Origin of the sequence: Caballeronia sp. ATUFL_M2_KS44 (assembly GCF_023630965.1) — a bacterium.
GTDB lineage: Bacteria > Pseudomonadota > Gammaproteobacteria > Burkholderiales > Burkholderiaceae > Caballeronia > Caballeronia concitans.
On the sequence record NZ_JALQEA010000028.1, the window covers coordinates 56,526 to 171,868 of the forward strand.

At 61.3% G+C, this 115,343-nt stretch carries 102 protein-coding genes and 1 riboswitch (2 of these 103 cut by a window edge); of the genes, 34 read left to right on the forward strand and 68 right to left on the reverse strand.

Annotation, left to right across the window (positions count from 1 at the left end; all coding sequences use genetic code 11):
• From NCR39_RS12910 to NCR39_RS12920, 3 genes are all read left to right on the forward strand, one after another.
• Positions 1 to 741: the 3' portion of a hypothetical protein gene (locus NCR39_RS12910; protein WP_250452516.1), read on the forward strand. 252 nt of this gene lie to the left of the window's left edge; the window shows 741 of its 993 coding nt (coding positions 253–993); the start codon falls outside the window, past its left edge; the stop codon is at positions 739 to 741.
• A 192-nt stretch (positions 742 to 933) separates the two neighbouring features.
• Entirely contained in the window at positions 934 to 1,173 is a 240-nt protein-coding gene (locus NCR39_RS12915) for a hypothetical protein (protein ID WP_250452517.1), read from the forward strand.
• A gap of 26 nt (positions 1,174 to 1,199) precedes the next feature.
• Entirely contained in the window at positions 1,200 to 2,558 is a 1,359-nt protein-coding gene (locus tag NCR39_RS12920; RefSeq protein WP_250452518.1) for a type II toxin-antitoxin system HipA family toxin, read from the forward strand.
• A gap of 83 nt (positions 2,559 to 2,641) precedes the next feature.
• On the opposite strand, the gene NCR39_RS12925 is transcribed toward NCR39_RS12920, so the two are convergent.
• On the reverse strand, positions 2,642 to 4,390 hold the full coding sequence (locus NCR39_RS12925) for an SIR2 family protein (protein ID WP_250452519.1): 1,749 nt from the start codon (positions 4,388 to 4,390) through the stop codon (positions 2,642 to 2,644).
• Between the two features lie 229 nt (positions 4,391 to 4,619).
• On the opposite strand from NCR39_RS12925, the gene NCR39_RS12930 reads away from it, so the two are divergent.
• A complete protein-coding gene (locus NCR39_RS12930; protein WP_250452520.1) occupies positions 4,620 to 6,329 on the forward strand; it encodes an ATP-dependent nuclease in 1,710 nt (569 codons plus the stop codon).
• 16 nt (positions 6,330 to 6,345) lie between these two features.
• Positions 6,346 to 7,728, forward strand: a complete 1,383-nt coding sequence (locus NCR39_RS12935) for a UvrD-helicase domain-containing protein (RefSeq protein WP_250452521.1) — start codon at positions 6,346 to 6,348, stop codon at positions 7,726 to 7,728.
• Positions 7,729 to 8,167: 439 nt separating this feature from the next.
• Here the strand turns inward: NCR39_RS12935 and NCR39_RS12940 are convergent, their stop codons facing one another.
• From NCR39_RS12940 to NCR39_RS12955, 4 genes are all read right to left on the reverse strand, one after another.
• Positions 8,168 to 9,553 carry an MmgE/PrpD family protein gene (locus NCR39_RS12940; protein ID WP_250452522.1) on the reverse strand — a complete coding sequence of 462 codons (1,386 nt, stop codon included), beginning with the start codon at positions 9,551 to 9,553 and terminating at the stop codon, positions 8,168 to 8,170.
• Entirely contained in the window at positions 9,546 to 10,736 is a 1,191-nt protein-coding gene (locus tag NCR39_RS12945) for a CapA family protein (RefSeq protein WP_250452523.1), read from the reverse strand. Before NCR39_RS12945 ends, NCR39_RS12940 begins: the two co-directional genes overlap by 8 nt.
• The gene (locus NCR39_RS12950) at positions 10,733 to 12,022 is read right to left on the reverse strand and encodes an MFS transporter (protein ID WP_250452524.1); all 1,290 of its coding nucleotides are present in this window, start codon (positions 12,020 to 12,022) and stop codon (positions 10,733 to 10,735) included. The genes NCR39_RS12945 and NCR39_RS12950 overlap by 4 nt, the downstream gene beginning before the upstream one ends.
• Positions 12,023 to 12,083: 61 nt before the next feature.
• The gene (locus NCR39_RS12955; RefSeq protein ID WP_250452525.1) at positions 12,084 to 13,166 is read right to left on the reverse strand and encodes a porin; all 1,083 of its coding nucleotides are present in this window, start codon (positions 13,164 to 13,166) and stop codon (positions 12,084 to 12,086) included.
• Between the two features lie 345 nt (positions 13,167 to 13,511).
• On the opposite strand from NCR39_RS12955, the gene NCR39_RS12960 reads away from it, so the two are divergent.
• Complete coding sequence (locus tag NCR39_RS12960; protein ID WP_250452526.1) at positions 13,512 to 14,705, forward strand: cytochrome P450; 1,194 nt, start codon at positions 13,512 to 13,514, stop codon at positions 14,703 to 14,705.
• A gap of 33 nt (positions 14,706 to 14,738) precedes the next feature.
• Here NCR39_RS12960 and NCR39_RS12965 read toward each other — a convergent pair whose 3' ends face one another.
• From NCR39_RS12965 to NCR39_RS13020, 12 genes are all read right to left on the reverse strand, one after another.
• Positions 14,739 to 15,284: a MarR family winged helix-turn-helix transcriptional regulator gene (locus NCR39_RS12965; protein WP_250452527.1), complete on the reverse strand. Its 546-nt coding sequence runs from the start codon at positions 15,282 to 15,284 to the stop codon at positions 14,739 to 14,741.
• Between the two features lie 101 nt (positions 15,285 to 15,385).
• A complete protein-coding gene (locus NCR39_RS12970; RefSeq protein ID WP_250452528.1) occupies positions 15,386 to 16,330 on the reverse strand; it encodes a ketopantoate reductase family protein in 945 nt (314 codons plus the stop codon).
• 18 nt (positions 16,331 to 16,348) lie between these two features.
• Positions 16,349 to 17,335 carry an ABC transporter substrate binding protein gene (locus tag NCR39_RS12975; RefSeq protein ID WP_250452529.1) on the reverse strand — a complete coding sequence of 329 codons (987 nt, stop codon included), beginning with the start codon at positions 17,333 to 17,335 and terminating at the stop codon, positions 16,349 to 16,351.
• A 285-nt stretch (positions 17,336 to 17,620) separates the two neighbouring features.
• Positions 17,621 to 18,490 carry an alpha/beta fold hydrolase gene (locus tag NCR39_RS12980; protein WP_250452530.1) on the reverse strand — a complete coding sequence of 290 codons (870 nt, stop codon included), beginning with the start codon at positions 18,488 to 18,490 and terminating at the stop codon, positions 17,621 to 17,623.
• 83 nt (positions 18,491 to 18,573) lie between these two features.
• On the reverse strand, positions 18,574 to 20,325 hold the full coding sequence (locus tag NCR39_RS12985) for an FAD-dependent monooxygenase (RefSeq protein WP_250452531.1): 1,752 nt from the start codon (positions 20,323 to 20,325) through the stop codon (positions 18,574 to 18,576).
• A 148-nt stretch (positions 20,326 to 20,473) separates the two neighbouring features.
• A complete protein-coding gene (locus tag NCR39_RS12990; protein WP_250452532.1) occupies positions 20,474 to 21,817 on the reverse strand; it encodes an MFS transporter in 1,344 nt (447 codons plus the stop codon).
• Positions 21,818 to 21,903: 86 nt separating this feature from the next.
• Positions 21,904 to 22,941: a 4-hydroxy-2-oxovalerate aldolase gene (gene dmpG / locus NCR39_RS12995; protein ID WP_350029671.1), complete on the reverse strand. Its 1,038-nt coding sequence runs from the start codon at positions 22,939 to 22,941 to the stop codon at positions 21,904 to 21,906.
• Entirely contained in the window at positions 22,938 to 23,891 is a 954-nt protein-coding gene (locus NCR39_RS13000; RefSeq protein WP_250452533.1) for an acetaldehyde dehydrogenase (acetylating), read from the reverse strand. Before NCR39_RS13000 ends, dmpG begins: the two co-directional genes overlap by 4 nt.
• Positions 23,892 to 23,903: 12 nt before the next feature.
• A complete protein-coding gene (gene mhpD / locus NCR39_RS13005) occupies positions 23,904 to 24,743 on the reverse strand; it encodes a 2-keto-4-pentenoate hydratase (protein ID WP_250452534.1) in 840 nt (279 codons plus the stop codon).
• A gap of 29 nt (positions 24,744 to 24,772) precedes the next feature.
• On the reverse strand, positions 24,773 to 25,294 hold the full coding sequence (locus NCR39_RS13010; protein WP_250452535.1) for a flavin reductase family protein: 522 nt from the start codon (positions 25,292 to 25,294) through the stop codon (positions 24,773 to 24,775).
• 41 nt (positions 25,295 to 25,335) lie between these two features.
• A complete protein-coding gene (locus NCR39_RS13015) occupies positions 25,336 to 26,850 on the reverse strand; it encodes a 4-hydroxyphenylacetate 3-hydroxylase family protein (protein ID WP_250452536.1) in 1,515 nt (504 codons plus the stop codon).
• A gap of 30 nt (positions 26,851 to 26,880) precedes the next feature.
• Entirely contained in the window at positions 26,881 to 27,831 is a 951-nt protein-coding gene (locus NCR39_RS13020; RefSeq protein ID WP_250452537.1) for a 3-carboxyethylcatechol 2,3-dioxygenase, read from the reverse strand.
• A gap of 364 nt (positions 27,832 to 28,195) precedes the next feature.
• Between NCR39_RS13020 and NCR39_RS13025 the strand changes: the two genes are divergently transcribed.
• Positions 28,196 to 29,158, forward strand: coding sequence for a LysR family transcriptional regulator (locus NCR39_RS13025; RefSeq protein WP_250452538.1), 963 nt, complete (start codon positions 28,196 to 28,198; stop codon positions 29,156 to 29,158).
• 58 nt (positions 29,159 to 29,216) lie between these two features.
• On the opposite strand, the gene NCR39_RS13030 is transcribed toward NCR39_RS13025, so the two are convergent.
• The 3 genes from NCR39_RS13030 to NCR39_RS13040 all read right to left on the reverse strand — a co-directional run bounded on the left by NCR39_RS13030 (position 29,217) and on the right by NCR39_RS13040 (position 32,101).
• Entirely contained in the window at positions 29,217 to 30,284 is a 1,068-nt protein-coding gene (locus NCR39_RS13030; RefSeq protein ID WP_250452539.1) for a porin, read from the reverse strand.
• Between the two features lie 151 nt (positions 30,285 to 30,435).
• Positions 30,436 to 30,972 (reverse strand): cupin domain-containing protein, encoded by a 537-nt coding sequence (locus NCR39_RS13035; RefSeq protein WP_250452540.1) that lies wholly within the window; start codon positions 30,970 to 30,972, stop codon positions 30,436 to 30,438.
• A gap of 13 nt (positions 30,973 to 30,985) precedes the next feature.
• Positions 30,986 to 32,101 carry an alcohol dehydrogenase catalytic domain-containing protein gene (locus tag NCR39_RS13040; RefSeq protein WP_250452541.1) on the reverse strand — a complete coding sequence of 372 codons (1,116 nt, stop codon included), beginning with the start codon at positions 32,099 to 32,101 and terminating at the stop codon, positions 30,986 to 30,988.
• Between the two features lie 675 nt (positions 32,102 to 32,776).
• Here NCR39_RS13040 and NCR39_RS13045 point away from each other — a divergent pair.
• Positions 32,777 to 33,580 (forward strand): TatD family hydrolase, encoded by an 804-nt coding sequence (locus tag NCR39_RS13045; protein WP_250452542.1) that lies wholly within the window; start codon positions 32,777 to 32,779, stop codon positions 33,578 to 33,580.
• Positions 33,581 to 33,587: 7 nt separating this feature from the next.
• Here the strand turns inward: NCR39_RS13045 and NCR39_RS13050 are convergent, their stop codons facing one another.
• From NCR39_RS13050 to NCR39_RS13120, 15 genes are all read right to left on the reverse strand, one after another.
• On the reverse strand, positions 33,588 to 34,343 hold the full coding sequence (locus NCR39_RS13050) for an HNH endonuclease (RefSeq protein WP_250452543.1): 756 nt from the start codon (positions 34,341 to 34,343) through the stop codon (positions 33,588 to 33,590).
• Between the two features lie 26 nt (positions 34,344 to 34,369).
• Entirely contained in the window at positions 34,370 to 36,151 is a 1,782-nt protein-coding gene (locus tag NCR39_RS13055) for a tetratricopeptide repeat protein (protein WP_250452544.1), read from the reverse strand.
• Positions 36,151 to 36,819 carry a hypothetical protein gene (locus NCR39_RS13060; RefSeq protein ID WP_250452545.1) on the reverse strand — a complete coding sequence of 223 codons (669 nt, stop codon included), beginning with the start codon at positions 36,817 to 36,819 and terminating at the stop codon, positions 36,151 to 36,153. The genes NCR39_RS13055 and NCR39_RS13060 overlap by 1 nt, the downstream gene beginning before the upstream one ends.
• A gap of 417 nt (positions 36,820 to 37,236) precedes the next feature.
• Positions 37,237 to 38,289 carry a hypothetical protein gene (locus NCR39_RS13065; protein ID WP_250452546.1) on the reverse strand — a complete coding sequence of 351 codons (1,053 nt, stop codon included), beginning with the start codon at positions 38,287 to 38,289 and terminating at the stop codon, positions 37,237 to 37,239.
• Between the two features lie 79 nt (positions 38,290 to 38,368).
• Positions 38,369 to 40,567: a KAP family P-loop NTPase fold protein gene (locus tag NCR39_RS13070; RefSeq protein ID WP_250452547.1), complete on the reverse strand. Its 2,199-nt coding sequence runs from the start codon at positions 40,565 to 40,567 to the stop codon at positions 38,369 to 38,371.
• Between the two features lie 12 nt (positions 40,568 to 40,579).
• On the reverse strand, positions 40,580 to 41,971 hold the full coding sequence (locus NCR39_RS13075; protein WP_250452548.1) for a hypothetical protein: 1,392 nt from the start codon (positions 41,969 to 41,971) through the stop codon (positions 40,580 to 40,582).
• Positions 41,964 to 43,262, reverse strand: coding sequence for a nucleoid-associated protein (locus NCR39_RS13080; RefSeq protein WP_250452549.1), 1,299 nt, complete (start codon positions 43,260 to 43,262; stop codon positions 41,964 to 41,966). The genes NCR39_RS13075 and NCR39_RS13080 overlap by 8 nt, the downstream gene beginning before the upstream one ends.
• Before the next feature lie 128 nt (positions 43,263 to 43,390).
• Positions 43,391 to 43,618 (reverse strand): hypothetical protein, encoded by a 228-nt coding sequence (locus tag NCR39_RS13085; protein ID WP_250452550.1) that lies wholly within the window; start codon positions 43,616 to 43,618, stop codon positions 43,391 to 43,393.
• Positions 43,619 to 43,626: 8 nt separating this feature from the next.
• Positions 43,627 to 44,334 carry a hypothetical protein gene (locus NCR39_RS13090; RefSeq protein ID WP_250452551.1) on the reverse strand — a complete coding sequence of 236 codons (708 nt, stop codon included), beginning with the start codon at positions 44,332 to 44,334 and terminating at the stop codon, positions 43,627 to 43,629.
• Between the two features lie 11 nt (positions 44,335 to 44,345).
• Positions 44,346 to 44,648: a cyclic-phosphate processing receiver domain-containing protein gene (locus NCR39_RS13095; RefSeq protein WP_250452552.1), complete on the reverse strand. Its 303-nt coding sequence runs from the start codon at positions 44,646 to 44,648 to the stop codon at positions 44,346 to 44,348.
• 1,298 nt (positions 44,649 to 45,946) lie between these two features.
• Positions 45,947 to 47,764: a glutamine--fructose-6-phosphate transaminase (isomerizing) gene (glmS, locus tag NCR39_RS13100; RefSeq protein ID WP_250452553.1), complete on the reverse strand. Its 1,818-nt coding sequence runs from the start codon at positions 47,762 to 47,764 to the stop codon at positions 45,947 to 45,949.
• 72 nt (positions 47,765 to 47,836) lie between these two features.
• Positions 47,837 to 49,198, reverse strand: a complete 1,362-nt coding sequence (gene glmU / locus NCR39_RS13105; protein WP_250452554.1) for a bifunctional UDP-N-acetylglucosamine diphosphorylase/glucosamine-1-phosphate N-acetyltransferase GlmU — start codon at positions 49,196 to 49,198, stop codon at positions 47,837 to 47,839.
• A gap of 108 nt (positions 49,199 to 49,306) precedes the next feature.
• Positions 49,307 to 50,266: a tRNA 2-thiocytidine(32) synthetase TtcA gene (gene ttcA, locus NCR39_RS13110; RefSeq protein ID WP_250452555.1), complete on the reverse strand. Its 960-nt coding sequence runs from the start codon at positions 50,264 to 50,266 to the stop codon at positions 49,307 to 49,309.
• Positions 50,263 to 50,664: a dihydroneopterin aldolase gene (locus NCR39_RS13115; protein WP_035962310.1), complete on the reverse strand. Its 402-nt coding sequence runs from the start codon at positions 50,662 to 50,664 to the stop codon at positions 50,263 to 50,265. The genes ttcA and NCR39_RS13115 overlap by 4 nt, the downstream gene beginning before the upstream one ends.
• Before the next feature lie 16 nt (positions 50,665 to 50,680).
• Positions 50,681 to 51,526 (reverse strand): SDR family oxidoreductase, encoded by an 846-nt coding sequence (locus NCR39_RS13120; RefSeq protein WP_250452556.1) that lies wholly within the window; start codon positions 51,524 to 51,526, stop codon positions 50,681 to 50,683.
• A 13-nt stretch (positions 51,527 to 51,539) separates the two neighbouring features.
• Here NCR39_RS13120 and NCR39_RS13125 point away from each other — a divergent pair, with 13 nt between their 5' ends.
• Both NCR39_RS13125 and NCR39_RS13130 read left to right on the forward strand, forming a co-directional pair.
• Positions 51,540 to 52,745: a class I SAM-dependent methyltransferase gene (locus tag NCR39_RS13125; RefSeq protein WP_250452557.1), complete on the forward strand. Its 1,206-nt coding sequence runs from the start codon at positions 51,540 to 51,542 to the stop codon at positions 52,743 to 52,745.
• Between the two features lie 10 nt (positions 52,746 to 52,755).
• A complete protein-coding gene (locus tag NCR39_RS13130; protein WP_250452558.1) occupies positions 52,756 to 52,950 on the forward strand; it encodes a DUF2905 domain-containing protein in 195 nt (64 codons plus the stop codon).
• Positions 52,951 to 53,592: 642 nt separating this feature from the next.
• On the opposite strand, the gene NCR39_RS13135 is transcribed toward NCR39_RS13130, so the two are convergent.
• From NCR39_RS13135 to NCR39_RS13150, 4 genes are all read right to left on the reverse strand, one after another.
• Positions 53,593 to 54,834, reverse strand: a complete 1,242-nt coding sequence (locus NCR39_RS13135; RefSeq protein WP_250452559.1) for a multifunctional CCA addition/repair protein — start codon at positions 54,832 to 54,834, stop codon at positions 53,593 to 53,595.
• The gene (locus NCR39_RS13140; protein WP_250452560.1) at positions 54,831 to 55,454 is read right to left on the reverse strand and encodes a glutathione S-transferase family protein; all 624 of its coding nucleotides are present in this window, start codon (positions 55,452 to 55,454) and stop codon (positions 54,831 to 54,833) included. The genes NCR39_RS13135 and NCR39_RS13140 overlap by 4 nt, the downstream gene beginning before the upstream one ends.
• Before the next feature lie 11 nt (positions 55,455 to 55,465).
• Positions 55,466 to 56,422: a complex I NDUFA9 subunit family protein gene (locus NCR39_RS13145; RefSeq protein ID WP_250452561.1), complete on the reverse strand. Its 957-nt coding sequence runs from the start codon at positions 56,420 to 56,422 to the stop codon at positions 55,466 to 55,468.
• 125 nt (positions 56,423 to 56,547) lie between these two features.
• A complete protein-coding gene (locus NCR39_RS13150) occupies positions 56,548 to 58,515 on the reverse strand; it encodes a lytic transglycosylase domain-containing protein (protein WP_250452562.1) in 1,968 nt (655 codons plus the stop codon).
• Positions 58,516 to 58,523: 8 nt separating this feature from the next.
• Between NCR39_RS13150 and NCR39_RS13155 the strand changes: the two genes are divergently transcribed.
• Entirely contained in the window at positions 58,524 to 59,150 is a 627-nt protein-coding gene (locus NCR39_RS13155) for a 5-formyltetrahydrofolate cyclo-ligase (RefSeq protein WP_502800213.1), read from the forward strand.
• 10 nt (positions 59,151 to 59,160) lie between these two features.
• Here the strand turns inward: NCR39_RS13155 and NCR39_RS13160 are convergent, their stop codons facing one another.
• Positions 59,161 to 59,673, reverse strand: coding sequence for a winged helix DNA-binding protein (locus NCR39_RS13160; protein WP_040048534.1), 513 nt, complete (start codon positions 59,671 to 59,673; stop codon positions 59,161 to 59,163).
• 192 nt (positions 59,674 to 59,865) lie between these two features.
• Here NCR39_RS13160 and pxpB point away from each other — a divergent pair, with 192 nt between their 5' ends.
• The 13 genes from pxpB to NCR39_RS13225 all read left to right on the forward strand — a co-directional run bounded on the left by pxpB (position 59,866) and on the right by NCR39_RS13225 (position 74,713).
• Positions 59,866 to 60,519, forward strand: a complete 654-nt coding sequence (gene pxpB / locus NCR39_RS13165; RefSeq protein ID WP_250452563.1) for a 5-oxoprolinase subunit PxpB — start codon at positions 59,866 to 59,868, stop codon at positions 60,517 to 60,519.
• Positions 60,516 to 61,547 carry a 5-oxoprolinase subunit C family protein gene (locus NCR39_RS13170; RefSeq protein ID WP_250452564.1) on the forward strand — a complete coding sequence of 344 codons (1,032 nt, stop codon included), beginning with the start codon at positions 60,516 to 60,518 and terminating at the stop codon, positions 61,545 to 61,547. Before pxpB ends, NCR39_RS13170 begins: the two co-directional genes overlap by 4 nt.
• A gap of 56 nt (positions 61,548 to 61,603) precedes the next feature.
• Positions 61,604 to 62,347 carry a 5-oxoprolinase subunit PxpA gene (gene pxpA, locus NCR39_RS13175; RefSeq protein WP_250452565.1) on the forward strand — a complete coding sequence of 248 codons (744 nt, stop codon included), beginning with the start codon at positions 61,604 to 61,606 and terminating at the stop codon, positions 62,345 to 62,347.
• Positions 62,348 to 62,476: 129 nt separating this feature from the next.
• Positions 62,477 to 63,196, forward strand: a complete 720-nt coding sequence (locus tag NCR39_RS13180) for a DUF969 domain-containing protein (RefSeq protein ID WP_250452566.1) — start codon at positions 62,477 to 62,479, stop codon at positions 63,194 to 63,196.
• Positions 63,193 to 64,149 carry a DUF979 domain-containing protein gene (locus NCR39_RS13185; RefSeq protein ID WP_250452567.1) on the forward strand — a complete coding sequence of 319 codons (957 nt, stop codon included), beginning with the start codon at positions 63,193 to 63,195 and terminating at the stop codon, positions 64,147 to 64,149. Before NCR39_RS13180 ends, NCR39_RS13185 begins: the two co-directional genes overlap by 4 nt.
• Before the next feature lie 398 nt (positions 64,150 to 64,547).
• Positions 64,548 to 65,933: an undecaprenyl-phosphate glucose phosphotransferase gene (locus tag NCR39_RS13190; protein ID WP_284507209.1), complete on the forward strand. Its 1,386-nt coding sequence runs from the start codon at positions 64,548 to 64,550 to the stop codon at positions 65,931 to 65,933.
• 15 nt (positions 65,934 to 65,948) lie between these two features.
• Positions 65,949 to 67,127 (forward strand): polysaccharide biosynthesis/export family protein, encoded by a 1,179-nt coding sequence (locus tag NCR39_RS13195; RefSeq protein ID WP_502800210.1) that lies wholly within the window; start codon positions 65,949 to 65,951, stop codon positions 67,125 to 67,127.
• Positions 67,124 to 67,561 (forward strand): low molecular weight protein-tyrosine-phosphatase, encoded by a 438-nt coding sequence (locus NCR39_RS13200; RefSeq protein WP_250452569.1) that lies wholly within the window; start codon positions 67,124 to 67,126, stop codon positions 67,559 to 67,561. The genes NCR39_RS13195 and NCR39_RS13200 overlap by 4 nt, the downstream gene beginning before the upstream one ends.
• A gap of 114 nt (positions 67,562 to 67,675) precedes the next feature.
• Complete coding sequence (locus tag NCR39_RS13205) at positions 67,676 to 69,946, forward strand: polysaccharide biosynthesis tyrosine autokinase (protein WP_250452570.1); 2,271 nt, start codon at positions 67,676 to 67,678, stop codon at positions 69,944 to 69,946.
• A gap of 2 nt (positions 69,947 to 69,948) precedes the next feature.
• Positions 69,949 to 71,163, forward strand: a complete 1,215-nt coding sequence (locus NCR39_RS13210) for a glycosyltransferase family 4 protein (protein ID WP_250452571.1) — start codon at positions 69,949 to 69,951, stop codon at positions 71,161 to 71,163.
• Positions 71,160 to 72,380 carry a polysaccharide pyruvyl transferase family protein gene (locus tag NCR39_RS13215; RefSeq protein WP_250452572.1) on the forward strand — a complete coding sequence of 407 codons (1,221 nt, stop codon included), beginning with the start codon at positions 71,160 to 71,162 and terminating at the stop codon, positions 72,378 to 72,380. The genes NCR39_RS13210 and NCR39_RS13215 overlap by 4 nt, the downstream gene beginning before the upstream one ends.
• A 9-nt stretch (positions 72,381 to 72,389) precedes the next feature.
• Positions 72,390 to 73,634, forward strand: coding sequence for a lipopolysaccharide biosynthesis protein (locus NCR39_RS13220; RefSeq protein ID WP_250452573.1), 1,245 nt, complete (start codon positions 72,390 to 72,392; stop codon positions 73,632 to 73,634).
• Positions 73,635 to 73,636: 2 nt separating this feature from the next.
• The gene (locus NCR39_RS13225) at positions 73,637 to 74,713 is read left to right on the forward strand and encodes a hypothetical protein (protein ID WP_250452574.1); all 1,077 of its coding nucleotides are present in this window, start codon (positions 73,637 to 73,639) and stop codon (positions 74,711 to 74,713) included.
• Here NCR39_RS13225 and NCR39_RS13230 read toward each other — a convergent pair.
• The 12 genes from NCR39_RS13230 to NCR39_RS13285 form a co-directional block, all read right to left on the reverse strand.
• Positions 74,680 to 75,657, reverse strand: a complete 978-nt coding sequence (locus tag NCR39_RS13230; protein WP_250452575.1) for a cellulase family glycosylhydrolase — start codon at positions 75,655 to 75,657, stop codon at positions 74,680 to 74,682. The genes NCR39_RS13225 and NCR39_RS13230 overlap by 34 nt on opposite strands.
• Positions 75,658 to 75,721: 64 nt before the next feature.
• Entirely contained in the window at positions 75,722 to 76,843 is a 1,122-nt protein-coding gene (locus NCR39_RS13235; protein WP_250452782.1) for a TraB/GumN family protein, read from the reverse strand.
• Positions 76,836 to 77,840 (reverse strand): peptide ABC transporter ATP-binding protein, encoded by a 1,005-nt coding sequence (locus NCR39_RS13240; RefSeq protein ID WP_250452576.1) that lies wholly within the window; start codon positions 77,838 to 77,840, stop codon positions 76,836 to 76,838. The genes NCR39_RS13235 and NCR39_RS13240 overlap by 8 nt, the downstream gene beginning before the upstream one ends.
• Positions 77,837 to 78,868, reverse strand: a complete 1,032-nt coding sequence (locus NCR39_RS13245) for an ABC transporter ATP-binding protein (RefSeq protein ID WP_250452577.1) — start codon at positions 78,866 to 78,868, stop codon at positions 77,837 to 77,839. The genes NCR39_RS13240 and NCR39_RS13245 overlap by 4 nt, the downstream gene beginning before the upstream one ends.
• 1 nt (position 78,869) lies before the next feature.
• Entirely contained in the window at positions 78,870 to 79,787 is a 918-nt protein-coding gene (locus NCR39_RS13250; RefSeq protein WP_250452578.1) for an ABC transporter permease subunit, read from the reverse strand.
• A gap of 93 nt (positions 79,788 to 79,880) precedes the next feature.
• A complete protein-coding gene (locus NCR39_RS13255; RefSeq protein WP_250452579.1) occupies positions 79,881 to 80,891 on the reverse strand; it encodes an ABC transporter permease subunit in 1,011 nt (336 codons plus the stop codon).
• 122 nt (positions 80,892 to 81,013) lie between these two features.
• Positions 81,014 to 82,645, reverse strand: coding sequence for an ABC transporter substrate-binding protein (locus NCR39_RS13260; protein WP_250452580.1), 1,632 nt, complete (start codon positions 82,643 to 82,645; stop codon positions 81,014 to 81,016).
• Between the two features lie 272 nt (positions 82,646 to 82,917).
• Positions 82,918 to 83,757: a methylenetetrahydrofolate reductase [NAD(P)H] gene (gene metF, locus NCR39_RS13265; protein ID WP_250452581.1), complete on the reverse strand. Its 840-nt coding sequence runs from the start codon at positions 83,755 to 83,757 to the stop codon at positions 82,918 to 82,920.
• A 28-nt stretch (positions 83,758 to 83,785) separates the two neighbouring features.
• Positions 83,786 to 84,139, reverse strand: a complete 354-nt coding sequence (locus NCR39_RS13270) for a phage holin family protein (protein WP_250452582.1) — start codon at positions 84,137 to 84,139, stop codon at positions 83,786 to 83,788.
• A gap of 101 nt (positions 84,140 to 84,240) precedes the next feature.
• Complete coding sequence (gene ahcY, locus NCR39_RS13275) at positions 84,241 to 85,662, reverse strand: adenosylhomocysteinase (RefSeq protein ID WP_250452583.1); 1,422 nt, start codon at positions 85,660 to 85,662, stop codon at positions 84,241 to 84,243.
• A gap of 32 nt (positions 85,663 to 85,694) precedes the next feature.
• A riboswitch (S-adenosyl-L-homocysteine riboswitch) is annotated at positions 85,695 to 85,842 on the reverse strand.
• A gap of 103 nt (positions 85,843 to 85,945) precedes the next feature.
• Positions 85,946 to 86,668, reverse strand: a complete 723-nt coding sequence (locus NCR39_RS13280) for an LrgB family protein (protein ID WP_250452584.1) — start codon at positions 86,666 to 86,668, stop codon at positions 85,946 to 85,948.
• Between the two features lie 31 nt (positions 86,669 to 86,699).
• Positions 86,700 to 87,158, reverse strand: a complete 459-nt coding sequence (locus tag NCR39_RS13285) for a CidA/LrgA family protein (RefSeq protein ID WP_250452585.1) — start codon at positions 87,156 to 87,158, stop codon at positions 86,700 to 86,702.
• A gap of 123 nt (positions 87,159 to 87,281) precedes the next feature.
• Here NCR39_RS13285 and NCR39_RS13290 point away from each other — a divergent pair, with 123 nt between their 5' ends.
• Entirely contained in the window at positions 87,282 to 88,211 is a 930-nt protein-coding gene (locus NCR39_RS13290) for a LysR family transcriptional regulator (protein WP_250452586.1), read from the forward strand.
• A 75-nt stretch (positions 88,212 to 88,286) separates the two neighbouring features.
• Here the strand turns inward: NCR39_RS13290 and NCR39_RS13295 are convergent, their stop codons facing one another.
• On the reverse strand, positions 88,287 to 90,008 hold the full coding sequence (locus NCR39_RS13295; RefSeq protein ID WP_250452587.1) for an OmpA family protein: 1,722 nt from the start codon (positions 90,006 to 90,008) through the stop codon (positions 88,287 to 88,289).
• Positions 90,009 to 90,346: 338 nt separating this feature from the next.
• Between NCR39_RS13295 and NCR39_RS13300 the strand changes: the two genes are divergently transcribed.
• Positions 90,347 to 92,074, forward strand: coding sequence for an isovaleryl-CoA dehydrogenase (locus NCR39_RS13300; RefSeq protein ID WP_250452588.1), 1,728 nt, complete (start codon positions 90,347 to 90,349; stop codon positions 92,072 to 92,074).
• A 24-nt stretch (positions 92,075 to 92,098) separates the two neighbouring features.
• On the opposite strand, the gene NCR39_RS13305 is transcribed toward NCR39_RS13300, so the two are convergent.
• The 5 genes from NCR39_RS13305 to fliE all read right to left on the reverse strand — a co-directional run bounded on the left by NCR39_RS13305 (position 92,099) and on the right by fliE (position 95,159).
• On the reverse strand, positions 92,099 to 92,401 hold the full coding sequence (locus NCR39_RS13305; protein WP_250452589.1) for an EscU/YscU/HrcU family type III secretion system export apparatus switch protein: 303 nt from the start codon (positions 92,399 to 92,401) through the stop codon (positions 92,099 to 92,101).
• Positions 92,398 to 93,720, reverse strand: a complete 1,323-nt coding sequence (gene fliK / locus NCR39_RS13310) for a flagellar hook-length control protein FliK (RefSeq protein ID WP_250452590.1) — start codon at positions 93,718 to 93,720, stop codon at positions 92,398 to 92,400. Before fliK ends, NCR39_RS13305 begins: the two co-directional genes overlap by 4 nt.
• A 53-nt stretch (positions 93,721 to 93,773) precedes the next feature.
• On the reverse strand, positions 93,774 to 94,103 hold the full coding sequence (locus NCR39_RS13315) for a flagellar protein FliT (protein ID WP_250452591.1): 330 nt from the start codon (positions 94,101 to 94,103) through the stop codon (positions 93,774 to 93,776).
• Positions 94,104 to 94,134: 31 nt separating this feature from the next.
• Positions 94,135 to 94,554 (reverse strand): flagellar export chaperone FliS, encoded by a 420-nt coding sequence (gene fliS / locus NCR39_RS13320; protein ID WP_250452592.1) that lies wholly within the window; start codon positions 94,552 to 94,554, stop codon positions 94,135 to 94,137.
• 239 nt (positions 94,555 to 94,793) lie between these two features.
• Positions 94,794 to 95,159: a flagellar hook-basal body complex protein FliE gene (gene fliE / locus NCR39_RS13325; protein ID WP_250452593.1), complete on the reverse strand. Its 366-nt coding sequence runs from the start codon at positions 95,157 to 95,159 to the stop codon at positions 94,794 to 94,796.
• 258 nt (positions 95,160 to 95,417) lie between these two features.
• Here fliE and fliF point away from each other — a divergent pair, with 258 nt between their 5' ends.
• The 8 genes from fliF to flgL all read left to right on the forward strand — a co-directional run bounded on the left by fliF (position 95,418) and on the right by flgL (position 106,323).
• Positions 95,418 to 97,199 (forward strand): flagellar basal-body MS-ring/collar protein FliF, encoded by a 1,782-nt coding sequence (fliF, locus tag NCR39_RS13330; RefSeq protein WP_250452594.1) that lies wholly within the window; start codon positions 95,418 to 95,420, stop codon positions 97,197 to 97,199.
• Positions 97,189 to 98,184: a flagellar motor switch protein FliG gene (fliG, locus tag NCR39_RS13335; protein ID WP_250452595.1), complete on the forward strand. Its 996-nt coding sequence runs from the start codon at positions 97,189 to 97,191 to the stop codon at positions 98,182 to 98,184. The genes fliF and fliG overlap by 11 nt, the downstream gene beginning before the upstream one ends.
• Positions 98,177 to 98,845, forward strand: coding sequence for a flagellar assembly protein FliH (gene fliH, locus NCR39_RS13340; RefSeq protein ID WP_250452596.1), 669 nt, complete (start codon positions 98,177 to 98,179; stop codon positions 98,843 to 98,845). Before fliG ends, fliH begins: the two co-directional genes overlap by 8 nt.
• Complete coding sequence (fliI, locus tag NCR39_RS13345; protein WP_250452597.1) at positions 98,839 to 100,374, forward strand: flagellar protein export ATPase FliI; 1,536 nt, start codon at positions 98,839 to 98,841, stop codon at positions 100,372 to 100,374. Before fliH ends, fliI begins: the two co-directional genes overlap by 7 nt.
• Before the next feature lie 58 nt (positions 100,375 to 100,432).
• Positions 100,433 to 100,882, forward strand: coding sequence for a flagellar export protein FliJ (gene fliJ, locus NCR39_RS13350; RefSeq protein WP_250452598.1), 450 nt, complete (start codon positions 100,433 to 100,435; stop codon positions 100,880 to 100,882).
• Positions 100,883 to 100,939: 57 nt separating this feature from the next.
• A complete protein-coding gene (locus NCR39_RS13355) occupies positions 100,940 to 102,361 on the forward strand; it encodes a flagellar hook-length control protein FliK (RefSeq protein ID WP_250452599.1) in 1,422 nt (473 codons plus the stop codon).
• A gap of 768 nt (positions 102,362 to 103,129) precedes the next feature.
• A complete protein-coding gene (gene flgK, locus NCR39_RS13360) occupies positions 103,130 to 105,073 on the forward strand; it encodes a flagellar hook-associated protein FlgK (RefSeq protein ID WP_250452600.1) in 1,944 nt (647 codons plus the stop codon).
• Between the two features lie 11 nt (positions 105,074 to 105,084).
• On the forward strand, positions 105,085 to 106,323 hold the full coding sequence (gene flgL / locus NCR39_RS13365) for a flagellar hook-associated protein FlgL (protein WP_250452601.1): 1,239 nt from the start codon (positions 105,085 to 105,087) through the stop codon (positions 106,321 to 106,323).
• 647 nt (positions 106,324 to 106,970) lie between these two features.
• Here flgL and fliR read toward each other — a convergent pair.
• The 10 genes from fliR to NCR39_RS13415 all read right to left on the reverse strand — a co-directional run.
• Complete coding sequence (fliR, locus tag NCR39_RS13370; protein ID WP_250452602.1) at positions 106,971 to 107,765, reverse strand: flagellar biosynthetic protein FliR; 795 nt, start codon at positions 107,763 to 107,765, stop codon at positions 106,971 to 106,973.
• A 10-nt stretch (positions 107,766 to 107,775) separates the two neighbouring features.
• Positions 107,776 to 108,045 (reverse strand): flagellar biosynthesis protein FliQ, encoded by a 270-nt coding sequence (fliQ, locus tag NCR39_RS13375; RefSeq protein ID WP_008352562.1) that lies wholly within the window; start codon positions 108,043 to 108,045, stop codon positions 107,776 to 107,778.
• Between the two features lie 10 nt (positions 108,046 to 108,055).
• Entirely contained in the window at positions 108,056 to 108,838 is a 783-nt protein-coding gene (fliP, locus tag NCR39_RS13380) for a flagellar type III secretion system pore protein FliP (RefSeq protein ID WP_040052873.1), read from the reverse strand.
• A gap of 207 nt (positions 108,839 to 109,045) precedes the next feature.
• Positions 109,046 to 109,576 carry a flagellar biosynthetic protein FliO gene (fliO, locus tag NCR39_RS13385; protein WP_250452603.1) on the reverse strand — a complete coding sequence of 177 codons (531 nt, stop codon included), beginning with the start codon at positions 109,574 to 109,576 and terminating at the stop codon, positions 109,046 to 109,048.
• Positions 109,573 to 110,007 (reverse strand): flagellar motor switch protein FliN, encoded by a 435-nt coding sequence (gene fliN / locus NCR39_RS13390; protein WP_250452604.1) that lies wholly within the window; start codon positions 110,005 to 110,007, stop codon positions 109,573 to 109,575. Before fliN ends, fliO begins: the two co-directional genes overlap by 4 nt.
• Positions 110,000 to 110,998 (reverse strand): flagellar motor switch protein FliM, encoded by a 999-nt coding sequence (fliM, locus tag NCR39_RS13395; RefSeq protein WP_040052870.1) that lies wholly within the window; start codon positions 110,996 to 110,998, stop codon positions 110,000 to 110,002. Before fliM ends, fliN begins: the two co-directional genes overlap by 8 nt.
• 37 nt (positions 110,999 to 111,035) lie before the next feature.
• Positions 111,036 to 111,524, reverse strand: coding sequence for a flagellar basal body-associated protein FliL (fliL, locus tag NCR39_RS13400; protein WP_250452605.1), 489 nt, complete (start codon positions 111,522 to 111,524; stop codon positions 111,036 to 111,038).
• A gap of 772 nt (positions 111,525 to 112,296) precedes the next feature.
• Positions 112,297 to 113,049 carry a flagellar brake protein gene (locus NCR39_RS13405; RefSeq protein ID WP_250452606.1) on the reverse strand — a complete coding sequence of 251 codons (753 nt, stop codon included), beginning with the start codon at positions 113,047 to 113,049 and terminating at the stop codon, positions 112,297 to 112,299.
• Between the two features lie 219 nt (positions 113,050 to 113,268).
• Positions 113,269 to 114,327: a flagellar assembly peptidoglycan hydrolase FlgJ gene (gene flgJ / locus NCR39_RS13410; protein WP_250452607.1), complete on the reverse strand. Its 1,059-nt coding sequence runs from the start codon at positions 114,325 to 114,327 to the stop codon at positions 113,269 to 113,271.
• A 12-nt stretch (positions 114,328 to 114,339) separates the two neighbouring features.
• A protein-coding gene (locus NCR39_RS13415; RefSeq protein WP_250452608.1) for a flagellar basal body P-ring protein FlgI crosses the window boundary here: on the reverse strand, positions 114,340 to 115,343 show its 3' portion. The gene runs 124 nt beyond the window's last position; the window shows 1,004 of its 1,128 coding nt (coding positions 125–1,128); its start codon lies beyond the right edge, outside the window; the stop codon is at positions 114,340 to 114,342.

Sequence of the window (115,343 nt, forward strand, 5' to 3'; positions counted from 1 at the left end):
ACGCGCCGAACGATGCTCGAAACCAGCGAGTTGCTTGGCGAAGATGCGTTTCGCAAAGCATTGGCTGTCAGCAAGAAACGCTTTGCCACCATGGTCGACAACGGGAGCATCTTCGGGCTAGAACTAGACGGCGAGACGGTCTATCCGTCGATACTGTGTGGCAAAAGCTTGCCCCTGAAGCGATTGTGGAGGGTGGCGAGAATTTCGGTTCCGGCCCCGCCCGCACTGCGTCTGGATTTCTTGACATCAAGTTCAGGGGCGCTCGGGAGCCGAGCACCTATCGACATGCTCGACGATGACCGGGATTACCGTGAGCTTCGAAAATACGCAAAAGCGTGGGCAACCGAGTTCAGTCGGACCGTCGTCAAGGTCGTCGATGTCAAGGCACCGAAGGGCTCAGGGAGTCGAGACCCTCTGTATGTATGCGCAACCGAGGTGGACCCGCGGCGCCCACTATGGAAGCGCGCGCTGCAAGCCGTGCGCCTGCCAGGCTATCAACTTCCGCACGTTGCGCCGCGTTGTCCGCCAGTGGTCTGGCTTATTGTCGAGCGGCACGCGGCAGGGCAGGATTCCGTCGAAATTGAAGCCAGAGTCGTCTGCGAGTTCCACGCGACCGAGCTGAGTGCGTCCGTCGCGATACAGGGCGAACTTCCACTTGCTATCAAGCTTTCCCCGCCTGGTAAGCGGCCTACTGTCGCCGAAGTGGCCGTGGCTGTGTTCGCCTCGCTCGCGAAGTCATGACGGTCCGGCCGACAGCGAGCACGCGCGTGTTCTCCTTATCGGATACTGCCAACCCTGATGTGGATGCGCGTTGTCCGTCGTGCGCGACGCCGGATAGTCCGCACGAAGCACCTGCTGCTGGCAAGCGCGTTTGAGACGCGAGCAAGCGTGTCACCCGGTAAGCTGCGTAGGCGTGTGCGAGACGGAACTGTAGTGAAGATTCGTGTCGGCCGGCAGGTTTTTTACCCCGTTCTTTTCCTCCGCCAAGACCGGCTGGCAGCAAGGTGTGCGCGAATTACCCGCGCGATGAACCCTCGAGAAGACCCGTGGACAACAATCTTCGAGCTTGTCTACGCGTTCTGGAGTCTCGGCAACAAAACGCTGCCGCAAGTCATGCGGCGCAACGCCGGATATCGAGCCGTGCATCAGTACGCACGCGCAGTCGGCGCGTGACCGCTGTTCCGAAGTGGAGGCATCTAATGAATACCCAAACAAGCGAGTTCGAGGTCATCGCGCACATTGGTGGCGAATGGGAGCCTTGCGGTCAGCTATCGATGACTGAGCAGGCCACGGTACTCACTGGGTCCGCCTTCAAATATGCGCGCCGCTATCTTGAACGCGAAGATGCGTTCGATGTCGACCCCGTCGCCCTATCACTCAGATACGCCACCAGCATCGCCGGAAAGGTGCTCCACCCACCCAATTTCCTGCCGCAGTTCGGCAGCATCCGAGATGCCATGCCGGACGCTTGGGGGCGCCGAGTCATCGAGAACAAACTTAACGCGCCCCTCAACGGGCTCTCAGAGTCTGAATATCTTCTGCATTCGGGCCACGACCGCGCCGGCGCTTTGGATTTCAGACCTGCTATCGCCTCGCTCGGGCTGACCGAGCCTGCTGACCTGGGCAGTCTGCCGGGGTTGGCCGAAGCAGCCGCACTAATAGAACGCGGGCAGTGCGTCCCGAGCGACCTTTGGAGCATTTTCGATTGCGGTGCGAGCCTTGGCGGGGCTAGGCCGAAAGCGGCCATCCGCGACAGGGATGGGGTGGAATGGGTTGCGAAATTCCCGAGCATCAGTGACCGGCTTAACGTGCCCGCTATCGAATGGGCAACGCAGCGGCTCGCTACGCGGGCCGGACTCAGCGCCGCTCTGGTCATGCTTCTCGAAATCGGCGACCGACACGGGCCGCTACAGCATGTACTTGACCGGCGCCACGTGATGCTCAGCCGCCGCTTCGACCGACGATGGATGTATTCCCCGGAGTTCTCCGAAGCCAAGACCCAGGCAGGATGGGAGGTTTATCGCCTCCCCTATGCGAGCGCGCTGACGCTCGTGGGGTGCGACGAGATGAGCTCGCGGCATTGTAGCTACGGTGACATCGTTAGAGCGATGTATGCGTTCTGCAGCGCAAAGGTGACGACGTCAGACGCAGCGGAGTTATTTAAACGAGCAGTCTTCGACGTACTTGTGAGCAACGACGACGCACATCTGCGCAACACGGGATTTTTCTGGGATGCCTCGGTAGCTGGCTGGCGGCTGAGCCCGGCCTTCGACCTGATGCCAAGACCCAGTCTCGCCACCGACCGCTACCTTCACCTCGCACTAGGTACCAGCGGGCGTCACGCCACTCTCGACAATGCGGTCAGCGCGTGCAGTGACTTCGGGCTCTCGCAGGCTCGAGCTTGCGAATTGGTCTCCGAGCTCTGGGAAGTGCTCCGAGGATGGCGGCAGTGCTTCGAGAGGTTCCGGCTGTCGCCTAAGGACATCGCCGCGGTCGCCCCGGCTTTTCGGCACATTGACGACGTAGCAAGTCGCGAGCTACGTCGTAAGTTGCCTTGACCTGTTGACTACGGAAAGTCCCGTGCGACGTCCGTTAATCGATTGATGTGCCGGGCTCAGTTTCGTTGAGGTTGAATAGTCTGCTAGCGAAAAAGACTTTTCGCAAATGGCGAGCTCAAAGCGGAAACCGCCGCCTTGCTGTCCTTTACATTGCTCCCAAACAGTTTGAGAGCCACATATGGAGATTTATCACCATCAGACTCGAGGCTCTCATCGATTTTGCGAAACGCTAGCCCGCGACTCTTCGCATTGGTGACGTACCGTCCGGGCGGAAACCACCGTCCGAAGTCACCTTCCTCTCTCTGCGCTCTGATGTGTTGGCATGCCAACGAAGCCACGATTTCAACCGAATCAAAATTGATATCAAACTCTGATTGAGAGCTGAATTCTCGGCCAAGTTCCGTCCAAAGAGTCCGATGCATCCAAAAACTGACGGGCACTTTATGTCGTTCAAAGCCTTCAAGGAGCCTTTCCCCTTCGTCTGCGACGAAGAGCGAGGGCGGCAAGGCCTCCGGCACCGGCGTGTCATAGCCTCTGAGCCTTACCTCGCCATCAAATAGCGGACCCATTGCAAGCAAATTGTTGCTCAAGAATGCACCGAGCAATGCCGCATATGTGAGTAGCGTGGTTGGATAATGTTGATAGCACGTCCAGGTGACGTAGCCATCCTGCTTCCGAACTGCCTCAATACGCTCGCGTGCGCGACGCAGTGCGTGAGCAGAATCACGAGTTCCCCAGCGGCCTATGACCATTGCCACCCCCGTCAGGGTCGAGCAGAGCGAGTCGTAAGTACGGACACGAGCCGTCACCGATTTGACGTCAGGCATCGAATTGGTATCCGAGAATGGACCGTCACGAAGTTTGGCCGCTAGGTCCCTCGACAATCCGTCGATAAGGTCAGAGAACCGAATACGATGTTGCGCGTCGCTCAGGAAGCGCTTCGCCGACGCGACGGCAATGTCCTTAGACAGCGGATGCGGTTTGTTGAATTCCTCGATGGACTCGATTTTGGAATGTAGGTCATCGAAGAAGCTGTCCGCATCGTTGATGGAAAGGACTCGACCAGAACGACGAGCAATCAGGTCGTGCGCGGTTTGGCCCGGCGTGCCTCGCGAAGCCCAATACATCGAGTATCGGCGTGACGGTGCTCGCTCGATACTGGCCCTCAAACCTGTGTCCCAATCGGCCGACCAACCGCACGTCACCAGGCCAAACTCGTCGAACACGCGGTCCAGAAATCGGTTCATCTCATGCGTGTATGCTTCGAGCTCGGTTGGCGTATTCCTGATGCGTACATCGAGATAATCACCGTGCACCTTAACCACACAGCACCCAAGGTGCGCGAATGGCGGGAGCCCAGCCAGTTGGTCCGGTCCGCTCACTACGATGGGCGAGATTCCTTCGTCTTCCAGCGCACGCTCTGTCAGGCGGTCAAAGTTCGTTGTGACAATAACTCTCACGTATCCTGCCCGCACGAGTTTCGCGATGGCCCGATGAGCCTTCGTCGGCATCTTCGCACCGTCTTCTCGCTCCTGCGCGGTCGGCTCGAAGTAGTTTCGCAGGAGCGCTTGGCGCTCATCGGGCGTTCTTGCAACCGCGTCGAGTAGCTCGCCGTAGTCGGGCTGACGACCGAATCTGTCGACGTACCACGCAGCCGGGTCTGGCTCGCAATCCGCGTTTTCCAGAAGCGCGACCTTCCTAACCAGTTCAAGAACGATTTCCCAACCGGTTGGAATCCGCGACGAGCGGGATACTCCAGAACCGAGTAGAAGCGCGTATACGCCTTTGTTGGACTGCATTGAGAACGCGAGCGAGATAATTGGGTCGAGCAAAGCTGGTCTCCTAGGCGAGGAACGAAGCTAAAAGTCTACAGGGCGGACAGCGTCAGCGACGCGGGTCGAAGCGCTGTTCGACGCTCGCCGAATCCGTATTCTGCGAACACGCGATGCGACGGCCCCATCCAAGTGGTCACAACACCTTGAGTTCGTTTTTGCCCGGTAAACCTATATAGTCGATGCCGACATAAACCTGCATCCAGCAGGTATCGGCGGAGAGACCGACGTGCATATCGCATCCATCTACATCAAGAACTTTCGAGGCATCATCGAGCTGACCTGGACGCCGCAACCTGGCGTCAACTGCCTCATCGGCCCGGGCGATAGTGGGAAGACGACGATTCTTGACGCAGTCGAGTTGTTGTTCACAGAACGGCATAACGTCGCTTTCGACGACCTCGATTTTTTCGACGCGTCACCGGCCAACCATATCTGCATCGCAGCCGTCGTCGTGAACCTCCCCGACGAGCTTCTACGTGACAACAAGTACGGGCTCATGCTCGGTGGATGGAAAGCCGAGACTGAGGAGTGGCGGCCCGAGCCGGCCGAGGCCGAAGGATTTTGTCCTGCGCTGACGCTCACGCTGGAAGTTGATGAGACACTCGAGCCCGTTTGGTCTATCCCCAATCATCATGACAAGACCGACAAGTCCAGACGAGTCCAGTTCGCCGACCGGAAGCAGATGGCTCCGGCGCGTCTCGGCGTGTACGCCGACCGACACCTGTCGTGGGGGCGCGGTTCAGCGCTGTCGCGGGTCGGAGAACACCCCGAGCGCCTGCCGGCGGTTCTGAACGAGTTGCTGCGCGACGCGCGCGACGCGTTTGCTCAACGCAGCGCTCAGACCTTCAAGAACACCATCGAGTCAGTTGCACCGAATATCTCCCGCCTCGGTGTCGATGTGCGGACTCAGCTTGCCGCAAACCTCGACCACACGAGCTTCTCGACGAACGCGAGTGGTGTTGCTCTTCACGATGGAAACGTGCCCCTTCGATGCATGGGCACAGGTTCGTCGCGCCTTGCAGTCGCGGCGCTCCAGAGCGCGGACTCGGCAGGCCGACACCTGTTCCTCGTCGACGAGCTCGAATTCGGGCTCGAACCTCATCGCATCTCGTTGCTTATCAGCCATCTTCGGAAGCGTGTGGCGGCAAGCGGTCAGGTTTTCTTGACCACCCATTCGACTACGACTCTGCGAGAGGTTCGATTCAGCGAGGTGTACCTGTGCCGCCGCGACGCCGGTAATGGAAGCGTCACGGTGAGGGCAGTCGGCAGCAGCACGACGCCAGTCCTTGCTTCGAAGCAGTACGTCCGTGATAAAGGCGAGGCACTACTTGCTCGTTCCGTTCTCGTGTGTGAGGGGCAGACCGAAATCGCACTGCTGAAGGGATACGCGGAAGGCACCGATAGGCAGTTTCAGGCAAAGAATGTCGCGCTTGTCGACGGTGGCGGCTCATCCGCTGCAGATGTCGCTGTGCATCTTCGTCGCCTCGGATACCGCACGGGATTGCTCACAGACAGTGACGCCCCGCCGAGTGCCGCGCAGCAGGCTGCCCTCAGTGCGGCCGGCGTTAGCCACTTCGAATGGGGTGATAACCGCTGCACTGAACAGGAGATGTTCCTCGGGACTCCCATCGAGACTCGCCGGTTGTTGCTCCGGCTCGCCGCCCGCGAAATTGGCGAAGAGCGCATCATCGGCGAGATTTCCACGATGGCGAAAACGAAGTTCGAGTCGCTAGAGGAAATTGATGAGCATCTCGATGACGGAGACAAGCTTCGCCAACTCGGCACGCTCGCGCACTCGAAGAAATGGGTGAAGCGCGACTATGACCTGTGTTTCGAGATTGGCAAAACGTTGCTCGCGCCTTGGTCCCTTGTCGGTGGCGGCACGACCGATGACCACCTTGTCCGTATTTTCACCTGGTTAGAAGCGGATGCTTGAAGCTGCAGTGGGGCAGATGATGGCATCGCAAAGTGGTGCCATCGAGGCACCGGCCGGTACCGGAAAGACCGAGCAGATTGCGTTGGTCGCACGGCATGTGCCGGGGCGATGGCTCATATTGACTCACACCGTGGCCGGCGTCGATGCCATTCGAAAGCGACTGCGCCGCCTCGGGGTGCCCGCCGACAAATGGCATGTAGACACCTTATCAGCATGGGCTCACCGATACGCAATGGCGTATCCGGTAGGCTCGGGACTGCCGCGGGAGTGGACCGCCGCTGACCGTGACTGGAGCGCGGTCATCCAGGCCGCTGCCCATCTTGTCGAGAATGGCGCCATCGCGAGCATTTTGCGTGCGTCATACGCCGGCGTCCTCGTCGACGAGTACCAAGACTGCACGCGCGACCACCATCGCCTCGTCTGCGCCTTAGCCTTGACGCTGCGGTGCTATGTGTTCGGCGACCCGTTGCAAGCAATCTTTGGTTTTCGTCCAGGCGAACTGGCGGACTGGGATGAGGACACGCTCGCCCGGTTTCCGCTGGCGGGGCGTCTTGCCACCCCTTATCGCTGGATTGCCGCGGGCAATCCAGATTTGGGCGCTTGGCTCATCAGAAGTCGAGACGAATTCCGGGCCGGAAGGTTCGATTTAACTGGCGCGCCTGAATGTCTGACGTGGAGGCAAACACGGCGGTCACCTGCGCACGAGCTTGCCCCTCATTGCGCGGTACGCATGGAGGACGGTCACACGCTGAGCGCAATTCATTCAAGCGTGAGCGATACGCAGCGGGCAGACCTCGCCAAATCCATGGGCGCCACGACGGTCGAGCCAGTCGGTGGTCGAACCGAGCGAGAGTTTTATGCTGCGCTACGAAATCTCGAAGGTGGCAATCGCATGCAGGCTGTTCTGACACTCGCCGGCACGGTGTATTCGGGAGCTGACGTCGCAGCCAAGAGTCGACGAGCAGAAAGTCTGCTAAACAATCCCGAGCGAGTGAGAGTCCCCGCGACTCCAGCCGAAGTAGCGCTTTGCTCCATCGCGCGAGCGAATTCGCTCAGCAGCGTGCTCGACTTCCTGACTTGCATCGAACGCGAGGCCGGCGTCACCGTGGTCCGTCCCGAGCTTTCCTACTGCGTTGGCGCGGCCCTCAGGCACTGCATTGAGCGCCCTGAAGTTCATCTGGACGACGCGGCTTTTCAAATTGCGAACGCCCGACGAGAGCGGGGTCGAATTATTCGAAATCGTTCGGTCGGTAGCACTTTGCTCGTGAAAGGCCTCGAGTTTGACCACGTCGTCGTCACGCCCGAGGCTTGCACTTCGCGTCAGCACTGGTATGTCGCCCTGACTCGGGCTACGCGTTCAATCAAAGTCCTGTCACCGAATTCGCGCTTCACTATCTAGCTTTCGTAAGAAGCTCCTTTCTTCTAGGTTTTAGACAGAGCCTCTTTATCCGGGACTAAGCTCTTTTTATCTTAATAGCCAACAAGATTAAATGTTCTTGCGGACGAGCGCGCGAGAGATGCCTTCCAACCTCTCTCGCGGCTCACCGAATGCCGACGTTAGTTTGAACCTGCTGCAGAAGCCGCCTTGGGTTTTTTCCCGAACTTCGGACGGTGAATATTTGCTTTTCGAGATGGCGGAAGCGGTGCTCCCGGTGTCCAGCCTTGAGTGTCGCTTTGAGCAGCGCTCGCGCCCGCCTGCCTCGGTGGCTTCGGATTCTGGGGCGGCTGTGCGGCGGCGATGGTGGCACCAGTCATGAGCGCCAGCGCGACTGCCAGTCTATGTCCAATCATCTTCGTCTCCTTGTATATGGTCCTTCAAGTGCCTCCGTGGCACCATGTCACTGCGCTCGGGTAAGGCATTCCCACAACGGTTCCAACTTATCAAGCCATCGAACATTCAGCACCGTGTTTGCGATTCTCTGAGCCTCGGGGCGCGTCATTGGCACGGCATGGTAGCTGCAGCAGTCGTAGAACTTCTCCCGCAGTTCCGTCTCGGTCATTGGGCTCTCGACGCTCCCGCGCGGACGCTCGACAGTCACGGACGACGTGCCTCCATCCATGGCAACGACTCGGACTGTGCCGGTTAGCGCGGCTTTAAAGTCTCTACTCGTATCAATCCGATAGCTCATCTTCTTCGTCAGAGACAGAAGACGGCTGTCGTTGAGTCGCTCGGTCGCGAAGGTGTCGAGGCCGACTTGCCCAGTTATCAGGGCTGCTGCTGTCGTAAAGGGAATGCTGAACTTCGCGTCGATTGCGGTAGCTGGCCGTTGTTTTTGCTCGAACGGCTCGCACAGCATTTCCGTCAACGGCGAAGCCGTTAGCTCAATTTGCGCCACGCGTTCAGGTGACACGCCTTCCTCGCGAAGCCTCAGCGCGGCTTCAATGAAAGGATACGTGCCGCGGCAGGACGGCCAGAGCTTATAACCTACGTATGCCCCCTCGAAACGCTCGCCGAGCGCATGTCGTATGCAATCACCGTCGAATTGGCCATCCGCGTACATCGCAAACCATCCAGCGCTCCCCTCGAATGGCTGAGCGAATCCGTTAACTCCGTCCCGTGCCAAAAGCGCAGCGACCACTCCGGCCTGCGCAGCAAATCCGTCTCGGACCGCGCGGATGGATGATGCTGCATCGGACTCGAACTGCGAGGTGAGGACTGATTGACTCATCGCGAGTGAGAAGGCAGCGACGACTTGCTCCTGCGTCAGTCGAAGCATGCTCGCTGCCGCGGCAGCGGCACCGAACGCCCCAAGCATAGGCGGGTGATACCAACCCTTGTCATGCGGATTCACTTTCAACGCAAGGCCCAGCCGGCAGACTACGTCTGCACCGACCGCGATTGCAGTCAGGAGGTCCTTGCCAGACGCGCCTGCGAGCATTCCGCTGACTGCCATCGCAGCTGGAATGACCGACGCGTTGGGGTGGAGCACGGCACCGTCATGTGTATCCTCGAAGTCCACCGCATGCGCGAGCGCACCGTTCGCCAGTGCGGCCGCCGTTGCCGGTACTCGCACCCCTGAATCGAGCAACACACTGTGACGGTGACCACCGGAGGCGCGCGCCAAGTTGGAAAAAGGAAGGCAAGCTTCAGCCAGTCCCGTTGCAGCAAACATGACCCCGAGCGCGTCAAGCAAGCTCAATTCCGCAGCACGTACAGCCTCCGCGGGGAGTGCCTCAAAACGGGTCGCGGCAACGTGACGGGCAAGGATGACAGACTCATCCATTGGCGGTCTCCAACTCACTTTTAGAGCCAGCACGGTCCTGCTCTTGTACCAGTCGGAGACGCCCCTCCTGCACCTCGAACGTCACATCGAATCCGGCGAATGCGTTCGCGCGCTTCAGATAGTCCATGACTTGATGAAAGCGTGGGTCTGCCGCCACCAGAAAGCTAGGCCGAGAGTGCGTGCTGATAAAAACAGGAAGCACCGATACGTCGAGCACGTGCCGCTCTCGAATGACAGCTCGAACCGCTACGGTCAATTGCGAATCGGGCGGAAAGGTGTACGAGCAGTTCGGGTCTGGGTTCCAATCCGGGTTAAGGGACTGGATTTCTCTGAAAGCCTTGCTTGCCATTATCTTTGGCGACAGCGGAACATCGAGCGCGAAGTTGCACAGGCTGTAGAAAATCGGCTTGCCGCGGTACACCTCTACGGCCTTCAAGATGTGTGCGTGATGCCCAAGGATGATATCTGCGCCCTCATCGATTGCCGCATGCGCGACCTCGCGCTGGTAGTCCGCAATCGTGAACGGAATGAAGTGAATTCCCCAATGCATTGATACTACGACGACGTCGGCTGACTCGCGGGCAGCCCGAATGTCTGCTCGCATCGTCGCGAGGTCGTCACGGTTCGCATACGTATGGATTCTCGGCGGCGTACCAGGCTGGTCTTTCTCAATCTGCTCGTAAACGGTCCAGGCTCGCATAGGCGCGCACCCGGCGCGATTCTCGTCTGCCCAAAAAGCCTCGGGCAATATGCTGCAGTAGGCCAGGAAGGCAACTCGCGTTCCCTTGCAATCGACGATGACAGGCTTTCGAGCTTCCGCGATGTTCGCACCGGCGCCAACTGGGTAAATGCCGGCGTTGCGCAAGGCCGCGAGCGTATCGTCAAACGCATCGCGCCCCCAATCCATGCAGTGATTGCCGGCCACAGAGACGACATTGAAGCCACATTCGCGCATTGCGTCGGCCGTATCGGGACTCGCTTTCGTCGTATGCCGAACCTGAGGAAGTCGTTGACCGCGGTCGGACAAGTTGACCTCGAGTTGGCAAAAACCGATGTCCACACCACACATGTCTTCACGTACATCGTCAAAGATGCTTGTCGGGTCGTCTCGACAAGGCCCCACATCGCCTACCGCCAGAAGCACGAGGTCGCTATTGACGTCGCTGTTTATCACGATACTCATCGTCCGGCCTCCGGAACTACGACGGCTCCAAGGGGCTTTCTTAGTGGAAGCAACAACACGAAGCCCACAGCCATCGCAGCCGCGAGGAACAGAGTCGGTTGCACGAATGAACCACTGGCCTGGCGCAGCCATCCGATGATGTTGGGACCGATGAGACCCGCACTGTTTCCAACAACATTGATTAGGGCCAATCCTGCGGCTACAGCCGAGCCGCTCAGAAAGCCTAACGGGATGGTCCAGAAGATACCCTGCGCGGCTCCGATGCCACAGCCCGCAATCAAGAGTCCGAGCATGTTGTAAGGCGCCGGCGCACCGGCACCTATCGTCAAACCTACCGCTGCTGCAAACATGCCCCCGCCTACGTGCCAAAGCCGCTCTTGAGCTCGGTCCGAGTGGCGAGCATTGAAGTACATTCCAAGTCCCATCGCAACCCACGGGATGGCACTGAGCAAGCTCACGCCAAAATCGCTCTGTTTCGAGACCTGTTTGAGCACCAAGGGCAGCCAGTAAAGCATGCCAGTGAATCCAAGAATCAGCGAAAACAGTGCTCCCGCAGCGGCCCAGACGCGTGCGCTTAAAAAGACTGAGCGAAGTGACTCGATTCCGCCTGCCGCGCGAACTGTGTTGTGCTCACGTTCAATTTCTTCGGCCAACCATTTCCGCTCGTCATCTGTGAGCCATGACGCTTCGGACGGCCTGTCGGATATGTACCAGAGTGAAATTATGCCTAGCAGCACAGTCGGAATTCCTTCAAGCAGGAACATCCACTGCCAGCCTGCCAGTCCTGCGCCGGAGAATGAGAGGAACCAGCCGGACAGCGGAGCTCCGATAACGACGGAGACCGGCGCTGCAATGAATGTGCTCGAAATCGCCGTTCCGCGGTAGCGCTTCGGGAACCAATTGTTCAGGTAGTAGATGATGGCCGTCCCAAACCCGGCTTCGGCGACGCCGAGGATGAACCGCAGCACAAAGAACATCTCCTTGCTGTTCGTAAATGCCAGTGTTGCAGACGGAAGTCCCCAGAGCACAAGCGAACCTCCGAGCCAGACTTTGATTCCAAGCCTTTTGATGAGCATGGCGCTGGGCAACTGAAACGCGAGATAGCTCACATAAAAGATGCTAACGCCCATCCCGTAGGTCTTGGCGTCAAACCCGAGATGGTTATTCATTTGTAGTGCGGCAAAGCTGATATTTACGCGGTCGAGCGCAAACAGCATGTAAAGCAAAAACACAAAATAGACGATACGAATTCTCAACTTCCGTAACGTAGTCGCTTCTAAGGTCATTCTTGTCTCCTATCTGCAAACACATGGGCAACGGCTGTATGAACGCGCACGTCACGAAAGGTCAGAATCGTGTTCTCAGGCCTATGCGGACTGCTGTCTGGTTGCCCGATGAGGAAGGACCCAACATCCCGATGATGTATGCGTTTGCGGGACCGTCTCCGCTCGCGTGCTGATACAGAACGCTGGCGTAGATACCAGTCCGAGTCGTGATTGAGTAGTCGAGGGTGGCACCGACTTGATGCGCCTTGTTCTCATCAAGCACCTTGTTACCCTGCATGAACTGGTATTCGACGTGCAGGTTCAGCGCGGCGCCCATCGGAAACAGTGCGCCAATTTCGTAAACATCGATGCGTGCACCGTTATCTGTGTTGGCCGTGTTCGTGTAGAGCGCGTCGACGAAGTTTTTCCCAATCGCGTAGCGACCGCCAAAGCCAAAATTTCGAATCCCTTTGCTGCCGTTGGCGATGGTCGGATACTTTTGGTAGGTGTACGCGGCGTCAAGCGCTAGCGGGCCGTTCGCGTAGTCGATACCGAAGCTCTGAGAACTATTCAGGCCGAACGAGCCAGGCTGACCTCCAAAGCCGTACATGGCGCCGGCCGTCAGCCCGTTGATGACCGGACTCTGATACATCACGGAGTTGTTCATCCGGACCGTCCCTGCGGTGCGGTCGAAGTCGAACATTCCGAACGGCCCTGGCGCATTAAGCTTCGCGAACGGCCCTGCCTGCGTCATGAAAGGCGACACGTAGAGAATCATTGGTCCCCAACGTCTGGATGCCAACGAGGTCAGCATGAAGTCGTATTGGTCTCCGGCCGTAACGGTACCCCAGCGGTCATTCTGAATTCCGACCCATGCTTGGTGCGCAAAGATGCCCCCGCCGCTCATTGCACCCGTCCCGAGGTTGTAATAGCCCTCGAGCTTGAATATGGCCTTCGTGCCTCCACCCAAGTCTTCGACGCCCTTGAACCCCCAAGGGTCAGGATTGTTCACACCCGACTGGAAGAATGTGTTGCTGTGCCCGGCCTGATTTGAAGTGTAGGTCAGACCTGCATCAATTGCGCCGTATAAGGTGACGCTGCTCTGCGCGTAAGACGCGCTTCCGTAGAAGGCACACGCCAATAACGCAACTGCTTTCTTTCTCATTGAGTGTCTCCGCCATTTCGCCTATTTCTAATCTTCCCGAACGAGGAATCTGCGAGTTCCCCTGTCCAGTACGTGTCGTCAAGCCTGCCAGCCGTTGCTTCAAATAAATTCGTTAACATTCTTAACGATTGCTATACTAGGACCAACGGTAGGGGTTAGCTAATGTCGAAACTGGATGACACGAATCCAGTTTCGACATATCGGGAAAGCCCCTAGCACGCGGGCCGCGATGTGGTGCAGCAGAACTGATACATCGAGCGGAAACATGAGACATGCCGACCTATATACAACTGCACGACGAACAGTCGTGCCTTGAGCGGTCGGTCGCAGCTTCGGAGACACGTCATGCAAGAAAGTAAAACGGAATCAGAATTCAACCCTCTCTACGAGGAGACTTTTGACAACTCGCATGTGTACTATTCGGAGATGCGAGCCAAGTGCCCCGTTGCACACAGCAACGAGTTCGGTGGATTCTGGGCGCTCTTCAAATATGATGATGTCATCAGGCTACAAGAAGATACCGATTCGTTCAGCACAGCCGAGCAGAACATTGTTCCACGCGTGACTCGAAAGGACGGGCCGCGGCCGCCGCTGCATTTTGACCCGCCGGAGCACGCGACCTTCCGGAATCCAATCAATCGAATTTTTCGTAAATCCCGCATCGACAAACTCGAGACGTCCCTTCAGAACTATGCGAGCGAGCTTTTGGTGCCGCTTGTAAGCAAAGGTCATGCAGACTTTACGAAGGACTTTGCAGAGTACTTTACGGCACACGCCTTCGGCGAAATCCTCTCTCTGCCGCTCGATATGATGCTGCGCGCACGCTCGGTCGGAGTGCGCTACTACCGAGCAACGACTTCAATGAATCAAGAGGAGATGGTTCAAGCGAGCACGGACCTCTACGCGATTGCTCGCGAAATCGTCGATGGGCGCAAGCAAGCCTTGCTCAATCCAGATGAGGACTTGGTATCCGCACTGTTGCTTGCTGGAGAAAGAGGACCGGCCATCTCGGAGAAACTTGTCGTCGCGAGCATCCGCCAAGTTTTGTCCGCAGCCCAAGCGGCACCCGGAGCCGTACTCGGGAGCATCGCGGTGCACCTCGCGCGCGACCAGGAGCTGCAGGCGACGCTTCGGAAGTCACCGGAGTTGCTGCCGCGTGCTGTTGAAGAGTTTCTTCGAATGTACGCACCGTATCGCGTCTTCGCGCGCACGGCCAAACACGATGTCGAAATTGGTGGCCGTCAGATTAAAGCCGGGGAGGCGATTACGATGATGTTCCCGTCTGCCAACCGCGACGAGGCCGTGTTTCCGAATCCGCACGTGTTCGATATGAACCGGCAGCCGAATCGACACATTGCATTTGGGCGCGGAGCGCATCAATGTCCCGCATCTTCACTGGCCCGGCTCGAGTTGCGAATCGGCATCGGCGCGCTTCTGGCGTTGACGAGCTCGTTCAAGCTCGGGGGGGAGGTGAAGATGACTGATTGGGTAGAGTTCGGGCCTTCATCAACGCCTTTGCGACTCTTTCCGAAGAACTAGCGTGATTGGGGCGGTAGGGCAAACAAAGAGGCTTTACTGTCCATAGTCGTTGTACAAGGCAACGACCTCGCCAGGCATGCTCCGCGTCTCGAAGCCGTCGATTATCTTGTCAAAGAGTTCATAGAGCGTTTTCTGCTCCGCATTCGACAGCGGCGACAGAATAAGCTCGTTATGCTGGTCGACGCGCCGGCGAAGCTCGTCCCAGAGCTTTTCGCCCCTCTTCGTGAGCTTGAGCGTATTGATACGTCGGTCCGCAGCCGATTCCTTGCGTATGACCAGGCCTTGCTCCGTCATCCCGCGCAGAGTGACGGTAAGCTGGGACTTCTTGAGCAGCAACGCATCGCACAGCTTTGTCTGGGTGATGCCAGGGTTCAACGCGAGTATTGCGACCACACTGGCATCGCCCGGCAGGATGCCGACCTCATCGAAGATACGTTGGCTTTCACGGCGCACAAAGCCGCGCAGCAATCGGATGGAGAACGGGAAATTAGACCTTAGAAAGCCGTACTGCACGCTTTCTTCTGCTTCCAGTGAATCACTGATAGCCACAGCCGTTCGCGCTTCGTTCTTTCCCTTCATACCGCTCCTCTTTGGTCGGCCGAATCAACATCGACCATCGCCGGACTCCGAAATTGAATATAGCAGAGCAACGGCGTGGGAACATGGGAGAATCCTCGCGGTCAGAACAAGCCAGTACTGCCGCCATCCATGTGTGGCTTCAGACAACCGTATGCGAAATCGTGAAAGGGCGTAGGAATGTTGTGGACGCGTCCTCTCCGACAGATGTGACCGCTTAGGCCATCGAGTTCAAGACGACGGCCTGAGAGCAAATCGTGATGCATCGAAGCAACCATATCGGCCGGTAAGCCTTGAAGCATTTCGACCGCGAATTCTTTGTCAGCGTATGACAAAGGCACGCCCTCGGCGCGACCCACATCGAAAATTTCTCTGATTGACCTTCGAGCGAGCTCTATCAATGTCGGGTCGTGGTAAATCGCTCCCGCGCCCAGTCGCACGAGACAGGTCAATGCAGCGTTGGTCGCCAAGGCTAGGAACTTTTGCCATTGAGCAAGTCTTATATCCTCCGTCTGCTCGATTCGCACGTTCAACGGATTAGGCGCATTGGCGAAGCTTTCGACGAAGGCCTTCAATGTCGCATTCTTTTCAATGGTCGTCGTCCCCACGGTCAACGACGACATGTCCGACAGGTATTTCACTTTGCCTGAAGAGTTCGAGCTTCCGGACACAAACGCGATGCCGCCAATGGCGGTCGAATCGGGCGCAGACATAAGCATCCGCTCGACGCCATCTACTCCGTTTTGCAGGCAGATTGCGACACCAGATGACTCTAATGACACGCGCCACTGGCGAGCGCTCGATGCTGCGTCGTAAAGTTTCACGGTGGACAGCACGATGTCCATATCTATCGCCGTCCGGGGGTCCGAAGTGTGTGACACGCCTCGAACAGGAAACTCGCCGCGAGGACCCGTTAACAGTAGGCCCTCGCGGTCGATACTGCTCTTGCTGGCATCGCGAACACCAAAAGTCACCTGGTGGCCGGCCATCGCAAGCGCTGCTCCGAAGTAGGTACCCACAGCGCCCGCGCCAATGATGAGAATTTTCATGGTGCTCGCCGCCTATGCTCACTGAACAGAGTCGACACCGCTTGGGACAGCGATGCTGAAGCCCTGCGCCGCCGTCCGGTTCACGCTCACCGATACTCGGTCAGGACCAAGCCATGAGAGCTGTGAGGGGGACGTCCCCTGAAGCATTGGCACCATCAGCTCACGCGCACCCTTTCGATAAAGCGGCACGATATCCACGCCGATTACCGCGACGCCTCCGAGTTGCGTGTAGCCGCCAGGGGTATCCATTGCAATCGGAAAGTTCTGTGCTCGTGCGGCTTCGGCGATTTCTTTCCTCAGTGCGTAGGTGTCCGCGCCGAGCAGGCCAATCGCAATCTGACAGTGCTGGTCAACTGCCGACTTGATGGCAGGCTCGATGTCGGCCGCTTTTACTACGGGCATCTTGACCAGCTTCAAGTCACGTCGATTGGCGAGCTCTGACCACTCCGAAAGCAAGCGGATGTGTGTTGCATTTTCCGGATTGAACAACACGCCAAATGTCTTGACCCCGGGTCGAAGCCGACCGAGCCAATCCATCTGCTGTGGGATACCGTCAGGCAGGTAGCTGTATACACCAACAACATTCCCATCTGCTTTCGCGACTTCTCGGGTCAGCCCAGCTTTTACGGGGTCATCCTGAACTGAGATACACAGGACAGGCACGGTTGTGGTCGCGGCCTTCGCCGCAGCACAACCGGGAGATGAGGACACGACCAGGATACTGACGTTTTGGTCGAGGACCTCGCGGACCAAGGCTGGCATTCGCGCCATGTCACCATCAGCCGTTCGGAATACGACGTCGAGCTTACCGCCATCGGAATAGCCCGCCTCGGCAAGCGTGTCAAAAAAAGCCTGGTTTGTAACGGCCATCTTCTGGAATCCACCGGCGCCGGCCACGAAACCGATGCGAGTAGGCGATGAGGTTGCCGTCGGTTTGGTACTGGAGCACGACGATAGACCGATGATGGTTGCGATAAAGCACGCGCGTGTAATAAGCGATTTCACGATAGGACCGCCATGCGAAAGTCACGTTGATGGTTTGCTGCCGGGCTGGAGCCGCCGACAGTCGAGACAGCGAAATAAGCGTCGCGCTCGACTGCCGTCTGTGGCTAATTGCGACCTATTGCGACTAGCTCCTTGACGGAAAATTCCGATGACCTGATAGAAGTGAGCCCACGACCGCATCGAGCGGTCGTGGTCCTCAACGAGCTCAGTGGCTCCGAAAGTTTCGAAATGCGGGAGAGACGACCCGGTCTTCCATAAGCGAACACCGAGTTTGGAACGCCGAATTTAGTGCGCAAAAAAGTCGCACACCATGCGATTAAACTTGTCGGCGTGTTCCCACTGCGCCCAGTGGCCGCACTTGCTGAACACATGGAGCTCAGCGTTCGGCAGACCCCAAACAAGGCGAAGACCGACGTCCAACGGAACGAACCGGTCGTCGCGCCCCCAAATCACCAGCGTCGGTGCTTTGATTTCGGCAAGGCGATGGCCCACGTCCGGGAATTGCTTGGGATTCGCATCGAGGCTCTTCGCGAAGTTTTCGAGATGCTCCTTGCGCGAGAGCATGTTGTCCAGACGCGTCTTGAAGAGGTCTTCCGTGAGATTACTCGTGTCGAACACGAACACATTCATCATGCGCTTCAGGTTTTCGATGGTCGGCTCACGATAGAGCCCGTTCAGCAGCTTGATGCCTTCTGTCGGCATCGGCACAAACTGACTCGGACCGCCAGTCCCGCCACCCATCAAGACGAGCTTGCCAACGCGAGTCGGGTTTGCCAAGGCGAAGGCTACGGCGCTATGACCGCCCATCGAGTTGCCGATGATATGAACCGGGCTCCGGATGTCGAGCACATCGAGCAGACCCTTCAGTGCCTTAGCATTCAGCTCGGAGCGGGAGCCTTTGTTCACAATCGGGTCGCTCTTGCTCCAGCCCGGACAGTCCATCAGCACGACACGGTAGCCCTCTTCAACCAGCGGCTCGAGATTGCGGTTGAAGTTCGCCCACCCGCTCGCGCCGGGGCCTGAGCCATGCAGCATCACCACGGTCTGAGGGCCTTTGCCCATGTCGTTGTAGTGAATCTGCAGGTCGAGGTCACCCTCCTTGATGCGGGCCAACTTGCTCGTACCTGCTTCGGTCAATTCTGTTTGCGTGCTCATTCTCAATGCCTCTGCATTACAGGATTAGTGGAATTCAAGAATGTGAAGCGCACGATGCCGCGGCACATTCCCGAGGTGAAGACTTATGCTTTGCCCAAAACGGCCTCGAGAGCAGCGCGCAGCAACTTCGAAGCTTCGGCGGTATCGAAGACGTTCGCGCTTTGACGCCAAGCAACATATCCGTCCGGACGCACAAGCAGCGCTCCAGCTTCTGCGATATCTCTCTGACGCTGCCAATCGCAGTACGGGTCTTGATAGCGTTCAGAGCCGACGACGACGGTTTTGAGAAAGGGAAGGTCCAACTTCGCAACAGCGTCAGCCCAAGCCGTGCCGCCAACGCCAGTCACAAGAGTGAACTTTCCTTTGCCCACGACATCGAGGGTCGAGATTCGGTCGCCAGCCTTATTCACCAGCCAGGCATGCGGCAACTTCGCACCCGGGCGCGTCGTCGGCTGCAGATAAAGCTCGGGGTCTCGCGCCCACGCCTCCGGCGCTGACCCATCGTCGACGACGGCGCTTGACGAATAGCGCTGGTTCATTTCGACTCCTTGAGCATTAAATTCCTTGTTTTTCAATTCGAGCGCCTCCTGTGCGGCAGCGCGCGCTTTCATGCCCTCGGGACCAGGGTCTTTGAATCGTGCGATACCGGCAGCGACGGGGTTCTCTGCTCCGTCGACGCTGAATACCGCTTTGATGGGCGCGTAGTCTTTCCGGGACTGATTCGCGCGGAGCACAATCTGCTTTCCGACCGGTGCTCGCTCGTCCGAATAGGTCTCAAGTAACTGCGGAGTTGCGTAGCCGTTCAAGACATAGGCCAACTTCCAAGCTAAGTTAAAGGCGTCTTGCACGCAGGTGTTCAAACCGAGACCGCTAGATGGCGGATGCCGGTGGGTCGCATCGCCGCCGCAGAATGCGCGGCCGCGCGAATAGGAAGTGGCGTATGCCTGATTGACGTACCAAACCGACTTTCGAACGATTTCGACCTCGACATTAGGGTCACCGACGAGGACTCGAATCTTTTCGAGCACCGTTTCCTCGCTCAAATCCGGGTCGCCCTTCGAAATATCGAACCCCCAGCCGGCAATCCATTGGGTCCACGGCTTGACCGCGCGCAAAAGACCCAGACCGATTTCGCCGAAGCTGGCGTGCGGGCTTACAATCCAGTGCAGGATGCTGGGACGATGCTGCACGTACTGCGAGAGGTCAGCATTAAAGATGACGTACGCCGTGCCGGCACGCGCCATTTCGCCTTCAATCTTCAGGTCGAGTTCTTCGAGCACCTTCGAGCGCGCACCGTCGGCGCCGACCAAGTACTTGGCGCGCATCGTGTATTCGCGTCCGGACAGACGGTCCTGCAGCTGCGCAATCACGCCATCCGCGTCCTGGGTGTGACCCAGATACTCGGTGTTCGGAGAAAATCCGGCGCCGCGCTTTGCTGCGTTGTTTAGCAGAATCGGTTCCATATTCGGCTGGGTGATGTCGACTATCGGACAGGGACTTCCCTTCACGTAATCGCCGTGGCGCTCCTCGCCGGTTCCCCAAGCACGGTGCCGAATGAGCTCCTCCCCTGCCAACGAAGTCGTGAAGAGGCTGTCGCCCATCTGGTCCCAAGCCGTCGAATTGCGGATGACATCCTCTTCGATGTCGAGGTCTCGGTACACCTCCATGGTTCGTTGATTGGTGATGTGGGCTCGCGGGGTGTCGGCCAACCAGTTCCAGCGCGAAATAATGTGCGAGCGAATACCGTAGGTTGCTAAGGCCAGTGCAGTTGTGGCGCCCATAGGGCCCGACCCAATAATAATTACGTCGGTATCGAATTCAGTGGAGGTGTCCATAGTCTCTTCCTGTACGTCTTAAAAGTTCTTGAAAACTGCATCCATGGCCACTTGCCACTGGTTGCACGCACGCTTACACAGCGGATGTGCCGTCTTTACCCTGGCTTGGGCACCGTTGCGGAGATACGCCGCAAGGATGCTCATGTCGTTACACCTGTCCGAGACCGTCGAGGTGCTTGTCTCTCACTCGGACGGCTCGCTCCGGGAAAGCGAAGGCGATACAGAGCGCGCCGATAGCAGACAGGATTGCGATGGCAATAACGCCGCCGTAAAGGCTTCCCGTCACCGTCTTGATGTAGCCGAGGAGCGGCGGACTTGCGAAGGCGCCGATATTGCCGAGGGTGCTGATGAAGGCAAGGGCTACGGGAGCCGCTTTTTGGCTGAGATAGCCAGGGGGAATAGACCAAATCAAGGGACCACTCGCGCCGGTCGCGAAGCTGGTAACGGCGAATGCAGTCAGCATCAGTGCGAGGTTCTTGGTCGACATGGCCGCGAGGAGCCCGAGAGCTATCAGGCAGAAGCAGAGCGCGAGATGCCAACGCCGCTCCTTGAGCTTGTCGGAACTCCAGCTCAGGACGACAGCGCCGACGAAGCCCATCCCTAGCGGAATCGCTGTCAGCAGGCCGACATTGACCAAAGATGCGACGCCGCTTTCTTTAACAATGGTCGGCAACCAGAAGAACAGCAGGTAGTTGCTGCAGATAGCCGTGAAGAAGAGGAATGCGACCAAGTAGTTCAGCGGGTTGGCGAGAATCTGGCGAACAAGGCCCGCAGAATGGTCAGCTTGAACGACCACCTCCGACGCGAGGTCAGCCTTGACAGCAGCTTTCTCTTCGTCGGTCAGCCACTCCGCGTCATCGAGCCGGTCACGGAGCACGAAGAACGTGACAATCCCAAGCACGCATGCAGGCAGGCCTTCGACAATGAAGACCCACTTCCATCCAGCCAGACCCCATACGCCGTTAAGTGCAGAGAGAATCCAACCCGTAATCGGCGCAGCAATCGCGCCGGCGGCGGCGTTCGCAACGAAAATGACAGCCGTAACACGAGCACGCATCGCTGAGGGAAACCAGTACGTCAGATAAAGCACGATGCCAGGAAGGAAGCCGGCCTCGAAGGCGCCGACTAAGAGGCGCAAAGTGATGAGGTGACCGACGCTTGAGATAAAGGCTGTCGCCGCAGTGGCCAATCCCCACAAAAACATGATTCGGACAAACGTCTTCCGGGCACCCCACTTAGAAAGGAATAAGTTGCTCGGAATTTCGCACAGCGCGTAGGTGATGAAGAATGCACCCGCTGCGATGCCGTACCACGTGGCATCGATATGCAGTGATTCGCTCATTTGTAGCTTGGTAAAGCCGATGTTGATACGGTCGATGAATGCAACGCCGTAACACACAAAAAGCAACGGAATGATGTGCCACCAGATTTTTCGGTACGCCGTGCGCTTAACGCCATCGGGGACGTACTTCGGACTCAGCATGCTGCTCATGTCTTCCTCCAAACGGATTCTCTTTATTTCTTTTTATGTTCTGTACGCCTGGCCTTGAAGCCAGGCGCTCTCTTCACAACGGGCAGTTAGGCCGCTGCCTCCTGCTTTTGACGGGCAAGGTCGAGTGCGACGTCGACAATCATGTCTTCCTGACCACCGACCATCTTTCGGCGACCCAATTCAATGAGAATCGTTCGAGTGTCGAGGCCGTACTCTTTAGCCGCTGCCTCTGCGTGGCGAAGAAAGCTCGAGTACACACCGGCATATCCGAGGCTCAGCGTTTCACGGTCAACGCGAACCGGACGGTCCTGGAGTGGGCGTACGATTTCCTCAGCGGCGTCCATCAGCGCATAGAGGTCCGTGCCGTGACTCCAGCCATGCGCGTCAGCTGCGGCGATGAATACTTCGAGGGGAGCGTTGCCGGCACCAGCGCCCATTCCAGTCAAACTAGCGTCCACACGAATCGCGCCGTTCTGGACCGCGACAATCGAATTGGCGACGCCGAGAGAAAGGTTGTGGTGTGCGTGAATGCCGCGTTGAGTTTCGGGTTTAAGGACCTTGTCGTAAGCCCGGAAGCGTGCAGCCGTGTCGTCCATCGTCATTGCTCCACCGGAATCCGTCACGTAGACGCAGTGAGCGCCGTAGGACTCCATCAGCTTCGCTTGCTCGGCCAGCTTTTCCGGTGGGGCCATATGCGACATCATCAGGAACCCCGAGACGTCCATGCCCAACGAGCGCGCGTACTCGATGTGCTGCTTCGACACATCGGCTTCGGTGCAATGCGTTGCGACACGTACCGAGCGAACTCCGATTTCGTAGGCGCGCTTCAGGTCATGTGCTGTTCCGATTCCCGGAATAAGGAGCGTCGTGAGCTTCGAGTGCTGAATGACCTCGGCGACTGCTTCAATCCACGCCCAGTCGGTATTCGAACCGAAGCCGTAGTTAAAGCTGGAGCCGGCCAGACCGTCGCCATGCGCGACTTCGATGGCGTCGACCTTTGCGAGGTCAAGCGCTTTCGCAATCGTGCGAACCTGGTCCAGGCTGTACTGGTGACGGATGGCATGCATGCCATCGCGCAAAGTCACGTCCTGGATATACAACTTGGAATTGGTTTCGTTGCTCACAGCGCCTCCGCTTTGCTGTTCTCATGCGACTGGCGGCGCACGATGCGCTCTGCGGTCGAAAGCGCCGCAGATGTCATGATGTCGAGATTGCCCGCGTAAGCTGGCAGATAGTGGGCAGCGCCTTCGACCTCGAGGAATACCGTCACCTTCATGCCGACAAAGGTCTGGTCCATTTCTGGAATGAAGAGCGGGTTGTCCTTCGTATAACGGTGGAACTGGACACGCTGTTTCAGGCGATAGCCCGGCACATATGCGCGAACCTTGTCGACCGTGGATTGAATAGACGCTTCAATCGTGTTTTCGTCGGCGCCTTCGCAAAGGCAGTAGACCGTGTCGCGCATGATGAGCGGAGGCTCAGCGGGGTTCAAAACGATGACGGCCTTGCCACGCTTCGCACCTCCGACTCGCTCAATGGCTTGCGAGGTCGTCTCGGTGAATTCGTCGATGTTTGCGCGCGTACCGGGGCCAGCCGAGCGTGAAGAGATGGACGCCACGATTTCTGCGTAGTGAACGGTCGCGACAGCGCTGACTGCAGCAACAATAGGAATCGTCGCTTGGCCGCCGCATGTCACCATGTTGACGTTCGGCGCATCGAGATTCGCTTCCCCGTTGACACATGGCACCGTGTACGGGCCGATTGCTGCAGGTGTCAAGTCAATAACGCGCTTGCCGTGCGACTGCAGAACTGCATCATGCTTCTTGTGCGCCCCGGCAGAAGTCGCGTCGAAGACGACCTGGATTTCATTGAAGTTCGGCATCTTGACGAGACCGTCAATGCCTTCTGCTGTGGTCGGAACACCCATGCGTGCAGCACGCTTGAGACCGTCCGACTCGGGGTCGATGCCGACGAAAGCGCCCATCTCGAGGACATCGGAAAGACGGAGGACTTTAATCATCAAATCGGTGCCGATGTTGCCGGACCCAATGATGGCTACTTTGGTTTTGGACATGAGCTAACCTCGTTAAACGAATTTCGCCGTGACTTCGCCGAGCCCCGACATCTGAGCGACAAAGGTGTCGCCGACGGAAACCGGAACCATCGGTCCCAGGGCGCCGGTAAGCACGACATCACCGGCTTTCAGAGGTCGCCCACGGCGAGCGACTTCACCCGCGAGCCACACTGCTGCATTGAGGGGATGACCCAGGCATGCCGCGCCGCTGCCGGCGGATACGACATTCGGACCAGTGCTGGCTTCGTCGTTCGCCCGTTCGCGGGTCATCTTCATTTGTAGTCCCCGCAGGTCGAGGTCTTCGATTCTTCGAGCTGGTCCGCCAAGGACGTACATTCCGGACGAAGCGTTATCTGCGACGGTATCGAAAATGCGGATGTCCCATTTCGATACGCGGCTGCCAACAATCTCGAGAGCAGGAACGACGTATTGCGTAGCGCGGATGATGTCCGCGACAGTGGGGGATTCGAGATTGATGTCCTCGCTGAGGATGAGCGCAACCTCTGCTTCGACTTTCGGCTGATGAAGGCGGCTGACTTCGATGGGTTCGTCTTCGCCGACAGCCATGTCGGCGAACAGCATCCCGAAGTCCGGTTGGTCGACGCCGAGTTGCGCCTGAACGACCTTGGATGTAAGTCCAATCTTGCGACCGACCAATCGGCGGCCTTTCGATTCGTAGAACCGCGTATTCGCGTCCTGAATGGCGTAGGCGGTGTCGATGTCGTTTTGCGCGACGCGGTCACGCAGCGGGGAAACCGTTTCCCCGGTTTCGAAGCAACGGCGTAGTTCTGCCGCAAGTGCTTCGACATCTACGGTGCCAGAGGCGGGCGTTTCAAGAGTTGCATCAGACATGGATTTTCCTTCGTGATATTCGCGTTGACTCAGGACACGGCGTCTACTTCGAGCGGGTGGTATGTCCCTCGCCAATGAAGCAGCGGCGACTTGTTCGACACATGGGCGCTGATGACTCGACCGATGAAAATTGTGTGGTCACCGGCTTCGACTTGTCGTTCAAGGCTGCATTGAATCCAGCCGAGGCAACCCGATACGAGTGGCAGTCCTTCTATGCCCTCGTACGATTCGACGAGTGCGAATCGGTCCAAGGGCTTGCAAAATGTGCGCGATACTTCCTCTTGGTCAGCGGCCAGGATGTTGACGGCGAAGTGGCTTGCCTGGCTGAAGATGGGATACGAGAACGACCGAGTGGTAAGGCTCCATTGAATGAGCGGGGGCTCGAGCGACAGCGACGAAAACGAACTCACCGTTGCGCCATAAGGTTTGCCCTCCGCGTCTCGAGTCGACATCACCGTGATGCCCGTGGCGAAATGACCAAGCGCATGCCGGAAGGCCACGCCATCCGCTTCGAGGCTCCGCGTCTCGCCGTGATTACTGGATTCCGACATGTTTCTCTCCGTCATCGAACGAGTTGCTGCTAGCCTTTTCTTCAGTTCAGTTCCGCTTCCAGTTCGGCTCTTCTCTGCGTCGCGGCGACGGTTGGCTCAACGGGGTCTCCGGCCAATTCAAGAGCCTTGTCGACCAAACGCTGCATGTCGGGATTGCGGCTGCCTGCGAAGTAGTTCATTGCGAGGTTGCGTACCGGGTCGCCTGCGTAGTAACGCTCGTACTGGACCAGTCGCTGGCCGAACGCCTCGCCGGCCAAATCCCACGCGAGCTTGAAGAGCTTCACGCGCTCGACCGAAGGCATGCCGCCTGCGCCTTGGTAGTACAACGCGAGGTCATCGGACAGTTCAGGGGCACGGAAATCGGCGCCGCTCGGCATGAGCATGAAGCCGCCAGCACCGATGGTCTGCAGCACTTCGACCACGCGGGGATAGGCGTACGGCAGCATGGTGCGGATTGCCTGCAGCGGTGCGAGCGAAGGCCGAACCGTGCCTACGTCGGATGGCTCGGATTCGTACTCCGAGCGGACCAAGGCGCTTTTCACCTGTTCGACGTACCCGATGAGCTCGCCCAGCATCTGCTGGACGTGCAGGAACTGGTCGGCCTTGATGGATTTCGCGACAGCGATGGCAAGCCCGACCGAGAACTGCATCTTGACTAACGCACGCGTGTTGGTCTGGTGCGCAGTATGGTTACGCAGTGCTGTGTGCGAGTACAGTTGATTCGACAGCTCTACCTGGCGGTAGCAGAAAACACGGTCCCACGGCACGAAGACATTGTCGAAGATGAGCAGCGAGTCGTTCTCTTCGAAGCGCGTTGACAGCGGGTGGTCATAGGTGTCGTGGTGCTCGACGTAATACGGGTCGCGTGAGATTTGACGCAAGCCCTGAATGTCCGTGGGCACCGCGAAGATGAGCGCGTGGTCCTCGTCGCCTGCCTTGAATTGCGGCAGGTTGTACATAATCATCTCGTCCGAGACCGGCCCGAGGGTCGCAATCATACGGGCGCCACTAACGTAAATGCCTTCGTTCGTTTCCTTCACGACACGCAGGTGCATGTTGGCCTGCTCGGAGGACTGCTTCGAGCGGTCGTTCTGAGGCGTGATGAGCGCGTGGCTGAGGAACAGGTCGTTGTCGCGAATGTACTCGTAGTACTTCACGATGTTCTTACCAAAGCGTTCACCGCCCTTTGCGAAATCCTTCTGGGCTTCCCAGAAGGCGAGCAACGTGACATTCATGAAGTCTGGCGAACGGCCCATCAGACCAAAGTTCGTTTCGGCCCAGATGCGGTACGCTTCACGACGCTTGCGCAAGTCCTCTGCGGACGTTGCTGGCATGAACGCCAAACCTGCTCGCTCACCCGTTTCCGGCACAACGTAGGTCACCTGGTCTTGTAATTCCGGGTCGTGCTGCGTGTCGTACAACGCTGCGAGCTGTTCGACCGCGCCCTTGAACGCCGGATGCGTCGTGACGTCGGTGACGCGTTCTCCACGGACCCAAACGTCACGCGGACGGTTCTTCAATCCATCGATGAACTGTTGACCTGTACGGATACCCATGCCGTTATCTCCTGTTTATGTGCTCGTGCGTTATGCGCTGTTTGCTTTCGGTTCCGCGAACATCATCGCCATGCCGGCAATCCAGCCTTGAATGGCTTCGTAGTAAAGAAGGTCGGCTTGATAACGCCCTTGAACCGACAGAGCCGCGAAAGCCGCAACCCATGCGAGTACCTCCGGGCCGCCGCGGCCCGCCTTGGCACGAATCTCTGTCATAGGGATGTTGTCGAAAGCCTCGAGGTTGCCGCTTTGCAATTGCTCGATGAAAGACGCGTCCCACGCCGGGTCGACCGGAAGAATTTCCGTCGTACCTGTCGCCGCTCGCGCTCCGGCCGCAAGCACCCGCTCGACGCGCGCGTTCTGGACTTCCTTCGACGGGTGACGACCACTGATAAGGCGTTCCTTCACCTCGTCGGGGGCGGTAACGATGCTCGGTGTGGGCGGGTCATGGGACAGACCGCCAGAGGCAGAAATTAGAACTCGCTTGCCGGAGGCCAACGCCCACCTGCCAACTGCTTCGCCGAGCAGCCGCGCACGCTTAAAGGTAGGCAGCGGAGGTGCCGCGCAATTGATAAAAATGGGAATCGTCGGAAACCGATTGAAGTTTCCGAACATGCGCTCCCAGATTTGCACGAAGCCGTGGTCCACTTCCATGCGATACGAGACTGCGACATCCAAGCCGTCATGGAGAAGCGTCTCGCCGAGCTGCAGCGCTTCATCCGACATGACGTGAAGCGGACCTTCCGATGTGTCCCAATCACCAAGGGAGTTCGCGTTAATGCCGACGCAGAAGCTCGGCATGACTTCGTAGAAGAAGCCGTTGAAGTGGTCCGGCGCAAACTGAATGAGCATGTCGGGCGCAAACGCCTCTGCTCGTTCCGCCAAAGCCTTGAAGCCTCGCTTCACCTCGGCTCGGACTCCGTCTGTCGCCACTCCGTCTTGCATCAGCGGCGTATGGGATGCACACAGGACTGCCAGTGTCACGGCTCGTCTCCTAATTTCATGTTTGTTATTCACACCAACGCTCACGAAGGTGTGCCGCAGAGTCCAACTCACGAGGAAGCGGTTCTGCTTGAAACCATGGAGAAATAGTAGCGAGGCGCTTGTTATCCGAATAATGCGATTTTTATATAAAGGACATCCGAAAAATGGTTATCCGCGTTTTCCCTTATATTTGTCATTAAATCTCATATCAATCAGAAGCTTATATGTCGATGAAGTCGCCCTTAAGCTGTGAGACAGCGTCTCGGGAAAAACCCTACGCGACCCAAGCGATACCTCGGACATATAATCGTTTTGTGGATAACATGGCCCGAGGTTGCACAGAAGGGGCCTAACGGAGACTGAAGTGGACTCGCGACTGATTGAGTATTTCTTGCGAGTTGCCGAGCTTGGAAGCATCAACAAAGCGGCGACCGACCTTAGGCTTTCGCAGCCAGCGCTCTCGAGGCACATCGCACTCCTTGAGCATCAGGTTCGCGCCAAGCTATTCACCCGTACGCAAGGCGGAGTCATGCTCACGGACGCAGGGACCCTGTTGCTGGAACGGGCGCGTCCGATACTCCGACAACTAACAAAGTTGGTCGAGCAGGTCGGTGACCGCGCAGCGGGGCAACTCTCCATCGGCATGGCACCCTCCTGGCGTTACCTCTTCACGTCGCAATACATCCCGCGATTGGTTGCCGAATACCCAGGCGTGTCCTTGCGTGTTCACGAAGGCGCAAGTCACGAGTTGCGCGAAGTGATGCACTCCGGGATGTTGGACCTCGCCATCGTTCCATTCGAGGGCTCGCCTCCTCAGGGGTACATCCACACACCGCTCATCCGGGAACCGCTCATCCTGGTCGGGAAGAAAGACTGCGGATTGCATCCCGATAAGCCCGTCGCACTATCAAAGCTGGATAACTTGAACCTGGCACTTCCTGGGAAGCCAAACGTTATACGCTCGACGATTGAGAATTCCATGTCGCGACGGGGATTCGAATTCAAGACTCTTTTCGAAGTCGACGCCATGCACCTGTCAATGGAGCTCGCGCGCCAAGGGCTTGTTGATACTGTGACCCCGTGTTGCGCGGTGAGCGGTAATGCGCAGTGGGAGGAATCCGTCTCCTGGACCCCCATTCGCGGCGCATATATGACATGGGCTCTCTGCGAGAACACGGCACGCTCGCATTCGCAAGCCGTGCGTGAAGGGCAAAGGCTCGTGTTTCAATTGGTCGACGAGATTGTGGAGAGCGGAATCTGGCTGGGAGCAGAGCGACTGAGAAAATCAGCAGAGCCCACCGCTGTTGAACTTTACGAAGAAGCTTGAATTTGGACTTCAAGCGACTACTCGACACTTATAAAGTGTTGAGTAGTCGCACCAATCATCAAAAGAGCGTTCGCATACCAAGACGGAGAACAGTTTGGTTCTGACTGCTCGATGTCGCAAACGTACCGTTGACTGAGGCCACGGCTCCGCCACCGCTCGCGCGTTGAAAGATGGCGTTGACATAAACGTCGGTTCGCTTCGAGAGCAAGTAGTCGAGCGTCAGGCCAGCCTGATTCGAGTGGCTGTTGTCCACCTGTTCGTTGCCTTTCGCATAAATGTAGTTTGCGTAAAGAAACAGGTCCGGCGCGAACGTAATCAAGCCGCCCGCCTCGTAGCTGTCGACGTGGCCGTTAGTCAGCGTGTTTTTTGTGTTTGTGTACAGCACATCGAGCGCCACCATTCCAAAGTCGTAGCGCCCACCGAAGCCGAAGTTGCGAATACCTGAATGGCCGTCGTCGATGCCATCCTCCTTCGAGTAAGTATATGCGGCATTCAGGCGTAAGGGTCCGTTGTTGTAGTTGGCCCCGAAGCTCATCAGGTTATTACTACCAGTTTGGCCGGCCAGATTGCTGAAGCCGTACATGGCGCCGAAATCAATGCCGGCATAGGTCTTGGACGTGAACTTGATGGCGTTGGGCGTGGCCTCGCCGCCGGCGATTCGGGTGTAGTCGAACGTGCCGAGAGGGGCGCCTAACTTAGCGAATGGACCGCCTGGCAATTGATAAAGGCTGACGAACGGAATTTGGTGGCCCCAGCGCGCAATCGATAGGTTATCGAACATGTAATCGAATTGCCGGCCCAAGGTCAGTGTGCCAAACGGAGATGCCAATCCAACATATGACTCTCGCCCCGTGAAGGCGCCTCCATTCTGCTTACCTGTGTTGATGTCCGGCTGAGAATCCAAGACGAAGAACGCCTGATAGCCACCGCCGAGGTCTTCCGTTCCTCTCAAACCAAGCAAGTTAGGCGCTTGAATTCCTGAGGCCATCTGTACAAGTGAATGGCCACCTGCGTTGCTGACGTATGTCACACCTTCATCGAGAAGACCGAAGAGTGTGACGGAACTTTGAGCATATGACTGCAATGGCAGTACCGCGAGAGCGGATATAAGCAGTCTCTTATCCATGGTGCTTCCTTTTTTATGGGCACAAACGTGCCTTAGCCCGACTCATGAAGAGTGGGCATGTTCTGAGGTGTGTGTTTATGCGCAGCTACGCGCTGCGCTGAAATTGGGGGCCCAGACGCTTTCGCGCCTGGGCCGACAATTCAAGCTGCCGCTACGACGCAACGCCCAAGAGCACGAAGAGCATCGTGGCCGGCGAGGAGCTTGGGTTCCTCCACGCATGTCGTGTCGCTCGCTGCACTACGATGTCGCTCGTCTGGAGTTCTTTCGTTTGACCGTTATCCAGTTCGAGATGGATAGGGCCGGATAGAACGACCGCATAGTCAAGCGTCTGCGTTGTGTGCATGCCGGGATTTTCCACTTCAAACTTTTCGGCCAGACCAGGCAGCTTCGCCATTTGTTCTCGGTGCGCAGCCATGCCGTCGAAGCTGTCCGACATGAATACGCTGTCCGGCGGAAACGTCACGACCAGAGCTCGACTTCCGCCAGCAGTTGGCACCCAAGACTCCGGCCAGTTCCCTGTATCGGCAAAATCCGCAGCGGCTCGAAGGTCCGGGCCGTCCGTTGACCAGAGCATCGACACTTGGAAGCCAGGTATCGAGACGAACGAGGCGGACCACGGCGATGGTCCATCGCTCACGAAAGTCGAAGCACCACCTTCACCGCAACCGGTGACTACACGTCGAGTCATGGCAACCTCCGCGTTAAACGAGCGTCGGGTTGATGACGATGTTCGTGAAGCCGCCGTGTCGGTGATTCACCGCTTCCAGCGCTTCATTGATTTGTTCGAGGCGGAAGACCTCATGCTCGAATACGGAGAGGTCGAGCGTTCCGGAGTCCGCCATTGCTGCCATGTTCTCACCCTCAGCAGGCGTGAACCAGAGCGAACCGATGAGCGACTTTTGCTGGCACATCAACGGGAACGGTTCGAGCGGAATCGGGTCGGAGACGCCGCCGACCGACACCATCTTTCCGCCATGCTTCATCGCCTTGAACGAGTCGAGCACATTCGAGACCGGGGCCTGCGGGCCAAGACACTGGAGCACGACATCGGCACCAAAGCCATCGGTCGCTTCCATCACGACGTCATGGACGCTATGTTCCCCCAATGCAATCGGGTGAATGCGGTCGGGCGCGAGAGCCTTGAGTTGCGTGAGGAGCTCCTTGTTGCGCCCCGTCGCGAAGATGGTCCGCGCACCCATCGCGAGGGCGCAGAGCGTTCCGCCGAGACCGAGAGTACCGGTGGCGCCGTCGATAACGAGCGTCTGGCCTGCTTCCAGTGACGCTTTGCGAAGGCCAGCGTAGGCAGTTCCGATATACCCGAACCGTGCACCTTGTTCGAACGAAATCGACTCCGGCAATTGCACCAGGTTGGTGGCAGGGGCAATCAAATACTCGCCGAACCCACCGTACGGATAGTCCTCGAAGATACGTTGTGAGCCGGGACCAAAGCCAAAGTAGCCCTGAAAGGTGTATGCCGGACAGTTGGTATTGTCCCGACGACGGCACGCAGGGCAACTTCCGCAGGACAGCCCCGGGTTCACGTACACACGGTCGCCGGCTTTGACGCCCACGACGTGACTGCCGACCTTTTCGACGATGCCAGCAGCGTCGAGGCCATAGATGGCCGGCAGCTTAGGCAAAGGCAGGAAGGGAAACCACTCGGGGTAGTGCGCCACGACATTGTGAAGATTAGGAACTACGCCGCAGGCTTGAACTTTAACGAGAACGTCGGTCGGTCGTGGTTCAGGAACCGAAATTTCGTCGACCTGGAATTGCTCACCGACCTTGTGCAAACGCGCGGCACGCATCGTCTTCATGATTGTCTCCTTAGCAGTCAGCTAGACGTTATAAAAAAGCGGTCTTTATTTTGTTTGCTCCGCGCGGAGAGGCGTTGCCCATGGACCGAGGAGTCGCTAAGCAACGGTTTTAATGCCGGCGCAATCAATGCACGCGCCGTCTTCGGGAAGGCCCTTTCCGCGAGGCTGCTGAGGGAGTAAGTTACTGCACGGGATGGTTCGGCTGTTATGCAATCAGCCTATATACGTTATTCATAACGACGGTCTGATAGTGAAATCCATTAGTCGTCTACAGCGGGCTTATTGAAAGGAACAGCGGCGGCTGATTGAGTACGGTGCTAATCTACCTGTCAGACGATAAGTGTGCAGTGCAGCAGCGATGGTCCAAAGCGTTGCCATCGCATTTCCCCCGCCGAGTTTGCCGGAAACTGCAGTTGACGCCGGGCTCGAAGACCTATTGGGTGTCCGACTCCTCGAGCAGTTCCAACGACGGAATTTCGCAGTTCTATGCTTAATGCGGCTGACGCGTGTCGGTGCCTGCTGCTTAATCAAGTTGAACTACTCTCAATAAGTAGTGCGGCAGACGAACCAAGACCGAGTTGCGTGCGGCCGTGACGCGCACCAATTCGATGTGGATGCTTCAGCAAACCGCATCAGGAACGGCGCCGACGTTATTCCAGGCGCATCGGACCTTTGATGACCTCAACTGCAACTCTTATCGACATTGGCGTCAACTTGCATTCGAAGCAATTGGCAGGGCTTGCGGCTGAGCTCATCGAGCGAGCGAAGAGCGCGAACGTCGGAGCCATCTTGTCGACAGGCACGTCGCTTAAGTCCAGCCGGTCTGAGCTAGCTCTCGCACACCAGCACTCGGGATACATCTTTTCAACTGCAGGCGTGCATCCCCACTCGGCCGACGGTTGGAATGACGCTATTCGGGAAGAGTTGCTCGCAATACTGGCCGCCCCAGCATGTGTCGCAGTTGGCGAGACCGGGCTCGACTACAACCGCAACTTTTCAGCGCCAGCGAATCAGCGCCGCGCGTTCGCTGCTCAACTCGAGATGGCTGCGGATGTACGAAAGCCGCTCTTCCTGCATTGCCGAGACGCTTTCGACGACTCCTATGAGATGGTGAAAGAAGCGGTCGCCGCAGGGGCGCGTGGAGTCGTGCATTGCTTCACAGGCAGTCAAGACGAAGCCATGGCTTTCGCTGAACTAGGGCTCGACATTGGTGTTACTGGCTGGGTGACTGACCTGTCGCGTGGGCAGGCACTACGGGAAGCCGTGAAGTGCATTCCAATAGAACGGCTGCACCTTGAGACCGATGCGCCGTACCTGGGGCCGAAGAACGCGAAGAAGCGCCGACCATACAATGAGCCAGCGAACTTAGTGTGGGTCGCCCGCGCCGTCGCCGAGTTGCGCGGCATAGATGAATCGGAGGTGGCGCAGGCCTGCACGCGCAACAGTGCGCGCCTTTTTGGGCTTCTGAAAGTGACGTGACGGCTGGCTAGACAGCGCTTGTATCATCTTTCTCGACGTAATCAACTCCGAAGTGGCGCTCTCGGTGGCAATTTGGGCAGACCGCAATCGCATTCGACACTTCATCAACACCACCGTCGGCAAGCCTCGTGACGTGATGTACTTCAAGATATGGGCTCCCGTCCTTGCGGACGAACGGCGCCGGCGCGCCGCAGCTTTCACAGATTCCGTTCGCACGGAGTAGCACTTCCGCAATGACGTACGGACTGCGCTTGAAAACACGAGCCATGACGAGCAACTGCTCCGGGCGAGAAGGCGCATTGCGCAAACGCTCCCGTCGCACTTCAGCGGGTTCCGTCATTGCCGCCACAATCTGATTCGACAATTCAACAGCGTGGACATCAAACTGAACAACGTCCCGCAATTTCGCGAAGTATTCCTTGTGTACTCGATGGAGCCCAGGCTCGTTCCCCTTCGTTTTCGTCTTGAGATAGACGATATGTTCCATGAATGTTTCGAGCGCGGTCATCAGCGCTACTGGCCCTAGCTCTTCAATTTTTGTGAGGTTGAAGCGCCAGCCATCCGCCTGCAATGTATGTCTGAATCGTGTCCCCGACAAAAGCGCGAGGTGGCATTGCCAGTAGCCGTCAACAGTGCGCGAAGGAAGCCGGAACTCGGACATGAGCCGATGGCGAACTTCTGCGGCTGTTGAACGGCCTGCGAGCACCTCGCGTCCAGCTTGAAAGCCGGCTTGGAAGAGCTCGGGGGTGACGACTGAGGTCATAACGAGTTCGAGATATCCGGTGATGGCTACAGACCGTCCGGCCGCTTATTCTCAGAAAACCACGCAATACTCTCGGTGTACATCTGCAGGACTGCGGGGTCGGTCTCAATTTTCAGTCTGTCATTCAGAAAACCGAGCGTCTTCTGCTTGTCGGCCGAGAATTGGTACGCGAGCCACATGGCGTCCAGCGCATGCTGTCTGTCATGCATCCTCGCGAACGTCACTGCCAACGGCGCCCAGACACTCGTGCGCCTCGGATTTATCGTGAGCGCAACACCGGCAACGTTTATTGATTGCGCATAATTGCCTGCGACCGAGTAAGCGTACGACAGGTTGCTCTGAACCTCCTCGTCGCTGGGGTCCGCAGCCACGGCAGACGACAGAAGCCCGACCGCCTCGCCCGCGTTGTTTGCGTTTAGCGCTGCCAGCCCCGCTACGTTGAGTTTTCGCGCAGCGGCACGGTCCCCGCGCGCAGGCTTAGGCAGTGCCCCCAAAGATGCGGCTGCAGCCATTGCCGCCGGCAGGTTTTCTGCCCGCGCCGCAGTCATCATCTGGACTGCACAAGCACTAGCTGAAGTGCAGGTCGCGGAGAAGGCGGTCATGTTCACAGGTTGCGCCGCCGTGGCCGCAGCAACTGTGCTTGAAGCTGCAGAGTTACTTTGGCGCGAAAAACTCGGTGGGTCGTCTTTCTTCACCAAGACGTATTTGTTCTTCGCAAACTGGTAGACATGGTCCGCAACGTACGTCTTCTGGTCAGGAATCGAGTACGAGTAGACGACTTTGACGTCGTAATGATGTGGGTCCTTCCCCTTCAAGAACGTTGTTTCCGCTTCTACTGACTCGGTGTCTGACGCGCCGGTATCGTAGTCAGAAATCACACTCTCAAATTTTTTATCAGAGCCCTTCCGCATAAAGATGTCAGTCGACGCCGTCTGGTAGCCCTGATGCATGTCATGCCCTTTTACAACCAGAGCGAAACTGTCGTCACCAGCAGGCACCCACTTAAAGCCGTCACCCACACTACCCATTGCCCCCATGGACGCGACGAACGGGTCAGTGGACTCTACTTTCCAATCGGAGCCATTTTGGACGAATACAGCCAAACCGAGGAGGCCGGTACACGCATGGCAACCGCCGTCCGGCGGTACCGCGTTCGTCACGAAGAGCTTCTTCTGTTGCCCGCCCTCCGTAAAGTCGAAGGTCGCCATCGTGGTGACATTCATGGAGCCGTCTGCCGACAAGTTCAGATTCTGCGCCCAAGGCAGATTCTTCGGGACTGACACATCAGTCCACACGGCCGCCTTCTTCTGCTCGTCGTAGGAGCCGTAGAGTAATTCGAGCGCTGCGGGAGCGTTGAAGTCGCCGTGAATCGCGCGAGAAGCCAATGCGATGGTGCAAGCAGCAGTCATCAACTCGCTCATCCCGGGCTCGGACTTGGCAGCGACGCTCGTCTCGTTGCCCGGATATTCTTTGAGCGCAGTGCCATCGTCGCGGTACTGAGTGCCAACAAGGCGACGCGTGGTGTCGCGGCAGTTGGTCAGCGAATCAAACCGTGCGTATCCGCCTGCAAAGGTCTTCAGCGTATGGACCAAGTAGCCGCCATTAGCGCGCTTGATGTCATTGCCGTTGAACCACAACTGCGCGGCGTCTCCCGTCTGGGAGACCTGCGTGTAGCCTGGAAACGGTTGTGTCGCTGGCGCGGCGGCCGGCGTGGACGAATCCTTTCCGCAACCGGCGATGACCGCACACGCAAAAAGAGTCGCGAGCAGCGCCGGCTTGCGACCAAAACTGAGCGCTTGGGTCGCCATCACACTGGCTCCAAATGGCTCTCTTGGTCCGCGCGCGCCGGAGCACTTACACGAATCGAATTGCGCGTGTTCCGCTCGATAGCGAGTAGGACGAGCACCAAGCTGAACAATGCAATCAGGAGCAGTCCAGCCCCAAATCCAGCTGCCGCGAACTTGAGCGTTTCCCACTTTCTCACGCGAGCAACAGTCGCTTCATCGTAGCGTTCAGCTTTGACTTTCATGTACGCGTTGATTGCGTCCACCGGGTCGAGCTTGTTGGATTCGGCTGCTGACACGACCGTGCCCAACTCGTCGATGTATGCCTGGCGTTCATCTCTCGGCACCTTGTCCAGGTGGTTTCTGATGACCTGCGCGTTGCTACCCGAAACGTACTTCTGGAGTGAAAACGGAATGCGAAAACCGTAAAGCGGGCTGTCCTGAGGCTCTTGATTGGCTGGCGGTTGAGCACCTTGAGGTAGGCGCGGGGCATCAGCCACCGGCTCTGGCGGCTTTATCTGGTTGATGATTTCCGCAGGTGTTACCTTTGTCTGTACCTCATCATTCCACACGGACGCGCCGTAGATTGCTATACCGATGATGGCAAGCAAAAACACGCTGACGCATACCAGCGCGACTGCGCGGGTGATGTTGAAAAGAGCTTTGCGCTCAAAACCTTCGATTACGCTCATACCGGCCCCTTTTTATTAACGACGTTCGCCGTGACCATACGGCGGCTTATCCACCGGGATATCGACCGTCGCGAAAGGACCTTTAGGGGTGACTTACTGAAGAAACTGGGAATTGGCCGGGCGAGAAAGGTGCGAGCGTTGGCACCAGCCAGCGACCTGAAAAATCGGGGGCGTGTTGTACGTGACATTGAGGACGAGACGTGCAACTGGCGGTCGCTGAATGCACGCTGAGCCGATGGCTAGCCTCACACTCTACGTATATACAGAATAGGGTGATTCAGCCTTGCAGGTAAGGGCGATTTCTTATTCTTGGTTCGCTCGCGTACCGTGCGGTCGGGAGTTGCTCGACACATTTAGCAAAAAGACTCAAGGCCGTGCAAGTCGGAAAAGATTGACAGCCAGACTTAGGCCAACCATTCAGTCGCGAGTCCATGGTCGATTTGAGGATGTGCCGATATACAGGACGCTAAATGGAAAGCTGTGATAGCCGATGAACGGCAGTGGCGGCAAACCGTCAGGAGGCAAGCACAAGCCGCACAAGCCGCGCCAGGCTTTGTAAAAAGGACTTTCGTAAAAACGAGAATGACCGTTTTCGGCCTCATTCGTGATAAACGAGATGCTTCCAGACTGGTACGCAAGCGTCGGAACCTGAGCTCGCGACTGTTGCACTCGGCGCTGAACCAGACTGTGCTTGAATTTTTTTGCTTTCACGAGTTTTGACAGAAATTCCAAGCAGCTGGTCCAGTCTCCAGGAAACCCGACGCCATAATCTCGCCCCCAAGTAAAGTTGAAAAAGCGCTGGAGGACGTCGTCCATCGAGGCCTCGAATACGGCGCCGGTGCTTATTGGGTACGGTTGCGGACTTGAGGTATCTCTGCAAATGACCCAAGCACAATCTTGGCCCCATGGCACCGAGTCAAGAACAGAAATTTCCTTATTTGCAACGATGCCATATCTGGACTGCTGAGAAACGTGGCCGTTTGCAAAGTCGAGATTTCCGGTTGGTGGAGAAAATGCGCTGTACCGTGTTTTGAAGCTACCTGTCAAGCTAAACGGCGGCCAAGATGCGTACAGCTCAAACTGCCTTATCTCCCGTGGGTCCGTAATTGGACCTGTATTAGGCCGTTCTTTTGACTTTGCCTGAATTAAAAAGCCCTTCTTCGTACCGTTTCCTTTGTCATCCACATGTTCGCGAAGCAAGATGAGGTCGGCAAGTTCCGAGGTTCCTTCCACCTTCGCCGAATCAGTAAATTTTGCATATGGATTCTGATGGGCAAAGATACCCCTTACCACCAATGTGGTGTCCGCAGGAAGGGACCCTGCAAGCGACTGCGCTATCTGGTCAACCCTTCGCTGGGATAACAGCTCTTTCAAGAAAGCTGCGGCAAGTTCAGGCTCCTTAATTTCACCTGCACCCCTCGATGCATTCCAAGATGCATTGATTGCAGCTCTCAAATCGTCAACTAGCATTGTCATTATTCCAATCTATGTAGCGGCTTGCCAAGGGCCCGAGCATACCTTCGCACTATAAGTTTAGTATCGACTGATGTCAGGATTGGCCACCGTCGCTACCGCTTTCCTGCGGAGGTCGTAAGCCGGTGAGAAACGTCCGCAGAAGGTATCGCTCGTCATCGTTCAATGCATCGGCCTCAAGATGAGTCTCGATAGCATTTCCCATCGCGTTGGCGTCGTACAGTTCGACGTCAAGACCGCCTGAAAAGATGTATTCCGGTGGACCGCTCGAAACCCTGCGCCCAACCAGTCCTCTGACAACCCGAATGCTAAATGGCAGGTCAGCCTGCATTTGCTCGCTAAGCCACGTCTTTGCGTCGTCGTTCGAGGTCAAATGATGCCAAGCCAAGAGGAGACTCGAGAACGCCGATATGGAACGCAACGTTCTGTTATCACGTGCCTCGGCAATCTTGGCCAGCAACAAAACACCCAGCTCTCGCAGGCAATCGGTGTCAACAAACGGACGCTCGTGTTGGGGTGCTTCGGAGTCTAGCTCGCCCAACGCTTTCGCTGCATCAACATAGATGTCTGCGCAGAAAGCGACCGATGCACACTCTCTGAAAGCAGGCATCAGCAATTGCTCGGCTCTCTGCTGTCCCTGGCTGCGGAGAAGTTCCATGACGGCGAAATTAAGCAGAACACGCGGGGATGTCCGCATAACGTCTTCTGGCAGAGGCTCATTAAAAATTGCATCCGATGTCCGAAAGAGTCCGCCCAATAGGCTTGAGGTCAAGGTAGGCGGCGGTCGAACATCGAATCTATGCCGCACTTCTTCCAGCAACTCGAGAATCATAGGAGAGCCAGAGGCATCTTTCTTTGCGATGACGAACGAGATAATTTCAATCACCTTCTCAGCGGATACGCTGACAGATGTCACTTCATCGACGACGCGCTTCGAAATAGCGTTGATGCTCGGACTCAGGGAGAAGTAGGCGGCGTATCCAGCCTTGGTTGCAATGCCTCGCCGTGTCGCAGTCACCGAGTAGCGTTCGTTGAAGCTCAGGGCCCGGTTGCCAGAGAGCTGTGCCAAAGTCGGAAAAAGCGTCGACAGCAGGTCGAGGACCTGTTCGTATTCTGGCCGTGCTGAGATGGTTGCGCTGAAGCGGTCAAAAAAAGGCTGACGCGAGGCCGCGTCCCCGTACTGGAAGCGACCTTCATGAAACAAGAAGTCGCGATTCTCCTTTATCCACTGGAACACGGACGGGTCGAAGAGTCGCATGCCTTCCATCGCAAGAAGGTCTCCGGGGTCAATTTCCCCTTCAAGCGCAGGCCACGAAAACTTCAGTCCATTCGTAAGCAGGAGGACATCCCTTGGATTCACTATCCACCTGTGGACGCCGCTCGAAATGAGTTTGTACCAACGCAACTCGTCGGGAGCTGGTCCAGTCAGAAACTTGATTTCCCTGTCCAGCATTCTTAACAGCGAGTTCCTTGACGGCTGAGGCAGCTCGATTTCGTGTTGAATAATCTTCTCGGCATATCGAGGCCCCTCATCCGAATCCGCCTCGTCGAACGCATCTCGTAGTTTGCTACGGTCATACGCCAGTAGATAGACCACATTGGGGAGCTGGCCGACTGTCTTCACCATCTGCATGATGGACATCACTTCAGCTTTCGATAGCCGGTCGATGTCATCGATGGTCACAAGGAAGCGCTTATTCGATTCATTAAGCTGCTTTACCAAGGCGGCGTGCGCCGCTTGCAATGACGGCTCCTTCAAAAACTCGTCGAGCTTCGCCTTGAACGGGCGTTTAATGATGCTCACCGCACCCGTCGCGACTCCTCCGGTAACGCCAATGTCGGCCACCACCGCTAGCTTGGCTACCGCGTCAAGGACTGCATCACTTGACCCACTAAACGTTTTGGCGACTTTTCGGCGTAAACGCTTGAATTTGCTCTCTCTTGGTCCGAGAGATTCGGATAGCACTTTGAAGAATGCGACAACCAAGTCCTGATGTCCCGATACCATCCAAGGTCGGAAATCAATCCGGTGAACCTTCTCGGTCTCAGACTCTTCATTGAATTTGCTGAGAAATTCACACGTGAAGTTGAGGAGCGTAGATTTTCCGTGCCCCCACACCCCATTGACGCCGATGACATAGCCGTTTGGTGCCTTCATCGCGAATAAGACCTTCGCCAGCCGCTCGGCAAGCGGCGCTACTTCGAGGCTGTCTTCTTCCCACGGATTCTTTTTCGCTCTGTCGTCACCGAACTCGAGCCGATTTGGGTTCGCCATTCTGGAAATGAGTTACTGCATGTTGGTGCTAGCCGGAACAGATGAGGCTGGGGCCGCGTTCTTTGTTGACGTTGCGGGTACGGGCGACGAGGCAGATGATGCCAAAGACGCAGCTGATGGTGCAGAGGCCGCAGCGCTAGATACGCCAATCGCTGGCGTCGAAGTCGTTTTTGCCCTGCTTATGGTTTCCGCACCAGCCTTCTCCTCTTTCTTTGGAGCCTCGGCAATAGACGCTACTTTGTGCGAATCCGCCTCGGGACTTGTCAGCATGAAATACACAACGTGAGCGAGGACGAAGCCAATTGCGAGCACGACACCAACCGCTTTCAGGGCGATGCGTTGCCACCAAAGCCGTCTTTGAAGAAACTTGAAAACGCCAGAGAACTGAGCCGCGATGTCCTTGTAGTTCTTCTCCGTTTGGTCCTTCTGCCGCGTGATTTCGTCATCGAGGACGGCAAGCGTGAACCGTTGATTAACGAGCAGGAAAGTTACTAGAACTGCGAAGACCCACACGCCGGCAAGCACGGCCGTATTCACCCAGAACGCGTAGCCATAGTTAGTGGCCTCTTTCATCTGCGTGGCGACGACGACGGTGGCCACGGGGATGGTGAGAATCTGTGTCTGGATGTCGGTGAAGGCCTTATGAATCTTCGCCGCATACTCGACCTTGGCGGTTTCGAGCGAATCGCGAATCTTGTCGTACGAGAACTCGGAGATGAAGACCCGATATCCGTGCGTTGCCTTTTCTGCCAACTCAGGCAGGTTAGCAAGGAGACCCTGGAACCGGTCGGGCTCCGCGTATGGTTGGCACGTTTCGCGAATCGCGCCCTCGAGAATGCCGAGCTTCTTCTCATTGAAGGCGTCGTCTCCAACGAATGCAAGCAGTTTGTCTGTGGCGGTCTCGTCCATGGCAGCCAAGTCCTTCGACGAATACTTCACGGGCATCTCGAAGCGCCCGCCATGCACGAACACGAGCTTTCCCGCGTCCTTATCGAGGTATGCGGCGACGGTCTCCAACAATCCAATGAGTTTCAGAACGCGGCGATACCGTTGGACTTCGAGAGGAGGCTCAGCGTCGGTCTTCGCAAACTTGCAATCAAGTACGAAGTAGTTCTTGGGCTCGTTCAGGCGATTTCTTGGAGCCTTCAATAGTCCAGAGACATTATCTGCAAGCAGGCCTAGGCCCGGCCGCGGGTCGCCGAACTCGACCCGCACGGTCTTGCCGACCACCGCCGCATTTCTGTTCTCGATGACTTTCACCGCATATTCGTGCGGGTTGTCGAGACATGCGCCCAGCGCATCGCAAATCTCCTGGCTTGCGATGTCCAGCGTGCCTTTGCGGCCGTCGGTTAATACGGCGGCTCGGTAAAGCGTAACGAGATTGTCAAAGCTGACGTCACTCATCGTCTTCGGTGTTCAATTTCTGCTTGAATTCATCCGGCAGGTTGTACAGGGTAAGCGTGCCGTCTTTGCGGCTATAGACTGCTTCACCATCGTTGAAGGCCTTGCGCGAGACTTCCACCTTCCAGAAGGCCGTCTTTGCCTGGAATTTCACCAACGGACTCAGCGCGCTTTTGTCCGGCACGAAGCCGTCGGAGAGCTCAAAGTCCGCGCCGCTGAAGACGTTGCTGACAAGCTTCGGGTCTTGCGGCCAAGCCGCGTTGCAGAACTCTTCAATGACAAAGGGCTCTTTCTTTTTCGCCAGTTCGTCGCACAGGTCGAACACCTTGCCCAGCCACTCGTCGCGTTCTTTCACATCGGCGATGTTTTGTTCGGCGAAGACCTGCAGCGCAGACGTGAGCTTCTGCGTCTCTTCCTTCGGGAGCACGGCATCGTCGCAACCCATGAAGTGCCGAAAGTAGCCTGACACCTGGTCGCTCTTCTTGCCCTTCAGGAAACCGATGTAGCGGTCGTTATTCGTCGTCCAGCCCGTGAGGTCGATGCGACCGGCAAGGCGGAAGTTGCTGAGGTCGATGTGTTCGCTGTCGACAATGTCGAGGTTCTCCGTGATGGCGCTGCCGACGGTCTCGGTCACAATTGCGAACAGAAGGTAATCCCGGCCGCTGCTGACGATATGACAGATAAGCACGTAGCCGCCGGTCGACAAAGGCGCATCGTCGGCGTTGCCTTTGAGGATGCCCATCGCGGCCAGCGAGAACGCGAGGAAGTCGGCCTTTTTGTCGATGAAATATTCCCGCACCCGACGCTGCATCGGGAAATTGTCTTCGTTGTCCTCGAATTTGCCGTAGCCCTTGCTCGGCTTGTCGCTGTAGAGCTCATGGAGAGCGTCAACAAGGCGCTGGACCGGCTCGGTCACGGCGATAACAGCCTTCCGCGGAACGATGTTGCCCTTCTGATGAGTTTCTTTCTCGAACTTGTGAACTATAAGACCCGTGATTTCGTTTGCCACGCTGCCCTCGGTAAATTGTCTGGCCTTTTGATTTTCTCGCGCTGACGTCGCGCGGTGCGCAGGCAATTTAGCATATGCTGGACATGGCAAAACGGGCTGGCGGGAAAATTTGGCGCGAGGAAGTCTCGAGGACGTTTCGCATGTAAGCCGGTGCGTGCGACCACCCTGTCGCAGCGGCAACAAAGCGGAGTTCGTATCGGCAGAGCAGGCGCCAAAAGCGAACTGTGCGGACGCGCCATCCCGCGCGCGCTGCGGCGACCGGATTTCTTCGGAATGTCCGAACATCGACAATTTGTCTCTCCCAGCGACGTCGCCTCGGGCGATGTCTTCTGTTGTCAGCGTCTTTAGGATGCGCTGTTATCGAGACATTTTTTGTCGCGTTCCGTGAGAAAATTGAGCGCTTGCCAGGACGGTCAGTGGAGTGACTTGCGGGCAAGCAGGGCGTCCAACGCGTCGCGTGCTGACTGGAGCTCCGCGATAGCGGCTGTCAAACGAGCGAGCGGCAGCGTTCGGCCGGAATCGTCCGGGCGTATGTTGAACTGCTGCTCCAGAGCCTGAGACGCCATCTGCACCTCTCGCGCCGCATTTGCGACGCGCTCGACCGCCGCGGCTTCCTCGCTCTTTCGTTCTGTGTGTTCCATCCGCCTGTCTAAAGTTGATTCACCGCGTCCGTTACCTCTGACTTCGCAAAGTCCCAACGCAGTCCTTCCTGAACCACCGGTGCCCACTTCCGCCAGCTGAAAAAACTGCTTGGATGGCGCACAAACAAGAGTTGCACCGGGCGTCCAGTCGCCGTGTGTACCATTCCGGAACGGGCGCAGAAACGTCCGATTTTGGTCGAATGCCGTGCGACTCGACAACGGGGTTCACTATCGCCCGCGGCCAGCCGGAGAGCGTCCACCGACTCGACTCCAAAGATGAGGCACTGTTCCACGCCGAGTACCTCAAACAGGTCCAGCGTGGTGCTCCAGCCCTCGCAATATTGCTCGTGGGTCGGCCGATGGTCCGGAGATTTCATCGCATCCAACACAAGGTTGTGGTACGCGACAGATGACCAGAGCATCTGCTTTTGAGCATTGCTCGGATTGCGACGGTGAAATATCGCGCGCTCTATATTGCGAACGTATCGCGAAGGTCTTTCGAAGTTCAATGCATGATTCTGATGAGTGACGCGCAGACCGGATGTGAGCGCATACCGCTCGTCGAACTTTTCATGTTCCCGCCAACGATAGACGCTCTCGCCAAGAATCATCGTTTTCGCAGAAGAGCGCGAATACTCGCTTCCTACCCACGGCCACCACTTAACATGCTGACGCGCTTCAAACAGATGGTCAAACGATAAATCGAGGTGGTCCATGTGGATTGCAATTAGTTGTTCTGTTTGAGTGCAAGACATTCGATTGCAAGCACGCCCGCTGCCATCTTCGCGCGCGCCGAACTGTTTGCAGAGTGTACGTATATTTTCGGTGGCCGGAAGCCGCGAAGCGCAACAGCCTCCTCAAGCCAGAGCACAACATCGTAGCCGGTTCCACGTGTGTCGTCACCCAGGTCGTGGTCAAGGCTAATCTCCTCGACCGCCCCGGTCTCGAGCAGTCGGATGGCTTCCACCGGCCAATATACGCGCGTCCAACCTTCCGGCGTGGCGCGCTCGTCGTCCAAGAAGACTTTCATACGCGGGCGAAAGCGACCGACGTCGAGTCATCACGCTGCGGTTCGGCATGACGTGCGTGATGTGGCTGAGCGCAATTCACGCAGTACACAGCGAGCTCGCGCTCATCGCGCACGTGAGCCGTGACGAGCCAAGGCTTGGACGCGTCTTCGAACTGGCTCATGCTGACAGAGATGTGAGGTTGAGACCGGTCCACCGGCCGGAGACACAACGAGCATGGCACCGTCTTTCCGTCGTCCGAAGGATAAGGCGTGGTGAGAGTCGACGTGATGGCAACCTCAGCGTAGTCGCTGCATTCGGTTCCGCAGAAGCCTGTGACCAGTTCGTCCTCAGACACCATCACTATGTTTCCAGACGGCGTGGCTGTTACGGTCTGACTCCGTTTCGACAAACTGAAGTAATCTTCGCGAAGCTCGCAATCGCATACACCGCAGTGGCGGCCGTGAAAGGAAGTGCGCATGCTCGTACATCTCTTCGAAGTCTCGGCAACCGGTCATGTCGCCGAATAGGCATGACTGTATTGAGGCATTGGGACAAGACGAGTCTCGATTCTCTGAAGATTATTTCGCCCAGTGGACGCAAGCAGACGCGGTGCATGACAAGAACGCGAAACACTACCTCGTTCAAAACGGCAAGTGCTTTTCCACTAATCCAGTGAGCAAGTATCCAATCGCTGTTCTCGATAGTAGTTTTATCAAGGCACATATCCGAGTGTACGGAGAGGGCGACTCTGTTGAGCTTTGGGTATTCCGCGATGTGGTTACGAAGTGAAGTCGCAGGTGTATTTGCGCTGAAAAAATCTACGGGTCACGTGCCCGTTTGAGTTGGGTCGCACGCGGTGCCGAGCCGGTTCCGCATAATCGAAGTCATCGCGCGCGAGCAATGTCTTACGAAGCGACGATGGCTGGCCGGTACGGCAAGCTTCGCCGCTGGGCACAGCAAAACCAACAATCAGAAGAAATTTGGGCTACAGGCTCTGCTGGCCGCTAATTTTTTGGAATTAGGACGCGATTCGTCCCAATCCCGGAATAACGTACACATCGATACGCGGTCGCTCAGCCCTCGAGCCGGAGCCTTCGCAGAGGTGCGCCTGCCTTTCAATTGGCCGACGAAAAATTACGCGCTGTCGCGACAACGGTGCGCGGACTCTTTTGCGTGGTTACAAGTATTTGGTTACAGCGCGCGATGCCTTTGGTGACAGGGGTTCCGCGTGTGGAACCCCTATTGCCAATAAGGAGGGTCCGCAATTCGCGCGGACCTCCTTCAAAGTCGCTACTGATAGACGATCAAGCCAACAAACTCACTCCACCGTCACCGACTTGGCCAGATTCCGCGGCTTATCGACATCCGTCCCGCGCGCGCACGCCGTGTGATACGCGAGCAACTGCAGCGGCACGACATGCAGAATCGGCGACAACGCACCGTAGTGCTCCGGCATCCGAATCACATGAATGCCGTCTTCGCTCACGATGCGCGTATCCGCATCCGCGAACACATACAGTTCGCCGCCGCGCGCCCGCACTTCCTGCATGTTCGACTTCAGCTTCTCCAGCAGCGTATCGTTCGGCGCGACGGTCACCACCGGCATCGCCTCGGTCACGAGCGCGAGCGGCCCGTGCTTCAACTCGCCCGCCGGATACGCCTCCGCGTGGATATACGAAATCTCCTTGAGCTTCAGCGCGCCTTCCAGCGCGATCGGATAATGCAGCCCGCGCCCGAGGAACAGCGCATTCTCCTTGCGCGCGAACTCTTCCGACCACGCGATGATCTGCGGCTCCAGCGCCAGCACGCTATTCAACGCCGCCGGCAAGTGACGCAACTGACCGAGGTACGCCGCTTCCTGCTTCGCATCGACGCGTCCGCGCAGCTTCGCCAGCGTCACCGCCAGCACGAACAAGCCGACGAGCTGCGTCGTGAACGCTTTCGTCGATGCCACGCCGATCTCCGTTCCCGCGTGCGTCAAGAACGCGAGTTCCGTCTGGCGCACCATCGCGCTCGTCGCGACGTTGCACACGGCGAGCGTGTGCGCGTGACCGAGCGATTGCGCGTGCTTCAGCGCGGCGAGCGTATCGGCGGTTTCGCCCGACTGCGAAATGACGACGACCAGCGCCTTCGGATTCGGCACCGACTCGCGATACCGGTACTCACTCGCAATCTCCACCTGCGTCGGAATCTTCGCGATGGATTCGAGCCAGTACTTCGCCGTCAGCCCCGAGTAATAGCTCGTGCCGCACGCGAGAATCAGCAGGCTGTCGATGCCCGCGAACACGTCCTTCGCGTTCTCGCCGAAGAGCTTGGCGGTGAATTCGTCGCCTTGCGGAATCGTGTCGGTGATCGCGCGCGGCTGCTCGAAGATTTCCTTCTGCATGAAATGCCGATACGGCCCGAGTTCCACCGCGCCGCCGTACGCCGCCACCACGCGCACTTCGCGCTCGGCGGGCAGGCCCTGGCGATCCACGATCTTCACGCCGTCCAGCGCGATTTCGACGACATCGCCCTCTTCGAGGAACGCGAAGCGATCGGTGCTGCCGGCGAGCGCGAGCGCATCGGATGCGAGGAAGTTCTCGCCCTCGCCCACGCCGACGACGAGCGGCGAACCCTGGCGCGCGCCGACCACCGTATGCGGCTGATCTTTATGAATCACCGCGATCGCATACGCGCCGTGCAGCAGCTTGACCGCTTCGCGCACGGTCTGGAACAAATCGCCGCGATACATGCTGTGAATCAGATGCGCGATGACCTCGGTGTCCGTCTGCGAGACGAATTCGTAGCCCTTGTCGCGCAGCATCGTGCGCAGCGACTCGTAGTTCTCGATGATCCCGTTGTGCACGAGCGCCACCGTGTCGCGCGAAAAGATGGGATGCGCGTTGTCGGTGACGGGCGCGCCGTGCGTCGCCCATCGCGTGTGCGCGATGCCCGTCATGCCGGCCAAGCTCGATTCCTTCACTTGCGCGTCGAGATCCGACACCCGCGCGACGCTGCGCGCGCGGCGCGGCTCGCCATGACTCAGCACGGCGACGCCGCACGAGTCGTAGCCGCGATATTCCAGCCGCCGCAAACCTTCGACGAGCACCGGGACGATGTTACGTTGCGCAACCGCGCCGACAATTCCGCACATGGCGTTATCCTTTGATATCCGAATCAGACGCACCCATCGAAAGGCCGCGCGTTCAGCACGGCCCAGCGCGCTTCAAACCTTCTTCTTGGTCGGGCGAACGTAGCCCGTCTTGCTGACCTGGCGCTTCTCGTTCAGCACCAGTTCGCCTTCGCCGACGTCCTTCCACACCGTCGTGCCCGCCGCGATCGTCACGCCGCGCGCCACGCGCACGGGCGCCACGAGTTGCGTATCCGAGCCGATGAACACGTCGTCCTCGATCACCGTGCGGTGCTTGTTCGCGCCATCGTAATTACACGTGATGGTGCCCGCGCCCACGTTCACGCGCGCGCCGATATCGGAATCGCCGATATAGCTCAGGTGGTTCGCCTTCGCGCCGTGGCCCATGACCGCGTTCTTCACTTCGACGAAATTGCCGACGTGCGCTTCGTCGCCGAGCACCGCGCCCGGACGCAGCCGCGCGTACGGCCCGAGCACGACCTTCGCGCCCGTCGTGCCGCCTTCGATATGCGTGTACGCATCGACGCGCGTGCCCGCGCCGATCGACGCATCGCGGATCACGCAGTTGGGCCCGATGCTCACGTTGTCCGCCAGCGTCACGCGGCCTTCGAACACGCAGTTCACGTCGATCGACACATCCGCGCCGCACTCCAGCGTGCCGCGCACGTCGATGCGCGCGGGATCGGCGAGCGTGACGCCCGCATCGAGCAGCGCATACGCGACGTTGCGCTGATGCACGCGCTCCAGTTCCGCGAGCTGCACCTTGCTGTTCACGCCGAGCGTTTCCCATTCGGCGTCGGGCTGTGCGGTCACGACTTCGACGCCCGCTTCGATCGCGCGTTCGACGACATCGGTCAGATAGAACTCGCCTTGCGCGTTGTCGTTCTTGAGCGACGCGAGCCACGCTTCGAGCGTGCGCGTCGGCGATACGACGATGCCCGTGTTGATCTCCGCGATGCGCCGTTCTTCGTCGCTCGCATCTTTCTGCTCGACGATCTTCCGCACCGCGCCGTTCGCGTCGCGCACGATGCGGCCGTAGCCGGTCGGATCGTCGACGGTCACCGTGAGCACGCCGTAGCGTTCGGCGCCCGCCGCGTCGAGCAGGCGCGTCAGCGTGCTCGCGCGCGTGAGCGGCACGTCGCCGTACAGCACGAGCGTGGGCACGGAAGGATCGAGCAGCGGCAGCGCCTGCTGCACGGCGTGTCCGGTGCCGAGCTGTTTGTCCTGCACGGCGAACTGCACGTCGGGCGCGCCGACGGCTTCGCGCACTTTATCCGCGCCGTGTCCGACGACGACGACGAGACGCGTGGGCGACAGCGTGCGCGCGGTATCGATGACATGCGCGAGGAGCGGCCGGCCCGCCAGGGGATGGAGCACTTTCGGCAAGGCGGAGCGCATGCGCTTGCCCATGCCGGCAGCCAGAATGACGATATTCATCGCGGGTTCTTGCAGATGGAAGCCAGGTTTAGGGTCGGGCCAATATAGCACGCGAACATGGCCGAAACGGCGCGCGAAAAGCGCGCCGCGGGCTTGCTGGAGATGGTGTTACAGGTCGTCGAATTGAACAATTGAAATAGCGTTCGGCGCGCCTGACGGTTCGCTCGCGCACGGTTCTTCGTCGAACGCGATATCGCCCTGAGGATCGGCCTCGCCGGTCGCGCGCAGGCCGGCGAACGGAAACAGCGCGGGATCCATCAGATGCGACGGCACCACGTTCGACAGCGCGTTGAACATGTTTTCCACGCGCCCCGGGAAACGCTTGTCCCATTCGCGGATCAGCGCCTTCATTTCCGCGCGCTTCAGGTTCGGCTGGCTGCCGCACAGATTGCACGGAATGATCGGGAATTCGCGCAGTTCCGCGTACTTTTCCAGATCGGTTTCCTTCACATACGCGAGCGGACGGATCACGACGTTCTTGCCGTCGTCGGATTGCAGCTTGGGCGGCATGCCCTTCAGCTTGCCGCCGTAGAACATGTTGAGCAGCAGCGTCTGAAGGATGTCGTCGCGATGATGCCCGAGCGCGATCTTCGTCGCGCCCAGCTCACCGGCCACGCGATACAGAATGCCGCGACGCAGGCGCGAGCACAGCGAACACGTGGTCTTGCCTTCCGGCACCAGCCGTTTGACGATGCTGTACGTGTCCTGATTTTCTATATGGAACGGAATATCGAGCTTCGACAGATATTCCGGCAGCACGTGTTCCGGAAAGCCGGGCTGTTTCTGATCGAGATTGACGGCGACGATATCGAAGTCGATCGGCGCGCGTTCGCGCAGGCGCATGAGAATCTCGAGCATCGCGTAGCTGTCCTTGCCGCCGGACAGGCACACCATGACCTTATCGCCCTCTTCGATCATGTTGAAGTCGCCGACCGCCTGGCCGACCTGCCGCGCGAGCCGCTTGAAGAGCTTGTTGTTCTCGTACGCTTCCTTCTGCTGGCGCCGCGTCAGCGCCTCGCGCGCGGGCTTGTCTTCTTCGACGTTTTCGATGGCTTCACGCGCGTTCATGCTCGTTCCTCTTTGATGCGGAATACTTCGACGCCCACCGCGTCGCAGTCCGGATATACGTCGGGCTTTTCCGTCGATACGGCGACCGCCCGAACGTTCGGATGCGCGAGCAGCGCGGCGGCGACGTCGTCGCAAAGCGTTTCCTGCAAATGAATGTGGCCGCGCTTCACGCGTTCGGCGATGGTCGAGCGCATGAAGTCGTAGTCGACGACTTCGGCGAGCTTGTCCGCGACGGGCGTGGACAGCGCGAGCGGCACGAACAGTTCGACGTTGATCACGACGCGCTGCTCGCCGCGCTTCTCGAAGTCGTGCACGCCGATGTTGATGCGCACTTCGTAGTTGCGCAGAAAAAGCCGCCGGCAATCGGTCAGCCGGGGATGCGAAAGAGCGGCAAGCATGGGTGTGTTTCCAAGGTTAAGGCTTTCGCGCGCCGATCAGGTACATCACGTCGCGCGGGCTCGGCACGAGATGCTGGCCGCCGTCGACGACGAGCGTCGTGCCCGTCACGCCGTGCGCGTTCGCGAGATAGCACGCGGCCTGCGCGAGATCGTCCACGGTCGATGCGCGCCCGAGCGGCGTCACGCGATGCGCCTCTTCGAACGACGCGGGCGTCTGCCACGCCGATACCAGCGTCAATCCCGGCGCCAGCCCGACGACACGCAGCTTCGGCGCGAGCGCCTGCGCGAGTGCGACGGTGGCGTTGTCGAGCGCGGCTTTCGTCAGCGTGTAGGACAGGTAGTCCGGGTTCATGTTGTACAGCTTCTGGTCGAGCACGTTGATGACGACGCCGCGCCGCGCGTCGTCGGTCGCGGCGGCGTCGGGCGTCGCTTCGTGCAGCGCGCGCGCGAGCGTGAGCGGCGCGGCGACGTTCACCGCGGCCATCTGCATGAGCTTCGCGTAGGTGAAATTCGTGGCGGTGTCTTCGTCGAAACGCGACGCGCAGTTGACCACGCACTGCAGCGCGCCGAACGCTTCGACGCACGCGGGCACGAGCCGCGCGGTTTCGGTTTCATCGGCGAGATCGGCTTTGAGCGCGACGGCGCGCCGGCCGAGCGCTTCGATCTGCGCGACGGTTTCGTGCGCCTCGCGCTCCGAGTGACCGTAATGCACGGCGACGTTCCAGCCCTGGCGCGCGAATTCCAGCGCGATGCCTCGCCCGATGCGCTTTCCGGCGCCCGTCACGAGGACGGCGCGTGCGCGCGTCTCCGCGGACGCGGAAACGGACGATTTTGCGGGAGAAAACGGCGAGGAAGCGCTCATTTACAATACTGGGATGAATCCGAAAGCTCGACAATCCGATAGTTTACCTGCTCCGGGCGCCGACGCGCTCGCGCAGTCCGAGGCGCTGACGCAGTTGATCCGCGAGCGCATCGCGGCGGCGGGCGGCTGGTTGCCGTTCGACCGATACATGGACCTCGCGCTGTACGCGCCCGGCCTCGGCTACTACAGCGGCGGAGCGATGAAATTCGGCCGTCGCGCGGAAGACGGCAGCGACTTCGTGACCGCGCCGGAGTTGTCGCCGTTGTTCGCGAAGACGCTGGCGCGGCCGGTGGCGCAGGCGTTGCGCGAGAGCGGCACGCGCCGCCTGATGGAGTTCGGCGCGGGCACGGGCAAGCTCGCGGCGGGGCTTTTGACGGCGCTTGCCGAGCTGGATGTCGATGTCGAAAGTTACGAGATCGTCGATCTGTCGGGCGAATTGCGCGATCGTCAGCGCGCGACGCTGTTGGCGCAGGCGCCCGCGCTCGCCGCGAAGGTGAAATGGATCGATGCGTTGCCGGATGCGTTCGAAGGCGTGGTGATCGGCAACGAGGTGCTCGACGCGATGCCGGTGCGGCTCGTGGTGCGCAAGCTGGGCGCGTGGCATGAGCGTGGCGTGGCCGCGCGCGACGATGGCTTTGCGTTCGCGGACCGGCCGGTTGCACTGGATGCGCAGATCGAGCAGATCGATGCCGCCATCGACGAAACCAACGATGAACCGTTTGCCGAGTACGTGACCGAGACGCATGAAGCGGCGCTGGCGTTCACGAAGACGGTTTGCACGATGCTCGTGCGGGGCGCGGCGTTCTTTATCGATTATGGATTTCCGCGCCGCGAGTTTTATCATGCGCAGCGCGCGGGCGGGACGTTGATGTGTCATTACCGGCATCGGGCGCATGCGGATCCGTTTTTGTATCCTGGATTGCAGGACATCACGGCGCACGTGGAATTTACGGGCATCGCCGAGGCGGGAGTAGAAACGGGCGCGGATTTGCTGGGATTTACATCGCAGGCGCGGTTTCTGATGAATGCCGGTATTACCGATGTTTTGAGCGATATCGATCCCAGCGATGTGAAGCGATTTTTGCCTGCGGCGAATGCGGTGCAGAAGCTTTTATCCGAAGCGGAGATGGGCGAGCTGTTCAAGGTGATCGCGTTTTCGCGCTGTATTTCCGGCACGGTCGATGCGTTCATGTCGGGCGACCGTTCTCATACGCTATGAGTTTGCGATCATGATCCGATGGCTGCTTACTACGTTTGTCGCACTTATGGTGCTTTCGGCCTGCTGGCCGTGGCTCAGGAAGATTGGCATCGGACGGTTACCCGGAGATTTCACTGTCCGGATATTCGGACGGGAATATTCTTTTCCCTTTATGTCGACGGTTTTGCTTTCGATTTTGCTTTCGTTCATTGCACGGGCGCTTTGAGTTTTTCTTCTTTCTTCTTCGTTTTCACGCGTCGGTCTATTAGCACGCCCCTCCCCGGGGCGGGGGTCACTTTCTTTGCTGCTGCAAAGAAAGTAACCAAAGAAAGCAGCTTTTCGCCCGCTGTTCTTGTTGACGGTGCACTCCGTAGAACCACATTGGCACTCAGCTTGAACCAACCTTGAATCACCTTCCACGCCCACTGAGCGCCACCCCATGCGAGCCCCCGGGCTCGACAAAACCATCGGTTTGCACCGCGCTACTCGAAAGGGGAAATTCCACCGAGACCTACTCATTGCGCCATCAATCAGGAGTGTTTGGTTCGTAGTGTTATTTGTGACGCGTCGTTTGCGGTTGCGGGGTGGAGTCTTTTGAGTTTGTGTGAGCGTTAGTGCGCGATGGTGTTGACGAGCCCGGGGGCTCGCATGGGGTGGCGTTCAGCGGGCGTGGAAGGTGATTCAGGGCTGTTTCAAGCTGAGTGCCAATCTGGTTCTACGGAGTGTTCACGCTTAATGTGCTTTGGGCTAGAAAAGCTGCTTTCTTTGGTTACTTTCTTTGCAGCAGCAAAGAAAGTGACCCCCGCCCCGGGGAGGGGCGTGCTAATAGACCGACGCGTGAAAACGAAGAAAACAAAAGAAAGAAAGATTAAGAAACACCAAAAACCGCGTCGTGCACGGCCGCAACCCGTGCCTCATGCACGGCATCCTTGATGCGCGAAGGCTGAGAAGCAAACCGCTGTGCAACAGCCCCCGCATCGACTGAACGTGCAGCAACGAGTGCAACCCGTAACCGCTCAGCCTGCGGATAAGGCTGCTCCTCGAGCCCGAGCCGCCCGCGTATATCCGCGAGACATGCCTGCAACGCCTCGGCAAACCGCGCCGGCTTGCGCAACGCATCGGAACGCTCGAACAAGCGCACGAGCGCCGCCGCGCTCATATCCATCACGCGATGAATATTCCCATGCTCACGCGCGACGAGCATCGCCAGATCGCGACACTCGTTCGGCACGCGCAACCGCTCGCACAAAGGCTTGAGCAAATCCACACTGCGCCCCTCATGCCCGATATGCCGCGGCAAAACATCGTCCGGCGTCGTCGCCTTGCCGAGATCGTGCGTGAGCGCCGCAAACCGCACCGGCAAGACAAAACCCTGCGACGCCGCATAGTCGAGCACCATCATCACGTGCACGCCCGTATCCACTTCCGGATGGTAATCGGCACGCTGCGGCACGCCCCACAGCGCATCGACCTCGGGAAGAATCCGCGCCAGCGCGCCGCAACCGCGCAACACCTCGAACATGCGCGACGGCTTCTTCTCCATCAGCCCGCGCGATACTTCCTGCCACACACGCTCGGGCACGAGCGCATCGACCTCGCCCGCTTCGACCATCTTCTTCATCAACGCCTCGGTCTCCGGCGCGACGCGAAAATCCGCAAAACGCGCCGCGAATCGCGCCAGCCGAAGAATGCGTACCGGATCTTCGATGAACGCATCGCCCACATGCCGGAACAGCCTCTTCGCGAGATCGGACTGGCCGTCGTACGGATCGATCACCGGACCCGTCAGCTCGCCCGCCGGATTCACCTCGCGCGCCATCGCGTTGATCGTGAGATCGCGCCGCGCCAGATCCTCTTCGAGCGTCACGTCCGGCGAATAGTAAAACTGGAAGCCGTGATACCCCGCCGCCGTCTTGCGCTCCGTGCGCGCGAGCGCGTATTCCTCATGCGTCTGCGGATGCAGGAACACCGGGAAATCCTTTCCCACCGGCCGATACCCCTGCGCCACCATCTGCTCGGGCGTCGCGCCCACGACCACGTAATCGCGGTCCACCACCGGCATGCCGAGCAACGCGTCGCGGATCGCGCCGCCTACCGCGTAGATATTCATCGCGCGCTTTCCTTGCGGGCATCGTCGATCCACGCAGCCACCGCCGGCAACTGGGTCACCCGGTTCGCATACGCGCGCGTTGACTCGCTCAACGCCGGCTCATACGAGTTGAAGCGCATGACGACAGGCGCGTACATCGCATCCGCGATGCAGAAGTCGCCGAACAGAAACGGGCCGTCCGATCGCGCGAGACAGTCGGTCCATATCGCGTCGATGCGCGCAATGTCGAACAGCGCCGCCGGCGTCGCGCCGATGCCCGGCGCGTGCGTCGCGATCTGCATCGGCATGTTCTGGCGCAAATCCGCGAAGCCCGCGTGCATCTCCGCGCTGACGCTCCGTGCGCGCGCGCGTGCGGCGGCGTCGCGCGGCCACATCGCGTGTTGCGGATGAAGCTCCGCGAGCGTCTCCATGATCGCGAGCGATTCCCACACGGCATCGCCCGCATCGGTGACGAGGCACGGCACCTTGCCGGACGGCGTCACGTCGAGAATCTTCGCTTTCGTGTCGGGCTGGTCGAGGCGGATCAGCGTCTCGTCGAACGCAATGCCGAAGTGCCTGAGCAGCACCCACGGACGCATCGACCAGGAGGAAAGATTCTTGTCACCGATAACGAGTTTCATGCGATAGAAGATCAACGGTGCGCCGTGGCGCGGAAGGTATTGAAGCGCGAGCGCGGCGTATTGCCGGTGAGATACAGCGGCGCGATGGCCTCGATGCTCGCCGGTTCGCCAATATCCAGTTCCGGCGCAAGCGGACCGCTCGCGATGCTCGGCGTCTTCATGGAATCGAGATTGTCGCGCGACATCATCGGTTCGCCCGGCGCCATTTCGAGCGTCATCGCCTGCAGGCGGCCGAGGCTGTCCGGCAGCTTGACGATGCGCGCGCGCCGCCCGATCGTCGCGCCCGCGAAGCGCACGAGTTCCGCGAGCGTATAGACGCCCGGGCCCGCGAGTTCGTAGGTCATGCTGTTGGCGGCGTCGAGATCGAGCACATTGACGATGGCCTTCGCGACATCGCCGACGAAAACGGGCTGGAATTGCGCATCCGCGCAGGCGAGCGGAATCACCGGGAAAATGCGCTGAAGGAACGCGAACTGGTTGAGCAGATTGTCCTCGGGGCCGAACACCACTGAACTGCGGAAAATCGTCCAGTCGAGACCCGACTCGCGGATGTGCTTCTCGCCATCGCCCTTCGAGCGCAGATACATGCTCGGACCGTCGGGATCGGCGCCGATCGCGCTCATGTGAATCAGCCGCCGCACGCCCTTCGCCTCGCACGCAGCCGCGATCTTGCGCGGCAGTTCGACGTGCGCCCGCGCGAACTCAGGGCCGTACGGATCGCCCCGGCTTCCCTGCAGCACGCCGACGAGATTGATCACCGCATCGGCTTCCGCGATGAACGCGGCGAGCTGGATGGGATCGTGCACATCGGTTTCGACGACATCGACGGGAAGCAGCGTCAGATGCGCCGCGTTCGCGCGCCGCCGCGTCGCGATCCGAACGTTCTTGCCGAGATCGACGAGCGCGTTGACGAGATGGCTGCCGATGAAGCCGGAACCGCCGATGAGCGCTACGTTTTGATGTCGCATGTTCGCCTCTTGGATGTGGCGGCTTGCCGGTTGCGGCTGACGAATGCGGGGCTTGCAAGCAGATGCGAAGACGAGCCGCCGCGCGTATCCGAATCACGAAAACGCGCGGCGTCGTGTGAATGCGCTTACGGCGCGATATAACCCAGCCGCGCCTTCAGCGATTGCGGACGTCCTTCGAACAGCGCCGCGTAGTACACGGTGTTCGACAGCACGTTCTTCACGTAATCGCGCGTCTCGGAGAACGGAATGGTTTCAGCAAAAACCGCGCCCTCGACCGGCGCGCGCAAATCCTGCCGCCATTGTTTCGGCCGGCCGGGACCGGCGTTGTAGCCTGCGGTGGCGAGCACGGGCGAGTTATCGAATTGATTGTAGATCATCGACAGGTAATTCGTGCCGAGCAGAATGTTCGTGTTGATGTCGTTCATCTGCGCGCGCGACACCGTCCCGAGACCGATCTTCTTCGCCACGAGTTGCGCCGTGCCGGGCATCAGTTGCATCAGGCCGCCCGCGCCGACTTCCGAACGCGCATTGATGATGAAGCGCGATTCCTGGCGGATCAGCCCGTACGCCCATTCGATATCGAGCCCGGTGGTCTGCGCATCGCGCTCGACGATATCGCGGAACGGCGAAAGATAGCGCAGCGAGAAGTCGTGCTCGCTCTTCGTCTTGTCGGCGGTATTGACGGTGCGGTCGAACAGTTCGATGCGCTTTGCATACTGCGCGGCGGCAAGCAGTTGACGGTCCGTCATGCTGCGCAGCGGCCAGTTCCATTCGCGATTGCCTTCCAGCCGCATGTTGAGCGCGTAGAAACGCTGCGACAGCGCGAAGCCCGGCACCGACTGCATCTGCGCGATTTCGGCGTCGGAAACCGTGGTGCGCGGGGGCACCGTGATCTTCTGCCCGAGTTCTTCGAGCGCGAGCTGGCCGTAGAAGTTGTATTGATCCGCGATGCGCTGGAATTCCTGATTCGCCGTGGCCGTGTCGCCGGCCTGCTTCAGCGCGCGCGCGTGCCAGTATGTCCACGAAGGCTGGCTGCGCAGCGTCGGCGGCATCTGTTCGATGGACCAGCGCACCATGTTCCAGTCGCCCGCGAGCAGCGCGCTGCGCGTGCGCCATTCGTACGCGGGATTCGACAACTGCGCGTTCGCCGACAGCCGATACCAGTCCGCCGCCGCCGGCATGCGCTTCAACGCCGCCTGATAGCCGATGGTTCCCCAGCCGATCGCGCGTTCAGCGGGCGTCAGGCCCGGCGCGACGGAACTGAACGTGGCCGCGGCCATCGCCGGATCGTTGCGGGCCAGGCGCGTGACGGCGAGCAGCGTCAACTGATGCGCCGGCGTGTTCGGCATGACGCCGCGCGCGAGATAAAGCGGCGGTTTGTTGACGGCGTTATCGAGCAGCTCGGGCTTCGGCTGTTCCTGGCCGAGCGCTTCGACGATATTCGCGCCGGTCGTCGTGTAGTTCTGCTCGTAGGCGAGGCGGATTTGCTGCCAGATGTCGTCGCTCGTGAACTGGCCGGACTCCGCGAGCGCGCCGATCAGATCGACGCAGCCGTCGCCGTACCATTTCGGATCGACGAGCAGCGCGCGCGACGCTTCCGCCACATTCTCGCCGCGCGACATGCGGGCTTCGAGCGCATAGCACTTGACCTGCGTGTCGTCGTTCAGCACGAAGCGGGCATATTGCTGCTCGAAGTTCTTCCAGTCGTGACGGCCGCCGAGCACCACGAGATAGTCGTTGCGCAGGCGGTCCGCGATGGCCTGGCCGTCGTAGCGCTGCAGGAACGAGAGCACGGGCGCATCGGGCGCGTCGGGGCGCGCGTGGCCTTGCGCGTCGAAGAGCTGCGGCTTGATCGTGAAATATTCGATATAGCCCGGCGCCGGATAATTCGGAATCTGCGAGGCGAGCTGTGCGGCGCGGCCCGCGTCGTTCGCACGCGATGCCTCGCGCAACTGCATGAAAATGCGGTCGTCGGAGGACGGGGAAAGGTCGGCGTCGGGCGGCACGGCCGTCGCGGTTCCGCATGCGACGAGCGTCGCGGCCGCAAGGGCGTAACCGGCCGCGAGATATACTCGGTTGAGGCGTTTTGACATCGTTATTACTGGAGCGCGAGGTGGTCCAAAGATCGGTCCAAAGCATAGCACGCAACGTTTGCGCAGAACCCAAAAGCGCCCTTCGCGCAACGCTGCTCGCCGAGCGCGAAGCGCAGAGCGAACACGCGTCGCGCGCGCGCATGGACGCGGCGCTCGGCGAACGGCTTCGCGCGGTGCTGGAAGAACGCGCGGTCAGATGCATCGGCTTCTATTGGCCGGTGGCGGGCGAATTCGACGCGCGCGCCGTTTTGACCGAATGGCTCGCATCGAACGATGCAACCGATGCGCGCGAAGCCGCGCTGCCGGTCGTCGTGCAGCCCCACGCGCCGATGGTCTTCCACGCCTGGCGCGCCGATTCGCCGATGAGATCCGGCCGCTATCGCATTCCCGTGCCGGAAGAAGAACGCGTCGTGGTGCCGGATCTGCTGCTGGTGCCGTGCGTCGGTTTCGATGCGGACCGCTTCCGGCTCGGTTACGGCGGCGGCTATTTCGACCGCACGCTCGCCGCGTGGCCGGCTGCGCTAAAGCCGGCGACGATCGGCATCGCTTATGAAGCGGGCAAGCTCGGCGCGTTGCCGCGCGAATCGCACGATATGCCGCTCGATGCGATCGTCACCGAAGCCGCGCTTTACTGAAAACGCGCGCTCAAAGCGATGCCGCCGCGCGCGCGGCGGTGTCGTAGAGGCCGGATGCGTTGCGCATCAATTGCGCGGCCTCGCCGATCTGCTCGTTGGTGAGTCCGCTTTCGCGCAGCGCCGAAATCAGGCAGCTCTCGCGCACTTCGCGATACTTGCCGCACAGCTCGCGTCCTGCCGGCGTCGCGGAGAAGAACACTTCCTTGCCGGTCTTTTCGCTCGTCACATAGCCGCGCGCGACGAGTTTCTTGAGCGCATACGTGGCGACGTGGGTGTCCTCGATATTGAGCACGAAGCAGATGTCCGCGAGCTTCTTCTTGCGGTCGCGGTGGTTCACGTGATGCAGCAGCGATACTTCCACCGCCGTCATGTCCTTCGCGCCGGCGGCGGACATGCAGCGCACCATCCATCGATTGAACGCGTTGCTCGCCATGATGAGCGCGTACTCGAATTCGGACAGTTCCGCGCTGGTTTCGGAGACGAGATGTTCGGACGACACGATCTTGGTAGGGTGACGCGACATGGCGATGACCGTAGGAAAGTGCGCCGGAGTGTAGCGCAGCGCCCTTTTCCGCCCGCCACGCACGCGTTTTCACGACACTCCAGACAAACGTGAATAGATAATTTCTTGATAATTTATTGATAATGTACCATCGTTGACACGACGCAGCGAACCGCATTTTGCGCGCGCCGTGAAGAGGCAAGACCTGGAACCATGACCACACCCCGTATCCATCCGCTCGGCGATTGCGCGCTCGTTTGCGACGTCGCGCCGCCCGCCACCATCGAATGTCAGCGCCGCATCTGGGCGCTGGCCGAACACGCGCGCCTGATGCCGCAAGTCGTCGAAGTGGTGCCCGGCATGAACAATCTCACGATCGTCTTCGACCCGCTCGAAGCCGATTACGAAGCCCTCGCCGCGCAACTGGAAGCGGCCTGGCACGCCGCCGCCGGCACCGATGAGCCCGGGGCGGAAATCGAAATTCCCGTGCGATACGGCGGCGAGGACGGCCCCGATCTCGCGGAACTGGCGAAGCACGCGGGCCTTTCCGTCGACGAAGTGGTGAAGCGCCACACCGAAGCCGAATACATCGTGTTCTTCCTCGGCTTCCAGCCGGGCTTCGCGTATTTGGGCGGGCTCGATCCCGCGCTGCACATGCCGCGCCGCCGCGAACCGCGCCTCGAAGTGCCGGCGGGATCGGTGGGCATCGGCGGGGCGCAGACGGGCATTTATCCGGCTGCATCGCCCGGAGGATGGCAACTGCTCGGCCGCACCGAACTCAAGCTCTTCGATCCGTCGCGCAATCCGCCGACGCTGATGCAGCCCGGCGACCGCGTGCGCTTCACCGCGCTGGAGGTGCGCGCATGATCGACGTGATTCGCGCGGGCGTGCTGTCCACGGTGCAGGATCTGGGCCGCCACGGGTATCGGCATCTCGGCGTCAGTTCGGGCGGTGCGCTCGATGCGCTGTCGCTCGAAATCGGCAATCGCATCGTCGGCAACCGGCCGGATGCGGCGGGCATCGAAGTGACGTTCGGGCCGACCGTGCTGCGCTTCAAGCGCGCGACGCGCATCGCCGTCACGGGCACCGACTTCGGCGCGACGCTCGACGACGCGCCGGTCTATTCGTGGTGGAGCGTGCCGGTGCGCGCGGGCCAGGAACTGACGCTGCGCGCGGCCAGGCGCGGCATGCGCTGCTACGTGTGCATCGCGGGCGGCATCGACGTCTTGCCGATGCTCGGCTCGCGCAGCACCGACCTCGGCGCGTGTTTCGGCGGCTTGGGCGGACGCGCGCTGCGCGACGGCGACCGCTTGCCGGTGGGCGTGCCGCAGCCGCACAAGGGCATCGCGTTTTCGCCGGAAGAACCGGCGTTCGGCGTGAAGGCGCCCGCGTGGTGCAAGTTCGTGCTCGTCGACGAACCCGTGCGCCGCGGACGTCACGCGCCCGGTCTCGCGTGGGCCGCGCCGATCCGCGTGCTGCGCGGCCCGGAGTATGCGAGCTTCAGCGACAAGGCGCATCAGGACTTCTGGAACGAGGAGTGGACGATCACGCCGAACAGCAACCGCATGGGCTTCCGGCTCGCGGGCACGGCGCTCGAGCGCACCGACCGGACCGAACTGCTGTCGCACGCGGTGCTGCCGGGGACCATTCAGGTTCCGCCGAACGGCCAGCCGATCATCCTGATGGGCGACGCCCAGACGACCGGCGGCTATCCGAAGATCGGCGCGGTGATTCGCGCGGACCTGTGGAAGCTCGCGCAGGTGCGATTGAACGGAGGCGTGCGCTTCATCGAGACATCGGTGGAGGAAGCGCGCCGGGCGCTCGCGGAAGAACGCCAGTACGTGAGCCAGGTGGAAACGGCCATCGCGATGCACGAGGAACGCATCGCGCGATAACGGGCGATAGCGAAACACGCTTCAGCTTCAAACCCAACGACTATTTCGACGACATCATGGAAATCGATCTCAACGCCGATCTCGGCGAAGGCTGCGGCTCCGACGAAGCGCTGCTCGACCTCGTCAGTTCCGCCAACATCGCGTGCGGCTGGCACGCGGGCGGCGCCACCGCGATGCGCGACTGCGTGCGCTGGGCGGTCCAAAAAGGCGTCGCCATCGGCGCGCATCCGAGCTTTCACGATCCCGAGAACTTCGGGCGCAAGGAAATGGACCTGCCGCCCGAGGAAATCTACGCGGGCGTGCTGTATCAACTGGGCGCGCTCGCGGCGATCGCGAAGGCGGAAGGCGGGCGCATCGCGCACGTGAAGCCGCACGGCGCGCTGTACAACCAGGCGGCGAGAACGCCGCACATCGCCGATGCGATCGCCGCCGCCGTGCGCGACTTCGATCCTTCGCTGCTCGTGTTCGGTCTCGCGAACAGCGGTCTCGTCGATGCCGCGAAGCGCGCGGGCCTCGGCGCGATCGAGGAAGTGTTCGCGGATCGCGGCTATCGCGCCGATGGTTCGCTCGTGCCGCGCAAGGAGCCGGGCGCGCTGCTCGACGACGAGGACGCCGTGCTCGACCGCACGCTTTCGATGGTGCGCGAGCAGCGCGTGCAGGCCGTGTCGGGCGAATGGGTGCCGCTCAACGCGCAGACCATCTGCCTGCACGGCGACGGCGAGCATGCGCTGGCGTTCGCGCGGCGCATCCGTGGCGCACTGGCCGATGCGGGCATCGGCGTGCGCGCCGCCCGCGCCTGAGCATCGCAACGAAGCATTGAACGCCCCGCGAAGCCGGGGCGTTTTAGCAAGCGGCCACGAGAGCCGCCTTTCGGCACACGCGCCCGGCTCGAGGCGCGGTGTTTTCATCGACATCCGTTTGGAGATCTCATGGCAACCCCAGTCAGTCTATGGCCGCTCATCGGCGTGGCCGTCATCATCGTGGGCTTCGTGCTGCGCTTCAATCCGATGCTGATCGTCGCCGCCGCCGCGATCATCACCGGTTTCGCCGCGCACTTTCCGCCGGAGCGCATTTTGAGCGCCATCGGCAGCGGCTTTCTGAAGACGCGCAACATTCCGCTCATCATTCTGTTGCCGCTCGCGGTGATCGGCTTGCTGGAGCGCCACGGGCTGCGCGAGCGCGCGCAGATCTGGATTTCGGGCATTCGCGCGGCGACGGCCGGGCGGCTTCTGATCGTCTATCTGCTCGTGCGCGAGTTGACGGCGGCGGTCGGCCTGACGGGTCTCGGCGGTCATCCGCAGATGGTGCGTCCGCTGCTCGCGCCGATGGCCGAAGGCGCCACGGAAGCGCGCTACGGCAAGCTCTCCGACGCCGTGCGTTTCAAGCTGCGCGCGTATTCGGCGGCGACCGACAACGTCGGCCTCTTCTTCGGCGAGGACATTTTCGTGGCGTTCGGCGCGATCGTGCTGATGGTCACGTTCCTGAAGGAAGCGGGAATCGTCGTCGAACCGATGCACGTCGCCGTCTGGGGCATCCCGACCGCGATCTGCGCGTTCCTGATCCACGGCTTTCGCCTCTGGCTGCTCGACCGTCAACTGACGCGCGAGCTTAACGCGCTCACGCGCAATGTCGCGGGAGAAAAGGCATGACGCTCACGATCAACTATCTCTTTTATCTGGTCGGCATCGTGCTCGTGGTCGTCGCGGGCATGATCCTGACCGACAAGTCGCATCCGCGCCGGCTGACGGCGGGCGCGTTCTGGCTCGTCTACGCGCTCATTTTCCTGATCGGCGACTGGCTGCCGGTGGCGGTCGTCGGCGTGCTCGTCGTGGCGATGGCGGTCATCGCGGGACTGGGCGGCGTCACCGGCGCGAAGCCGAAGATGCTCTCGGAGGAAACGCGCCGCCAGAGCGCCGTGCGCCTCGGCAACAAGCTCTTCGTGCCCGCGCTGACCATTCCCGTCGTGACCGTCGTTCTCACGCTCGGCGCGAGTCATCTCGTGTTCGGCGGCAAGCCGCTGATCGAGCTGAAGAACGTGACGCTGATCGGCTTCGGCATCGGCTGCGTGATCGCGCTCGCGGTGGCGTGCGTGATGACGCGCGATACCGTCGGCCAGTCGATGCGCGAAGCGCGCCGCCTGATCGATGCGCTTTCGTGGGCCGCCGTGCTCCCGCAGATGCTCGGCATGCTCGGGCTCGTGTTCTCGGACGCGGGCGTGGGCAAGGCGGTCGCGCACGTGACGACGGCTTACGTGAATCTGGACTACCGGCTCGTCGCGGTGGCGGTGTACTGCATCGGCATGGCGCTGTTCACGATGGTGATGGGCAACGGCTTCGCCGCCTTCCCGGTGATGACGGGCGGCGTCGGCGTGCCGATTCTCGTCGGCGTGTTCCACGGCAATCCCGCGACGATGGTCGCCATCGGCATGTTCTCGGGCTACTGCGGCACGCTCTTGACGCCGATGGCCGCGAACTTCAACATCGTGCCCGCGGCGCTGCTGGAGTTGCCCGATAAAAACGCGGTGATCAAGGTGCAGGTGCCGACCGCGCTGACGTTACTCGTCGTGAATATTTTCTTGTTGAACTGGCTGATGTTTATCTGAAGCAAGCCGTAACGAACGGCGCATGATGATCGCTCTTCATGCGTCGTTGCATCGCACTCTCCTTCCGCACACCGCGCCGCCAACCGTTTGGTGCCACGTCCCCCCCCCCGCCAATTTGCTTCGCACTAGGAACTATTCTTAAGCATGCTCTTAAATTAAGACCGTTCCTATTCCGGCTTCCGTGCACATAACGGAGACTTCGACCCCAATTAAGGGCCGCAGCGCGCATGAGGTGCGGCCTTCGAAGATGAGTCGCTAACCGGCATGTGAAGCAAGGCTAGTCCTGCATGACGCGTATGGCGGCCGTTTATGTACGTTCAAATTAGCCGATGGTCCGGTAAGCCGCCGCAAGGAGTATGCGGGGGCGTGGTGCGCCGGGTATCGCCATCGGTCCCGTCATGCGATTGCCACAATACTCCTTGTTGACAGAGCGGCCTTGCGGCTGCGACGTTGTACTGCGTCTTTGCGAAGCGCTCGTCGCCGCCGGAAGCGCGCTCATGGCCTACCGCCTGTTCGGCGAGTCCGCCGAGGCGGCCCACGACAGCGCCGCCGCCGCGTTCGCCGTGTTGTTCGCATGGGCCGCGCAGTCCGTTTGCGCGCAGCGGCGCGCTGCGCCGGTCGGCGGCATCCTTGCGCCTGCTTTCGCGTGGATGCTCTGCGACGCGCTCGCGACATGCGCCGTCATGTGGATGCATCGCGAATATCATCCGTCGCGCGCGTGGTTCGCCTGCTGGGCGGCGTCGACGCTGGCGGGCGTCATCCTCTGCGGCCTCGTCGTCCGCATGGACCGCGTGCGGCGCGCACGCACGCGCTCCGTTGCCGTCGTCGGTCGCGGCGATCATTACTACACGTTCCTGCAGCGTTTTCTCGACAAGCGCGACTCCGTCTATCGCATCGACGCACGCTTCGATATGGACGACGCAGCCGCCGCGCCCGCCGACGGCATCCGCCGGTTTCAGTGCATCGAACAGTTCGCGGCTTACGTGCGTGCGCAGCGCATCGACGAACTGTGGCTTGCACTTCCGCTGACCGATGAAGCCACGCTGCTGCGCTTCCTCGACCTCTTTCGCAACGACCTGCTCAACATCCGCTTTCTTCCCGATCTCGGCAAGCACGCGCGCTTTTGCAGCGACGCCGCCGATCCCGACGCGGCCTTCGCCATCAATCTCGTCGCCGCGCCGCTGACGGACCGCGCGCAGGCCGTCAAGGACGCGTTCGACCGCGCTTTCGCGGCGTGCGCGCTCCTCGCGGTGTCGCCGCTTTTCCTGCTCATCGCGCTTGCGGTGAAGGTCTCGTCGCCGGGGCCGGTGCTGTTCCGGCAGTGGCGTCACGGCGCGAAAGGCGAACCGTTTCAGATCTATAAATTTCGCACGATGCGCGCGCATGCAGCGGATGACGGCGTGGTCGCGCAAGCCACGCGCGGCGACGCGCGCATCACGCGCATCGGCGCGCTGCTTCGCCGCACGAGCCTCGACGAGCTGCCGCAGTTTCTCAACGTGCTTCGTGGCGAGATGTCGGTGGTGGGGCCGCGTCCTCATGCCATCGAGCATGACGCGCTTTATCAGGACGTCGTCGACGGCTACATCCACCGGTATCGCATCAAGCCGGGCATCACGGGCTGGGCGCAGGTGAACGGGTTGCGCGGCGAGACGGATTCCATCGACAAGATGCAACAGCGCGTCGAACACGATTTGTTCTATCTCAGCAACTGGTCGCTGGCGTTCGATGTGCGCATCGTCATGGCGACGGTCGTGCGGGGCTTCGTTCATCACAACGCTTATTGAAGCGCAGGATCATCCATGAAGTATTCGATTGAGCGCGCCTGCGACGCAATGCGGCGCGCTTCCTTCCCCAAACGCGGCGCGGCCATCGCTCTCGTAGGACTACTCAGCGCCTGCGCGGCCGCGCCGGGCTTCCGGATGCAAGTGACGCCGGGCGCGGGCGACGGCGCGCAGACCGGCGCATCGCATGTCGAAGCGACGGCCGCGACGCCCGAAATTTCCATCACCGAGCTGGATCTCGGCACGGTGAAGCGGCTCGTCACCGAGCGCCATGCGCGGCAAGACGAGCAGACGCAGCAATTATTCGCCGCGCCGCAGGCCTATACGGTCGGGCCGGGCGATGTATTGCAGATCGTCGTCTGGGATCACCCGGAGTTCGCGGAAGCCGTCGGTTCGACGCAGACGCAAGGGCCGTCCAAGCCGGGTGATCCGGCGGCGGGCTTCGTCGTCGATCAAGGCGGGAAAGTAACGTTTCCGTACGCGGGCACGTTGGCCGTGGCGGGTTTGCGCACCGAGCAGATCGGCGAGCGGTTGACGTCCGCGCTCTCGCGATTTTTCGTGAAGCCGCAGGTGACGGTGCGCATGGCGTCGTATCGATCGCGTCAGGTGTATGTGGATGGCGAAGTGCGTTCGCCCGGCGCGTTCTCCGTGACGGACGTGCCGGTCAGTTTCTATGACGCCATCTCGCGCGCGGGCGGCTTTTCCGATACCGCCGATCAGAGCGATGTCGTGCTCGTGCGCAATGGCGTGTCGCATCGGATGGATGTGGCGCACATGCTCGCGCAGGGCATGAATCCGTCGCAGCTTTATCTGAAAGCGGGCGACCTGCTGCGCGTGGCATCGCGCGAGGACAACAACGTCTATGTGATGGGCGAAGTCACCAAGCCCGGCTCTGCCGTGCCGCGCCGCGACGGCAAGCTCTCGCTCGCGGATGCGCTCTCGCAAGTGGGCAGCGTCAACGCGAACACGGCGGATACGGCGCAGATGTTCGTCATCCGCTCGCGCGACAACACGCCGGAAGTGTTCCATCTCGACAGCCGTTCGCCGGTGGCGATGCTCGTGGCGAAGGAGTTCGAGTTGCAGCCGAAGGACATCGTGTATGTCGACGGCAACGGGCTCGTCCGCTTCAACCGCGTGCTGAGCTTGCTGATGCCGCTGATCAGCACCGGCCTCACGGCGGGAGTGATCGCGAAATGATCCGCTCCGTGTTGATGGTGTGCGAGGGAAACGTGTGCCGCAGTCCGCTGGCGGCGGCGTTGCTCGCGGAGGGATCGCCGCATTTGGAGGTGACGTCGGCGGGGACGGCGGCGCTCGATGGACATTCGGCAGATCCGATCGCAATCGACCTTATGCGGGAACGCGACATCGATGTCACCGGACACATCGCGCGCACGGTCAACCTTCAACTGTTGCGCGGAAGCGACCTCGTGCTCGCGATGACGCGTGCGCAACTCGACTGGCTGCTGTCTCGCTATCCGTTCGCGCGAGGTCGCGTGTACCTGCTTCTGCACGAAGGCGCAGGCGATGTCGTCGATCCCTTCAGGAAAAGCCGGGCGTGCTTCGAAGCGTGCCTCAAGCAGATCGAGACAGGCGTCGCCGAGTGGTCAGAAAGGCTTCGCGCCGACTGCTGACGTTCCCGCCGTGGCACTCGCCACCTGACTCCAACGATTGCAACGCCCAGCGTCCAAACCTTTCGACCGAGTGTCGCAGTCCGCCACGTTTTGCCTCACCTGAAGAACCCAGTCATGTCACACCTTGATAGACACAACCCTTCCGAGGCCTTCGAGATCGATGTCATCGCCGTCCTCTCCACGCTTCGCACGCATGTGTGGCGCATCGTCCTGATCGCTGCTGTCGTCACAGCGCTCGGAACCGCATGGGCGTTTTTGTGGCCGCCGAAGTATCAGGCGGACATCCTCGTCCAGATCGAGGATGTGTCGGACGGCGCGGCCGCCGGCACGCTCCTTGGCGATGTGTCGTCGTTGTTCGACGTGAAGTCGTCGGCAGCAGCGGAAGCACAGATTCTTGCGTCCCGGCTCGTGCTTTCGCGCACCGTCGATAAACAACGGCTTTTCATCGACGTCACCCCAGCACGCTTTCCGCTCATCGGCGACTTCGTATCGCGGGTGACAGAGATGCCGCATACGCCGGGTGTATTCGGCTTCGGCGGGTTCGCATGGGGGCAAGAAAGCGCGGAATTGACGCGCCTGGATGTCCCGAAGCAACTTCAGGAGGAGCCTTTTTCGCTGATCGTCGAACCTGGTGGCCGCTACGAACTGCGCGGTGACGACCTGAGTGCGCCCGTGCACGGAAAGATTGGCGCCGAACGCACGGTGAGCACGCAATATGGACCGGTCGTCATCAACGTGGCTCGCATGAATGCATCGCCGGGCACGCGGTTCACGGTCGTGCGGCATGGGTTCGACGAGACCGTCGATCTACTGCAGAAGCGGCTCGAAGTACAGGAAAAGGTGAAGCAGTCGGGCGTGCTCGTCGCGACCTTGCTGGGGCGAGACCCGGAACGCACCGGCCGCACGTTACGAGATATCGGCGACCAGTACCTGAAGCAAAACGTAGAACGTAAATACGCCGATGCCGCGCAGTCTCTCGCCTTCCTCGATGTTCAATTGCCTGTACTGCGCCGCAAGCTCGAGGATGCGCAAGACCGTTTGACCGCGCTGCGTATCAAGCGCGGTGTGGTTGACCTGCCGGTACAGACGACGACCGGACTGCAGCGGCAAGTCGAAGTGAAAGCGCAACTCGTGCAGCTTCAGCAAAGGCGCGCAGAACTGATGACTCGCTATACGGCCATGCATCCCGAAGTCGTGGCTACGGACAAGCAGATGTCGGTGCTGCAGGCCGAGATGGAGCAGTTCGACGTCGCGTTGCGTCGCCTGCCGGACCTGGAACAGGAAACCGCCCGGCTGATGCTCGATGTGAAGGTCAATACCGATCTCTACACCGCCACGCTGAATAACGTACAGCAGTTGCAATTGGTGAAAGCGGGCAAAGTCGGCAGCGTGCGCGTCGTCGATACGCCAGCCGTGCTCGATGTACCGACCTGGCCGAATCGCTGCATCGTCATCATCGCTGCGGCTTTGGGAGGCCTGCTCCTCGGGATTGCCTATGCCTTCGCGCGCGAGTTCCTGCGTGGCGGCGTCAATTCCGCCGAAGAGATCGAACGACGCGTCGGGATGCCGGTCCTGACTGCAGTGCCGTTTTCTGCGAAACAGAAGTTGGTGCAGAAGCAAGCGATGCGCAGTGAAGCGCGGCAAGTTAGCCTTCTTGCCAGCGAAGCGCCGGACGACCCTGCGATAGAGGCGCTGCGCAGTCTGCGGACCGCGTTGCGAATGCGGCTGGCCGGAACGCCGAGCAAAGTCATCATCGTGAGCGGCGCCGCGCCGGGAGCGGGCAAATCTTTCGTGACCGCGAATCTGGCGCTCGTGCTCGCGTCGATGGGCCAGCGCGTTTTGTTGATCGACAGCGACTTGCGCCGCAGTTCGCTTCGTCCTTACTTTGGCATCGGGCAAGGCACGGGATGGGCCGACGCCATCGCGGGCAGAGCGGACTTCGCATCCACGGTGCACCGCGCCGAGTCGACGGGCCTTGATTTCGTCGCGGCAGGCTCGCTTGTTTCGAACCCTGCTGAGTTGCTGGCGTCGTCAGCCGTCGGCGCGCTCATCGATGCTGCCCGGAACAAGTACGACTACGTGCTGATCGACACCCCGCCGATACTCGCAGTCGACGATGCAGCCGCAGTCGCCTCGCATGCCGACTCGGTGCTGCTCGTCGCCCAGGCCGGCGTCACGCGCATCGGCGAAGTAAGGGAATCCGCCAAGCGGCTCAATCACGCTGCGCTGAAACAGATCGGCGTCGTGCTCAACGGTGTGCCGGCCCGATCGATCCGTTCGACCTACGGCAGCCACGGCTACAGCACATACAACTACGCAACACCTGCCGATGCCAATGCATCAAGGCTTGGTTCGTGGCTTCGCTCGTGGCTGGGACGGCGATGAATATGCGCGTAGCTCTCAAGGACGCCCACCGCGAGCGGCGTTCGCGCAGCCGCGCTGGTAATGCGGCCGCGTCCCGTTCGCTGACCGTGGCGATGGTGGTCGAGGCTGCCGGTGGCGGCGTCGCCGTGCATCTCGCGGACCTGATTCCCGGCCTCGCGGCGCGCGGCGTGGACGTTCATCTCATCGCCACGCAAGACACCGACCGTTTCGATGCGCAATGCATCAAGCCGGAGCACCTGTCGTTATGCCGGTCGGTCACGCGCGTGCCGATGCGCCGCAATGTCGGCCTGCACGATCTCGCGTCGTTCATGCATGTTGCGCGGGCGCTCGCACGCATTCGTCCGGACATCGTGCACGCACATAGTTCCAAAGCCGGCGTGCTTGCACGCGCGTGCCCCGGACCTTGGTCGAAGGTCTACACGCCGCACGCCGTTTATACGCTCAATCCTACGCTCAAGCCTTCGGCGCGTTGCGTGTACGGCGCGATCGAGAAATTATTCGGGCGCTGGCTCACTCATCGCCTCATCGCGGTCTCGGACGATGAAGCCCGGCATCTTCGCGATGTACTCAAGATTCCAGGCGAACGAATCGCGACCGTCTGGAATGGCGTGCCGGAGTTTGAAACCCTCGACCGCAAGGAAGCGCGCCGCCGGCTCGGTCTGGCCGATGACGCATTCGTCGTCGGTCTGGTGGGACGCTTCGCGTTCCAGAAGGGCGTCGACCGGCTGGTCGCCATTGCACGCGAAGTGGGTCAGCATCTGAAAGAAGAGGCGCAGTTCGTCTGCATCGGCAGCGGTGACTTCGCTGCGACAGCAGGCGCGCACGCACATTCGTTGCCGGAAAACATTCGCGTGATCGGAGCGGTGCCGCAAGCGCGGCGCTTATTCGAGGCGTTCGATGCGTTGGCATTGCCTAGTCGCTATGAAGGCTTTCCCTACGTGTATCTCGAAGCAGTCGCGGCTGGTGTGCCGATCGTTTCCACCCGCGTCGCAGGCGCCGACGCGCTCGTGACAGCGCACGAAACCGGCGTCGTTGTACCCAATTGCGACGACCCCGGTCCATTCGCCGACGCGCTGATCGGTCTGGCGACCGACACGCCGCGTCTCGCGCGCCTGAGAGCCAATTGCCTGAGCGCCGCGGCGCACTTCACCGCCGATCGCATGGTCGACGAAACGCTTGCCGTCTACCGGCAATGCATCAACCGAAAAACTGTATGAGTTCCATCCGACAGATCGTGCTGTTGCACGCCTATAGCCGCCGCAATTCTGGCGACGGCTTGCTCGTCGACTTGTCCGCTGCGCTTCTGCGCGAGGCGTTCGGTCCACGCGTTCGCATCGCTGTCGTGGCGGCTGATCCTTCGTCCTTTCCGGAGTACGACGATGTGCTGCATGCGCCCGTCATTGCGGATGCCGGCGCCCGGCGCGTTGAGGCGGCCTTGCGCACGGCATGTCGGCTGCCGACTCCGGCCTCGGCGATTCTGCACAATCGACTCGCGAGCGCGGACATGATCGTCGGTGTGGGCGGCGGGTATCTGCGTGCGCGCAATGGCGTTGAAGCGTTGAAGCTCGAACTCGGCCATCTCGTGCAGGCAAGGGCAGCGCGCGACGCGGGGAAGCCAGCGGTCTATCTGCCCCAGAGCATCGGGCCGGCGACGGCTTGCACGCCCGCGCTGACCGCACGCGTCGCGGCCCGATTGCGCCACGCGCTTTCCAGCTTCGATGCCGTATGCGTGCGCGACGATCGCTCGCAACGCTTTCTTCAGGGACATGCGACGTCGGTTCGGATGCCGGATCTGGCCGTTCTCGAATTCGGCCGCGCACGGGAAGCTGTCCTTGCTCGCGCCGCATCACGGGAAGGACGCGTCAGGCACCTCGCGCTGGTGTTACGTGAGGCGCCGAGCTGGAGCCGCGCCCAACGCGAACGCTACGCGGCGTCGGTGCGTGAGCTCATCCGACTTGCACAGGGAGAGTGCCGCGTCAGTTTCGCGGTGCAGAGCACCGGGCGAGGCAACGACGATGCGGCTTATTACCGTCGAATGGGTATCACCGAGGACCTCCCGAGTCTGCGCCATCTGCTTGAATCCGACACGCCCGACGCAGTCGTCTCCGTACGCCTTCATGGCGCGCTCGAGACGCTGCTGCATGGCGTTCCCGCGTATCACCTCAGCTACGAGCGCAAGGGATTCGGCGCGTATGACGACCTGGGCATACCGGGATGGGTAGCGAACGCGGCGGACTTCGACGCGGCCGCCGTGATGAGTCACGTCTTCGCGTCGCAAGCACTGCCTTCGTTGTGGGACGCAACCGAAGGCGCGCTCGGACGCATCGATACGCAGCGTGCGTCACTCGTCGAATTGCTGCGGCGTACGGCTGGTATCGAATCCGTTAGCGATCGATCGGGCAGCCACGCGCGGCCGTTCACGGAAACGCACTGATAAGCCGCGATGCTGTTGCGCCTCTTCTTGCGTGTGCTCTCCCTGTCGGCCAAATTCGGATTGACCATTGTGATCGCGCGCACGGTCGGATTCTCGGCCGTCGCCGAATACGGGATCGCCGTAGCCGTTTCCGTCGTCGCGTCGAAGGTGTTGGGCTTGGGCTTCAGTGCGGAACTGAACCGGCGCATGAGCAGGCCGCAGCCTGAAGCTGCCATTGCGACGGCTCGCGCATTGCGCAGTATCTATGCAGGCTCCTACGTCATTGCCGCAATTCCTTGCCTTGCGGCAGTTTGGGCAGGCAACGAGTGGGCAGGCCAGTCGTTCGGGCTTTGGTCTTGGGCCATGATCCTGCTGGTCGCGGCAAGCGAACATCACGCTTTCGAAGTCAACACCTACATCTTCTCGCTTCATCGCGCACGGGCCGGTTCGGTCATGCTCTTCTTGCGAACGGGCGGTTGGGCGGCGGTCGCGATCGTCGGCCTCGTATGCGACATGCCGGGAGGGATCAGCAGTGTCTTCATGCTGTGGACACTGACGAACGTCTTCGTGATTTTTTGGGCTTGGTCGTTGATCGAGCGCACAGCGACCGTACGCCCGAGCGAGACCGATCAGGCGACCCCTGCCGCCTCTTCCCTGCGCGAGACGTGGATTGCGGGTGCGCCTTATTACATCGGAGGCATCGTGCTGGCCGGACTGCAATACGTCGAGCGTTTCGTCGCGTCGGCGTTTCTGCCGGCAAACGATGTCGGCCGTTACGTCTTCGCATGGTCCATAGCCAATGCGGTGCAGACGATTTGCTACGCGACGGTCGGCGTCGTTGCAGCGCCGCGACTGGCGCGCGTGGTCGAAGCCGCGACGGCGGACTGGCATACGAGCTTCCGTATCCTGCTCGCTCGTACGATCGCGATAAGCATGGCCGTGGCGCTCGCCATCATGCTCGCGTCGCCGATCATTTTTCGAATGGCGAAGGAAGCCGTGACAACAACGGGCTTCGTCACGCTCGCCGTTCTCGTTGTTTCATTCGTGATGCGGTCGCTCGGTGATTTGCTCTGGGCCGCAGCCGTGGCCCGCAAAGCGCGCGGAAGGATCGTGATTGGAATGCTCGCTGCAGTGGCTTGGGCTTGCCCCGCTTCGCTATGGCTGATACCCGGTCACGGCACGGTTTCGATTGCGCTCACCCATCTACTCGCCAGCGTTCTTGTGCTCATCGCCCTCGCGTGGGCGCAAAGCCGCGAGCCGGCACAGGCTTCCTAATCATGTTTGACACCTTGATGCGCTCCGGCCCGCCGCTTAGCCGTGGTCTGATTGCGTGGCTCGCCGGACTGTCCGCCCTTTGTTACTCCGGCTTGTTCATGGCCGGGAAGTCGTTTCTGCCCGAGTTCCTGTTCCGTGACTCGGACAAGATCCAGGCGCAGATGAACGGCTCGAGCGCTTACGACGGTTCATCATTCGATGCAGTGGGCAAGTTCTATGCGATGTTCGGGCCGACGCTGCTCAATGTCGTTGTGCTCGCTCTTGGCGTCGGTTTCATTCTTGCCATCTTCAAGCGAGTGAGACATGTGGGGTCGCTCGGCGTCGCACTTGTCTTTGGCGCGCCGTGCGTGTTCTTCAATCTCTTCGTTGCGTCGAAGGACACGCTCGTCGTCGCGCTATCGCTCTTGATCGTGTGGACGCTGCGGCGCGGTGGCGCAAAGCTCACGATGGCGGCTGTCTTGTTCGGCTACGCGTCCTATGCGGTATCCGTGCGCACCTATTACCTGCTGATCGTGGCGCTGGCTGGCTGTTTGTGGATTTATCGGCGAGCAGGACGCCGGACGCGCCTCGTGATGATCGGAGCCGGCCTGCTCGGCCTCTATGCGTTGCCTACGATCGGCTATTACGCGTTACTGCATCCACGCGATATGGCGGTCGATTACCTCGTCTACCAATCGCCTTTCGGCGCACGCACGAGTTTTTATAACCTGCGGCCGCCCGACGGTTTTTCTTCGTTTTGCATCGATTACGCCTACGCGGCGCTGAGGCTGCACCTTCCGATGTTGTTTTCGCCGGACCCTCGTGGCCTTGTCATGCAAATGTTCGTCCTCGCAGCGTGGTTTTCCACCCGTCCGATGCGCGCGAACAGGGAGACGTGGCCGGGCGTCAGCGTGCTTGCGTGCCTGGTCATGGCGCACATGATGGTCTCCACGCTATTCGAACCGGATCTCGGAAGTTATGTTCGCCATCTGTCGAGCGTCTCCCTGTTTTGCATGGTCCTGTTCAGTCTTCGGAACAACGCGTCACTCGAAGCCGGCGCCACCGTTCAGGGTGTGCCCGAGGCCGCGGCGCCGAAGTAATCGCGTACCGTACGCAGAGCCGGTTTCTCGGCGCCGGTTGCATCGACGAGACCGAAACTCCGCTCCCTCGCCGTGCGGCCGCTGGCCGTGTCCTTCCATTCATAGACGGAGATGAGCGACGCATCGAGGCTTCGGATCGAAGCAAGAAAGCTACGGATACGGCTTGCCTGTAATGTCGCATTGCTGGTGGCTGAGCCGTCCGAGGGTACTCCCCACTCGGTGATGACGGCCGGCATCGCATACTTCGAGCCAATGTCATCAGCGGCATTTCTAATCTCCGGGGGCGTCATACCGTATGCGTGGTAAGAAATCGCATCGATGCAATGCGGTGACGTTGTCAGCACTGACAGGGTGAGTCGGCTTGGCAAATTATTGCCGACCGGCGCGCGAGAGAATCCGAAGCCATAGATTGGAACGGTGCGCGATGCTGCCTTCAAACCGCTGCATACTCCCTGCATGAACGCGGGAAACGTTCTCGCGATATCGCCAGTCGGCCAATAGCGACTCAAGTCCGGCTCGTTCCACAACTCGATGCCGACGAGTTGCGACGCGTACTGCCTCGCAATCTGCGTCACTTGTGCACCGAACCGCTTGCCTGCGGAGATCATTGGCGCGGTATCGCGAGTTGCCTCATCGACGAGAGGAGCGGTCGAACGCATGGTCAGCAGCACGGGCAGCTTCGCACGTGCGGCGACGTCGAACGCGGAGGCTACGCGGCGCCTGTAGGCCGCATCGTCGAGTTGGTTGGTCCAGATGCCGAAACGCACGAAGCTAAAGCCTGAGCGCGCGATTGCGTCGGCGTCCTGCGGCGTGAGCGTCTCGATCTTGACTTGCACGCCGACACGCTGCGTCTGCGGCGTGGAGTCTGCTACAGCGGCGAACGGCATCGGTGATGCAAGCGCAGCGAGTATCAACGCGAGCGTGCGAATTGATAAGGAATACATGGAACAGTGTCGTTGGCGTCTGATGCGTTTCGAAAGCATACGCCGATGATCGAATTTCCAGAACCTATCCCCCCACCACCACAAACCCCCTCCTCCTCAACAACTCCAGCACCCCCCTCTCTCCCCCGAGATGCAGCGCCCCGATAGCCACGAAGATCGGCTTATCGGGCGCGCTCAACGCCACCATCCGCTGCACGAACCGTCGATTCCGCTCATACACCACGCGGTTATCCACCTGCGCCGCCAGCACCTTCGACCTCGCGAGCTTGCTGCTCTTCGCATCGTCCCAGGCCTTGAGCGCGTCCGCATCGCCGATACGCCACAGCCGATGCAGCTCCTTCACATCCGCCACATTCTCCGCCGACGTCTGCGCGAGATCTTCCGCGAGCATCTCCCGCTGCTGCGCGGACGTGAGATGCGTGAACGTCGATATCTGCTCGTTCAACGTCTCCAGCCCCACAATCTTCCCGCGCACGCGCAAATACACGTTCTGCAATTGCGCCTCCGTGCCGTATTCGCTCTGAAAACCGGCCTTCAGCGTGTCATAAGTCTGAATCAGCATCGACGCAAGCCACGGCCGCGTATGCCGCAGATTCCTGAGCGCCACAGGATTGCCCCGCATGCGCGCCTCGACCTTCTTCCACATCGAATCCGGCAAATAATCGATCAGACATTCGCTGCGGCACATGCCATAGCGGTTCACGTCGTCTTGCGACAGCAGCAGTTCATCCGGGGAAATTTCGAGCGCGAGTATGGGCGATGCATCGAGCGCCGCGAGAATCGGCTTGCGGAAAGGCTGCTCGGGCGGATAGTCGGTCGCATAGCCCACGTGCAGCGTGCCGAGCAGATAGATGGTCGTCGCGCCGCGCGTGGCGACGTAGAACGGCATGCGCGCCGGCTGCGCGCGCACGGGGCCCGTTGCCGTCGTGCCGGTGGAACGGTCGGTGCGCGAAGGCGCGGCGGGCGGCGCAGGCACGTCGGTCGCGCTGGCATCGCCTGCGGGCTGCGGCGTGCCGCCCGGCGCGTTGCGCGATCCGGTGACGGCGAAGGCCGCCGTCGATAGCGCGAACAACAGCGTGATCGCGCAGGTCGCGACAATGGCACGCCGCGCGAGCAGCGCCATGCCGCGAGACGCAAAGCGGCGCGTCCGGTCGATCACCCGACGCGCCGCCCGCGATTCAGGCATCGCCTTCACCGACCTCCTCGGCGCGATGACACGACACCTGCCGTCCGTCGACGACACGCAGCGCCGGCTCTTCCACGCGGCATCGCTCGATCGCGTACGGGCAACGCTGATGGAACGTGCAGCCCGACGGCGGATTCAGCGGCGACGGCATCTCGCCCTGCAGCTTGATCTTGATGCGCCGGTCTTCCTCGAAGAGCGCAGGCGTCGCGGACATCAGCGATCGCGTGTACGGATGCCGCGGATTCGCGAAGATCGTCTTCTTGTCGCCAAGTTCGGCAATGCCGCCGAAGTACATCACCATCACGTCGTCGGCAATGTGCTCCACCACCGACAAGTTGTGCGAGATGAACACGTAGCTCGTGCCGAATTCCTGCTGCAGATCCATGAAGAGATTCAGAATCTGCGCCTGAATAGATACATCGAGCGCCGACACCGGCTCGTCCGCCACGACGATCTGCGGGTCCAGAATCATCGCGCGCGCAATGGCCACGCGCTGACGCTGACCGCCCGAGAACATGTGCGGATAACGCGACGCGTGCTCGGGCCGCAAGCCGACCGTGCGCATCATCTTCGCGATGCGTTCCGCGCGCTCCGTCGACGAGAGTTTCGTGTTGATCGCGAGCGGCTCGCCGAGCGTCTGCTCCACCGTCTTGCGCGGATTCAGCGATGCAAACGGGTTCTGAAACACCATCTGCACGCGCTGACGCAACTCGGCGATCTTCGCCTGGCTCGCGCCCGCCACGTCCTCGCCTTCTATCAGCAAGCGGCCCGAGGTGGGCGCCTCGATCATCGTCAACTGACGCGCGAGCGTGGACTTGCCGCATCCCGATTCGCCGACGACCGCGAGCGTGCGCCCGCGCTGCAATTCGAACGACACGCCGTTCAGCGCCTTCACCGTGCCTTGCGTGAACATGCTGCGCTTCACGGAGTAATGCTTCGTGAGCGTGTCGGCGGCGAGCACGATGTCCTGCTTCATTTCCTTCGGTATCGCGTTCATCGCGCGCCCTCCCCGACCATTTGCGCCTCACGCTCCACGCGCACCGCCTGCTTCACGTCGTCCGCGACGTTGAGCGGCTTGATGCAACGCGCGCGCACGGCCGGATCGTTCCAGTCGAGTTGATACAGATGCGGCCTGCCTTTCCAGCAATCATCGACGACATACTTGCAGCGCGGCGCGAAGAGACAGCCGCTCGGCCGGTCGTCGCGGCCCGGCACCATGCCCGGCAACGCCGCGAGACGCGCCGCGCCACGGCTATGCTCGGGAATCGCGGCCAGCAGCGCTTCCGTGTACGGATGATGCGGCTCGCTGAAAATGGCCGGCACGTGATTCGTTTCGATGATCTCGCCCGCGTACATCACCGCGACGCGCTGCGCCACTTCCGAAACCACCGCGAGATCGTGCGAAATCAGCACGAGCGCCATGCCGCGTTCCTTCTGCAGCTTCACGAGCAGTTCCATGATCTGCGCCTGGATCGTGACGTCGAGCGCCGTGGTCGGCTCGTCGGCGATCAGGAGCTTCGGATTGCACGCCACCGCCATCGCGATCATCACGCGCTGGTTCATGCCGCCCGACATCTGATGCGGGAACGCATCGATGCGGCTTTTCGCATCCGGAATGCCGACCTGATCGAGCAGTTCCAGCGCGCGCTTGTGCAGCGCATCGCCGCGCAATCCTTCGTGCAGCTTCAGCACTTCCTTGATCTGATAGCCGACGGTATAGCTCGGGTTCAGGCTCGTCAGCGCGTCCTGAAACACCATCGCGATATCTTTGCCGATGATCCTGCGACGCTCGCGCGCCGACGCCTTCAGCAGATCCTTGCCGTCGAACGTGACCTGATCGGCGGTGACTTTGCCGGGATGATCGATGAGGCCCATCAGCGCCATCATCGTGACGCTCTTGCCCGAGCCGGATTCGCCGACGACGCCGACCACTTCGCCCGGCGCCACCGACAAGCTGATGCGATCGACCGCCTGCGTGCCGCCGAACGTTACCTGCAAATTACGGATAGTCAATAAATCGTTCATGTCATCCCATCCGTTTCAGTTTCGGATCGAGTGCGTCGCGCAGACCGTCGCCGAGCAGGTTGATCACGAGCACCGAGATCAGGATCGACAGACCCGGCATCGTCACGATCCACCATGCGCTTTCGATGTAATCGCGCGCCGATGCGAGCATCGCGCCCCACTCCGCCGCCGGCGGCTGCACGCCCAAGCCGAGGAAGCCGAGCGCGGCGGCGTCGAGAATCGCGGACGAAAAGCCGAGCGTCGCCTGCACGATGAGCGGCGCGGCGCAGTTCGGCAGCACTTGCGAGAACATGAGCCGCACGGTGCCCGCGCCCGCGACGCGCGATGCCGTCACGTATTCCTTCTGCAATTCGCCGAGCGCGGATGCGCGCGTGAGGCGTACATAGCCCGGCAGCGCGACGATGGCGATGGCGAGCATCGTGTTGACGAGCCCCGGCCCGATGATCGCCACGACGGCGACCGCGAGCAGCAGCGAAGGCAACGCGAGCAGCACGTCCATGACGCGCATGATCGGCGTATCGAGCCAGTTGAAGAACGCGGCCATGAGACCGAGCACGACGCCCGGAATCAACGCGAGCACGACCGAAACGAAGCCGATCCAGAACGACAGCCGCGCGCCGTACATCAGACGCGAAAGGATGTCGCGGCCGGCTTCGTCGGTGCCGAGCAGGAACATGCGATTGCCGCCTTCGAGCCATGCGGGCGGAATCTTCACGTAATCGCGGTATTGCTCGATCGGACTGTGCGGCGCGATCAGCGGCGCGAAGATCGCGACGAGAATGAACAGCAGGACGATCGCGCCCGCCGCGACGGCGCCGCGATTACGCGAGAAGTTCGCCCAGAACTCGCGCGCCGCGACCATGCGGCCGGACGGCGGCGTGAGCGCGCCGGGCGGAAGATTGTTTTGAATATCAGCCATGACTATGCCTCGCGCCGAGCCGCCTCAAACGAGGCATGCGCCCCCTCGGGGGCAGCGAACGAAAGTGAGCGTTGGAGTAGTCCATCTGTTTCCTCAGCGAGTATGGCGAATGCGCGGATTCAACACGCCGTACAACAGATCGACGACCAGATTCACGATGATCACGAGCGACGCGATCATCAGAATGCCGCCTTGCACGACCGGATAATCGCGGCGCGAAATGGCGTCGATGAGCCACTTGCCGACGCCCGGCCACGAAAACAGCGTCTCGGTCAGCACCGCGCCCGCGAGCAGCGTGCCGACTTGCAGACCGATCACGGTGACGACGGGAATCAGCGCATTGCGCAGCGCATGCACGACGACCACGCGCAACGGCGACAAACCCTTCGCGCGCGCCGTGCGGATGTAGTCCTCGCGCAGCACTTCGAGCATCGACGAGCGCGTCATGCGCGCGACGACCGCGAGCGGAATCGTGCCGAGCACGATGGTCGGCAGAATCAGATGGCTCAACGCGGACGTGAACGCGCCTTCATCGGTTGAGAAGAGCGAGTCGATCAGCATGAAGCCGGTGACGTGCGGAATGTCGTACTCCACCGCGATGCGGCCCGAGACCGGCGTCCAGCCGAGCTTCGCCGAGAAGAACATGATGAGGATCAAGCCCCACCAGAAGATCGGCATGGAATAGCCGGTGAGCGCGGTGCCCATCACGCCGTGATCGACGACCGTGCCGCGCCTGAGCGCCGCCGCGACGCCAGCGGGCAGGCCGACGACGAGCGCGAAGATCATCGCGCAGATGGACAGTTCGACGGTCGCCGGAAAGCGCGCGAGGAACTCGCCCATCACGCTCGTGTTCGTGATGATCGACGTGCCGAGATCGCCTTTCAGCGCGTGCCCGACGTACGTGAGGTATTGGAGCGGAAGCGGCTGCTCCAGACCCAGGCGCTTCATGGCTTCGGCGTGCATGGCCGGGTCCACGCCCCGCTCGCCCATCATCACTTCGATGGGATCGCCCGGAATCAGGTGGATGAGCGCGAACGCGAGAATCGTAATGCCGATGAACGTCGGTATCACCATTCCTATGCGTCGCAAAACGAATCGGAACATGATCGCCCTTAGATATCGTTCGTGGGGTAAAGACGTAACCGGCGGCCGGATCGTTGCGATCCGCGCCGCCGGCCCTGTTTCGACTGATGCTTTTCTAGCGCAAAAAGCGTTCCGTCAGCAGATTACTGCATGCCGACGCCATCGAAGCGCACGTAGCCGAGCGGCTCGATCTTCATGTTAGTCACCTTCTTGCTGACCGGCTGATAGACGGTCGAATGCGCGATCGGCGAGAACGGCAGTTGTTGCGCGAAGATCTGCTGCGCGTCGGTGTACGCCTTCGTGCGCGCGGCGACATCGGTGGTGGAGCGGCCCTTCACGACGAGATCGTCGAACGGCTTGTAGCACCACTTCGAGAAGTTGCTGCCCTTCACCGCGTCGCAGCCGAGCAGCGTGCCGAGCCAGTTGTCGGGATCGCCGTTGTCGCCGGTCCAGCCGATGAGCATTGCATCATGCTCGCCCGCGTGCGCGCGCTTCAGATACTCGCCCCACTCGTACGACACGATATTCGCCTTCACGCCGATCTTCGCCCAGTCGGCCTGGATCATCTCGGCCATCAGACGCGCGTTCGGGTTGTAGGCGCGCTGCACGGGCATGGCCCACAGCGTGATCTCGAAGCCGTTCGGGAAGCCTGCCTTCGAGAGCAGTTCCTTGGCCTTCGCGGTGTCGTACGGATTCGCTTTCAGGTTCTTGTCGTAGGACCACTGCGTCGGCGGCATCGGTGCGGTGGCCGCCTGGCCCGCGCCCTGATACACGGAATCGATGATCGCCTTCTTGTTGATCGCCATGTCGAGCGCGCGGCGAACGTCGGCGTTGCCGAGGTCCTTCTTCGTCACGTTATACGCAACGTAGCCTTCGTTGAAACCGGCCTGCGACGGCGTATCCACATTCGATGCCGACTTCAGCGCCGAAATGTCGCCCGGGCGCGGATAGCTCATCACCTGGCATTCGTTGCTCTTGAGCTTCTGCACGCGCACGGCGGCGTCCGGCGTGATCGAGAAAATCAGCTTGGAAATCTGCACCGCGTTCGGCTTCCAGTAGTCCGGATTGCCGTCGAAGCGAATGGTCGCGTCCTTCGTGTAGCTGCGGAAAATGAACGGGCCCGTGCCGAGCGGATACTGATTGATGTCGGCGGCCTTGCCTTCCTTCAGCAGCTTGTCCGCGTATTCGGCGGACAGGATCGACGCGTATTCCATCGCCATGTTCTGAATGAAGGGGGCGCTCACTTCCTTCAGCGTGAACTTCACGGTGTACGGATCGACCTTGTCGATCTTCGCGATCAGCTTGTCGAGGCCCAGGTCCGTGAAGTACGGAAACTGCACGTTGTACGCCTTGCGGAACGGATGGTTCGCATCCAGCATGCGGTTGAACGTGAAGAGCACGTCGTCCGCGTTGAATTCGCGCGTCGGCTTGAAGTACGACGTCGTCTGGAACTTCACGCCGTGACGCAGATGGAACGTGTACGTCAGGCCGTCCGCCGAGACGTCCCACTTTTCCGCGAGACCGGGTTCGACTTTCGTGCCGCCGCGTTCGAATTCGACGAGGCGGTTATAGACGGTGAAGGTGTTCGCGGTGAAGTCGGTGCCCGTGGTGTACTGCGCGGGATCGAAACCGGCGGGGCTGCCTTCGGAGCAGTAAATCAGCGTTTTGTTCGGGATTGCCGCGTTCGCAGCGCTCGCCGCGAACAGCGTTGCCGTGGCGACAGCGCCCATGAGCGCCGACAAGCGGGCGGCTCGCAACAGGCCATTCTTCTTCATGTTTCCTCCAGGTCAGTGCCGGCTTCTGGCCGGCGTAGCGCGATATTACTTGATCGCGTCTTCCACCTTGTTGGCGGACGAAAAAACCGGGCGCAACACTAGCACGAACAAATGTCACGCGGGCTGTTGGTTTTCCCCACTTTCGCCGCGCGAAAAAGCACGGACCGCGAAACGTCGTCGCGCAATCGAAAGTCTTCTGAAAAGGAAGGAAAAGAAGAACCGCGCGGCGAGCGCCGCGCGGGTGATGCGGGTTGATGCGTGTCGATGCTTTTTTATGCGCTCTTGAAGCCGAGCCGCTCGCAGATCGTCTTCGTCGCGGCCGCGCCGTTCAGCGTGTAGAAGTGCAGACCGGGCGCGCCATCGTCGACGAGACGGCGGCACAACCCCGTCACCACGTCGAGGCCGAACGCGCGGATCGACTCGCGGTCGTCGCCGTAGCTTTCGAGCCGGCGCGCGATCCACTTCGGCACTTCCGCGCCGCACATGTCGGAGAAGCGCATCAGTTGCGAGAAGTTGGTGATCGGCATGATGCCCGGCGTGATCGGCACATCGACGCCGAGCTTCCTCGCTTCGTCGACGAACTCGAAGTACGCGTCCGCATTGAAGAAGTACTGCGTGATCGCGGCGTTCGCGCCCGCCTTCACCTTGCGCGCGAAGTTCTCCATGTCGACACGCGGCGAACGCGCTTGCGGATGAAACTCCGGATACGCGGCCACTTCGATGTGGAACCAGTCGCCGTGCTCCTGGCGAATGAACGCCACCAGCTCCGACGCATAACGCAACTCGCCGACTTCGCCCATGCCCGAAGGCAGGTCGCCGCGCAACGCGACGATATGGCGAATGCCGTGCTCGCGATACGCGCCGAGAATCGACCGCAGGCTTTCCTTCGACGAACCGATGCACGACAGATGCGGCGCCGCCTCGAAGCCTTCCGCCGCCATTTCGAGGACGGTGTCGAGCGTGCCCTGCTGCGTGGAACCGCCCGCGCCGAAGGTCACGGAGACGAACTTCGGCGAGAGCTTCGCCAGTTGCGCGCGCGAGGCCCGCAACTTGTCCACGCCTTCCTGCGTTTTCGGCGGGAAAAACTCGAATGAGAGTTCGATGGGTTTCATGATGATGTGTGCGCGTGAAGCGCGGCGGCTAGCCGAAGTTGCGCTGCCCGAAGATGAGCGCCGACAGAAGCCACGACACGATGCTGTAGAGAATCGAGCCGAAGAACGCGGACCAGAAACCCGACACTTCGAAACCCTTCAGCAGCGAGGAGCACAGCCAGAAGCACAGCGCATTCACCACGAGGATGAAGAGGCCGAGCGTGAGGATGGTCACCGGCAGCGTGAGGATGATGAGCACGGGCCGGATGATCGCGTTGATCAGGCCGAGCACGATCGCGATGATGAGCGCCGTGCCGAAGCTGCGTATGTGAATGGACGGCACCAGATACGTGATGATCAGCAGCGCGAGCGCGTTGATCAGCCATGTCAGCAGCACGGTCATCGAGGTTTCTCCGGTTGGTCGTCGTTCGGGCAACGCGCCGCACGGATGCGCGTGCATCCGTGCCGGCATTGCCGCCGCTTGCTCGCGTGCGTCGCGGGCGATTAATAGCGGTAGTGGTTCGGCTTGAACGGGCCGTTTTTATCGACGCCGATATAGCCGGCCTGCTCGTTCGACAACACGGTCAGTTCCGCACCGATGCGGCCGAGGTGCAGGCGCGCGACCTTCTCGTCGAGATGCTTCGGCAGCACGTACACCTTGTTCTCGTACTGGTCGCCGCGCGTGAACAGTTCGATCTGCGCGAGCGTCTGGTTCGTGAACGAGTTCGACATCACGAACGACGGATGGCCGGTCGCGCAGCCGAGATTCACGAGACGCCCTTCAGCCAGCAGAATGATGCGCTTGCCGTCCGGGAAGATGATGTGATCGACTTGCGGCTTGATGTTGTCCCACGTGTACTGGCGCGTGGACGCAACGTCGATTTCCGAATCGAAGTGACCGATGTTGCAGACGATCGCGTTGTTGCGCATCGCCTTCATGTGGTCGTGGTTGATGACGTGGTAGTTGCCCGTCGCCGTCACGAAGATGTCGGCCTTGTCGGCGGCGTATTCCATCGTCACGACGCGATAGCCTTCCATCGCGGCTTGCAGCGCGCAGATCGGATCGATTTCCGTGACCCACACCGTCGCGCCGAGACCGCGCAGCGATTGCGCGCAGCCCTTGCCCACGTCGCCGTAACCGGCCACGACCGCGATCTTGCCCGCGATCATCACGTCGGTTGCGCGCTTGATGCCGTCCACGAGCGACTCGCGGCAGCCGTACAGGTTGTCGAACTTCGACTTCGTGACCGAATCGTTCACGTTGATGGCCGGGAACGGCAGACGGCCTTCCTTTTCCATCTGATACAGGCGATGCACGCCCGTCGTCGTTTCTTCCGTCACGCCCTGGATGTGCGCGAGGCGCGTGGAGTACCACGTCGGATCGGCGTCCAAGTGGCGCGCGATCGATGAATACAGCGCGACTTCTTCCTCGTTCGTCGGCTTGCCGATGACCGAGCGATCCTTCTCCGCCTTCGAGCCGAGAATGAGCAGCAGCGTGGCGTCGCCGCCGTCATCGAGAATCATGTTGGCGAATTCGCCGTTCGGCCATTCGAAAATGCGATGCGAGAATTCCCAGTACTCGTCGAGCGATTCGCCCTTGAACGCGAACACGGGCGTGCCGCCATCGGCGATCGCGGCGGCTGCGTGATCCTGCGTCGAGAAGATGTTGCACGACGCCCAGCGCACGTCCGCGCCCAGCGCCGTCAGCGTTTCGATCAGCACGCCGGTCTGAATGGTCATGTGCAGCGAACCGGCAATGCGCGCGCCCTTCAGCGGCTGCTTCGCCTTGTACTCTTCGCGCGTCTGGATGAGACCCGGCATTTCCGTCTCGGCGATGTCGAGCTCTTTACGGCCCCACGCGGCGAGCGACATGTCGGCGACGACGTAATCCTTGGAGTTTTGGGAATCGAGAACTGCGGCGTTCATCACGCCCTCCTTTTCTAAAAAGACTAGAAATGTTGACGTGAGCGCCGTTCGAATGCGGTGGCTTGCGGGCGTTTTTCACCGTTGAGGGTGAAGCGCCTTCGAACCGTCCGGATTGAATGCCTCCGAGCCTGGCGGATGCTGCTTTTCAGCGGATGATCCGTCGCAACGCTCCTCGGGGGCGAGGGTCGATTGTAGCAAAGTCTTATGGAATGGTTTGGCTTTCGGCGTGCGCCGATTCCATCTTTCGGCGACGTGCGGATCGTTTTTTCCGACGACGCGCCGATCAGAACGGCAACGCCGAAAGCAGCGGCGCGAGCAGCACCATCACGACGCCCGCGATCATCATCGTGAGGCTGGAAACCACGCCTTCTTCGCTCCCCAATTCGCGCGCTTTCGCCGTGCCGACGCCATGCGCCGCCGCGCCGAACAGCGCGCCGCGCGCGAGCCGCGTGCGCAGCGGCACGAGCGCGAGCACGAGTTCGCCGAAGAGCATGCCGCAGACGCCCGTCGCGATCACGAAGAGCGCGGTGAGGTCTTTGGGCGCGTGTATCTTGTCGGAGACGGCGAGCGCGAACGGCGTGGAAACGGAGCGCGTCGCGAGACTGCGTTGCAGTTCCGGCGACAGATGCAGCAGCTTCGCGAGCGCCAGCGATCCGCCGACGCCCACCAGAATGCCGACCGTCACGCCGACAGTCAGCGAGATCCAGTGACGCTTCAAGAGCGCGCGATATTCGTAGATCGGCACCGCGAACGCGACGGTCGCGGGCCCGAGCAGCCACATGAGCCAGCGCGTATCGGCGAAATAGACCGAATACGGGATGCGGGCGGTCACGACGACGAGCGCCAGCACCGCCGGAACCGCGACGAGCGGCGTGAGCCACGGGCTTTTGAAGCGCGCGTAAAGCCGCTTCGACGCGAAATACAGCGCGACGGTCAGCACGAAGCACGCAGCCGCGATCAGGCGGCCGGCGTCGTCATCGAAGAGGGATGCGTAGAAGTGGCTCATGGTCGTGCGCTCGGGCGGATTCGGGCGTGATTCAAACGCGGGACGCGTGACGCGCGACGAGCGCGCGGCGCAGCGCGAGACGCCGTTCGAGGCGCGCGGCGCGATCGACGGCGAACGCCACCGCGATCATCACCATCAGCGTGCCGCCGACGACCACCAGCGCGAGCCGCCAGCCGTCCTCCATGAACAGCCCGCCGTATTGCACCACCGCGACCGCCGCGGGAATGAAGAACAGCAGCATGTCGGCGAGCAGCCAGTCCGCGCCGGCCTTGACCCAGCGCGGCGCAATGCCGCCGCACATTAGCAGCAGAAGCAGCGCGATCAATCCGACGACGCCGCCCGGCACCGGCAGCGCGAGCTTGCGCGCGACGAAGTCCGCTGCGAACCAGATGCCGGCGATGCCCGCCGACTGCACCGCGACGCGCGCGAAACGCGCCGCCGCCGCGCGGGCGTCGGTGGAAGGCGTGGGATTGGGGAGAACGGCGGCCATGGGGAATTCCAGTTGTTGTTTCGACTAGGGTTAACCTGTACGTCGAGTATATGGGCGGTGCCCTCATAAAAAAAATGACTTAAGCTCATCCATATCATTCCGATCTGGAATCCGGAGCCCGACATGGAACTGCGCGCGTTGCGATATTTCGTTGAAGTGGTGAAGCAGAAGAGCTTCACGACGGCTGCCGAGCACATGTTCGTCACGCAGCCGACGATCAGCAAAATGGTGAAAGCGCTGGAAGATGAAGTCGGCTCGCCGCTGCTGCTGCGCGAAGGCCGCCAGATGGTCCTGACGGATGCCGGGCAGATCGTGTATCAGCGCGGCATCGACGTGCTCGCGGCGCACGCGCGGCTCGAAGCCGAGCTGAACGATCTCGGCACGTTCGGTCGCGGGACGCTCACCATCGGCATTCCGCCGATGGGCGGCTCGCTTTTCACGCCCGCCATCGCGGCGTTCCGGCGGCGCTATCCGAAGGTGGAGTTGAAGCTGTTCGAGCGCGGATCGAAGGCGATCGAGGCGGCGCTCGTCGACGGTGAACTGGAACTCGGCGGCGTCCTGCAACCCGTCGATACCGACATGTTCGACGTGCTGCCCGTCAGCCGACAGCTTCTATGGCTCGTCGCGGCGAAGGGATCGCGCTGGGAGGACGTCGGCGAAGTGCCGCTCGCCGATCTCGCGGCCGAGCCGTTCGTGTTCTACGGCGAGAGTCTCGCGCTCAACGACATCGTGCTCCAGGCATGCCGCGAGGCGGGCTTTTCGCCGACGATCGTCGGGCGCAGCGGGCATTGGGATTTCATGGCGGCACTGGTGCAGGCGGGCATCGGCATCGCGCTGTTGCCTGCTCCGTATTGCCGGCGCCTCGACACCGATGCGTTCACGTGCCGGCCGGTCGTCGCGCCGGAGATTCACTGGGACATGGCGCTCGGCTGGCGGCGCAACGGCTATCTGTCGCATGCGGCGCGCGCGTGGATCGAGGTCGCGCGCGAAACGCTGCCCGCGAATCTGGATCAGGATTTCATGGCCGACGGCTTCGCCCGCGCGCGACGCTGAAACGCCGTCCGCAAAAGAAAACGCGCCGGAGCCGCTTTCTGCAGTTCCGGCGCGTGATTCAAAGAAAGCGCGGCTTCAGTTCGCTTCCGTAAACTCGATGCGGCGATTCGCCAGGCGCCCGGCCGCCGTCGAGTTGTCCGCGATGGGATTCGCCGAGCCGAAGCCTTCCACCGTCAGCGAATCCGCCGGAATGCCGTGCTTGACCAGATATGCGCGCACGGCTTCCGCCCGCTTCTTCGACAGTTCCTTGTTCAGCGCCGCGCTGCCGGTGTTGTCGGAATAACCGGCGATGTGCAGCTTGATCGGCGCGGCGTGTCCGTTGCAGGCCTTCAGCGCCTTCACCGATTTGGCGAGCGACGCCATGGCGGCAGCGGGCGGCGTATTCGAGCCGATGCGGAAATTGACCGGCTTCAGGTTCAGCATGCGCGCGACGACCGGCGCGGAGCACGCGTCGCCCGTTGCCGGAGCCGAGGCGGCGGAAGCAGACGATGCAGCGGAAGCAGCCGAAGCCGCGCCGATATTCCAGCCCGCGCCGAGCAACGGCTTAAGCTTGTCCAGCCAGCCGAGCTTCGCGTCGGCGGCCTTGCCGTCCAGTTCGATCTTGTCGCCCGTGATCTGCACGCGTGCGCCCGGCAGCGTCACGACGGGCAACAGCGTGTCGATCTTGCCGATCCATGCGGACGGCTTCACGTCCGGATCGACCGTCACGTTCGCGTGAAATTTGCCCGCGCCGCCGAGCTTGGCGGACAACGCGTCGATCAGACGCTGCCGCTCTTCTTCGCTGCCGACCGTCGCGTTGAGCGTCGGCACGCCGGAAGCGTCGACGGCAAACGATGCGCTCGCGTCCTTCGTCGGCTGCATCGACGGAACCGACGCCTGATTTGGCGCGGATGCCGGCTTGTCGGCGGTCACCGCGGTCACCGCGCCCGCCGAAGCAGCGGAAGAATCCGAAGCCGCCGAAGCCGCCGAAGCCGCCGAAGCAGCGTCCGCTTGCGCATCGGATGCATGTTCTTTCGGCTTGTCTTCGGTCGAGCAGCCGCGCGCGACCAGCGCGGCGAACAGTGCGAGCGCCGCAGCGTTGGCGACCCACAGCCACTTGCGCTTGCCCGACTTGTCCTTCTCTTCGCCGTCCGGTTCGGGCGCGGCGGGATCGCTATGAATGGGGAACGCCGCCGCTTCCTGCGTGGCCGGATGTTCCAGATGCGACGACACCGCCTTCAGCCGCGTCGCGACGCCCGCGAGGAACGCGCCGACCGAGCCGAGGCCGAGCGCCTGCGCGAACGCGTCCGTCATGTTGGCGCGCACGACGGGCAGTTGATGGCCGAGCAGCGTCGGCAACTGGCCGACCTGCGCGTTGTGCTGCGTGAAGTAGCGCTTCAGCAGCCCGAGGATGGTCGCGCCGACCACGCCCGTCAGCGTGCGCGTGGCGCTCGCCGCGACGCCCGTGTACTCGGCGATGCGTTCGCTCAGCAAGTCGAGACTGTCGTGCGATGCGACCGCGCCGTCCACCGATGCGCCCGTGGCCAGCAACGTCTGCATGCCTTCGTCGCGGACGACGAAATGCGGCAGTTCGTCGGCGATATGCGTGTTCACGGTTGGCGCCATGATCGACGCAAAAAGACTGCGCGCGCCGTCGAGCGACGACGCCTTGTTCATCATCGAGCCGATGAGCGCCGGGCCGCACAACGAAACGACGCGCTTCGCGGATTCCGGCGTGCAGCCGATGCGCGTGGCGAGATGCTGCAGCACGCTTTCGTTCAAGGCGCCCTGCACCAACTGGTTGAGGTTCATGCTCATTGTGAATGCTTCCTGAAAAGCCGTAGTGGCACGGGCTCTCGGCCCGATAAAAGTCGAGCCGATTATAGGTTCGGGTTCCTGCACATCAGCGCGGACGACTAAACAATCGGATTTCTCTCAGCGATCGGCGCTTTCAGACTGCGCCTCAGAAAAGTTGGCGGCCTTGTGACAACCGCGCCGCGACGCCCGGCCCGATTGAAGAGAGCGATGCCTCTACCCCTCAGCCGAAAGCGCGGCCTATGATGGTTGAATTCGAGATAGCGGCCGCGCGTGGCTGGCATCGCGCGGAACGGAAATCGGCGGCTCGCGGCGTGGACCGCTTTCAGGGAGACCAACGCATGAATTCGCCTTGGGCCGATGCACACGATCATCCTTTCGGCGCGACACACGAAGTCACGAATCAGCCGCCGCCGCTGTGCGATTACGACGCCTTCGCCGCCGATCGCGCGCTCGCCGCCGCCGTGGATCGCGAAGGCGCGGGCTGGCACGCGGATGCGCTGACTCGCGACGCCCGCGCGCTCACGCAGCCCGACGTGCTCGCGCTCGCGGAACTCGCCAATCGGCACACGCCGGAACTGGCGACGCACGATGCGCGCGGCGAGCGCATCGACGCAATCGAGTTTCATCCGGCGTGGCACGAACTGCTGCGGCGGCTGCGTCACGAAGGCTTGCAGGCGCTTCCGTTCGAGCCGGACGCGCGTCCCGGTTCCATGGCCGCGCGGTGCGCGAGCTACTTCCTGCACGGCCAGCTCGAATCCGGTTCGCTGTGTCCGATCACGATGACTTTCGCGAGCATCCCCGTCTTGCGCAACGAGCCGTCGTTGTATGCGCGGCTCGCCGGGCCGCTGCTCTCGCGCGAGCACGATCCGCGCGACATCCCGCTCGAAGCCGGCAAGCGCTCGATGATGATCGGCATGGGCATGACCGAAAAGCAGGGCGGCTCGGACGTGCGCAGCAATCGCACACGGGCGTTTGCGATCGGCGCAAACGGCGCAAACGGTGCGGGCGGGCGCGGCGGCGAATACCGGCTCGTCGGCCACAAGTGGTTCTTTTCGGCGCCGCAATGCGACGCGCATCTCGTGCTCGCGCGCACCGCCGACGAAGGCGGCCTGTCGTGCTTCTATGTGCCGCGCTTCGCGCCGGACGGCCGCAAGAACGCGGTGCGCGTGCAGCGGCTGAAGGACAAGGTCGGCAATCGATCGAACGCGAGCAGCGAAGTCGAATTTTTCGATGCCTACGGCGTGATGATCGGCGACGAAGGACGCGGCGTGCCGACGATCATCGAAATGGCGAACTTCACGCGGCTCGATTGCGTGATCGGCAGCGCGGCGCTGATGCGCGCGGCGCTCGTGCAGGCGATTCACCACGCGCGGCATCGGAGCGCGTTCGGCGCGCGGCTCGCCGATCAGCCGCTCATGCGCAACGTGCTCGCCGATCTGGCGCTGGAATCGGAAGCGGCGACGCTGCTGTTCATGCGGCTCGCGGGCGCGTTCGAGCAGAGCGCGTCAGCCGGCAGCGCGCCGCTGATGCGCGCGTGGCGGCGCATCGTGACGCCGGCCGCGAAGTTCTGGGTGTGCAAGCGCGCGGTCGAGTTCACCGGCGAGGCGATGGAAGTCTGGGGCGGCAACGGCTACGTCGAAACCGGTCCGATGGCGCGGTTCTATCGCGAAGCGCCGGTCAATTCGATCTGGGAAGGCTCGGGCAACGTGATGTGCCTCGACGTGCTGCGCGCGTTCGAGCGCGAGCAGGACGCGGCGCACGCGCTTTTCGACGACTGGCGCGACGCGGCGGCGGAACATCCGGCGCTTTCGGCGGCGTTGCAGGGACTCGTCGCGATGCTGACGGGCGACGCCGCATCGCGCGAGGCGTCGGCGCGGGGCATCGCGCAAAGGCTGGCGTCATGCGCGCAAGGCGTGTTGATGGCGCGGCATGCACCGGCGGACGTGGCGCAGGCGTTCATCGAAACGCGGCTGGGCGACGCGCGCGGCGAAACGGGGCGCGTGTTCGGGACGTTGCCGGCGCGGTTCGATCATCGGGCGATCGTGGAGCGGGCGTTCGGCGTGTAGAAAGCGGGACGCGAGCCTGCGCGCTTACCGCCCCGCCCTTCCCGCCTCGCGGATCGGCTCTTCGTTCTCCAGCCGGTAAACCCACGACAGCAATTCCGCCACCGCCTGATAAAGCGCCGGCGGGATATGCGAATCGAGATCGACCTGCATCAGCAGCGACACCATGTCAGGCGAATCGTGCACGTACACGCCCGCTTCCTTCGCGCGCTGCACGATCATTTCCGCGATCAGCCCGTAACCCTTCGCGACGACGCGCGGCGTCGCCTCGCGGTTGCCCGCGTCGTAGGTGAGCGCCGTCGCCTGCTTGCGGCCATAGGGCGTGCTCATGCCGATCCTCCGTCGCCACCCGGCGATGCGCGGAACAAATGCGCGAGCGGCGATCGCACCGGCTTCGCGCCCGCGTCGCTCGCGACGGCCGCGTTGCCCGCGTTGCCGTCGCCGTTCAGTTCGATGTCCGCGCCGTCGATCGAGCGCACCGACATCGACGCGAGCGCGATGCCCGCCGCATCCAGTTGACGCGCGAACGCCGCGCCTTCGGCCGCGAGACGGCCCGCGCCCTTGTCGCTTGCCTTGATGCGCACCGCGAGCTTTTCGCCCGTCAGCACGAGTTCCGCGTCCACGGTGCCGAGCGCCGGCAGCGAAAGCGTCACGCGCGTGCGCCAGGCGCGGTCGTCGGCGGGAGCGTCGGACGTGCGCGCATCGCGCGGCTCGCGGGCGATTTCCCATTCGAAGCGCGTGCCCGGCCACGCCTCGCCTTGCCAGCGGAACTGGCCGTTCGCGAGCACGTCGAGTTGCTGACGGACGACATCGAGCGTCGCCGGATGAATGCCCGCCGCAACGGACGCCTGCACCGCCGATTCATGCGTCCCCGGCTGCGCGGACGCCGTGGGCGCGGCGCTCGCCGTCTGGGAATTGGATAGCACCGAAGCCGGCGCATCGCGCACCGAAGCGGCGAGCGCGGCCGCCTGCTGCGGCGTCTGCGGCATCGCGACGGGGCGCGCGGGCATCGGGGCATCGGCGAGATCGGGCGTCGCCGCGGGATGCGCGGACCACGCGTCGGCGGCGAAATCGAGCGGCATCGCGCGGGTATCGACGCGCGCCTGCGGCTCGTTCGCGAGCGACGCCGCGCTGCGCTGACCCGCGAGCCATTGCGCGAGATGCGATTCGTAGAACAGCCCGCTTTCGCCGACGGTCTTCGCCAGCCCTTCGGCCAGCGCGCTCGCGGGCAGCGGCGGCAGGTTCAGGCTCGCGGCGCGCGCGGCCGCGACGGCGGCGGCATTGGAGGAGAAAGCGGTATCGAAGAGACCGGTGGTGAGCGCGGCGAACGCGCTCGCGGGACGCGGCGGCGTGGGCCACAAAGGCGTATCGCCGATGATGGCGGGCGCCGCGCTGCCTAAGCGCGAGATCACGTCGAGCGTGCGCGCGACGCTGGAAAGCTCGGTTTGCGCCGATGCCGCCGACGCATCCGCCGCACTCGACGCCGTGACGGGCGTATCGACGGAATGGAACGCGCCCGCTTGCGTCGTCGTCCGGCCGGCGGCGGCGCCGGTCGCGCCGTTGACGCCGTCGGCTGCGCGGATCGCGGACAGAACGAGGTCGGTGCGGCTCGCGAGCAAGGCTGCGAGCGTGGAATCGAGTCCTGTCATGCCGAAATCCTCATGGGCGTCCGCCGCGTGAAACGGCGGGCGCAAGGCGGCTGCTAACGCAGTCCGACCATCTTTTTCAGAACGCGCGCCGTGCTGTTGACGGTGAAGAGCGCCGACAGGCGCGCGAGACTCGGCGAGCTCAGATCGCGAATGGCGGCGTCGTCGGCGAGAATCTTCTTCACCAGGTCCAGCTTGCGCGCCCGGGCGCTTTCGTCGAGGTCCGATCCGGCGTCCGTTTCCTTCAACTGATCGACCAACTCGCGATACGCGCTCTGCATCGCCTTCAGTTCGCTCCAATCGCCTTCGCGCGCCGCGACCAGCATCTGGGCGGAAAGTGCGGCGATGGCTTCGTAGTGAGCGAAGTATTCTTGTGTGGTTTTCATTCTTTCCCGGCAGTCGCCCGCCGCTTTCCGTTCAGACGGCGGCCGCGGTCATCTGCGCCACTTCCGGTCCGATTCCAACCCACGCTTCCTCGAGCGTCGCCAGCAAGTCGTCGACTTCCACGAGCATCTTCTCGTCCTGCTTCAGGTTCGCTTCCAGAAGCCGGCGCGTCATGTACGCGTACAGCGCGTCCAGCCGCTGCGCGATTTCGCCGCCCGCTTCCTTGTTCAGCGCCTGTTGCAGACCGCTCTCCACGATGCTGATCGCCTTGCTGATCGCCGCTCCGCGTGCGCCGATGTTGTTCTGCTGCTGATGCATCCGCGCCTGCGCGATGGCCTGCCGCGCGCCCTGATAGAGCATCACGATGAGCCGGTGCGGGCTGGCTCCCATCACGCCCGTCTGAACGCCGACGCGCGCATATGCGTTGGCTCCCGCCTGTCCCTGCGAATACATCGATGGCTCTCCCAAATTGCGATGCCGGCGCGGCGCTTCGGGCCGCCCGTCCGGACGCCTGCGGCGTCTGCCCGGTAAAAGTCGGTGCTGGCGAAGACACGCTGGCGCCGCCCGCTGTCGCGAGCGAACCATCGTTCGCCGTGCTGTTATCGGGGTTATCGGAGAAACGCGGCAAAGCTTTAGGGCGCAAGGCTCGGGGCCATACCGGCTGGACGCGCGCGGGACGGCGTTTCGGCGCGTCAGACCGAGATCTGCATGATGTCGTTGTAGGCCGAGACGAGCTTGTTGCGCACCTGCAGGCCGAATTGCAGCCCGACGTTCGCCTTCTGCATGTCCACCATCACGTCGTTGAGCGAGACGTTCGGCGCGCCGATCTCGAATGCGTGCGCTTCCTTGAGCGCGCTCGTCTGGTTGTCGCTGATCTTGTCGATCGACGATTTCAGCGCGTCCGCGAAACTGCCCGCGCTCACCGCGCCGGAGCCGCCGCTTTGCCCGGTGGCGGCGCCGGTGACCGCGCCGGACGCCGTCGCGCCGCCGGCCGCCTGCGCGGACATCGACTGGATCGCGCTCATGGCGGCGGAAAGCGGATTGATCGGAAAGTTCATGTTGACTCCGTGTGACTGAAACGCTGTTGCAAAGGCCGGAAAGTAGTCCGGACGGCGCACGAAAGCCTCGCCGGGACATGAAAAAGATTAGCAGCGGGTGCGTTTCCAAACCGCCCGAAGAACGGGGGAAACCCGGCTCTATTCGTCGAATCGACTTGCAATGTTGTGCGGATAATCCCCATCGTGAAAAGACTTCCTCAGCCGCTGACGAAAGCGTAGCGGCAGGAAGACGCAACAGATTCGGAGTATCGACGCCAAATGGAAACGCCCAACAATTCTTTGATCACGCCCGACGCCAGAATGGGTCTGGCGGGCGCGCAGCCAGGCGCGGCCGGCAGCCCCGCCGCGGGCGCGGGCCTTTCCGGCGCGGATTTCGGCGGCTTTGCGCAGCGCGTGCCGATGCTGTCGCAGTTCCGCTCGAACCCGCGCGTGCCGCTGATCATCGCGGTCGCCATCCTCGCGATGGTCGTCGCCGGTCTCTTGCTGTGGTCGCGCCAGCCGGACTATCGCGTGCTCTTCAGCAATCTGTCGGATCGCGACGGCGGCGCAATCGTTGCCGCGCTCCAGCAGGGCAACATTCCGTACAAGCTCTCCGACGGCGGCGGCGCCATTCTCGTGCCGGCCGAACAGGTTCACGAAACGCGTCTGCGTCTCGCGAGCCAGGGTTTGCCGAAGAACGGCTCGGTCGGCTTCGAACTGATGGACAACCAGAAGTTCGGCATCAGCCAGTTCGCGGAACAGGTCAACTATCAGCGCGCGCTCGAAGGCGAGCTGGAACGCACCATCGGTTCGATTTCGTCGGTGAAGTCGGCGCGCGTGCATCTCGCCATTCCGAAGCCGAGCGTCTTCGTGCGCGACAAGGAACTGCCGACCGCTTCCGTGATGATCAATCTGTATCCCGGCCGCGTGCTCGACGAAGGCCAGGTGCTCGCGATCGCGCACATGGTGGCGTCGGGCGTGGCGGACATGCCGGTGAAGAACGTGAACATCGTCGATCAGGACGGCAACCTGCTCACGAGCCAGAGCGCGGCGAACGGCCTCGACGCATCGCAACTGAAGTACGTGCAGCAGATCGAGCACAACACGCAAAAGCGCATCGACGCGATCCTCGCGCCGCTCTTCGGCGCCGGCAATGCGCGCTCGCAGGTCAGCGCGGACATCGACTTCTCGAAGCTCGAACAGACCGCCGAAAGCTACGGCCCGAACGCGAATCCGCAGAGCACGGCGATCCGCAGCCAGCAATCGAGCGAATCGAGCGAAACGTCGGGCAGCGGCGCGACGGGCGTGCCGGGCGCGCTCTCGAACCAGCCGCCGCAGCCGGCATCCGCGCCGGTCGACGCCGCCGCATCGGGCGCGGCGGGTGCATCGGCGAAGTCCACGCCGCAGAACCTGCGCAAGGACACGACGACGAACTACGAAGTGGATCGCACCGTGCGCCATTTCGAGCAGGCGACGGGCGGCATCAAGCGTCTCTCCGTGGCGGTGGTCGTCAATTACGAAAAGCAGGTCGATGCGAAGGGCAAGGTCACGATGACGCCGCTCGCCGCCGACAAGCTCGCGCAAGTGCAGCAACTCGTGAAGGACGCGATGGGCTACGACGAGAAGCGCGGCGATTCGGTGAACGTGGTGAACAGCTCGTTCTCGTCGAACCTGGACGTGACGCCCGACGTGCCGTGGTGGCGCACGCCGGACATGATCGCGCGGGGCATCGCGCTGGCGAAGTACGTGGGCATCGGCATCGTCGCGCTGTTCCTGTACTTCAGCATGGTGAAGCCGGCGATGCGCCGCGCCTTCCCGCCGCCGCCGGAACTCGCGCCCACGCTGGCCGGCGGCCCGGACGATCTCTCGCTGCTCGACGGCCCGACTTTGGGCGGCGAGAAGAAGGAAGACGAAGAAAAGGATGCCGAGGTGAGTCTCCTCGGTCATGAAAGCAACAAGGCGAAATTCGATCGCAATCTGGACTACGCGCGCATGGTCGCGCGGCAGGATCCGAGAATCGTTGCGACGGTCGTAAAGAACTGGGTGTCCGATGAACGCTGAAGGCCTGAATAAAGCCGCGCTCCTCCTGATGTCGATCGGTGAGGAAGAAGCCGCCGACGTTTTCAAGTATCTCGCGCCGCGCGAGGTCCAGAAGATCGGTGCGACGATGGCGGCGCTGAAGAACGTGACGCGCGAGCAGCTCGACAACGTGCTGACCGAATTCGTGTCGGAAGCGGAAAAGCACACGGCGCTGTCGCTCGATTCGAGCGAGTACATCCGCTCGGTGCTGACGAAGGCGCTCGGCGAAACCAAGGCCGGCGCGCTGATCGACCGCATTCTGCAAGGCAGCGACACGAGCGGCATCGAAGGTCTGAAGTGGATGGACTCGGGCGCGGTCGCGGAACTCATCAAGAACGAGCATCCGCAGATCATCGCGACGATTCTCGTGCACCTGGACCGCGATCAGGCGTCGGAAATCGTGTCGCTGCTGAACGACCGGCTGCGCAACGACGTGCTCCTGCGCATCGCGACGCTCGACGGCATTCAGCCCGCCGCGCTGCGCGAACTCGACGACGTGCTGACCACGCTCCTCTCCGGCAGCGACAACCTGAAGCGCGCGCCGATGGGCGGCATCCGCACAGCGGCGGAGATTCTCAACTTCATGTCGAGCAATCACGAGGAAGGCGTGCTGTCGAACGTGCGCGAGTACGACGCGGAACTGGCGCAGAAGATCATCGACCAGATGTTCGTGTTCGAGAACCTGATGGACCTCGAAGACCGCGCGATCCAGTTGCTGCTGAAGGAAGTGGAATCCGAAACGCTGATCGTGTCGCTCAAGGGCGCGCAGCCGGGATTGCGCCAGAAGTTCCTGTCGAACATGTCGCAGCGCGCGGCCGAACTGCTCGCCGAAGACCTCGATTCGCGCGGTCCGGTGCGTGTGTCGGAAGTGGAACAGCAACAGCGCAAGATCCTGCAGATCGTGCGCAATCTCGCCGAAAACGGCCAGATTCAGCTAGGCGGCAAGGCGGAGGACGCATATGTCTAACGCCGCGGCCGCGAAGGCGAACATGTCCGCGTATCAGCGCTGGGAGATGGCGTCGTTCGATCCCGTCACCGTCGACCACAGCGCGGCGGATCAGGCCGCGCTCGAAGCGCATCTGCGCCGCGTCGAGGAAGACGCGCACGCGCAGGGCCTCGCGAAGGGGCACGTCGCCGGTCAGGCGCTCGGCTTCAAGGCGGGCTTCGAGCAAGGTCAGGCGAAGGGATTCGAGGAAGGCCGCAAGGAAGCGCTGGCGCAAGCCGAGCAACTCGCGCAGATCGCCGATACGTTCAGGACCGCGCTGCAAGCCGCCGATGCCGCCATCGCGGAGACGCTCGCCGCGCTCGCCATCGATATCGCGCAGCAGGTCGTGCGTCAGCATCTGACGCTCGATCCGACCGCGCTCGTCGCGGTGGCGCGCGAAGTGATCGCCGCCGAGCCGGAGCTTTCGGGCACGCCGACGCTCGTCGTCAGCCCGGCGGATCTGCCGGTCGTCGATTCGTATCTGAAGGAAGAACTGGAAGCCGCCGGCTGGACCGTGCGGCCCGATCCGGCCATCGAACGCGGCGGCTGCAAGGCGCACGCCGCGACCGGCGAAATCGACGCGACCAACGCATCGCGCTGGGAACGCGTGGCCGCCGCGCTCGGGAGGAACAAGCCGTGGTGAACAACCGCATCACACAGGACGGGCTGAGCGCGCTGGAACAGGAAATCGCGCGCGCGTCGTTCGGGCCGCTCGCGGGCGATGAAAGCCTCGGCGCCCTCGACGACGCCGACGCGGACACGATCGCCGCGCGCACGATCGCCGAACTGGCGACGCTCGCGGGCAATCCGCACATCGACACGTGGCGCGAGAAGCTCGACGCGCTGAAGTCGCGCAACGCCATCGCGAAGCCGCTGCGTCCGTGCGGGCGTCTGACGCGCGCGGCCGGTCTCGTGCTGGAAGCGGTCGGCCTGAAGATGGGCGTCGGCTCCGAATGCATGATCGAGTTGCCGCCCGGCAGCGCGATTCCGACCGCCGAAGCCGAAGTCGTCGGCTTCGCGGGCGACAAGCTCTTTCTGATGCCGACGACCGAAGTGGCGGGTCTCTTGCCCGGCGCGCGCGTGTATCCGCTGGAAAGCGCGCCGATCAACGATCCGATGGCGGGCGCGAAGCGCTTACCCGTCGGCTGGGAAATGCTCGGCCGCGTGGTCGATGCGTCCGGCCGTCCGCTCGACGGGCTCGGCCCGCTCGGCGCGAAAGTCGATGCGCCGCTGTCCGCGCCGGTCATCAATCCGCTGAATCGCGAGCCGATTCACAAGGTGCTCGACGTCGGCGTGCGCGCGATCAACTCGCTGCTCACGGTCGGACGCGGCCAGCGCATGGGCCTGTTCGCGGGCTCGGGCGTCGGCAAGTCGGTGCTGCTCGGCACGATGGCGCGCTACACGAGCGCGGAAGTGATCGTGATCGGGCTGATCGGCGAACGTGGCCGCGAAGTGAAGGAATTCATCGAGCAGATTCTGGGCGAAGACGGTCTCGCGCGCTCGGTCGTGGTGGCCGCGCCGGCGGATGTATCGCCCGTGCTGCGGATGCAGGCCGCCGCGTACACGACCTCGCTCGCCGAATATTTCCGCGATCAGGGCAAGCACGTGCTGATGCTGATGGATTCGCTCACCCGCTACGCGATGGCGCAGCGTGAAATTGCGCTCGCGATCGGCGAACCGCCCGCGACGAAGGGTTATCCGCCTTCGGTGTTCGCGAAGCTGCCGGCGCTCGTCGAGCGGACGGGCAACGGACCGGAAGGCGGCGGCTCGATCACCGCGTTCTATACGGTGCTCACCGAAGGCGACGACCAGCAGGACCCGATCGCCGATTCCGCGCGCGCGATTCTGGACGGCCATATCGTGCTGAACCGGTCGCTGGCGGAGGCGGGGCATTATCCGGCGATCGATATCGAACAGTCGATCAGCCGCGTGATGACGTCGATCATCGACGACAAGCATCTGGAGCGCGTGCGTCTGTTCAAGCAGATGCTGTCGCGCTATCAGCGAAACAAGGATTTGATCAACGTGGGCGCGTATTCGAGCGGCCGCGACCAGTTGCTGGACCGTGCAATTGCGATGTATCCGCGCATGGAGCAGTTTTTACAGCAAGGCTTTCGCGAGCAGGCAAATTTTGAACCGAGCCTTGATTTGTTGCACCAGCTTTTCGACTAGTATTCGAGCCATTCATCAGAAGAACGCGTAGTTTTACGACCACAGAGACCGCACGTCCATGTCCAAGAATCTGCCGATCAACACGCTCATCGAGCTGGCGCAGGAAGAGCTCGAATCCGTCACCAAAAAGCTGGGGAAGCTGCAGCAGGAAAAAACCGAGATCGAGTCGCAGCTTGCTTCGCTCGTGACGTACCGCGACGAGTATCACGCGAAGTTCACGGCGTCGGCGCAGGAAGGCACGACGGCGCAGACGCTGCGCAATTTCCAGGCATTCGTCGACACGCTCGACGCCGCGATCGCGCAGCAACGCGCGGCGCTCGTGATGGCGGATCACCGCATCGAGGCGATGAAGCCCGAATGGCGTCTGAAGAAGCAGAAGGTCGGCAGTTACGAAGTGCTCGCGGCGCGCGGCGAAGCGTTGCTCGCGAAGCAGGCGGCGCGTGTGGAACAGCGCGAAGCGGATGAGCATGCGGCGAAGATTCTGCGCATGCGTTCCGCGAGAGCATGAGATTTTTAGCGGCGTGGGTCCGCGTGTAATTCATTTATCGGATTTCAGAGGCTGAATATGTCCTCCGTTTCATTCACGGGCGCGCTTTCGGGTGCGTCGTCTTCTCAGGCTTCGGGCGCATCGGCGGCGAAGCGCGCGGCGAGCGCGGGCGTGTCGTTCGGGCAGACGCTGCAGGGCATCACGGATCGCGCGCATGCCGAGGCGCAAGCGGCGCAGGCGCTCGCTTCCGACGATACGTCGAGCGTGCATGACGCGCCGAAGCCCGATGACAGCGCATCGGGCAAGGACGACGACGTGCACGCCAAGCCGTCGTCATCGAGCGATGCGAGCGCGAAGGCGGACGCATCGGCGCATGCGGACAAGAGCGAGAGCGCGGATGAATCGAAGGCGTCCGACGCCGCGAAGCCGTCCACGGCCGCCGATGCCGCCGCGAAAGCCGCCGCCGACGCGAAGGCGCGTGCCGATGCAGCGAACACCGCGAACGCCAAGAACGCCAACAATGCCGACGCCGCTTCCGACGACGCGACGCTTGCCGATCTCGCCGATGCGGCGACGGCGAGCGGCGTGACGACGGCATCGACGGATGGCGAGACGTCCGCGACCGGCGACACGAAGAAAACCGACGACGCGAAGTCCGCGCAGGACGCGCTGCAAGCCGCGCTCGCGGCGATGAACAACGCGCCGGCTGCGGCTGCGGCGGCGCCTGCCCCGGCGGTTCATGCGAACGCCGGCACGGGCGAGGCGGCTAACGCCGGCAATGCGGCCAATGCGCAGACGCAGGGCGCGAAGGGCGCGCGCGCAGGCGTGATTTTGACGAACGTATCGGCGGGCGATGCCAAGGGCGCTGCGACGACGCCGCAGGCGGATGCGACCGCGATGACGAACGCGCAGGCCGCGTTGACGCCGGTTGCGGCGGACGGTGCGAGCGCGGCGTACAAGCAGGCTGCGGATGCGGCGGCGCACGCGGTGTCGCTGCAGGCGGCATCGGCGAATTCGGGCGTATCGAGTCCGCAGGGCGCGATGACGGCGGCGACGAGCGCGGCGATTGCGCCGCACGTGGGCGCATCGGGCTGGGACGATGCGTTCAGCCAGAAGGTCGTTTTCCTGTCGAATGCGAATCAGCAGAGTGCTGAACTGACGCTCAATCCGAAGGATCTGGGGCCGCTGCAGGTGACGTTGCAGGTGGCGGACAACCATGCACACGCGTTGTTCGTGTCGCAGCATGTGCAGGTTCGCGAGGCTGTCGAGGCGGCGATGCCTCGGCTGCGTGAGGCGATGGAAGCGAATGGCATCAGCCTCGGGAGTGCTTCTGTTTCCGATGGATCGGCGTTTGGGCGGCAGTCTCAGCAGGAGCGCAACGGCGACGACGCGCGTTCATCGCGGGGTGGTTTTGGTGGCGCTTCAGTTGGGAGTGTTGCCGGTGGGAGTGCTTCATTGCCGACGCGGCGCACGGTCGGGCTTGTCGATACTTTTGCCTAAGGCTTTTTTTCTTCGTTTCTTCGTTTTCACGCGTCGGTCTATTAGCACGCCCCTCCCCGGGGCGGGGGTCACTTTCTTTGCTGCTGCAAAGAAAGTAACCAAAGAAAGCAGCTTTTCGCCCGCACGTCGTTTTCTGACGGTGCACTCCGTAGAAAAACGTTGGCACTCAGCTTGACACAGCCTTGAATCACCTTCCGCGCCCGCTGAGCGCCACCCCATGCGAGCCCCCGGGCTCGACAAAACCATTGGTTTGCAACGCGCCACTCGAAGGGCAAATTTCATCCAGAACCTACTCATCGCGCCATCAATCAGGAAGACTTGGTTCGTAGCGTTATTCGTGACGCGTGGTTTGCGGTTGCTGGGCGGAGTCTTTGAGTTTTGCGTGGGCGCTAGTACGCGATGGTGTTGTCGAGCCCGGGGGCTCGCATGGGGTGGCGCTCAGCGGGCGTGGAAGGTGATTCAAGGTTGTTTCAAGCTGAGTGCCAACGTGGTGCTACGGAGTGCTCACGGCTTAGGTGCTTTGGGCCCGAAAAGCTGCTTTCTTTGGTTACTTTCTTTGCAGCAGCAAAGAAAGTGACCCCCGCCCCGGGGAGGGGCGTGCTAATAGACCGACGCGTGAAAACGAAGAAACAAAAGAAAGAAAGAAAGAAAGAAAGAAAAAGAACCTTAAAGCCCAAGGCCGCTCCGGCCGATATCAAGTTCAACCTCAACCGCGAGCGGAAAAAACCCGCCCGGCGGTAGCCGGAAAGAAAAAGGAACCCCGTCCAAATGTCCAACAACATTTTCAACATCGGCCTGTCGGGCTTGAATGCCGCCCAATGGGGCCTGACGACGACCGGCCAGAACATCAGCAACGCGGCCACGCCGGGCTATACGCTCGAAAAGGTCGAGTATCAGGAATCGTCGGGACAATACACCGGCTCGGGCTACCTCGGCACCGGCGTGCAAACCGCCACCGTCTCGCGCCAGTACAGCCAGTACCTCACGACGCAAGTCAACAACACGCAATCGTCCAGCAGCGCAGCCAACACGTATTACACGCTCATCTCGCAACTGAACAACCTCGTCGGCGACCCGACGCAAGGCATCGCCGCAGGCATCAGCAGCTATTTCTCCGGCCTGCAATCGGTGGCGAATTCGGCCAATACCTCCGCGTCGCGCCAGTCGCTCGTCAGCAGCGCGCAAACGCTCGCCGATCAACTGACGTCCGCCGGCCAGACGTACGATCAACTGCGCCAAAGCGTCAACACGCAACTGACCAGCGCCGTATCGTCGATCAACGGCTACGCGCAGCAGATTTCCGATCTCAACAAGCAGATCAGCATCGCGAGCGCGTCGGGGCAGCAGCCCAACCAGCTGCTCGATCAGCGCGATCAGGCCGTCACCAGCCTCAGCTCGATGATCGGCGTGCAAGTCGTGCAGCAGGACGGCAACTACAACGTGTTCATCGGCAACGGGCAGCCGCTCGTCGTCGGCAATACGCAATACGGGCTGCAAACCGTGGCGTCGCCGACGGACCCGAGCGAGCTGACCGTCGCGTTCAAGAGCCGCGACGGCTCCGCGACGACTCCCGCGCAAACGCAATATGTCGATAACTCCGCGCTCACCGGCGGCGTCGTCGGCGGATTGGTCTCCTTCCGCAGCCAGACGCTCGATCCCGCGCAGGCCCAGCTCGGCGCGATCGCGACCAGCTTCGCCGCGCAACTGAACGGCCAGAACGCGCTCGGCCTCGATCTCAACGGCAACGCGGGCGGCGCACTCTTCTCGACGGGCGAGCCCACCGTCTACGCCGACGCGCGCAACAAAGGCAGCGGCAACCTGTCCGTCTCGTTCGCCGATGCGACGCAGCCGAGCACGAGCGACTACACCGTCACCTACGACGGCACCGACTATCAGGTGACGGACGGCGCATCGGGCAAAGCGGTCGGCAGCTTTTCGGCAGCCGCCGGCAACGGCACGGTCGCGGGCCTGAACATCACCGTGTCGGGGTCGATGCAACCGGGCGATTCGTTCACCATCCAGCCGACGCGCAGCGCGCTCGACAACTTCGCGCTCGCGACGACAAGCGCCAGCGCGATCGCGGCGGCGTCGCCGGCGGTGGCGTCGGCGTCGACGGGAAATACCGGCACGGCGTCGATCTCGTCGGCGACGGTCACGGCGGGCTACACCATGCCGTCGGGATCGGGCATCACGCTCACGTACGACAAGGCGGCGTCCGGCTTCACGTCGAATGTGGATGTCACCGTGGGCGGCACCACGTACGCCGCGAACTCGACGATTCCCTACGATGCATCGAAGGGCATGACGGTCACGTCGAACGGCGTGAGCGCGACGATCAGCGGCACGCCCGCCGACACCGACACGTTCAGCATCGCGCCGAACAAGGGCGGCACGAGCGACGGCAGCAACGCGCTCACGATGGCGAATCTCGTCTCGACGAAGTCGCTCGACGGCGGCAGCGAGACGCTCACGAGCTCGTATGCGGCTTACGTGAACACCATCGGCAATCAGACGAACCAGCTCAAGGCGACGAGTTCGTCGCAGACCGCGCTGCTCAATCAGGCGACGACGGCGCAGCAATCCGTGCAGGGCGTGAACCTGAACGAGGAAGCGGCGAATCTGATCCAGTACCAGCAGCTTTACCAGGCGAACAGCAAGGTCATTCAAACGGCGTCGAGCCTGTTCCAGACGTTGCTTGGCATCTTCAATTAAGGCGAACCGCGATGCGTATTTCCAGTTCCCAGTACTTCAACCTGAACGTCGCTTCGATGAGCGACCAGCAGAGCACGCTCGCGTCGATGTATCAGCAGATCTCGGCGGGCAAGCGGATTCTGACCGCATCCGACGATCCGCTCGGCGCCGCGCAGGCCGTGCAGCTCACGTTGAAGAGCGGCGCGCTTTCGCAATACGGCACGAACCAGACGACGGCGCTTTCGTCGTTGCAGCAGGAAGACTCGACGCTCGGCGACGTGAGCAACGTGATGCAGAGCATTCAGTCGAAGCTCGTGCAGGCGGGCGACGGATCGCTCAATGATGCGAACCGCTCCGCCATTGCCGATGCGATCAAGGGTTATCGCGATCAGCTGATGAGCCTGGCCAATACCACGGACAGCAACGGCAACTACATCTTCTCGGGCCTGAAGGGCGGCACGCAGCCGTTCTCGGATGATCCGTCGGGCGTGGGCACGACGTATTCGGGCGATTTCGGTCAGCGCACGGTGCAGATCAGCGAAGGGCGATCGATTGCCGTGGGCGACTCGGGCGCATCGATTTTCAGGAGCGTATCGCCGACTGAGAGCGATCCGGTATCGAGCGCGGACAAGAGCAACACGGGCACGGGCACGATCAGCGCCGTGAGCATGGAAGACACGAGCAATCCGAACAACGCGAGCACGTACTCGATCAAGTTCGCCGTCGATGCCACGTCCGGCGCGACGACTTACACGGTGACGGCGACGCCTGCGGATTCATCGTTGCCGACGACGCCGACCGCGTACACGGGCAAGACGGATATCACGCTGGGCGGCCAGAAGGTGACGATCGACGGCGCGCCCGCGAACAATGACACGTTCACGGTGCTGCCGGCGACGAAGGACAACAACGATATTTTCGCGACGCTGGACAATCTCGTGAATGCGCTGAAGCAGCCGACGAGTACGCCGGGCGCGCAGACGGCGTTGCAGAATGCGCTGACGACGGCGGGCACGAAGATCAGCAATACGTTCAACAACGTGCTGTCGACGCAGACGGTGGTCGGCGGACGTGAACAGGAAGTGCAGTCGACGCAGACTGCGATGCAGACGACGCAGACGCAGACATCGTCGGATCTTGCGAATTTGACAAGTATCGATCTGGTATCGGCTATTAGCTCTTATGAGTTGACGCAGTCGTCGCTGCAGGCTGCGCAGATGGCTTTTACTCAGATTCAAAAGATGTCGTTGTTCGATTACTTGGGCAGTTGATTTTTGCTGGCGCTTTGTTGGGCCGGTGAACTTGTTTTCGCGTCGGTCTATTAGTGCGCCCCTCCCCGGGGCGGGGGTCACTTTCTTTGCTGCTGCAAAGAAAGTAACCAAAGAAAGCAGCTTTTCAGGCCCGAAGCACTGACTCTCTGGCCACTCCGTAGAAACACGTTGGCACTCAGCTTGACGCAACCTTGAATCACCTTCCGCGCCCGCTGAGCGCCACCCCATGCGAGCCCCCTGGCTCGACAAAACCATTGGGTTGCAACGCGCCACTCGACGGACAAATTTCACCGAACCTACTCATCGCCGCGATCAATGCGTGCGAACTATGGCTCATAGCGTCGTTTGCGGTTGCTGGGTGGAGTCTTTGAGTTTGCGTGGGCGCTAGTACGCGATGGTGTTGTCGAGCCCGGGGGCTCGCATGGGGTGGCGCTCAGCGGGCGCGGAGGGTGATTCAGGGTTGGTTCAAGCTGAGTGCCAATCTGCTTCTACGGAGTGGCCAGAGATTTGGTGCTTTGGGCCCAAAAAGCTGCTTTCTTTGGTTACTTTCTTTGCAGCAGCAAAGAAAGTGACCCCCGCCCCGGGGAGGGGCGTGCTAATAGACCGACGCGAATAATCGAAGAAACAAAAAACGAAGAAAGAAGAAACTAAAAAAACCCCTGTGCAATACGCCCCACCTGTTCAATCCCTGAATCGAAGATTCGAAGAAAGAACGGCAGGAGGTTGGGCACCATGAGCTGCAGAAGCAGCAACCCGACGAGCATCGTCACAGGAAACCCGACCTGAAAGATCCCGATCTGCGGCGCAGCGCGATTAAGAATCCCCAAAGCGAGATTGGCGATCAAGAGCGCCGCGACCACCGGAAGTGCGAGCAACAAGCCCGTTGCAAAGATACTCGCGCCGTAGCCGACCAAAACCCGCCAGCCCTGCGCATGAGCCGCAGACGCCACGACATTCGCCCCGACGGGCACGTTCTGAAACGTGGTGATGAGCGCACTGATCAACTGCAGATGCCCATCGAAAACGAGAAAGGCGAGCATCGCGAGCGTATTGAGGTATCGCGATATCACCACCGCATTGCCGCCTTCGCGCGGATCGTAAAGCATCGCGAATCCCAGGCCCATTTGCTGGCCGATGAACTCGCCCGCCGCATCGATAGCCGCGAATGCAATCTGCATCGTCATGCCGATGGCCGCGCCGATCAAGAACTGATTGACGATGATCCACACGCCCGCCGCGGAAAACACCGTCGCCTGCGGCATCGCCGGCAGCGTCGGCGCGACGATCAGCGTGACGAACGCAGCAAGCGCAATCTTCACGCGCATCGGAATGGCCATGTGGCTCAGCACCGGCGCGGTGGCCACGAGCGCGAGAATCCGCACGAACGGCCACAGGAACGCGGTCAGCCAGCCATTTAGCTGCGCATAAGTGACGGAAAACATCGCGGCGATCTCAGCCCGTGATCGCGGGCGTGATGGTGAACACGTGACGCATGTAATCGAGCAGCGTCGAAAGCATCCACGGACCGGCGATCACCAGCGTCACCGCGACGGCAATCAGCTTCGGAATGAACGACAGCGTCGATTCGTTGATCTGCGTGGCCGCCTGAAAGAGGCTCACCACCAGACCGACGACGAGCGCCACCAGCAACAACGGCGCAGCCAGCAACAAGGCGACATACATCGCCTGATGCGCCATCGTCATGACGGATTCGGGTGTCATCTGCGTGTCCTTACGAAACGAAGCTCTGCGCGAGCGAGCCGATCAGCAACTGCCAGCCATCGACGAGCACGAACAGCATCAGCTTGAACGGCAGCGCGATCGTGGACGGCGAAACCATCATCATGCCCATCGACATGAGCACGCTCGCCACCACCATGTCGATGATGAGAAACGGAATGAAGATCGTGAAGCCGATCTGAAAGCCCGTCTTCAGTTCGCTCGTGACGAACGACGGCACCAGCAGCGAAAGCGGCACGTCCTCGGGGCCGTTCATCGGCGGAGCCTTGGAAATGCGGGCGAAAAGCGCGAGATCCGATTCGCGCGTCTGCTTCAGCATGAACTGCTTGAAGGGCGCGACGCCGCGCGTCATCGCCTGATCCATCGCAATGGTGCCTTCGGAAAAGGGCTTGTATGCGTCGTTGTATGCGCGGTCGAGCACCGGCGACATCACGAAGAACGAGAGAAAAAGCGCGAGGCCGACGAGCACCTGATTCGGCGGCGTGCTCGACGTGCCGAGCGCCTGACGCAACAGCGACAGCACGATGATGATGCGCGTGAAGCTCGTCATCATCAGGACCATCGCGGGGAGGAACGAGAGCATCGTCAGCAGCAGCATCGTCTGCACGCTGAGCGAATACGTCGTGCCGCCGTTGGGGCCGGGACTCGTGTTGAAGGCGGGCAGACCCGCCGTGCTTTGCGCGAACGCCGCGTACGGCATCAACGCGATGACAACGGGCAGCGCGACCTTCGCTCCAACCTTCACTGCGCGCACGATGTTACGACTGACCTGCATGACTTGCTCCTGCCTACGAACCGTAGTCTTGATCGACAGGCTGCATTGTTGACCACGCAACCCGCAAACGATGGCGCGAAAAGAAGGGCAATTCGGGGCTAACTCGTTCTATTGCCGCATGCGTTCGAGTCCTTTTTTCAGGGCACAAAAGCAAAAGCGCGCGATCCTCGCGGACCGCGCGCCTTGTCGCCGCTGCGTTGCTTCGACTTACTTTCCGCCGCCGACGAACTTCTGCATGCGCTTGTTGGCTTCGCCCGCGAGCGCATCGCGAAAGCGCTGGCCGAACGAGCCTGGCAACGTTTGCGCGGGCGTCGGCACCTGATTGCCGATGCCATCGGCTTCGGCGGATCCGGCGGGCATCGTATGCAGAAGCCGCACGTTGCCGGGCCCCGCGCCGAGCACGAGCCACGTATCGCCCACCTCGACGACCGCCACGCGTTCCTTGTTGCCGAGCGATGCGCCGCCCACCACCTTCACGAGACCGCTTCGCTTGCCGCCCTGAAAGCCGAACTTGCGGGCGAGCCACGCGCAGCCGAACACGAAGCCGATCACGATGACGAGCCCGAAGAGCGTCTGCAGCACCGCGCCGAAGCCGAGCGACGGCACCGCGCTTCCCGCGCCCACGCCCGATGCGATCTGCGCCGCGTGATTCACCGCGTTCATGTCGGCGGCACGGGCGAAAAGCGGTACGGCCAGAAGCGGTACGGCGAACAACGAACCAGCGGCGAGGCGTTTCATCGATTCAGCTTCCGGATACGTTCGGACGGCGTGATGATGTCCGTCAGGCGAATACCGAATTTATCGTTCACGACGACCACTTCGCCCTGCGCGATGAGACAGCCGTTCACGAGCACGTCCATCGGTTCGCCGGCGAGACCGTCGAGTTCCACCACCGAGCCTTGCGCGAGCTGCAGCAGGTTGCGGATCGCGATCTTCGTGCGGCCGAGTTCCACCGTCATCTGCACGGGGATGTCGAGAATCATCTCGATGTCGTTGCGCGTCGACGGGGGCGCGGCCTTCGAAAGCGGCTGGAACACGCCGGCGGATGCGGCCGGTGCTTCGTTGCCGTTCTGTTCGGCGAGCGCGGCCGCCCAGTCGTCCATGGCCATTTCGTCGTCCGTCGAAACGGTCGCGCCGGGCTGCGTGCCTTCCTGCATCAAATCACTCATAACTACCTTCCTTCGGGGAATCGCTTGCGCTGATCATCTTCTGGACGCGCAGCGCGTATTGACCATTGAAAATTCCGTAGCCGCATTCCATCACGGGCACGCCGTCCACCTTGGCGACGACCTGCTCGGGGATGTCGATCGGCAAGACATCGCCCACGCGCATGTTGAGCAGCTTCTCGAACGACGATCGAACCTCCGCGAGATCCACCGTCAGCTCCACTTCCGCCGATTGCACCTGCTGCGACAGCACGCGGACCCAGCGGCGGTCTACTTCGAGCGCTTCGCCTTGAATGGGCGAGGAGAGCACGTCGCGGATCGGCTCGATCATCGAGTACGGGAAGCAGATGTGCAGCGTGCCGCCCGTCGAGCCGAATTCGATCGTGAATTGCGTCACGATGACGATCTCGTTGGGCGTCGCGACGTTCGCGAACTGCGTGTGCATTTCCGAGCGCATGTATTCGAATTGCAGCGGACGCACGCTGCGCCACGAGGCCGCGTAGTGCTCGAACACGAGGTTGAGCAGCTTGTGGATGATGCGCTGCTCGGTCTGCGTGAACTCGCGGCCTTCGACGCGCGTGTGGAACCGCCCGTCGCCGCCGAAGAGGTTATCGACGACGAAGAACACGAGGTTCGGATCGAACACGAAGAGCGACGTGCCGCGCAACGGCTTGACGTGGACGAGGTTCAGGTTCGTCGGGATGGGCAGATTGCGCGTGAATTCGCTGTATTTCTGCACTTTCACGGGGCCGACGGAGATTTCCGCCGAGCGCCGCATGAAGTTGAAGATGCCGACGCGCATGAGTCGCGCGAAGCGGTCGTTGATGATTTCGAGGCCGGGCATCCGGCCGCGTACGATGCGTTCCTGCGTCGCGATGTTGTAGGGACGCACACCGACGGGTTTGTTCTCGTCGGAGACCTGGTCGATTTCGCCGGTGACGCCCTTGAGGAGGGCATCGACCTCCTCTTGCGACATGAACTCTTCGTGGCCCATGACTCTGTTCGTTCCTTAAAGATGGGATGCCGTGGGCTTACTGGACGACGAATTCGGTGAACAGCACTTCATCGACGTGCGCCGGATGTTCGGGCGAGTTGGCGATGCTTTCGACGGCGCTGCGCAGTTCGGCGGCGAGCTTGCGTTTGCCGTCGATGGTCGCGAGGTCTTCCGGGTGCTTGCCCGAGAGGATGAGCAGCACGCGGCTGCGGATTTCGGGCATGCGTTCGGTGAGCGCGGCCTGCGCTTTCTCTTCCTTGAGCTTGAGCGTCAGGCCGACGCGCAGGTAATGCATGATGCCGTCGTCGGCTTGCAGGTTGACGGTGAGCGAATCGAGCGGGAAGAACACGGGCGGCGGCGGCGGTGCGGGCTTGCTCGCGTGGCCGGATTTTCCGAGCAGGAAGTAGGCGCCGCCGGCGCCCGCGCCGAGCAGGACGATTGCGCCGATCGCGATGATCAGGATGCGCTTGAGTTTGCCGCTTTTAGCGGGAACGATGGGTTGCTGGTTTGCGGTCGTGGTAGCCATGAATGCGTGCCTCTTTCGATAGGATGCATTGTTCGCTATCGCGTAAGGTTGTGATGGGGGGAATAGAGGGGAGATTTGGGGCTATCTTTGGGTTTTGCACTGGAGCGCGGTTTGGGGGTTTTGTTGGGGGGCTAGTTCTTTTCGCGTCGGTCTATTAGTGCGCCCCTCCCCGGGGCAGGGGTCACTTTCTTTGCTGCTGCAAAGAAAGTAACCAAAGAAAGCAGCTTTTTCGCCCGCACTCCGTTTTTCGATGTTGCACTCCGTAGACCCACGTTGGCACTCAGCTTGACGCAACCTTGAATCGCCTTCCGCGCCCGCTGAGCGCCAGCCCTTGCGAGCCCCCGGGCTCGACAAAACCATTGGTTTGCAACGCGCCACTTGAAAGGACGAATTTCACCGAACCTACTCATCGCCGCGATCAATGCGTGCGAACTTGGCTCATAGCGTCGTTTGCGGTTGCTGGGTGGAGTCTTTGAGTTTTGCGTGGGCGCTAGTACGCGATGGTGTTGTCGAGCCCGGGGGCTCGCATGGGGTGGCGCTCAGCGGGCGCGGAAGGTGATTCAGGGTTGATTGAAGCTGAGTGCCAACGTGGTGCTACGGAGTGCTCACGGCTTAGGTGCTTTGGGCCCGGAAAGCTGCTTTCTTTGGTTACTTTCTTTGCAGCAGCAAAGAAAGTGACCCCCGCCCCGGGGAGGGGCGTGCTAATAGACCGACGCGTGAAAACGAAGTAACGAATAAAAGCCCGCCCCGGCAAAGAGGGGCAAAAAAACCCTCACCTGACCAACGAACGCCGCTTCATTTCCAACTGAGTAATGAGGCGCTGGAGAGTATTCTCCGCCGACCCCGGCATTGAAACGAACTTGAACCCGAGCGTGAACCGCCGATCGCCCTTCGGCGTAACCGTCTCGCGATGCGAAACCAGCTTGAGATCGAGCGTCACCTTGCCCGTAGCGGTGAAGTGCAATTCAGCATCCTGAATCACGACGCCCATTTCCATATCCGCGACGCGCTCGTCCATCGTGCGCAACGCCACGCCGCCCAGCGACAAATCGTGCACCTCGAAGCGGAACCGGTCGCCATCGGGCAACGAGCCGCTGCAAATATACGGATCCAGCACCGGCGCCTCGACGCGGAAATACTCGCGACGCTGCATGTAGTACAACACCGGCGGAAACTCCGCCTCGAACGCCGGCCGGCCATCGAACACGGTCTCGCGCGCCGCGCCCGTCGTGAACTCCACGCGAACGCCCTCCGGCGCCGCATGAAAAACGAGCTTCTGCGCACGCAGCACATCGCGATTCTGCTCCGCCACGCCGCCCCAGTCGAACGTGAACCGGTGCGACGTCACATCGACATCCAGCAGCCGCGTGACGATCTGCCCGTCGCCATATTGCGCCGTCAGAAAATCCCCGCGATTCGCCAGATTGCGCAGCGATACGCCGATCTCCAGCGGATTCCGACGCCCGAAATCCACTTCGTGGTCGATCTCGTCATCGGCTAATTCATGCTTGTGATTGGTATTCATGGTGCTGGCCGTGTTCATTTTGCCCTCGCATCGCCGGTCTTTTTTACGCCGTTCGGCGAACCGGACCCCGTCGATCCGGCACTGTCGTCCACGAGTTAGCGGCATGCCTCATGAAAAGTTTAGGGGCCGTCGAGAAATTTCTGTGTGGTGCGCCGTCCCCTTCGACGTAAAACGTTTGCACCCTCCGGGCGCCCCGCAACTGCCTCGAACCGCGCTTGGTCAAACGATCTGCTTCATGATCGAAATGAGCTTCTTCGCGTACTGCGGGTCCGTCGCGTAGCCCGCCTTCTGCATGCCGTGCGCGAAGCCCGCGACGTCGCGCGACGCTTCCACCACCGGCGCATAACGCGGATTGCTCTTGATGAAGCTCGCGTAATCCGTCAGCGCATCTTCGTATGAATCGTAGGCGCGGAAGCGCTCCACCACCTTCTTCGGCTGGCCGTTCACATACTCCGTCGTCACCGCGTTGACCGTCTTGCCTGTCCAGTTGCTCGTCGCCTTGATGCCGAAAATGTTGTGAGTCGTCTCGCCGTTCGCCTGCTTGATCTCGCGCTTGCCCCAGCCCGACTCGAGCGCCGCCTGACCGATGATGAAGCGCGCCGGAATGCCCGTCGCCGCGCTCGCCGCCTGCGCGGGCGCCGCCAGCCGCTCGACGAACGCATTCACCTTGTCCGAACCGTTGCCGTGCGCGGGCGGGTCCAGCGAACTCGCCGCCGAATAACCCCGGCCATCGCCGAGCGATCCGCCGTTCTTGTTCGCCTGCGCCGCCGCATAGGCTTTCGCCATCGCGTTCATCGCGGCGATGTTGCCCGCGTTCGATTCGATATCGCCGCCGCCGCCCGACATGCCGCCGAGCGCCTGCATCGCGTTCATCGACTTTGCGCCGCCCGCGCCGCCCATGATGTTCGCGTCGGCCTTGCCGCCGGCGTTGCGCATCAGTTGCTTGAGCATCATGTCCGCCACGCCGATGCCCTTCGACGACATCTGCTGCGACAACTGCTGGTCGAGCATCGCCGTGAACGACTTCGAATCGTTCGATTCGAACGGACTGTCGGATGGCGTCGCGTCGCGCATGCTCTTCAGCATCATCTGCGTGAAGACGGCGTCGAACTGCTGCGCGGCGGCCTTGAGACCTTGCTGCGGATTCGCGCCGGCCTGCGCACGCAGCGCATCGAAGCCCTGCGTGTCGAGCGCGAACCGGTTCGAGAGATTCGACAGTCCGCTCGTATCGGTCGATGCCAGCGGCGTGCTGGCGATACCGTTCGTATTCGAGTTCATGTGCCGCCCCCGTTAGATGATTTCGAGGTCGGCGCGCAGCGCGCCTGCCGCCTTCATCGACTGAAGGATCGAAATCAGGTCCGCGGGCGTCGCGCCGAGCGCATTCAGCCCCTTCACGACATCCGCGAGATTCGCGCCCGCCGACAGCATCTTGAGCGCGCCGCTATCCTGCTTGAGCTGAATCTGCGACTGCTTCGCCGCCACCGTCTGCCCGTTGGAGAGCGCGTTCGGCTGGCTCACCGCCGTCTGCGTGTTGATGACCACCGACAGATTCCCGTGCGCGACCGCGCAGTTCTGCAGCGTGACCATCTGATTCATCACGATGGACCCGGTGCGCGCGTTGAGAATCACCTTCGCGGCGGCCTGCGCCGGACGCACGTCGATGTTCTGCAACTGCGCCATGAACGACACCTGCTCGGCGGCGTCCGTCGGCGCGCGAAGCTGGATCGTGCGGCCATCGAGCGCGAGCGCCGTGCCCATGCCGAACTGGTTGTTCACCGCCGCGACCACGCGCTGCGTCGTGTCGAAGTCCATCTCGCGCAGTTCCATCTGCATGACGCCGCCTTGCTGCTGGAGCGCCGTCGGCACCGCGCGCTCGACGATCGCGCCGCCGGAAATGCGGCCCACCGCGAGCTGGTTGACCTGCACCTTGCTGCCGTTCGCGCTCGCGCCCGCGCCGCCGACGACGAGGTTGCCCTGCGCCATCGCGTAGACCTGGCCGTCCGCGCCCTTCAGCGGCGACATGAGGAGCGTGCCGCCGCGCAGGCTCTTCGCGTTGCCGAGCGACGAAACGGTCACGTCGATCGCTTCGCCGGGACGCGAGAACGGCGGCAGCGTCGCGGTCACCATCACGGCGGCGACGTTCTTCAACTGCATGTTCTGCGTCGTCGCCGGATTCACGGTGATGCCCAGGTTGCCGAGCATGTTCGTGAGCGACTGCGTGGTGAACGGCGTCTGCATGGTCTGGTCGCCGGTGCCGTCGAGACCCACGACGAGGCCGTAGCCGATCAGCGGGT

Coding starts and splice junctions, on each gene's coding strand:
- NCR39_RS12980 (WP_250452530.1), bottom strand. CDS start 18,490: ATGAGCACGCAAACAGAATTGACCGAAGCAGGTACGAGCAAGTTGGCC.
- NCR39_RS12970 (WP_250452528.1), bottom strand. CDS start 16,330: ATGAAAATTCTCATCATTGGCGCGGGCGCTGTGGGTACCTACTTCGGA.
- fliM (WP_040052870.1), bottom strand. CDS start 110,998: ATGGGCCACGAAGAGTTCATGTCGCAAGAGGAGGTCGATGCCCTCCTC.
- NCR39_RS13045 (WP_250452542.1), top strand. CDS start 32,777: ATGACCTCAACTGCAACTCTTATCGACATTGGCGTCAACTTGCATTCG.
- mhpD (WP_250452534.1), bottom strand. CDS start 24,743: ATGTCTGATGCAACTCTTGAAACGCCCGCCTCTGGCACCGTAGATGTC.
- fliS (WP_250452592.1), bottom strand. CDS start 94,554: ATGTATTCGCAGGGACAGGCGGGAGCCAACGCATATGCGCGCGTCGGC.
- flgL (WP_250452601.1), top strand. CDS start 105,085: ATGCGTATTTCCAGTTCCCAGTACTTCAACCTGAACGTCGCTTCGATG.
- fliL (WP_250452605.1), bottom strand. CDS start 111,524: ATGGCTACCACGACCGCAAACCAGCAACCCATCGTTCCCGCTAAAAGC.
- NCR39_RS13235 (WP_250452782.1), bottom strand. CDS start 76,843: ATGCCTGAATCGCGGGCGGCGCGTCGGGTGATCGACCGGACGCGCCGC.
- NCR39_RS13290 (WP_250452586.1), top strand. CDS start 87,282: ATGGAACTGCGCGCGTTGCGATATTTCGTTGAAGTGGTGAAGCAGAAG.
- NCR39_RS13180 (WP_250452566.1), top strand. CDS start 62,477: ATGGCAACCCCAGTCAGTCTATGGCCGCTCATCGGCGTGGCCGTCATC.
- NCR39_RS13195 (WP_502800210.1), top strand. CDS start 65,949: ATGAAGTATTCGATTGAGCGCGCCTGCGACGCAATGCGGCGCGCTTCC.
- NCR39_RS13040 (WP_250452541.1), bottom strand. CDS start 32,101: ATGAAGACGATGCGTGCCGCGCGTTTGCACAAGGTCGGTGAGCAATTC.
- fliR (WP_250452602.1), bottom strand. CDS start 107,765: ATGTTTTCCGTCACTTATGCGCAGCTAAATGGCTGGCTGACCGCGTTC.
- NCR39_RS12965 (WP_250452527.1), bottom strand. CDS start 15,284: ATGAAGGGAAAGAACGAAGCGCGAACGGCTGTGGCTATCAGTGATTCA.
- NCR39_RS13220 (WP_250452573.1), top strand. CDS start 72,390: ATGCTGTTGCGCCTCTTCTTGCGTGTGCTCTCCCTGTCGGCCAAATTC.
- NCR39_RS13030 (WP_250452539.1), bottom strand. CDS start 30,284: ATGGATAAGAGACTGCTTATATCCGCTCTCGCGGTACTGCCATTGCAG.
- NCR39_RS13355 (WP_250452599.1), top strand. CDS start 100,940: ATGTCCTCCGTTTCATTCACGGGCGCGCTTTCGGGTGCGTCGTCTTCT.
- NCR39_RS13255 (WP_250452579.1), bottom strand. CDS start 80,891: ATGTTCCGATTCGTTTTGCGACGCATAGGAATGGTGATACCGACGTTC.
- NCR39_RS13200 (WP_250452569.1), top strand. CDS start 67,124: ATGATCCGCTCCGTGTTGATGGTGTGCGAGGGAAACGTGTGCCGCAGT.
- NCR39_RS13085 (WP_250452550.1), bottom strand. CDS start 43,618: ATGGAACACACAGAACGAAAGAGCGAGGAAGCCGCGGCGGTCGAGCGC.
- flgJ (WP_250452607.1), bottom strand. CDS start 114,327: ATGAACTCGAATACGAACGGTATCGCCAGCACGCCGCTGGCATCGACC.
- NCR39_RS13185 (WP_250452567.1), top strand. CDS start 63,193: ATGACGCTCACGATCAACTATCTCTTTTATCTGGTCGGCATCGTGCTC.
- NCR39_RS13160 (WP_040048534.1), bottom strand. CDS start 59,673: ATGTCGCGTCACCCTACCAAGATCGTGTCGTCCGAACATCTCGTCTCC.
- NCR39_RS13280 (WP_250452584.1), bottom strand. CDS start 86,668: ATGAGCCACTTCTACGCATCCCTCTTCGATGACGACGCCGGCCGCCTG.
- NCR39_RS13300 (WP_250452588.1), top strand. CDS start 90,347: ATGAATTCGCCTTGGGCCGATGCACACGATCATCCTTTCGGCGCGACA.
- NCR39_RS13225 (WP_250452574.1), top strand. CDS start 73,637: ATGTTTGACACCTTGATGCGCTCCGGCCCGCCGCTTAGCCGTGGTCTG.
- fliQ (WP_008352562.1), bottom strand. CDS start 108,045: ATGACACCCGAATCCGTCATGACGATGGCGCATCAGGCGATGTATGTC.
- NCR39_RS13150 (WP_250452562.1), bottom strand. CDS start 58,515: ATGTCAAAACGCCTCAACCGAGTATATCTCGCGGCCGGTTACGCCCTT.
- fliP (WP_040052873.1), bottom strand. CDS start 108,838: ATGCAGGTCAGTCGTAACATCGTGCGCGCAGTGAAGGTTGGAGCGAAG.
- NCR39_RS13205 (WP_250452570.1), top strand. CDS start 67,676: ATGTCACACCTTGATAGACACAACCCTTCCGAGGCCTTCGAGATCGAT.
- NCR39_RS13070 (WP_250452547.1), bottom strand. CDS start 40,567: ATGGCGAACCCAAATCGGCTCGAGTTCGGTGACGACAGAGCGAAAAAG.
- NCR39_RS13075 (WP_250452548.1), bottom strand. CDS start 41,971: ATGAGTGACGTCAGCTTTGACAATCTCGTTACGCTTTACCGAGCCGCC.
- NCR39_RS13245 (WP_250452577.1), bottom strand. CDS start 78,868: ATGAACGATTTATTGACTATCCGTAATTTGCAGGTAACGTTCGGCGGC.
- NCR39_RS12960 (WP_250452526.1), top strand. CDS start 13,512: ATGCAAGAAAGTAAAACGGAATCAGAATTCAACCCTCTCTACGAGGAG.
- NCR39_RS13050 (WP_250452543.1), bottom strand. CDS start 34,343: ATGACCTCAGTCGTCACCCCCGAGCTCTTCCAAGCCGGCTTTCAAGCT.
- fliJ (WP_250452598.1), top strand. CDS start 100,433: ATGTCCAAGAATCTGCCGATCAACACGCTCATCGAGCTGGCGCAGGAA.
- pxpA (WP_250452565.1), top strand. CDS start 61,604: ATGGAAATCGATCTCAACGCCGATCTCGGCGAAGGCTGCGGCTCCGAC.
- NCR39_RS13215 (WP_250452572.1), top strand. CDS start 71,160: ATGAGTTCCATCCGACAGATCGTGCTGTTGCACGCCTATAGCCGCCGC.
- metF (WP_250452581.1), bottom strand. CDS start 83,757: ATGAAACCCATCGAACTCTCATTCGAGTTTTTCCCGCCGAAAACGCAG.
- NCR39_RS13190 (WP_284507209.1), top strand. CDS start 64,548: ATGCGATTGCCACAATACTCCTTGTTGACAGAGCGGCCTTGCGGCTGC.
- ttcA (WP_250452555.1), bottom strand. CDS start 50,266: ATGAACGCGCGTGAAGCCATCGAAAACGTCGAAGAAGACAAGCCCGCG.
- NCR39_RS13010 (WP_250452535.1), bottom strand. CDS start 25,294: ATGTCGGAATCCAGTAATCACGGCGAGACGCGGAGCCTCGAAGCGGAT.
- NCR39_RS13120 (WP_250452556.1), bottom strand. CDS start 51,526: ATGAGCGCTTCCTCGCCGTTTTCTCCCGCAAAATCGTCCGTTTCCGCG.
- fliF (WP_250452594.1), top strand. CDS start 95,418: ATGGAAACGCCCAACAATTCTTTGATCACGCCCGACGCCAGAATGGGT.
- NCR39_RS12945 (WP_250452523.1), bottom strand. CDS start 10,736: ATGAGTATCGTGATAAACAGCGACGTCAATAGCGACCTCGTGCTTCTG.
- pxpB (WP_250452563.1), top strand. CDS start 59,866: ATGACCACACCCCGTATCCATCCGCTCGGCGATTGCGCGCTCGTTTGC.
- fliK (WP_250452590.1), bottom strand. CDS start 93,720: ATGACAGGACTCGATTCCACGCTCGCAGCCTTGCTCGCGAGCCGCACC.
- NCR39_RS13130 (WP_250452558.1), top strand. CDS start 52,756: ATGATCCGATGGCTGCTTACTACGTTTGTCGCACTTATGGTGCTTTCG.
- NCR39_RS13260 (WP_250452580.1), bottom strand. CDS start 82,645: ATGAAGAAGAATGGCCTGTTGCGAGCCGCCCGCTTGTCGGCGCTCATG.
- NCR39_RS13305 (WP_250452589.1), bottom strand. CDS start 92,401: ATGAGCACGCCCTATGGCCGCAAGCAGGCGACGGCGCTCACCTACGAC.
- NCR39_RS12950 (WP_250452524.1), bottom strand. CDS start 12,022: ATGACCTTAGAAGCGACTACGTTACGGAAGTTGAGAATTCGTATCGTC.
- NCR39_RS13115 (WP_035962310.1), bottom strand. CDS start 50,664: ATGCTTGCCGCTCTTTCGCATCCCCGGCTGACCGATTGCCGGCGGCTT.
- NCR39_RS12955 (WP_250452525.1), bottom strand. CDS start 13,166: ATGAGAAAGAAAGCAGTTGCGTTATTGGCGTGTGCCTTCTACGGAAGC.
- ahcY (WP_250452583.1), bottom strand. CDS start 85,662: ATGAACGCCGCAGTTCTCGATTCCCAAAACTCCAAGGATTACGTCGTC.
- NCR39_RS13250 (WP_250452578.1), bottom strand. CDS start 79,787: ATGGCTGATATTCAAAACAATCTTCCGCCCGGCGCGCTCACGCCGCCG.
- NCR39_RS13015 (WP_250452536.1), bottom strand. CDS start 26,850: ATGGGTATCCGTACAGGTCAACAGTTCATCGATGGATTGAAGAACCGT.
- NCR39_RS13270 (WP_250452582.1), bottom strand. CDS start 84,139: ATGACCGTGCTGCTGACATGGCTGATCAACGCGCTCGCGCTGCTGATC.
- NCR39_RS12940 (WP_250452522.1), bottom strand. CDS start 9,553: ATGGATGAGTCTGTCATCCTTGCCCGTCACGTTGCCGCGACCCGTTTT.
- NCR39_RS13295 (WP_250452587.1), bottom strand. CDS start 90,008: ATGAGCATGAACCTCAACCAGTTGGTGCAGGGCGCCTTGAACGAAAGC.
- NCR39_RS13055 (WP_250452544.1), bottom strand. CDS start 36,151: ATGGCGACCCAAGCGCTCAGTTTTGGTCGCAAGCCGGCGCTGCTCGCG.
- fliO (WP_250452603.1), bottom strand. CDS start 109,576: ATGAAACGCCTCGCCGCTGGTTCGTTGTTCGCCGTACCGCTTCTGGCC.
- NCR39_RS13095 (WP_250452552.1), bottom strand. CDS start 44,648: ATGAAAGTCTTCTTGGACGACGAGCGCGCCACGCCGGAAGGTTGGACG.
- NCR39_RS13170 (WP_250452564.1), top strand. CDS start 60,516: ATGATCGACGTGATTCGCGCGGGCGTGCTGTCCACGGTGCAGGATCTG.
- flgK (WP_250452600.1), top strand. CDS start 103,130: ATGTCCAACAACATTTTCAACATCGGCCTGTCGGGCTTGAATGCCGCC.
- NCR39_RS13035 (WP_250452540.1), bottom strand. CDS start 30,972: ATGACTCGACGTGTAGTCACCGGTTGCGGTGAAGGTGGTGCTTCGACT.
- glmS (WP_250452553.1), bottom strand. CDS start 47,764: ATGTGCGGAATTGTCGGCGCGGTTGCGCAACGTAACATCGTCCCGGTG.
- fliE (WP_250452593.1), bottom strand. CDS start 95,159: ATGAACTTTCCGATCAATCCGCTTTCCGCCGCCATGAGCGCGATCCAG.
- glmU (WP_250452554.1), bottom strand. CDS start 49,198: ATGAATATCGTCATTCTGGCTGCCGGCATGGGCAAGCGCATGCGCTCC.
- fliN (WP_250452604.1), bottom strand. CDS start 110,007: ATGAGTGATTTGATGCAGGAAGGCACGCAGCCCGGCGCGACCGTTTCG.
- NCR39_RS13315 (WP_250452591.1), bottom strand. CDS start 94,103: ATGAAAACCACACAAGAATACTTCGCTCACTACGAAGCCATCGCCGCA.
- NCR39_RS13080 (WP_250452549.1), bottom strand. CDS start 43,262: ATGTTCGGACATTCCGAAGAAATCCGGTCGCCGCAGCGCGCGCGGGAT.
- NCR39_RS13065 (WP_250452546.1), bottom strand. CDS start 38,289: ATGCTAGTTGACGATTTGAGAGCTGCAATCAATGCATCTTGGAATGCA.
- NCR39_RS13125 (WP_250452557.1), top strand. CDS start 51,540: ATGAATCCGAAAGCTCGACAATCCGATAGTTTACCTGCTCCGGGCGCC.
- NCR39_RS13405 (WP_250452606.1), bottom strand. CDS start 113,049: ATGAATACCAATCACAAGCATGAATTAGCCGATGACGAGATCGACCAC.
- NCR39_RS13140 (WP_250452560.1), bottom strand. CDS start 55,454: ATGAAACTCGTTATCGGTGACAAGAATCTTTCCTCCTGGTCGATGCGT.
- NCR39_RS12985 (WP_250452531.1), bottom strand. CDS start 20,325: ATGGACACCTCCACTGAATTCGATACCGACGTAATTATTATTGGGTCG.
- NCR39_RS13060 (WP_250452545.1), bottom strand. CDS start 36,819: ATGAGCGTAATCGAAGGTTTTGAGCGCAAAGCTCTTTTCAACATCACC.
- NCR39_RS12920 (WP_250452518.1), top strand. CDS start 1,200: ATGAATACCCAAACAAGCGAGTTCGAGGTCATCGCGCACATTGGTGGC.
- NCR39_RS13240 (WP_250452576.1), bottom strand. CDS start 77,840: ATGAACGCGATACCGAAGGAAATGAAGCAGGACATCGTGCTCGCCGCC.
- NCR39_RS13145 (WP_250452561.1), bottom strand. CDS start 56,422: ATGCGACATCAAAACGTAGCGCTCATCGGCGGTTCCGGCTTCATCGGC.
- NCR39_RS13135 (WP_250452559.1), bottom strand. CDS start 54,834: ATGAATATCTACGCGGTAGGCGGCGCGATCCGCGACGCGTTGCTCGGC.
- NCR39_RS13230 (WP_250452575.1), bottom strand. CDS start 75,657: ATGTATTCCTTATCAATTCGCACGCTCGCGTTGATACTCGCTGCGCTT.
- fliH (WP_250452596.1), top strand. CDS start 98,177: ATGTCTAACGCCGCGGCCGCGAAGGCGAACATGTCCGCGTATCAGCGC.
- NCR39_RS13210 (WP_250452571.1), top strand. CDS start 69,949: ATGCGCGTAGCTCTCAAGGACGCCCACCGCGAGCGGCGTTCGCGCAGC.
- fliG (WP_250452595.1), top strand. CDS start 97,189: ATGAACGCTGAAGGCCTGAATAAAGCCGCGCTCCTCCTGATGTCGATC.
- NCR39_RS12935 (WP_250452521.1), top strand. CDS start 6,346: ATGATGGCATCGCAAAGTGGTGCCATCGAGGCACCGGCCGGTACCGGA.
- NCR39_RS13090 (WP_250452551.1), bottom strand. CDS start 44,334: ATGGACCACCTCGATTTATCGTTTGACCATCTGTTTGAAGCGCGTCAG.
- NCR39_RS13285 (WP_250452585.1), bottom strand. CDS start 87,158: ATGGCCGCCGTTCTCCCCAATCCCACGCCTTCCACCGACGCCCGCGCG.
- NCR39_RS13000 (WP_250452533.1), bottom strand. CDS start 23,891: ATGTCCAAAACCAAAGTAGCCATCATTGGGTCCGGCAACATCGGCACC.
- NCR39_RS12990 (WP_250452532.1), bottom strand. CDS start 21,817: ATGAGCAGCATGCTGAGTCCGAAGTACGTCCCCGATGGCGTTAAGCGC.